Annotated in this window: 91 protein-coding genes and 8 pseudogenes (2 of these 99 cut by a window edge); 68 read left to right on the top strand and 31 right to left on the bottom strand. The window is 72.4% G+C overall.

The window, feature by feature from the left end; translation table 11 throughout:
* Positions 1-97 carry the 5' portion of a hypothetical protein gene (locus AC3CHW_RS14020; protein ID WP_488470646.1) on the bottom strand. It extends 299 nt beyond the left edge of the window, so the window shows 97 of its 396 coding nt (coding positions 1-97); its start codon is at positions 95-97; its stop codon lies beyond the left edge, outside the window.
* 377 nt (positions 98-474) lie between these two features.
* On the opposite strand from AC3CHW_RS14020, the gene AC3CHW_RS14015 reads away from it, so the two are divergent.
* Positions 475-1,071, top strand: a complete 597-nt coding sequence (locus AC3CHW_RS14015) for a hypothetical protein (RefSeq protein ID WP_488470645.1) — start codon at positions 475-477, stop codon at positions 1,069-1,071.
* A 252-nt stretch (positions 1,072-1,323) separates the two neighbouring features.
* On the opposite strand, the gene AC3CHW_RS14010 is transcribed toward AC3CHW_RS14015, so the two are convergent.
* Positions 1,324-1,992, bottom strand: a complete 669-nt coding sequence (locus AC3CHW_RS14010) for an ABC transporter ATP-binding protein (protein WP_488470644.1) — start codon at positions 1,990-1,992, stop codon at positions 1,324-1,326.
* Positions 1,993-2,162: 170 nt separating this feature from the next.
* Complete coding sequence (locus AC3CHW_RS14005; RefSeq protein WP_308284071.1) at positions 2,163-2,891, bottom strand: TetR/AcrR family transcriptional regulator; 729 nt, start codon at positions 2,889-2,891, stop codon at positions 2,163-2,165.
* Positions 2,892-3,093: 202 nt separating this feature from the next.
* On the opposite strand from AC3CHW_RS14005, the pseudogene AC3CHW_RS14000 reads away from it, so the two are divergent.
* Positions 3,094-4,757, top strand: a pseudogene (locus AC3CHW_RS14000) (CocE/NonD family hydrolase); the annotation flags it as partial.
* A 526-nt stretch (positions 4,758-5,283) separates the two neighbouring features.
* Here AC3CHW_RS14000 and AC3CHW_RS13995 read toward each other — a convergent pair.
* Positions 5,284-6,267: pseudogene (locus AC3CHW_RS13995) on the bottom strand (Ppx/GppA family phosphatase); the annotation flags it as partial.
* A 301-nt stretch (positions 6,268-6,568) separates the two neighbouring features.
* Here AC3CHW_RS13995 and AC3CHW_RS13990 point away from each other — a divergent pair.
* A complete protein-coding gene (locus AC3CHW_RS13990) occupies positions 6,569-7,042 on the top strand; it encodes an SRPBCC family protein (protein WP_398610414.1) in 474 nt (157 codons plus the stop codon).
* Positions 7,043-7,383: 341 nt separating this feature from the next.
* Positions 7,384-9,837, top strand: coding sequence for a molybdopterin oxidoreductase family protein (locus tag AC3CHW_RS13985; protein ID WP_488470643.1), 2,454 nt, complete (start codon positions 7,384-7,386; stop codon positions 9,835-9,837).
* Positions 9,838-9,897: 60 nt separating this feature from the next.
* On the opposite strand, the gene AC3CHW_RS13980 is transcribed toward AC3CHW_RS13985, so the two are convergent.
* From AC3CHW_RS13980 to AC3CHW_RS13960, 5 genes are all read right to left on the bottom strand, one after another.
* Positions 9,898-10,431, bottom strand: a complete 534-nt coding sequence (locus AC3CHW_RS13980; protein ID WP_488470642.1) for a hypothetical protein — start codon at positions 10,429-10,431, stop codon at positions 9,898-9,900.
* An 87-nt stretch (positions 10,432-10,518) separates the two neighbouring features.
* The gene (locus AC3CHW_RS13975) at positions 10,519-12,498 is read right to left on the bottom strand and encodes a hypothetical protein (protein WP_488470641.1); all 1,980 of its coding nucleotides are present in this window, start codon (positions 12,496-12,498) and stop codon (positions 10,519-10,521) included.
* Positions 12,495-13,673, bottom strand: a complete 1,179-nt coding sequence (locus AC3CHW_RS13970; RefSeq protein WP_488470640.1) for a 5'-methylthioadenosine/S-adenosylhomocysteine nucleosidase family protein — start codon at positions 13,671-13,673, stop codon at positions 12,495-12,497. Before AC3CHW_RS13970 ends, AC3CHW_RS13975 begins: the two co-directional genes overlap by 4 nt.
* The gene (locus AC3CHW_RS13965; RefSeq protein ID WP_488471047.1) at positions 13,674-14,417 is read right to left on the bottom strand and encodes an NUDIX hydrolase; all 744 of its coding nucleotides are present in this window, start codon (positions 14,415-14,417) and stop codon (positions 13,674-13,676) included.
* Positions 14,418-14,892: 475 nt separating this feature from the next.
* Positions 14,893-15,327, bottom strand: coding sequence for a hypothetical protein (locus AC3CHW_RS13960; protein WP_176163363.1), 435 nt, complete (start codon positions 15,325-15,327; stop codon positions 14,893-14,895).
* A gap of 403 nt (positions 15,328-15,730) precedes the next feature.
* Between AC3CHW_RS13960 and hemL the strand changes: the two genes are divergently transcribed.
* The 10 genes from hemL (at position 15,731) to AC3CHW_RS13910 (ending at position 27,245) form a co-directional block, all read left to right on the top strand.
* Entirely contained in the window at positions 15,731-17,083 is a 1,353-nt protein-coding gene (gene hemL, locus AC3CHW_RS13955; protein ID WP_488470639.1) for a glutamate-1-semialdehyde 2,1-aminomutase, read from the top strand.
* Positions 17,084-17,091: 8 nt separating this feature from the next.
* On the top strand, positions 17,092-17,814 hold the full coding sequence (locus tag AC3CHW_RS13950) for a histidine phosphatase family protein (RefSeq protein WP_488470638.1): 723 nt from the start codon (positions 17,092-17,094) through the stop codon (positions 17,812-17,814).
* A gap of 533 nt (positions 17,815-18,347) precedes the next feature.
* The gene (locus tag AC3CHW_RS13945) at positions 18,348-19,553 is read left to right on the top strand and encodes a polysaccharide deacetylase family protein (protein ID WP_488470637.1); all 1,206 of its coding nucleotides are present in this window, start codon (positions 18,348-18,350) and stop codon (positions 19,551-19,553) included.
* A gap of 109 nt (positions 19,554-19,662) precedes the next feature.
* Positions 19,663-20,292, top strand: a complete 630-nt coding sequence (locus AC3CHW_RS13940; protein ID WP_398610409.1) for a TlpA family protein disulfide reductase — start codon at positions 19,663-19,665, stop codon at positions 20,290-20,292.
* A 10-nt stretch (positions 20,293-20,302) separates the two neighbouring features.
* Complete coding sequence (locus AC3CHW_RS13935; RefSeq protein WP_187063595.1) at positions 20,303-21,067, top strand: cytochrome c biogenesis CcdA family protein; 765 nt, start codon at positions 20,303-20,305, stop codon at positions 21,065-21,067.
* A 3-nt stretch (positions 21,068-21,070) separates the two neighbouring features.
* Complete coding sequence (resB, locus tag AC3CHW_RS13930) at positions 21,071-22,918, top strand: cytochrome c biogenesis protein ResB (protein ID WP_488470636.1); 1,848 nt, start codon at positions 21,071-21,073, stop codon at positions 22,916-22,918.
* Positions 22,915-24,009, top strand: coding sequence for a c-type cytochrome biogenesis protein CcsB (gene ccsB / locus AC3CHW_RS13925; RefSeq protein ID WP_488470635.1), 1,095 nt, complete (start codon positions 22,915-22,917; stop codon positions 24,007-24,009). The genes resB and ccsB overlap by 4 nt, the downstream gene beginning before the upstream one ends.
* 92 nt (positions 24,010-24,101) lie before the next feature.
* Positions 24,102-24,785, top strand: coding sequence for an RNA polymerase sigma factor (locus AC3CHW_RS13920; RefSeq protein WP_488470634.1), 684 nt, complete (start codon positions 24,102-24,104; stop codon positions 24,783-24,785).
* On the top strand, positions 24,782-25,825 hold the full coding sequence (locus AC3CHW_RS13915; protein ID WP_488470633.1) for a CU044_5270 family protein: 1,044 nt from the start codon (positions 24,782-24,784) through the stop codon (positions 25,823-25,825). The genes AC3CHW_RS13920 and AC3CHW_RS13915 overlap by 4 nt, the downstream gene beginning before the upstream one ends.
* A gap of 262 nt (positions 25,826-26,087) precedes the next feature.
* Positions 26,088-27,245: a CU044_5270 family protein gene (locus tag AC3CHW_RS13910; protein WP_488470632.1), complete on the top strand. Its 1,158-nt coding sequence runs from the start codon at positions 26,088-26,090 to the stop codon at positions 27,243-27,245.
* A 19-nt stretch (positions 27,246-27,264) separates the two neighbouring features.
* On the opposite strand, the gene AC3CHW_RS13905 is transcribed toward AC3CHW_RS13910, so the two are convergent.
* A complete protein-coding gene (locus AC3CHW_RS13905) occupies positions 27,265-27,846 on the bottom strand; it encodes a PLD nuclease N-terminal domain-containing protein (RefSeq protein WP_488470631.1) in 582 nt (193 codons plus the stop codon).
* Positions 27,847-27,945: 99 nt separating this feature from the next.
* Between AC3CHW_RS13905 and AC3CHW_RS13900 the strand changes: the two genes are divergently transcribed.
* The 11 genes from AC3CHW_RS13900 (at position 27,946) to AC3CHW_RS13850 (ending at position 41,069) form a co-directional block, all read left to right on the top strand.
* Complete coding sequence (locus AC3CHW_RS13900) at positions 27,946-29,397, top strand: menaquinone biosynthesis decarboxylase (protein WP_277320639.1); 1,452 nt, start codon at positions 27,946-27,948, stop codon at positions 29,395-29,397.
* Positions 29,398-29,407: 10 nt separating this feature from the next.
* Positions 29,408-30,331, top strand: coding sequence for a menaquinone biosynthesis prenyltransferase MqnP (mqnP, locus tag AC3CHW_RS13895; protein WP_488470630.1), 924 nt, complete (start codon positions 29,408-29,410; stop codon positions 30,329-30,331).
* Between the two features lie 322 nt (positions 30,332-30,653).
* Positions 30,654-31,388 carry a UbiX family flavin prenyltransferase gene (locus AC3CHW_RS13890; RefSeq protein ID WP_488470629.1) on the top strand — a complete coding sequence of 245 codons (735 nt, stop codon included), beginning with the start codon at positions 30,654-30,656 and terminating at the stop codon, positions 31,386-31,388.
* A 515-nt stretch (positions 31,389-31,903) separates the two neighbouring features.
* Positions 31,904-32,359, top strand: a complete 456-nt coding sequence (locus tag AC3CHW_RS13885) for an Lrp/AsnC family transcriptional regulator (protein ID WP_176163376.1) — start codon at positions 31,904-31,906, stop codon at positions 32,357-32,359.
* A 146-nt stretch (positions 32,360-32,505) separates the two neighbouring features.
* Entirely contained in the window at positions 32,506-33,684 is a 1,179-nt protein-coding gene (gene mqnE, locus AC3CHW_RS13880; RefSeq protein WP_176163377.1) for an aminofutalosine synthase MqnE, read from the top strand.
* Between the two features lie 331 nt (positions 33,685-34,015).
* Positions 34,016-34,642, top strand: coding sequence for a UdgX family uracil-DNA binding protein (locus AC3CHW_RS13875; RefSeq protein ID WP_488471046.1), 627 nt, complete (start codon positions 34,016-34,018; stop codon positions 34,640-34,642).
* 216 nt (positions 34,643-34,858) lie between these two features.
* On the top strand, positions 34,859-35,377 hold the full coding sequence (locus AC3CHW_RS13870) for a GNAT family N-acetyltransferase (protein WP_488470628.1): 519 nt from the start codon (positions 34,859-34,861) through the stop codon (positions 35,375-35,377).
* A 132-nt stretch (positions 35,378-35,509) separates the two neighbouring features.
* A complete protein-coding gene (locus tag AC3CHW_RS13865; RefSeq protein ID WP_269475451.1) occupies positions 35,510-35,797 on the top strand; it encodes a DUF4229 domain-containing protein in 288 nt (95 codons plus the stop codon).
* A gap of 441 nt (positions 35,798-36,238) precedes the next feature.
* The gene (locus AC3CHW_RS13860) at positions 36,239-37,558 is read left to right on the top strand and encodes a dicarboxylate/amino acid:cation symporter (RefSeq protein WP_398610399.1); all 1,320 of its coding nucleotides are present in this window, start codon (positions 36,239-36,241) and stop codon (positions 37,556-37,558) included.
* A 290-nt stretch (positions 37,559-37,848) separates the two neighbouring features.
* Entirely contained in the window at positions 37,849-38,490 is a 642-nt protein-coding gene (locus AC3CHW_RS13855) for a TetR/AcrR family transcriptional regulator (RefSeq protein ID WP_176163381.1), read from the top strand.
* Between the two features lie 674 nt (positions 38,491-39,164).
* Complete coding sequence (locus tag AC3CHW_RS13850; protein ID WP_488471045.1) at positions 39,165-41,069, top strand: AMP-dependent synthetase/ligase; 1,905 nt, start codon at positions 39,165-39,167, stop codon at positions 41,067-41,069.
* A gap of 315 nt (positions 41,070-41,384) precedes the next feature.
* Here AC3CHW_RS13850 and AC3CHW_RS13845 read toward each other — a convergent pair whose 3' ends face one another.
* Positions 41,385-41,588, bottom strand: a complete 204-nt coding sequence (locus AC3CHW_RS13845; RefSeq protein ID WP_003984261.1) for a cold-shock protein — start codon at positions 41,586-41,588, stop codon at positions 41,385-41,387.
* 313 nt (positions 41,589-41,901) lie between these two features.
* Between AC3CHW_RS13845 and AC3CHW_RS13840 the strand changes: the two genes are divergently transcribed.
* From AC3CHW_RS13840 to AC3CHW_RS13810, 7 genes are all read left to right on the top strand, one after another.
* On the top strand, positions 41,902-42,792 hold the full coding sequence (locus tag AC3CHW_RS13840) for a menaquinone biosynthetic enzyme MqnA/MqnD family protein (RefSeq protein ID WP_459248264.1): 891 nt from the start codon (positions 41,902-41,904) through the stop codon (positions 42,790-42,792).
* A gap of 216 nt (positions 42,793-43,008) precedes the next feature.
* Complete coding sequence (locus tag AC3CHW_RS13835; RefSeq protein WP_488470627.1) at positions 43,009-45,147, top strand: serine/threonine-protein kinase; 2,139 nt, start codon at positions 43,009-43,011, stop codon at positions 45,145-45,147.
* 288 nt (positions 45,148-45,435) lie between these two features.
* A complete protein-coding gene (gene mqnC, locus AC3CHW_RS13830) occupies positions 45,436-46,635 on the top strand; it encodes a cyclic dehypoxanthinyl futalosine synthase (protein WP_398610396.1) in 1,200 nt (399 codons plus the stop codon).
* A gap of 43 nt (positions 46,636-46,678) precedes the next feature.
* Entirely contained in the window at positions 46,679-47,365 is a 687-nt protein-coding gene (locus AC3CHW_RS13825) for an imidazolonepropionase-like domain-containing protein (RefSeq protein WP_488470626.1), read from the top strand.
* Positions 47,366-47,490: 125 nt separating this feature from the next.
* Positions 47,491-48,183 (top strand): demethylmenaquinone methyltransferase, encoded by a 693-nt coding sequence (locus tag AC3CHW_RS13820; protein ID WP_488470625.1) that lies wholly within the window; start codon positions 47,491-47,493, stop codon positions 48,181-48,183.
* Between the two features lie 119 nt (positions 48,184-48,302).
* The gene (locus AC3CHW_RS13815) at positions 48,303-49,124 is read left to right on the top strand and encodes an APH(3'') family aminoglycoside O-phosphotransferase (protein WP_488470624.1); all 822 of its coding nucleotides are present in this window, start codon (positions 48,303-48,305) and stop codon (positions 49,122-49,124) included.
* 325 nt (positions 49,125-49,449) lie between these two features.
* Entirely contained in the window at positions 49,450-50,856 is a 1,407-nt protein-coding gene (locus AC3CHW_RS13810) for a hypothetical protein (protein WP_488470623.1), read from the top strand.
* A 182-nt stretch (positions 50,857-51,038) separates the two neighbouring features.
* Here AC3CHW_RS13810 and AC3CHW_RS13805 read toward each other — a convergent pair whose 3' ends face one another.
* The gene (locus AC3CHW_RS13805; RefSeq protein WP_217199712.1) at positions 51,039-51,545 is read right to left on the bottom strand and encodes a GNAT family N-acetyltransferase; all 507 of its coding nucleotides are present in this window, start codon (positions 51,543-51,545) and stop codon (positions 51,039-51,041) included.
* Between the two features lie 413 nt (positions 51,546-51,958).
* Here AC3CHW_RS13805 and AC3CHW_RS13800 point away from each other — a divergent pair, with 413 nt between their 5' ends.
* Positions 51,959-53,209 (top strand): geranylgeranyl reductase family protein, encoded by a 1,251-nt coding sequence (locus AC3CHW_RS13800; RefSeq protein WP_398610478.1) that lies wholly within the window; start codon positions 51,959-51,961, stop codon positions 53,207-53,209.
* Positions 53,210-53,287: 78 nt separating this feature from the next.
* Here AC3CHW_RS13800 and AC3CHW_RS13795 read toward each other — a convergent pair whose 3' ends face one another.
* On the bottom strand, positions 53,288-53,755 hold the full coding sequence (locus tag AC3CHW_RS13795) for a MarR family transcriptional regulator (protein WP_488470622.1): 468 nt from the start codon (positions 53,753-53,755) through the stop codon (positions 53,288-53,290).
* A 223-nt stretch (positions 53,756-53,978) separates the two neighbouring features.
* Here AC3CHW_RS13795 and AC3CHW_RS13790 point away from each other — a divergent pair.
* Positions 53,979-54,266, top strand: a pseudogene (locus tag AC3CHW_RS13790) (FAD-dependent oxidoreductase); the annotation flags it as partial.
* Positions 54,267-54,327: 61 nt separating this feature from the next.
* On the opposite strand, the gene AC3CHW_RS13785 reads toward AC3CHW_RS13790, so the two are convergent.
* The 3 genes from AC3CHW_RS13785 to AC3CHW_RS13775 form a co-directional block, all read right to left on the bottom strand.
* Positions 54,328-54,774 (bottom strand): PIN domain-containing protein, encoded by a 447-nt coding sequence (locus AC3CHW_RS13785; protein ID WP_488470621.1) that lies wholly within the window; start codon positions 54,772-54,774, stop codon positions 54,328-54,330.
* A complete protein-coding gene (locus AC3CHW_RS13780) occupies positions 54,771-55,001 on the bottom strand; it encodes a hypothetical protein (RefSeq protein WP_387591214.1) in 231 nt (76 codons plus the stop codon). The genes AC3CHW_RS13785 and AC3CHW_RS13780 overlap by 4 nt, the downstream gene beginning before the upstream one ends.
* Before the next feature lie 86 nt (positions 55,002-55,087).
* Positions 55,088-56,152 carry a Rieske 2Fe-2S domain-containing protein gene (locus tag AC3CHW_RS13775; RefSeq protein WP_488470620.1) on the bottom strand — a complete coding sequence of 355 codons (1,065 nt, stop codon included), beginning with the start codon at positions 56,150-56,152 and terminating at the stop codon, positions 55,088-55,090.
* Between the two features lie 270 nt (positions 56,153-56,422).
* Between AC3CHW_RS13775 and AC3CHW_RS13770 the strand changes: the two genes are divergently transcribed.
* From AC3CHW_RS13770 to AC3CHW_RS13755, 4 genes are all read left to right on the top strand, one after another.
* Positions 56,423-56,872 (top strand): hypothetical protein, encoded by a 450-nt coding sequence (locus AC3CHW_RS13770; RefSeq protein ID WP_398610388.1) that lies wholly within the window; start codon positions 56,423-56,425, stop codon positions 56,870-56,872.
* The gene (locus tag AC3CHW_RS13765; RefSeq protein ID WP_398610387.1) at positions 56,869-57,354 is read left to right on the top strand and encodes a hypothetical protein; all 486 of its coding nucleotides are present in this window, start codon (positions 56,869-56,871) and stop codon (positions 57,352-57,354) included. Before AC3CHW_RS13770 ends, AC3CHW_RS13765 begins: the two co-directional genes overlap by 4 nt.
* An 86-nt stretch (positions 57,355-57,440) precedes the next feature.
* Positions 57,441-62,348 (top strand): putative T7SS-secreted protein, encoded by a 4,908-nt coding sequence (locus AC3CHW_RS13760; RefSeq protein WP_488470619.1) that lies wholly within the window; start codon positions 57,441-57,443, stop codon positions 62,346-62,348.
* 17 nt (positions 62,349-62,365) lie between these two features.
* Complete coding sequence (locus tag AC3CHW_RS13755) at positions 62,366-62,905, top strand: hypothetical protein (RefSeq protein WP_488470618.1); 540 nt, start codon at positions 62,366-62,368, stop codon at positions 62,903-62,905.
* A 356-nt stretch (positions 62,906-63,261) separates the two neighbouring features.
* Here AC3CHW_RS13755 and AC3CHW_RS13750 read toward each other — a convergent pair whose 3' ends face one another.
* A complete protein-coding gene (locus tag AC3CHW_RS13750) occupies positions 63,262-63,486 on the bottom strand; it encodes a hypothetical protein (protein WP_459248276.1) in 225 nt (74 codons plus the stop codon).
* Positions 63,487-64,110: 624 nt separating this feature from the next.
* Positions 64,111-65,016 carry a C40 family peptidase gene (locus AC3CHW_RS13745; RefSeq protein WP_488470617.1) on the bottom strand — a complete coding sequence of 302 codons (906 nt, stop codon included), beginning with the start codon at positions 65,014-65,016 and terminating at the stop codon, positions 64,111-64,113.
* 710 nt (positions 65,017-65,726) lie between these two features.
* Here AC3CHW_RS13745 and AC3CHW_RS13740 point away from each other — a divergent pair.
* From AC3CHW_RS13740 to nuoN, 14 genes are all read left to right on the top strand, one after another.
* Entirely contained in the window at positions 65,727-66,086 is a 360-nt protein-coding gene (locus AC3CHW_RS13740; RefSeq protein WP_398610382.1) for an NADH-quinone oxidoreductase subunit A, read from the top strand.
* 25 nt (positions 66,087-66,111) lie between these two features.
* Positions 66,112-66,666, top strand: a complete 555-nt coding sequence (locus tag AC3CHW_RS13735) for a NuoB/complex I 20 kDa subunit family protein (RefSeq protein ID WP_176163434.1) — start codon at positions 66,112-66,114, stop codon at positions 66,664-66,666.
* Entirely contained in the window at positions 66,663-67,430 is a 768-nt protein-coding gene (locus tag AC3CHW_RS13730) for an NADH-quinone oxidoreductase subunit C (protein WP_488470616.1), read from the top strand. The genes AC3CHW_RS13735 and AC3CHW_RS13730 overlap by 4 nt, the downstream gene beginning before the upstream one ends.
* A complete protein-coding gene (locus AC3CHW_RS13725) occupies positions 67,430-68,800 on the top strand; it encodes an NADH-quinone oxidoreductase subunit D (RefSeq protein WP_176163436.1) in 1,371 nt (456 codons plus the stop codon). The genes AC3CHW_RS13730 and AC3CHW_RS13725 overlap by 1 nt, the downstream gene beginning before the upstream one ends.
* A 26-nt stretch (positions 68,801-68,826) precedes the next feature.
* A complete protein-coding gene (gene nuoE, locus AC3CHW_RS13720; protein WP_488471044.1) occupies positions 68,827-69,663 on the top strand; it encodes an NADH-quinone oxidoreductase subunit NuoE in 837 nt (278 codons plus the stop codon).
* Entirely contained in the window at positions 69,663-71,054 is a 1,392-nt protein-coding gene (gene nuoF, locus AC3CHW_RS13715) for an NADH-quinone oxidoreductase subunit NuoF (protein WP_459248278.1), read from the top strand. The genes nuoE and nuoF overlap by 1 nt, the downstream gene beginning before the upstream one ends.
* The gene (locus tag AC3CHW_RS13710; protein WP_488470615.1) at positions 71,051-73,597 is read left to right on the top strand and encodes an NADH-quinone oxidoreductase subunit G; all 2,547 of its coding nucleotides are present in this window, start codon (positions 71,051-71,053) and stop codon (positions 73,595-73,597) included. Before nuoF ends, AC3CHW_RS13710 begins: the two co-directional genes overlap by 4 nt.
* The gene (gene nuoH, locus AC3CHW_RS13705) at positions 73,594-74,985 is read left to right on the top strand and encodes an NADH-quinone oxidoreductase subunit NuoH (RefSeq protein WP_398610378.1); all 1,392 of its coding nucleotides are present in this window, start codon (positions 73,594-73,596) and stop codon (positions 74,983-74,985) included. Before AC3CHW_RS13710 ends, nuoH begins: the two co-directional genes overlap by 4 nt.
* Positions 74,986-75,168: 183 nt before the next feature.
* Entirely contained in the window at positions 75,169-75,783 is a 615-nt protein-coding gene (gene nuoI / locus AC3CHW_RS13700) for an NADH-quinone oxidoreductase subunit NuoI (RefSeq protein ID WP_232544633.1), read from the top strand.
* Positions 75,780-76,682: an NADH-quinone oxidoreductase subunit J gene (locus AC3CHW_RS13695; RefSeq protein WP_488470614.1), complete on the top strand. Its 903-nt coding sequence runs from the start codon at positions 75,780-75,782 to the stop codon at positions 76,680-76,682. Before nuoI ends, AC3CHW_RS13695 begins: the two co-directional genes overlap by 4 nt.
* Positions 76,679-76,978 (top strand): NADH-quinone oxidoreductase subunit NuoK, encoded by a 300-nt coding sequence (gene nuoK, locus AC3CHW_RS13690; protein ID WP_187064171.1) that lies wholly within the window; start codon positions 76,679-76,681, stop codon positions 76,976-76,978. Before AC3CHW_RS13695 ends, nuoK (AC3CHW_RS13690) begins: the two co-directional genes overlap by 4 nt.
* Before the next feature lie 12 nt (positions 76,979-76,990).
* Entirely contained in the window at positions 76,991-78,937 is a 1,947-nt protein-coding gene (gene nuoL, locus AC3CHW_RS13685) for an NADH-quinone oxidoreductase subunit L (protein WP_488470613.1), read from the top strand.
* A 1-nt stretch (position 78,938) separates the two neighbouring features.
* Positions 78,939-80,573, top strand: a complete 1,635-nt coding sequence (locus tag AC3CHW_RS13680) for an NADH-quinone oxidoreductase subunit M (RefSeq protein WP_488470612.1) — start codon at positions 78,939-78,941, stop codon at positions 80,571-80,573.
* 41 nt (positions 80,574-80,614) lie between these two features.
* A complete protein-coding gene (gene nuoN / locus AC3CHW_RS13675) occupies positions 80,615-82,231 on the top strand; it encodes an NADH-quinone oxidoreductase subunit NuoN (protein ID WP_176166323.1) in 1,617 nt (538 codons plus the stop codon).
* A gap of 258 nt (positions 82,232-82,489) precedes the next feature.
* Here nuoN and AC3CHW_RS13670 read toward each other — a convergent pair whose 3' ends face one another.
* Complete coding sequence (locus tag AC3CHW_RS13670) at positions 82,490-83,011, bottom strand: hypothetical protein (RefSeq protein WP_488470611.1); 522 nt, start codon at positions 83,009-83,011, stop codon at positions 82,490-82,492.
* Positions 83,012-83,326: 315 nt separating this feature from the next.
* On the bottom strand, positions 83,327-84,550 hold the full coding sequence (fahA, locus tag AC3CHW_RS13665; protein WP_488470610.1) for a fumarylacetoacetase: 1,224 nt from the start codon (positions 84,548-84,550) through the stop codon (positions 83,327-83,329).
* A gap of 1,007 nt (positions 84,551-85,557) precedes the next feature.
* On the opposite strand from fahA, the gene AC3CHW_RS13660 reads away from it, so the two are divergent.
* The 5 genes and pseudogenes from AC3CHW_RS13660 to AC3CHW_RS13640 all read left to right on the top strand — a co-directional run bounded on the left by AC3CHW_RS13660 (position 85,558) and on the right by AC3CHW_RS13640 (position 92,693).
* The gene (locus AC3CHW_RS13660) at positions 85,558-86,568 is read left to right on the top strand and encodes a polyprenyl synthetase family protein (protein ID WP_488470609.1); all 1,011 of its coding nucleotides are present in this window, start codon (positions 85,558-85,560) and stop codon (positions 86,566-86,568) included.
* 341 nt (positions 86,569-86,909) lie between these two features.
* A complete protein-coding gene (locus tag AC3CHW_RS13655; protein WP_488470608.1) occupies positions 86,910-88,154 on the top strand; it encodes a LolA family protein in 1,245 nt (414 codons plus the stop codon).
* Between the two features lie 958 nt (positions 88,155-89,112).
* Positions 89,113-90,107, top strand: a pseudogene (locus AC3CHW_RS13650) (ABC transporter ATP-binding protein).
* A gap of 457 nt (positions 90,108-90,564) precedes the next feature.
* Positions 90,565-91,428 (top strand): ABC transporter permease, encoded by an 864-nt coding sequence (locus AC3CHW_RS13645; protein WP_488471043.1) that lies wholly within the window; start codon positions 90,565-90,567, stop codon positions 91,426-91,428.
* A 659-nt stretch (positions 91,429-92,087) separates the two neighbouring features.
* Positions 92,088-92,693, top strand: a complete 606-nt coding sequence (locus AC3CHW_RS13640; RefSeq protein ID WP_488470607.1) for a histidine phosphatase family protein — start codon at positions 92,088-92,090, stop codon at positions 92,691-92,693.
* Between the two features lie 162 nt (positions 92,694-92,855).
* Here the strand turns inward: AC3CHW_RS13640 and AC3CHW_RS13635 are convergent.
* The 3 genes and pseudogenes from AC3CHW_RS13635 to AC3CHW_RS13625 all read right to left on the bottom strand — a co-directional run.
* Positions 92,856-93,887 (bottom strand): annotated as a pseudogene (locus AC3CHW_RS13635) (M28 family metallopeptidase); the annotation flags it as partial.
* A 536-nt stretch (positions 93,888-94,423) separates the two neighbouring features.
* A complete protein-coding gene (locus tag AC3CHW_RS13630) occupies positions 94,424-94,921 on the bottom strand; it encodes a hypothetical protein (protein WP_488470606.1) in 498 nt (165 codons plus the stop codon).
* A gap of 185 nt (positions 94,922-95,106) precedes the next feature.
* Positions 95,107-95,565: a VOC family protein gene (locus tag AC3CHW_RS13625; protein WP_398610370.1), complete on the bottom strand. Its 459-nt coding sequence runs from the start codon at positions 95,563-95,565 to the stop codon at positions 95,107-95,109.
* Between the two features lie 69 nt (positions 95,566-95,634).
* On the opposite strand from AC3CHW_RS13625, the pseudogene AC3CHW_RS13620 reads away from it, so the two are divergent.
* Together AC3CHW_RS13620 and AC3CHW_RS13615 are read left to right on the top strand one after the other, a co-directional pair.
* Positions 95,635-96,324 (top strand): annotated as a pseudogene (locus AC3CHW_RS13620) (CGNR zinc finger domain-containing protein); the annotation flags it as partial.
* A 237-nt stretch (positions 96,325-96,561) separates the two neighbouring features.
* Positions 96,562-96,957 (top strand): SRPBCC family protein, encoded by a 396-nt coding sequence (locus AC3CHW_RS13615; RefSeq protein ID WP_488471042.1) that lies wholly within the window; start codon positions 96,562-96,564, stop codon positions 96,955-96,957.
* A 127-nt stretch (positions 96,958-97,084) separates the two neighbouring features.
* Here AC3CHW_RS13615 and AC3CHW_RS13610 read toward each other — a convergent pair whose 3' ends face one another.
* The 3 genes from AC3CHW_RS13610 to AC3CHW_RS13600 all read right to left on the bottom strand — a co-directional run bounded on the left by AC3CHW_RS13610 (position 97,085) and on the right by AC3CHW_RS13600 (position 100,292).
* Entirely contained in the window at positions 97,085-98,008 is a 924-nt protein-coding gene (locus AC3CHW_RS13610; RefSeq protein ID WP_488470605.1) for a hypothetical protein, read from the bottom strand.
* Between the two features lie 35 nt (positions 98,009-98,043).
* Entirely contained in the window at positions 98,044-99,153 is a 1,110-nt protein-coding gene (rarD, locus tag AC3CHW_RS13605; protein ID WP_488470604.1) for an EamA family transporter RarD, read from the bottom strand.
* Positions 99,154-99,419: 266 nt separating this feature from the next.
* Positions 99,420-100,292 carry an SDR family oxidoreductase gene (locus AC3CHW_RS13600; RefSeq protein ID WP_488470603.1) on the bottom strand — a complete coding sequence of 291 codons (873 nt, stop codon included), beginning with the start codon at positions 100,290-100,292 and terminating at the stop codon, positions 99,420-99,422.
* Positions 100,293-100,624: 332 nt separating this feature from the next.
* Between AC3CHW_RS13600 and AC3CHW_RS13595 the strand changes: the two are divergent.
* Positions 100,625-100,963 (top strand): annotated as a pseudogene (locus AC3CHW_RS13595) (winged helix-turn-helix transcriptional regulator); the annotation flags it as partial.
* A 497-nt stretch (positions 100,964-101,460) separates the two neighbouring features.
* On the opposite strand, the gene AC3CHW_RS13590 reads toward AC3CHW_RS13595, so the two are convergent.
* The 5 genes from AC3CHW_RS13590 to AC3CHW_RS13570 form a co-directional block, all read right to left on the bottom strand.
* Complete coding sequence (locus AC3CHW_RS13590) at positions 101,461-102,477, bottom strand: 2-oxoacid:ferredoxin oxidoreductase subunit beta (protein WP_488470602.1); 1,017 nt, start codon at positions 102,475-102,477, stop codon at positions 101,461-101,463.
* 133 nt (positions 102,478-102,610) lie between these two features.
* Entirely contained in the window at positions 102,611-104,581 is a 1,971-nt protein-coding gene (locus tag AC3CHW_RS13585) for a 2-oxoacid:acceptor oxidoreductase subunit alpha (protein ID WP_488470601.1), read from the bottom strand.
* A 318-nt stretch (positions 104,582-104,899) separates the two neighbouring features.
* Positions 104,900-105,559 (bottom strand): LuxR C-terminal-related transcriptional regulator, encoded by a 660-nt coding sequence (locus AC3CHW_RS13580; RefSeq protein WP_359321644.1) that lies wholly within the window; start codon positions 105,557-105,559, stop codon positions 104,900-104,902.
* A 256-nt stretch (positions 105,560-105,815) separates the two neighbouring features.
* Positions 105,816-107,147 (bottom strand): sensor histidine kinase, encoded by a 1,332-nt coding sequence (locus AC3CHW_RS13575; protein ID WP_488470600.1) that lies wholly within the window; start codon positions 107,145-107,147, stop codon positions 105,816-105,818.
* Positions 107,148-107,347: 200 nt separating this feature from the next.
* Positions 107,348-108,481, bottom strand: coding sequence for a sensor histidine kinase (locus tag AC3CHW_RS13570; protein ID WP_488471041.1), 1,134 nt, complete (start codon positions 108,479-108,481; stop codon positions 107,348-107,350).
* Positions 108,482-108,956: 475 nt separating this feature from the next.
* On the opposite strand from AC3CHW_RS13570, the gene AC3CHW_RS13565 reads away from it, so the two are divergent.
* From AC3CHW_RS13565 to AC3CHW_RS13530, 8 genes and pseudogenes are all read left to right on the top strand, one after another.
* Entirely contained in the window at positions 108,957-109,403 is a 447-nt protein-coding gene (locus AC3CHW_RS13565) for an NADH-quinone oxidoreductase subunit A (protein WP_488471040.1), read from the top strand.
* Positions 109,394-110,047 carry an NADH-quinone oxidoreductase subunit B gene (locus tag AC3CHW_RS13560; RefSeq protein ID WP_459248610.1) on the top strand — a complete coding sequence of 218 codons (654 nt, stop codon included), beginning with the start codon at positions 109,394-109,396 and terminating at the stop codon, positions 110,045-110,047. Before AC3CHW_RS13565 ends, AC3CHW_RS13560 begins: the two co-directional genes overlap by 10 nt.
* Entirely contained in the window at positions 110,044-111,597 is a 1,554-nt protein-coding gene (locus AC3CHW_RS13555; protein WP_488470599.1) for an NADH-quinone oxidoreductase subunit C, read from the top strand. The genes AC3CHW_RS13560 and AC3CHW_RS13555 overlap by 4 nt, the downstream gene beginning before the upstream one ends.
* Positions 111,594-112,556: a complex I subunit 1/NuoH family protein gene (locus tag AC3CHW_RS13550; RefSeq protein WP_381157175.1), complete on the top strand. Its 963-nt coding sequence runs from the start codon at positions 111,594-111,596 to the stop codon at positions 112,554-112,556. Before AC3CHW_RS13555 ends, AC3CHW_RS13550 begins: the two co-directional genes overlap by 4 nt.
* On the top strand, positions 112,556-113,203 hold the full coding sequence (locus tag AC3CHW_RS13545; protein WP_488471039.1) for a NuoI/complex I 23 kDa subunit family protein: 648 nt from the start codon (positions 112,556-112,558) through the stop codon (positions 113,201-113,203). The genes AC3CHW_RS13550 and AC3CHW_RS13545 overlap by 1 nt, the downstream gene beginning before the upstream one ends.
* Positions 113,200-113,743 (top strand): annotated as a pseudogene (locus AC3CHW_RS13540) (NADH-quinone oxidoreductase subunit J family protein); the annotation flags it as partial. The gene AC3CHW_RS13545 and the pseudogene AC3CHW_RS13540, both read left to right, overlap by 4 nt.
* Positions 113,744-114,134: 391 nt before the next feature.
* Entirely contained in the window at positions 114,135-114,533 is a 399-nt protein-coding gene (gene nuoK, locus AC3CHW_RS13535; protein WP_176163466.1) for an NADH-quinone oxidoreductase subunit NuoK, read from the top strand.
* Positions 114,530-115,343, top strand: partial view of an NADH-quinone oxidoreductase subunit 5 family protein gene (locus AC3CHW_RS13530; protein ID WP_488470598.1) — the beginning only. The gene runs 1,199 nt beyond the window's last position; 814 of the gene's 2,013 nt are visible here — the first part of the coding sequence; the start codon lies at positions 114,530-114,532; its stop codon lies beyond the right edge, outside the window. The genes nuoK (AC3CHW_RS13535) and AC3CHW_RS13530 overlap by 4 nt, the downstream gene beginning before the upstream one ends.

The raw sequence follows: 115,343 nt of genomic DNA, 5'->3' as shown, positions 1-115,343 counted from the left end.
CCGCGACCAGCAGCGCGAGGCCGGGCTGCCACCGGCCGGCCAGCGCACAGAGCAGGGCGCCCGAGCCCGTGCCGGTCAGCAGCGCGGCGCCCGGCACGCACGCGTGCCACAGGGCGAGGGCGCCCGCCGTGGTGGGCAGCGGCGCGGCGGATGTCGTCGGCCTCGACGCGCGCGGGTTCGGCGAGTTGGGCCGCGGCCAGGTAGCCCGCGACGGCAGCGCCCGCGACGGCGACCAGTTGCGCGGCGCCGCGCGCCGTGGGGGCGTACGCCGTGAGCGCCACGGCGACCGTCGTCCACAGGGCGGCCCAGGCCAGGTGGGCGGGGGAGCGGAGCAGGCCGGTCGCGTCGCGCCAGGGGATGAGCAGCCAGCGGTGGCGGGGCGGGGGCAGGCGCAGCCGGGGGCGGGCGCCGGGCGTTTCGAGGGTGCGGACGGCGCCACGGGCCTGGCGCAGGTCGAGGGCGAACAGCGCCGCCGTGACCTGGGCGGCGACCGTCGCCCGCCGGCGCAGTGCGGCCAGCGGTATCAGGGGAGCCGCCCGGCGCGCGGCCCACACCGCGAGCGCCGCGCACCCGGTCGCCAGCGCCGCCGCCACGCGCCAGCCGGGGGCCGGCCCGTCCACGGCCGCGACCAGCGGTTGCGCCGCCCAGCCCCAGGGGCCCGACCACAGGCACACCGCGCCGAGCCAGGACGGCACGCCGCAGGCCGCGCCCAGCGCTCCGCCGGCGCACAGCGCGGCGATCGCGGCGCGCGTGGCGCGCAGCACGCCGGGCCCGCGCCGGAGCAGCGACGGCTCGTGGCGCTCGACGGCGACGCCGAGCGCGCCGCCGACCAGCGCCGTGCACAGGCCGGCCCAGCCGCCGGCCGCGGTGGCGCCGGCCCACGGCCCGCCCCGTAGGGCGGAGAGCAGGAAGCCGGCCACGCCACCCGCGACCGCGCCGCCCGCCGCGGCGAGGCCGAGCGCGGCCAGCAGGCGCGGCAGCACCACCGGCGCCCGCGCCAGCGGGGCCGACAACAGCCAGGTCAGCGCGGGGCGTTCGACGGTCACCGGGCCCCGCCAGGTCGCGCCGTAGCCGATCAGCAGCAGGGCCAGGAGCAGCGCCGCCGGCGCGAGCAGGGGTAGGGCGTCCATGACGCGCGCGCCGAGTGCGCCGCCTCGCCCGCCGTCGCCGCCCGCCCGGGAGGCCGCCAGCAGGAGCGGCAGCCCCCACGCGCCCCCGATGAGGGCGCAGGCGTACGCGGCGAACCACGCGTTCCTGCGCTTGGCCCTGCGCGCGCCGGCGCGCACCTCGTGGAGGTAGGCCAGGGCCGGATGGGTCGCCACCTCAGCCCTCGCCCGCCGCCCCGGCCAGCGCGGCGTCGAGCGGGACCACCCGGTCGGCCACCGCGCGCAGGCCCTCGTGGTGGGTCGCCAGCAACACGGCGGTCCCCGCGTCCCGGTGCGCGGCCAGCCGGCGCGCCAACTCCCGCCGCGCGTGGGCGTCCAGCCGCTGCTCGGGCTCGTCCAGGACGAGCAGGTCGTGCGGCCGGACGAACGCCGAGGCCAGCAGCAGCGCCTGGGTCTGCCCGGAGGACAGCGCGGCGGGCAGCAGGTCGGCGTGGTCGGTCAGCCGGTACGCGGCGAGTTCGGCCGTCACCGCCTCCTCGGCCGCCGCCACGCGCAGCCCGTGCGCCAGCGCGACCAGCAGCAGGTGCTCACGCACCGTCAGGTCCGGGTAGTGCGCGCCGGCGTCCAACACCGTGGCGACACGCGCCCGTACGCCCGCCTCGTCCTCGTCGATCGGAGTCCCGGCGAACTCCACGGTCCCCTCCGACGGTCGCTCCCGTCCGACGGCCAGCCGCAGCAGCGTCGACTTGCCCGAGCCGTTGTCGCCCACCAGCGCCACGCACTCGCCGCGCGCCACCTCCAGCGTCACCGCCCGCAGCACCGGCCGGTCCCCGTACCGCCGTCCGACGCCCACCAGCCGCAGGAGCACCGCGCTCTCGTCCGTCATCCGGCTCACAGTAGGCGGCGGCCCCGACGCCGCCGCGCGAGGGTGCCGGGGTGGCCGGGCGCGCGGGCACGCCGCGTACGAGACGGCGAGTTGGCGAGTCGGTGGGTCGGCGAGTTGGTGGGCCGGCGGGTCGGCGAGTCGGTGGCTCGGCGGGTCGGCGGGGTGGTCGGTCAGGGGGCGGCGTCGAGGCCGTCGATCAGGCGGCCCAGGAAGCGGCCGAAGGTGGCCTCGGGGGCCAGCGGGCGGCCCGGTGAGGCGAGGGCCGCGGCGAGTTCCGGGTGCTGGCCGTCGGCGGCGACGGCGGCCAGGTAGCGGGCCTCGGCCGCGGCGCGGTCGGCCGAGGCGGCGGCTGCCGCCTGCGCCAACTCGTGCCCGACGTGGCCGCTCACGAACGCGGTGAGCTGGGCGAAGACCTCCAGCTTCGACGCGCCGTCCAGCCCGGTGGGCCGCAGGATCGCGAGCACGTGCTCCAGGAAGGCCAGGGTGTTCGGGCCGGGGCTGCGGCGGGTGGCCAGGGCGGCGGGCAGCCAGGGGTGGCGCAGCATGTGGGAACGCTGGAGGTGGGCGACGGCCTTCAGGTCGGCGCGCCAGTCGCCGGTGGGTGTGGTGGGCGGGCCGGTGGCGGTGAGTTCGCCGCTGACGTGGTCGACCATCAGCTCCAGCAGCGTCTCCTTGTCGGGCGCGTAGCTGTAGAGCGACATGACGCCGGCCCCGACCCGCGCGGCGACCCGGCGCATGGTGACCGCTTCGAGGCCCTCCGCGTCGGCCAGCGCGACGGCCGCCGCCGTGATCGCCTCCCGGCTGTAGGCGGGCCGGCGGCCCCTGCGGGGTTGCGGGTCGCTCAGCCAGAGCCGTTCGGGGTCGATCCCCGCCGCACCGGCGTCCGGGTCACGGGTCACGGCCGCACCCTCCTCATCCCTCGGTCCCTCGGTCCCTGGGCTCGTCGGTCCCTTGGCTCATCGGCGAACGGCGCGGCGCCCGGCACCGGCTCCGGCGGGCGCCGGCCGTCGCGCCGGCGGCGCCGTGAAGTACCAGCTCCCGCGGGTGCCCATCCAAGCATCACCTATTCTCGTACGACGTACGCGAATGAGGAGGGTGACGATGGCAGCACGCACACACGACCCCGCGCCGACCCCGACCTGGGCGCCGCCGCCCGGGAAACCGCCGCTGGCCGCCCGACTGGCGCGCGCGACCTGGCGCGGCCTGCCGGCCAGGCGGTACGCGGCGGGCTGGGAACCGGGCCTCGCGGTCCCCGCCGCCGACGGCAGCCCGCTGCTCACCGACCACTACTTCCCGCGCGCCACGGGCGACTTCCCCACCCTCCTCGTGCGCTCGCCCTACGGCCGGGGCTTCCCGTGGTCCCCGCAGTTCGGCATCCTCTTCGCCGAACAGGGCTTCCACGTGGTCCTCCAGAGCTGCCGCGGCACCGGCGGCTCGGGCGGCGCGTTCCACCTGTGGCGCAACGAGGCCCCCGACGGCCTGGCCACGGTGGCGTGGCTGCGCGAGCAGCCCTGGTTCAACGGCGCGCTGGGCACCGTGGGCCCCAGCTATCTGGGATACACGCAGTGGGCGCTGGCCGCGGACCCGCCGCCGGAACTGCGCGCGATGGTGCTCCAGGTCGGGCTGCACGACCCGTACGCCCTCTTCCACACCCGGGGCGCGCTCCAACTGGAGAACGCCCTCGCCGTCGGCGCCGGCCTGACGTACCAGCACCAGGGGTGGGGCCGTTCGTGAAGGCGATCCTGCGCCTCCAGCGGCGGCTGCGCGCCGTCACCGGCGCCCAGCCGCTGCGCGACGCCTACCCCACGGCCCTCGGCGGCCCGCTGCCCTGGCTGGACGACGTGCTGACGCACCCGGACGCCGACGACCCGTACTGGAACGGCGCCTCACTGGCGCACGTGGCGGCGGGCTCGCGGGTGCCGACCAGCCTGATCACCGGGTGGCACGACGTGCTGGCCGACCAGACCTTCGAGCAGTACGCGCGGCTGCGGCGGGCCGGCCGCGAGGCCACCCTGCTCGTCGGCCCCTGGACGCACACCTCGGCGCTGCGACAGGGCTGGGCCGAGGTGTTCGCCGAAAGCCTCGACTGGCTGCGCGCGCATCTGTGCGCCGACGCGCCCGCATCGCGCCGCACGCGGGCGCGCGTGCACGTCGGCGGCGCGGACACCTGGCGCGACCTGGCCGACTGGCCTCCCGCCCGGCCTGCCACCCCGTGGTTCCCCGCCCCGGACGGGCACCTCACCCGGCAGGCCACCGCGGCCCGCGCACCGCTCGCCTCGTTCCGCTACGACCCCGCCGACCCCACCCCCTCCGTCGGCGGCCCGCTGCTCTCCCGCGCCGCCGGCCCCCGCGACAACGGCCGCCTGGAGGCCCGGGACGACGTCCTGACCTTCACCAGCCCCCCGCTCACCGAACCGATCGACATCGTCGGCCCGGTCACGGCGCGGCTGAGCGTCAGCACGGACGGCGGCCAGGCCGACCTGTTCACCAGGCTGTGCGACGTGGACGAGCGAGGCCGCTCCGTCAACGTCTGCGACGGGCTCGGCCGGATACGCGCGACCGAGCGGGGGCCCGAGTACGTCACGGTCCCGATGAGCGCCACCGCCCACCGCTTCGCCGCCGGCCACCGCGTCCGCTGGCAGCTCAGCGGCGGCGCCCACCCGCGCTACGCGCGCGGCTCCAGCACGGCCGAACCGCCCATCGACGCGACCACGTTCACGCCGGTACGCGTCACCGTCCACACGGACTCGACCCTGCTCCTGCCCCACGACACCGAACCCGAGCCCGACGCTCATCCTGATTCCGCAGCCGCAGCCGCAGCCGCAGCCGCAGCCGTGGCCGAGTCCGAAGCGGTGGCCGAGCCCGGCACCGAGCCCAAGCCCGACGTCGAGCCCGCCCCCGACCCGGCCTGAGCCACCCGCGCCCGCACGAATCCGCGCGAACCCGTACGCCTGGCGCTCCCGCGTACGCCCCGCAGGAACCCGTACGCCGCGCAGGAACCCGTACGCCGCGCGCTCCCTCACACGCCGCGTACGCCTCCCACGCCTCCGCCTCGCCCTTCTTCGCCCGCCGCGCGCTCCCGCCTCAGCGCTGCGCCCGCGCGAGGGCGACTCGCAGCGGGCGATGGCCCGTCGCGGCGGCGCCCAGGGACGCCGCCTGCCCCAGGGAAGGGGGCTGTCCCGGGGAGGGAGGCTGCCCTGGAGAAGGGGGACGTGCCAGGGGCGGTGCCGGGGCCAGGGACACGGTGCCGTCCGACGCCGCCCCGTCCGGGCGCGGCGGCGTGGCCGCCACGGGCGGCGCGGGCTCCGGTGGCCGACCGGCCGCCTCCGGGTGCTCGACCTCGGCCCACCAGTCGGGCCCGTCCTCCAGGTAGCGCAGCAGGATGCCCTCGCGTACCGCCCAGGGACAGATGACCAGGGAGTGCACGCCGCTGAGCTTCATCGCCGTGTGGCCGACGATCGCGCCGGCCAGGCTCTGCCGGGCCCGGGGTCTGGTGATGCCGGGGAGTTCGGCCCGCTGCTCGGCGGGCAGCGCGGCCAACCGGTCGATCGCCACGCGCAGGTCGCGGCGGCGCAGCACGCGCTTGGCGAACGGGCCGCGACGCCCGGGGGCCGCCCCGCACAACCGCGCCAACTGCTGGAACGTGCGCGAGGTGGCGACCGAGGTGTGCGGCGCCTCCCAACGGATGCGGGCGGAGACGTCGCGGAGTTGGTGGCGCACCCGGCGGCGCAGGGCGACGATCTCGGCGGCCGACGGCGGGTCGCTCACGTGCAGGAACTCGTTGGTGAGCCGGTTCGCCCCCAGCGGCAGCGAGACCGCGAAGTCCGGCATCCGGCCCCGGCCGAAGGCGACCTCCAGTGAGCCGCCGCCGATGTCGAAGACGGACAGCGGGCCCGCGCTCCAGCCCATCCAGCGCCGGGCCCCGAGGAACGTCAGATGGGCCTCCACCTCGCCCGGGAGCACCCGCAGGCTCAGCCCGGTCCGCTCGCGCACCGCCCGCAGGACCTCCGCCCGGTCGGGCGCCTCGCGCACCACCGTGGTGGCGAACGCCAACGGCTCCGGCGCGCCCCAGTGGGCGGCCGTCTCCGTCGCCGCCCGCACCGCCGTGAGCAGCCGCTCGGTGGCCGCCTCGCCGAGCTGCCCCTGCGCCCCCACGTGTTCGGAAAGCCGCAACTTCCACTTCGCGGTGTGGACCGGGAGCGGCACTCCGTCCCTCGTGTCACTCACGGCAAGTCGGACGGTGTTCGACCCGATGTCGAGCACGCTTAACCTCATGGACTCCTGATACCCCCCTCGATGACACGAGATGCCAGGGAAACACACAACCGGGCCCGACGGGTCCGGATCGCTTCCCCGCGCGGCGCAAATCGAACTACGCCGCTACGGCCGACCCCTTCACCCGCGCCACGCGCGCGTACCCGACGACGGCGCGACAACCCCTCCCGTACGACCGCGAGATGACGACGGAACGGGCGGTCATCACGGCGCCGTTCCTGGGTACCCGGCGTCGTGCACACACCGGAAGGGCCGGTCCGCCACGGCGGCCGGCCCCATGACGAACCGACGAGGAGGTTCCGTGAGCACGGTCAAGGAAGCGGTCGAGGTGGCGGTTCCGCTGAGCAAGGCGTACGACCAGTGGACGCAGTTCGAGGAGTTCCCGCGCTTCATGGAGGGGGTCGAGGAGGTCAGGCAGATCGACGACCGGCACAACCACTGGACCACCACCATCGGCGGCGTGCGGCGCGAGTTCGACACGGAGATCGTTGACCAGCTCCCGGACGACCGGATCACCTGGCGGACCGTCGACGGCGAGACCCAGCAGCGCGGCACGGTCCGCTTCGAGCGGCTGGACGAGGCGCGCACCCGGGTGGAGCTGACGATGGACGTCGAGCCCACCGGCCTCGCCGAGAAGGGCGCGGACGCGCTGGGCGTGATCGGCCGCCGGGTGACGGGTGACCTGAACCGCTTCAAGGAGTTCGTCGAGCGCGGCGGCACCAACGGCAGTTGGCGCGGCCGTATCCGCCCGGGCGACGCCGGCACGACCGCCTGACCGGTCCACGCGTCGCCGGAACGCGTACTGACGGAACGCGCGCCGACGGAACGCGCGCCCACAGAACGCGCCGACGGGAGGCCCGTCGCCGAGACGGCGGCTCGGCGGACCAGGTGGCCGACCCCGTGCCCGCGCGAGCGCGCGTACGCCGTGCGGGGCACGGGGCCGTCGCCCGGCAGCGCGTGCCGCCCGATGCCGACGGCGGTGCGCCACAGTGGGCGGCGGGGCGCGAGCGGCGGGCGCGGCGCGCCACGGCCTCGGGCGTGGAAGGCGCCGCGCGCCCGCCACCGGAACGCCGCACTCCCCGGAGCAGATCGCGGAGCAGATCGCGGAGGTCGAACATGCAGCCCGAGGTGGACCGGATCGCCCAGCCCTGGGGCGAGCGCACGCCGTACGACCGTGGCGGCACCTGGCCGGTACGCGTCGACTCGTACCTGGAGCCCGGCATGACGGCCGACGCGGTGGAGCGGTGGGTGCCGACGGCCTCCATCCTGCACTCCAACGGGGACGCGCTGGACGTCGCGGTCGCCGGCGACCGGATCGTCGGGGTGCGCGGCCGGGCCGGGGACCGGGTGAACCACGGACGCCTTGGCCCCAAGGACCTGTTCGGCTGGCAGGCGAACCACTCCCGCGACCGGCTGACCACCCCGCTCGTACGCAGCGGCGACCGCCTGGTGCCCTGCGACTGGGACACGGCGATGGAACGGATCGTCGCCCGCACCCGGGAGCTGATGGCCGACCAGGGTCCGGACGCGCTCGGCTTCTACACCAGCGGGCAGCTCTACCTGGAGGAGTACTACACGCTGTCGGTCATCGCCCACGCCGGCATCGGCACCAACCACCTGGACGGCAACACCCGCCTGTGCACGGCGACCGCCGCCGAGGCGCTGAAGCAGACCTTCGGCTGCGACGGCCAGCCCGCCTCGTACGCGGACATCGACCACGCCGACGTCATCGCGCTGTTCGGGCACAACATGGCCGAGACCCAGCCGGTGCTGTGGATGCGCGTCCTGGACCGGCTGGCCGGCACCGACCCGCCACGGTTGGTCTGCGTCGACCCGCGCCCCACCCAGGTCGCCCGGCACGCGACCGTCCACCTCGCGCCGCGCGCCGGAACCAACCTGGCGCTGCTCAACGCGCTGCTGCACGAGGTCATCCGCACCGACCGGGTGGACCACGCCTTCGTGGCCGCCCACACCGTCGGCTTCGCCGAACTCGCCGAACGCGTCGCCGACCGCACCCCGGAGTGGGCCGCCGACATCTGTGACGTGCCCGCCCGCAGCCTGCGCGAGGCCGCCGAGATCGTCGGCGGTGCCGAGCGGTTGCTGTCCACCGTGTTGCAGGGCGTCTACCAGTCGCACCAGGCCACCGCCGCCGCCTGCCAGGTCAACAACCTCCAGTTGATCCGCGGCATGCTCGGCCGCCCCGGCTGCGGCGTCCTCCAGATGAACGGCCAGCCCACCGCCCAGAACACCCGCGAGTGCGGCGCCAACGGCGACCTGCCGGGCTTCCGTAACTGGCAGAACCCGGCGCACGTCGCCGACCTCGCCCGGGTCTGGAACGTCGACCCCTCCCGCATCCCGCACGACGCGCCGCCCACCCCCGCGATGGAGATCTTCCGCAAGGCCGAGCAGGGCTCGATCCGCATGCTGTGGATCTCCGGCAGCAACCCGGCGGTCTCCCTGCCCGAACTGCGCCGCATCCGCGCGATCCTCGGCCAGCCGCGCCTGTTCACCGTCGTCCAGGACCTGTACCTGACCGAGACCGCCCGCCTGGCGGACGTCGTCCTGCCCGCCGCCACCTGGGCCGAGAAGACCGGCACGTTCACCAACTCCGACCGCACCGTGCACCACTCCGACAAGGCCGTCGACCCACCCGGCGACGCCCGCCCGGACCTGGATATCTGGCTCGACTACGCCCGCCGGATGGACTTCCGCGACCGCGACGGCCAGCCGCTGGTCAGCTGGCACGACGCCGAGTCGGCGTTCACGGCCTGGCAGGATTGCAGCCGCGGCCGGCCCTGCGACTACACCGGCCTGAGCTACGAGCGGCTACGGGACGCCGACGGCGTCCAGTGGCCCGCCACCCCGGCCAACCCCGACGGCACCGAGCGGCTCTACACCGACGGCATCACCTGGGCCGCCCCCGACGCCTGCGAGTCCTACGGCAAGGACCTGGCCACCGGCGACCCGGCCTCCGAGGCCGCCTACCGGCAGCTCAACCCCGAGGGCAGGGCCGTCCTGAGGTCGGCCGCGTACGTCCCCCCGCGCGAGGCCCCGGACGCGGCGTACCCCCTCCAGCTCACCACCGGCCGCACCCTCTACCACTTCCACACCCGCACCAAGACCGGCCGCGCCCCGCAGTTGAACGCCGCGGCCCCCGAGGTGTGGGTGGAACTGTCCGCCACGGAGGCGCGCCGGCACGGGGTGGCCGAGGGCGACCTGGTCGAGGTCGCCAGCCCCCGGGGGTCCGTACGCGGCCGGCTGCGGATCACCGACATCCGCGACGGCATGGTGTTCCTGCCGTTCCACTACGGCTACTGGGACACCCATCAGGGCCCGGGCCCGGGCGGGACCGCCGGCCGGGCCGCGAACGAGACCACCGTCACCGACTGGGACCCGGTCTCCCAACAGCCCCTGTACAAGACCGCCGCCGCCCGCCTCACCCTGGTCGAGCCCGCCCACGGCGCCACCAGCCCCGCCCCCACCACCACGGCCTCCGCCCCCACCGACCCCCACGCGGCACCACCCACAAGGGGCGGGCCGTCGGCGGTGGCGGAGCAGCGCTTGGGGTAGGGCGGTGGGAGCCTGCTCGGGGACGGCGCACCGCACGTGACGCGCCGCGGCACAGCCGCGCTACCACTCCGCGTAGCGCAGGAACTGCCAGCCCAGTACGGCCAGGGCCAGCGTCTGTGCGGCGGAGACGAGCACGAGCGAGGGCCGGGTGGCGGGGGAGCACCAGAACGCGGTCACGCAGATCATCGGCAGCGCCGCGTACGTGAACAGGTCCACGGCGGTCTGGAGTCGCTTGCGCGTGGTGCGGCTCGCGTCGTCCCGGTGGTAGAACTCCCAGCCGAACACCGCACCGTGCGCGCCGCTCAGTTCAGCCAGCCGGGGCCCCAACCGCTCGCGGATGTAGCAGCCGACCGCGGAGATCTTCTCGTCGTTGACCAGGTAGGTCCAGCCGAGGACGAGGCAGACGACGGGCACGGCGAGCAGCAGTGGGGTCTGTCTGCTGTGGACGGTGGTCGCCAGGATCGCGGTGACCGCGGCGAGCGTGACGTAGAGCAGGTTGTCGCGGAATCCGATGCGGGTCTTCTGCTCCTCCTTCAGGCGGTCGTACTCGGCCAGCAACAGTCTGCTTTCGGTGATGTCCTCTGTCGCGGTCACGGCCCTCCCTCACCTCGGGGCCCGGTTGGGGCTGTTGGGTGGGCGGGCAGGGCTGTGGTCCCTGCCCGCCCGGTAGACCCGGACGACTCAGTCGGCAACGCGGAACGGCGGCAGGTTGGTGGGTTTGATGCGTTCGATCCACCCCTTCCCGTCCGCCGCGATCCCTTCCAGGAGGCGGAAGGCGTGGATGAAGCCAGCCGCGTTGAGATTGATCTCTGTGATGTCCTGGGGGTTCTCTTCCGGCGTCAGTTGATGGGTGTCGGCGTCCTTGACGCGGATGCTCCTGGCCGGCCCGTTCGTGAGGACGAGTTCCAGGTCGTATCCGGCACGGGTGTGTTCCGTGACCTGTACGGAGGACAACGCGTCGAACCGGTAGTTGCTGCGCTGCTCGTTCCCGCGCTTCGCGTTGGTGAAGTCGAACTCCTTGCTGATCTCACGGATGCCGTCCTGGGTGACCAGGAAGAGGCGGAAGCTGTAGCGCGAGTACCGCCACGGGCCGCCCTTGACCCGCCCCCGCTTGTAGGGGCGGGCGGGTGTCATCAGGATGGTGTGGGTGATCAGGTCCCGCCAGGTGAGCTGGTAGTGGCGCAGGGCTTCGTCGACGAACAGCGTCTTGTCGCAGGTGAGCCAGGTCTCCATCTCCAGCTCGCTGGGGCGCGTGGCGTCCAGGAAGGACTTCCAGTTCCGGTAGGCGAGCTGCCGCTCGGCCAACCGGTCGTGGTACTCCCTGGTCTCCTCGGTCAGCCGGCGCTCCTCGGCCCGGGCCGCCAGCCACGACGACGCCGCCGCGCGCCCGGACCAGACCGCGCCGACCACGGCCAGGACGGCCAGCGACGTCTGTGCCGCCGCGGCACCCGAGGCCACTGTCCTGAGCACGGCCACGGCCGTGAGGCCGAGCAGAACGAGGCCACCCACGCACAGCGCCTTCGCCGCCACGGGCGTCTCGTTCTGGTGGCGGCGGTCGAACAGCGTGCCGTTGTTGTGGCGGTTGCGGGTGTCCTCGGCGAGATAGCGGATCAGCCAGTTGACCCGGTCTACGGTGACGCGGCTCTCGCGGTAGAGAAGCGCGATCTCGGCGGCCAGGCTGTCCCGGATGCCGGCGGTGTGGTCGAGCCATGCACGCGGGGTGAACTCGTGGGGCGCCCGGACACTGAAGTAGTGACCGAACGAATGGCGGACGCTTTGGGTGAAGCCGTCCTTGGCGGCGGCGGGCTCGGCGGCGTCCTGGGCCGGGGGCTCACGGTCCCTGACCTCCGTTTGATGGTTCTCGTACCACCAGGGGCGGCCGAAGTGCGCCGCGGTCAGGCCCGCACCCAGTGCCACCAGCAACTCGACGACCGCCGCGGCCGGGTTCGTGACCAGCGCCAGGACCCAGAGGATCGCCGTGACGACGACGAAGAGGCCAACCCGGACGGGGAGGGCCGCCTGGGCGGCGGCAGCGGTGCTCGGACGGGGTGGCATGGCCCGCGGCCCGATGGGTTCGGGCTCGAAGTAGGCCCAGACCCGCTGGGCCCGGCCGTTGCTGAAGCGGGCCGCCTCGACCCGCTCGCGGTTCTCGACCCACAGGCTGTCCTTCAGCCCCCCGGTGAGCACGTGGTCGAGGTGGTGGAGGATCGCGTCACGGTGGTGGGGTGACAGCGCCCGTAGCCGTTCCAGTACGCGATCCGTCTCGCCGTTCGCGGTGCTGAGCATCGCCAGCAGTTCGAACGCGATGCGCAGAGCGTCCTTCCACTCGCCGTCGGCATAGGTCCCCACCAGCCCGGAGGCGTGACGCAACCGCTGGAGTTCCTCGGTGTTGAGCTCGTGGTAGGCGCGTGCGCTGAGCATGGAAAGCACCCAGTGGAAACGGACCTCCGCGTTGTCGTACCCGTGGGCGATCGCGTCACTGATCATGTCGCGGGCGCGACTGGGCACGCCGTCCGCCAGGAACCGCACGCCGACCCTGTACTTCTCCTGAGGCGACGCGTCCGGGTGGACGAAGTACACGTTGGAGTTGTGTACGGTCTCGGCCTGGATTCCGACGGTGGAATCCTCGGCCGAATTGTGCGTGAAACCGCCGTCGTTCACGATAAGGCCCCCGCCGCCACGACCAGCGGTGCCAGCATGGCCACCAACGCGGGAAACTCCGCGACGAGGCCGCGCAACCGCTTGAGCGCCATGGTCGCCTTCTTCGCCGACTCGGGAGTGCCCTCCCGCGCCCCCTGACGCGCCAGCCCCAGTTCGGCCAGCGCCTCCCGGTAGGTGTCCGCGTCGAGGGTGCCCTCGGCGTGGTGACGTTCCAGGCGCCCCTGGAATCCGTCCAGCTCCGCGACGAGATCCGTCGGGCTGGGCACCTTCGGAGCGGCGTTCACGTGCACGCTGCTCTCCCTGACCGAGCCGGCCATGATGCCCACGGTGCTGTGGTGGGCGGTGTTGCTGACCTGGTCCGCGTGGCTGCCATCCGCCTGCGCCTTGTCCGCCTGGTCCTTGTCCGCCTGGGCCATGGCGATCTGCTCCTGTTCCCCCAGTAGTTCCACGGCCAGCCGGATGCCGAACGCCGCCGCGTTCGCCGCGGCCCGTGGTTGCCAGTTCCGGTCCTTGGCGCTGCTCTTCGTGCCGTCCGCCCGGTCGCTGATGCCCCGGATGATGGCCACCGGCGCACCGTTGAGATGACCGGCCTGCGCCACACCGGCGGCCTCCATCTCGATCGCGAGCGCGTCGTTGTAGTGCTGGCGAATCCACTGCGCGTCGGCCGAGATCCTGGAGTTCTGTACGACCTCGCCGGCGGCGATGGCACCGAAACGCAACTGCGGCGCGCGCCCCTGACCTGGGGTGTCGTCGGCCCAGTCGTTCAGGCGAGCCAGATGCGAGCCGAGCTGGCTGATGCCGTGCGCCGCCTCCCACACCCGGGGGCGGGCCTTGCGGCCGTCGTCCTCGCTGGTCCCGCCGTGGTAGGCATACACGTGGGTCGCCATCACCACGTCGCCCAGCCTGGCGGTCTCCCACAGGGCACCGGCGACGCCGACGAACAACACGGCCACCGGCGAGAACTCCTGAATGGCGCGCTCGGCGATCACCGCGGCGGAGTGGTTTCCCTTGCTCGTCAGGCCGAGCGCCACGCGACACGAGGTGCCCCGCACGGCTCCCACCTCGAACCGCGTCCCTCGATCGTGGCGGTGCAACCGCAGGTCGGCCAGTCTCCGGCGCACGGCCTCGTATTCGAGATTGAGGGCGGTGAGAATCACCACCAGGTCATTCGACATCTACTCCCCTTCCGTTCTCGTGTCCTCTTCCGACGCGGGGGGCACCGGACGGATCAGCGGCGGCGACAACACCGTCTTCGGGCCGGCCCGGTAAAGCCGCGCGGGCCGCCCGCCCGTGGACCGGCGCCCCGATCCGGCGGGGACGATGAATCCCTCTACGGCCTGGACCTTCCGGTAGAAATTGCGGGTGTCGAGCTTCGTGCCCCAGACCGCCTCGTACACCTGCTGTAGCTCGACGATGGTGAAGAGTTCTCCGCAGAATGCCGTGGCCAGTGCCGAGAATTCGAGCTTGGTACGGGCGCGTTCGATGCCGTCCGTGAGGATGCGGTGGTGGTCGAAGGCCAGCGCGACCTCACCGGAGAGGGCGGCGTCCGCGGGGACCCACGCGGCATCCATGGCGTCCGTTCCCGCGATCGGTTCCGGAAGGCCCGGCGCGATCGCCAGGTGGGCCACGGAGACGACCCGCCCCCGTGGGTCGCGGCCCACGTCCCCGTAGATGGCCAACTGTTCGAGGTGCACCCATCCGGAGGTCAGCGCGGTTTCCTCGCTCAGCTCCCGGTGGGCCGCGTCCAGGATTTCCTCACCGGCGTGATTGAGGAACCCACCGGGCAGGGCCAGCATGCCCTGAAAAGGATCTTCGCCCCGCTTGACGAGCAGGACGCACAGGCGTCCCTCGCGCAGCGTCAGGATCACGAGATCGACAGTGAGTAAGACGGGTGGAGGTGACCAGTCATCAACTTCCATGCCGCTCACCGTACTTCGGTTTCTGTCACTTTAACAAGAAGGCGAGCGTGAAGACCGTCGACGCCGGCACGGGGGAGACCCTTCGTGCGGTTGACCCGCGTCCGCTCCGTGCGCGGTCAGATACGGGCCGGCCCAGCCGGTTCGTCCGGTGCCGCCCCGGCCAGTCCGTGAGCGCGCGCGAGCGGCTGGGCGGCGGCTGGGCGTCACGCGGCGGCGGGGTGGGGGAGCGCCCGGTCGCCGCCGGGGCCTGTGGCGGGGGCAGGGGGCAGCCCGGGAGGGCGGTCAGTGGCGGTCGCCTGGGCGCCGCCTGCGCGGCGCGGCTGGTCCGGGCGCATCGCCCCCCGAGCAGAAGCCACCACAGCGCCCAGCCCCCACACCCGCACGCCCCCGCCGCAACGCCCCCCACACCAAAAGGGCGAGGCCCGAAGGCCCCGCCCGTTACCGGCGATGGTTCAGCTCAGTGGCTCGGTCCGGCTCACGGCCAGACCAGGCAGTACGCCTGGTGGCCCGCCTCGTGCAGCCGGTGTGAGAAGTCCTGCCACTCGTGCAGCAGTTGGTAGACCCCGTACGCGTCCCGGGGGCCGCCGCGGTCGGGGACCGTGGACCAGATGAAGGCCGCGGCGCCCACGGCCTCCTCGCCGACGCCGCGGAGCGGGTCGACGACGGTCATGGGGAGCTTGACCACGGCGTAGTCGGGGTGCAGGACGACGAGCTCCAGCGGGGGCACCTTGTGCAGCGGTATGCCCTCGATGCCGGTGAGGACCATCGCGGCCATCGTCTCCGGCTTGATCTTGGTGAACATGCCGTGGCCGAGTTCGTCGCCGCCCAGTTCCTCGGGGCGCATCGAAATGGGGACGCGGGCCGCGGTGGCGCCGTCGGGCGCGCCGAAGTACTTGTACGTCACCCCCATACGGCCGCCTCTGTTGTCCGCGCTCGCCTCACGCCGCCGGTGGCGGCCGAGCCGCTGCCCCTCCGGGTTCTCCCGGCCGCCGCGGGCCTGTCGGCCCGCGGCATGGGGAAGGCCGGGCCGCTCGGGGCCCCGGTCATTGGTCCCCTCGCCCAGTTCGCCACCGCGATGCATATCTCCACCCGACCACTCGCGGCCACGGCCGCGCAACCCGATCATCGTGTCAGAGACCTCCCCCGGGAGGACGCCGTGAAACGCCCGCCCGCAGGACCCCATGAGGCTCTGACACCATGGCTTGTGTGAGCTATCCGTTCGAAACCCCAGTTTTGCAGACGCGCGGGGGCTGACGCCCGGCCGAAAGCGAGGAGATTCCCCGCGCCGTCGCCCGCCGGTGGGCCGCGTCCTCATGCCGCGGCCCCTCCCTACGTCTTGGCAGGTCAGGACCCAAGTGCCTTTTCCGTATGAAGCCCCAGTCTCGCAGAAGCTCTTCGATCGCGCCGGTGTCGTCACACCCGGTGGCGTGAACTCTCCGGTGCGCGCCTTCCGCGCCGTGGGTGGTACGCCCCGGTTCATGGTGTCCGGTGCCGGTCCGTACCTCACCGACGCGGACGGACGCGAGTACGTCGATCTCGTGTGTTCGTGGGGGCCGATGATCCTCGGCCACTCTCACCCGGAAGTGATCGCCTCCGTGCAGGCGGCCGTCGCGCGTGGTACCTCGTTCGGGACGCCCGGCGAGGGCGAGGTGGCGCTCGCCGAGGAGATCGTGGCCCGTATCGACCCCGTCGAGCAGGTCCGCCTCGTCTCCTCCGGCACCGAGGCGACGATGTCGGCGATCCGGCTGGCCCGCGGGTTCACCGGGCGCGCCAAGGTCATCAAGTTCGCGGGCTGCTACCACGGGCACGTGGACGCGCTGCTGGCCTCCGCCGGCTCCGGCCTGGCCACCTTCGGGCTGCCCGACACCCCCGGGGTGACCGGCGCGCAGGCGGGCGAGACGGTCGTGCTGCCGTACAACGACCTGGAGGCCGTGCGCGCCGCGTTCGCCGCGCACCCCGGCGAGATCGCCTGCGTGATCACCGAGGCGTCCCCCGGGAACATGGGCGTGGTCCCGCCGCTGCCGGGGTTCAACGCCGGCCTGAAGGAGCTGTGCGAGAGCAACGGCGCGCTGTTCATCTCGGACGAGGTGATGACGGGCTTCCGCGTCTCGAAGGCCGGCTGGTACGGCATCGACGGCGTGCGGCCCGACCTGATGACCTTCGGCAAGGTGATGGGCGGCGGCTTCCCGGCCGCGGCGTTCGGCGGCCGGGCCGACGTGATGGCCGAGCTGGCGCCGGCCGGGCCGGTCTACCAGGCGGGCACGCTCTCCGGTAACCCGGTGGCCACCGCCGCCGGCCTCGCCCAGCTCCGGCTCCTTGACGACGCCGCGTACGGGACGGTGGACGCGGTCTCGCAGGAGGTGCGCGGGCTGGTCGCGCGGGCGCTGGACCAGGCGGGCGTGGCGCACCGGATCCAGGTCGCGGGCAACATGTTCTCCGTGTTCTTCACGGACGCCGACGCCGTCGTGGACTACGCGGGGGCCAAGGCGCAGGAGGCGTACCGGTTCACGGCCTTCTTCCACTCCATGTTGGCCCAGGGCGTCTACCTGCCGCCCTCCTGCTACGAGTCGTGGTTCGTCTCGACGGCGCACGACGAGCGGGCCGTCGAGAAGATCGCCGCCGCACTGCCGGGGGCGGCGCGGGCCGCCGCGGACGTCACTGAATGATGGACGGCATGACCAACAGCGACAGCGAGAACGTGCGCCCCGTGGGTGGCGGCGGCGACGGTGAGACCACCGTGGTGCACCTGATGCGCCACGGCGAGGTGCACAACCCCGAGGGCGTGCTCTACGGGCGGATGCCCGGCTACCACCTGTCCGAGCTCGGCCGGCAGATGGCGGACCGGGTCGCGGAACACCTCGCCGGGCGGGAGGTCACGCACGTCGTGGCCTCGCCGCTGGACCGGGCGCAGGAGACCGCGACGCCCATCGCCAAGGCGCACGGCCTCGACCTCGCCACCGACGAACGGCTGATCGAGGCGGGCAACGTCTTCGAGGGCAAGACGTTCGGGGTGGGCGACGGCGCGCTGCGCAAGCCCGCGAACTGGCGGCACCTGACCAACCCGTTCCGGCCCTCGTGGGGCGAGCCGTACATCGAGCAGGTGGTGCGGATGATGGCCGCGCTCGGAGCGGCGCGCGACGCGGCGCGCGGGCACGAGGCGGTCTGCGTGAGCCACCAGTTGCCGATCTGGGTGGTGCGCAGCTTCGTGGAGCGGCGCCGGCTGTGGCACGACCCGCGGAAGCGGCAGTGCACGCTGGCCAGTCTCACGTCTTTCACCTACCGCGGTGACAAGATTGTCTCGGTGGGTTATTCGGAGCCGGCCATTGACCTGGTTCCGGTGCACCTGCGGGTGGGCGCGAAGCGAACGAAGGGCGGCGCCAAGGGGTTTGGCGCCTGACGCTCAGCCGCGTCCGTTCGCCGTCGGTTCCGTAATTCCCCGGTTTTCCCGTGGATTTCGCCGTGGGCTGACGGTCGCGGGCGGGCGGTGTTTGTGGCCGGGTGGCCGCGCGTTACGGCGCGCGCCGCCCGGCCGTTGTCTTCCGCCCGCCCTCCGGTCGATGTCGGCGTCTCATCGGGGAGCCCTGGGGCCGCTGCCACGCCTCTCACGTGCGCGCTTGGCGAGCGGCGCGGGTACGGCTTCGTCGCCGGGCACGGCCCCGGCGGCGCCCGACGGGAAACCTCCACGGGATCTCCGTAGGTCGGTCACGCGACGGGAACCGGGACGGCATCGCGCCCCGGCGGCGTTATTCGCTGGGCGTTGGCTCTGCGTAGGGCCGCGCATACATACGGCTTGGTAGCGGCAAAGTCGACGCCAAATTCCCGCATCCGGCGCGCGGAATGGGAACCCCGTCGGCTCATATCCCCTCTCACCGGGCGTCGCCTTTTCGGGGAAAGCGGCGGTACGCATATCGAGTACGAGATGGGGATGTAATGCGCGACATGAGTCGACGGGGACTGCTCGGCCTCGGTGCGGGGGCGAGCGCGGCGGCGGCGCTGACCGTCGCGGGCTGCTCGACCGGCTCCGGCGGCGGGGGGAACAAGACGCCGGGCGGCGGGCCGGCCACCCAGCAGGCCAAGGCGCGGCCGATAGGCGACGGCTCGACCGCCGACACCGGCCCGCAGCCGGGCCAGCCGGACAAGCCCGAGAAGCTGGAGATGGGGCAGAAGCCCCCGCAGTTCGTGGTCTTCTCCTGGGACGGCGCCGGCGAGGTGGGCAACGGCCTCTTCCCGCGCTTCCGCAAGATCGCCAAGGACCACGGCGCGTCGATGACCTTCTTCCTCTCCGGGATCTACTGCCTGCCCGAGTCGAAGAAGAACCTCTACCGGCCGCCGAACAACCCCGTGGGCGCCTCCGACATCGGCTACCTGACCGACGGGCACGTCAAGGACACGCTGCGCAACGTGCGCGAGGCGTGGCTTGAAGGCCACGAGATAGGCACCCACTTCAACGGCCACTTCTGCGCCGGCTCCGGCTCGGTCGGCCAGTGGACCCCGGCGCAGTGGCGCTCCGAGATCGACCAGGCCATGTCGTTCGTCACCAAGTGGCGCACCAACACCGGCTTCACCGACCTGGAACCGCTGCCCTTCGACTACCAGAAGGAACTCATCGGCGGCCGTACGCCCTGCCTGCTCGGCCAGGACAACCTGCTCCCCACCGCCAAGCAGCTCGGCTGGCGCTACGACGCCAGCTCGCCCGGCGGCCTCCAGGTCTGGCCGACCAAGAAGCAGGGCATCTGGGACCTCCCGCTCCAGCAGGTCCCGTTCCCCGGCCACTCCTTCGAGGTGCTCTCGATGGACTACAACATGCTCGCCAACCAGTCCAAGAACGCCACCCAGGGCCCGACCGCGCGCTACCCGGAGTGGCGCCGGGAGGCCACCGGCGCGTACATCAAGGGCTTCGAGCGGGCGTACGAGACCAACCGCGCGCCGCTGTTCATCGGCAACCACTTCGAGCAGTGGAACGGCGGCATCTACATGGACGCCGTCGAGGAGGCGATCAAGCACATCGCCGACGACAAGCGCAAGGACGTGCGGCTCGTCTCCTTCCGGCAGCTCGTGGACTGGCTCGACGCGCAGGACCCGCAGGTCCTCGCGAGCCTGCGCGGGCTCGGCGTGGGGCAGAAGTTCGGCGGCTGAGCCCGGCGCGACGGGCCGCCGCGCCGGCGCACGGGGCGCGGCCTGGGGCGAAGCGGAGTGAACAGGGGGGCGCGGAAGATCCGTGCGGCAGCCATGCGAAACTTTTCACATGAGTGCCTGCCGTGACCCTCGACGCCGCGTTGCCCGAGTGTGTTCCCAGGGTGGTTCGCCGCTGGCCGCCGGGATGGTGGTGCTGGCCGCCCTCGGCCTGACCGCCTGCGGGACGGGCGGCACCTCCGGCGGCTCGGCCGACACGAAGTTCGTGCAGGGTACCGGCGGTGTGAGCACCGTGGCCAAGGAAGATCGCAAGAGCGCGCCAAGTCTGTCCGGCAAGACGCTGGAAGGCAAGCAGCTCGACGTCGACGACTACCGAGGCAAGATCGTCGTCCTCAACATCTGGGGCTCGTGGTGCTCGCCCTGCCGGGCCGAGGCGCCCAACCTGGTCAAGGTCGCCGAGCGGACGAAGAAGCAGGGCGTGGAGTTCGTCGGGATCAACACCCGGGACACCAACGAGCACAACGCGCAGAAGTTCGAGAAGGAGTACGAGGTCCCGTACCCCAGCCTGTACGACCCGATCGGGAAGCTCATGCTGCGGTTCCCCAAGGGGAGCCTGAACCCGCAGGCGATCCCCACCACCATCATCCTCGACCGGGACGGCAGGATCGCGGTGCGGGCGCTGACCCCGCTCAGCGAGGAAGCGCTCGACAAGGCGCTCAAGCCGTTGATCGCGGAGAAGTGATCGCCGCGACATGAGCGTCCTCGCCGCTGCCACCGACCCCAACCAGACCGTCCTCACCGGCGCCCTGCTGCTCGCGCTGCCGGTGGCCGTACTCGGCGGTCTGGTCTCCTTCTTCTCGCCGTGCGTGCTGCCCCTGGTGCCCGGCTACATGTCGTACGTCACCGGCGTCACCGGCACCGACCTCGGGGAGGCGCGGCGGGGGCGGATGCTCGCCGGCGCCTCGCTGTTCGTGCTGGGCTTCACCGCCGTCTTCGTCTCCGGCGGCGCCCTCTTCGGCAACTTCGGCTGGGAGCTCCAGCAGCACAAGGAGACCATCTCCAAGGTGCTCGGCATCGTCACGATCCTGCTCGGCCTGTCCTTCATGGGCGTGCTGCGCGGGTTCGGGCAGCGGGAGTTCCGCTTCCACCAGAAGCCGGCCGTGGGCCTGGCCGGCGCGCCGGTGCTCGGGGTGCTGTTCGGCATCGGCTGGACCCCCTGTCTCGGCCCCACCCTCACGGCCGTGAACGCGTTGGCGTTCAATGAGGCGAGCGCGGGGCGCGGGGCGCTGCTCACCGCCGCGTACTGCCTCGGGCTCGGCCTGCCGTTCATAGCGGTGGCCGTGGCCTACCGTCGGGCCCTCGGCGCCTTCGGCTGGGTCAAGCGGCACTACGTATGGGTGATGCGGATCGGCGGTGGGATGCTCATCGCGCTCGGTCTGCTGCTCGTCACGGGCGTCTGGGACCGCATGATGGACGACATGCGGGTCTGGACCTCCAGCTTCAACGTTGGGATCTGATCCATGGCCACCACCGACACGGACACCGACGCCGATACCGGCACCGGCACCGGTGACGCAGCGGCCGACGCGCCGGCCCGCGAGGGCGGCTCCTCGGCCGACGGGGGCTCCCCGGCCGCCGCCGACGGCGGGTCCGCGGGCGCCGACGAGTTGGGCGCGGCCGGCACGCACCTGTCCACCGCGCCGACCGAGGGCCAGGCCGTGCCGGGCTCCTTCGGCGGGGTGCGCGCCCCCGGCGTACTCGGGGCGCTGGCCTGGACGGGCCGGGAGGTCTACGGCTGGGTGCGCTGGTGCTGGCGGCAGCTCACCTCCATGCGGGTGGCCCTGCTGCTGCTCCTGCTGCTCTCGCTGGGCGCGATCCCCGGCTCGCTGATCCCGCAGACCGGCGTGGACCCGCTCAAGGTCGAGCAGTTCAAGGCCAAGCACGAGACGCTGACCCCCGTCTACGAGAAGCTGGGGATGTTCCACGTCTACAGCTCGGTGTGGTTCTCGGCGATCTACATCCTGCTGTTCGTCTCGCTCATCGGCTGCATCGTGCCCCGCACCTGGCAGTTCGTGGGCCAGCTCCGCGGTCGCCCGCCGGGCGCCCCGCGCCGGCTGACCCGGCTTCCCGCGTACACCACCTGGCGCACCGAGGCGGAGCCCGAGCAGGTGCTCGCGGCGGCGCGCACGGTGCTGCGCGGGCGCCGGTTCCGGGCGCACGTGGCCGGGGACGCGGTCGCCGCCGAGAAGGGCTACCTGCGCGAGGTCGGCAACCTGCTCTTCCACCTGGCGCTGATCGTGGTCCTGGTGGCCTTCGCGGTCGGCCAGCTCTGGAAGTCCGAGGGCGGCAAGCTGATCACCGAGGGCGACCAGGACGGCTTCACCAACAGCCTCACCCAGTACGACGACTTCAAGTCGGGCGCCTTCTTCGACAAGGACAACCTGGAGCCCTTCGGCTTCTCGTTGGAGAGCTTCGACGCCCGCTACGAGCGCGAGGGCTCGCAGCGCGGCACCGCCCGCGAGTTCCGCGCCCACGTGAAGTACTGGGAGGGCGCGGACGGCAAGGAGAAGCGGACCTCGATCGAGGTCAACGAGCCGCTGGAGATCGCGGGCAACAAGGTCTTCCTGCTCTCCACCGGGTACGCGCCGGTCATCACGGTCAAGGACGGCAAGGGCGACATCGCGTTCAAGGGCGCGGTGCCCTTCCTCCAGCAGGACGCCAACCTGACCTCGTCCGGCGTGGTCAAGGTGCCCGACTACCGGGACAAGAACGGCAAGAAGGAGCAGCTCGGCTTCCAGGGCTTCTTCGTGCCGACCTGGGGCGGCGCGGACGCGAAGACGATGTTCTCGCAGTTCCCCGCGCTGGACTACCCGGTGATGTTCCTGACCGCGTACCACGGCAGGCTGGGCATCGACGGCGGGCTGCCGCAGAACGTGTACCAGCTCAACACCGACAACATGAAGCAGTTCAAGAACCCGGACGGCAGGGCGTTCGCGCAGAAGCTGCTGCCGGGCGAGACGATGACGCTGCCGAACGGTGCCGGAACCCTCAAGTTCGAAGGCATCAAGACCTGGGCCAGCTTCCAGATCTCCCACCAGCCGGGCAACGAGCTCGCGCTGATCGGCTCGGTCGCCGCGCTGGTCGGCCTCGCCGGTTCGCTGTTCATCCAGCGCCGCCGGGTGTGGGTACGGGCCGTGCCCGGCAAGGACGGCCAGACGGTCGTCGAGATGGCCGGGCTCGGCCGCAGCGAGTCCGCCAAGCTCCCCGAGGAGCTGGCCGACCTCGCGGTGGCCCTCCAGGCGGACGCCCCCGCCGAAGCCGAACCGGAATCTGAGTCACCAGATCCTGCCGAAGGAGCGCGCGCGTGAACCTCGCTGCCGCAGCCAACGAGAACCTGGCCAACATCAGCAACGTGCTGATCTACTCGGCCATGGCGGTCTACACCCTGGCCTTCATCGCCTACATCACCGAGTGGGTGTTCGGCAGCCGCAGCAAGGTCGGCCGCACCGCCGCGGCGCTGGCCCCGACCGCCGGGGCCGAGAAGGCGTCCACGGTCACGGTCCAGGTCACGCAGCAGGGCGGCGGCACCGCCGTCCTGGAGCGGCCCAAGGTCGTCACCCGCTCGGCCCCCGGCTCCCGCGACGTGCCGGACGGCCCGGGCGCGGCGGGCGGCACCGAGAAGGGCGACCTCTACGGACGCATCGCCGTCTCGCTGACCGTGCTGGCCGCGCTGCTGCACGTCGGCGGCGTCCTCACCCGCGCGCTCTCGGTCGAGCGCGCCCCGTGGGGCAACATGTACGAGTTCTCCATCACCCTGTCGATGGTGGCGGTCGTCGCGTACGTGGTGCTGCTGGCCAGCGGCAAGAACGTGCGCTGGATCGGCCTCCCGCTGGTCACCACCGCCCTGCTCGACCTGGGCCTCGCGGTGTCGGTGCTCTACACCGACAGCGACCAGTTGGTGCCGGCCCTCGACTCGTACTGGTTGTGGATCCACGTCAGTTGCGCGATCGTCTCCGGCGCGGTGCTCTACCTCGGCGCCGTCGCCACGCTGCTCTTCCTCTTCCGCGACCGGTACGAGACGAAGCTGGAGAACCCGGACGGCAAGCAGCCGGGCGCCTTCGCCACCTCGATCCTGGAGCGGCTGCCCTCCGCCGCGTCGCTGGACAAGTTCGCGTACCGGATCAACGCCACCGTCTTCCCGCTGTGGACCTTCACCCTGATCGCCGGCGCGATCTGGGCCGAGAAGGCGTGGGGCCGGTACTGGGGCTGGGACCCCAAGGAGGTCTGGACGTTCATCACCTGGGTCGCCTACGCCTGCTACCTGCACGCCCGGGCCACGGCCGGCTGGAAGGGCCGCAAGGCGGCGTACCTGGCGCTCATCGCCTTCGCCTGCTTCCTCTTCAACTACTACGGCGTCAACATGTTCGTCACCGGCAAGCACTCGTACGCGGGCGTCTGACCTCCGAGTTCTGACGCGCGCACCCGGCAGCGGCCGGTTTCTGTGACCCAGGTCACGGGAACCGGCCGCTGTCATATGGACAGTTCCAGGGCGTGGAGACAACACCGCGCACGCTCATACGCCAGGGGGACCCCACCGCCTTCGCAGAACTCTTCGACGCCCACGCCCGCTCCGTCTACAACCACGCCTACCGGCTGACCGGCGACTGGTCGGTGGCCGAGGACGTGGTCTCGCTGACCTTCCTCGAAGCGTGGCGGCTGCGCGCCCGGGTGGACGCCGACGGCGGCAGCCTGCGCCCGTGGCTGCTGGGCATCGCGACCAACACCGTACGCAACACGCGCCGGGCCGCGCGCCGGCACGCGGCGGCCCTGTCCCGGGTGCCGCCGCAGGCCGCCGAGCGCGACTTCGCCGACGAGGTCGCCAGCCGCGTCGACGACGCGGAACTCCTGGAGCACGTCCAGGTCGCGCTGCGCGCCCTGCGCAGGCCCGAGCGCGAGGTGATCGCGCTGTGCGTGTGGTCGGGGCTCGACTACGCGGCGGCGGCGCGGGCCCTGGGCGTACCGGTGGGCACCGTACGGTCCCGGCTCTCCCGGGCCCGCACCAAGCTGGCCACCGCGGTGGCCGCCGGGCACGCGGGGCGCACCACCGGGCGCGCGGTACGGGGGGCCGCGCGCCCGGCGGCGACCCTCGCCGCCGCCCGCGAACCAGTACGAGACGGCCACGCCACCCGGGTCCGACCCCATCTGCCCCGGCCCATCCAGGAGGGACACCGATGACCGACCTCCCGTCCGCCCCCGAACGAGATCTCCCTCCCGGCCGTCACCACCTGTTGCGCGAGCACCTGGTGCACGAGATCGGGCGGGCCGCCGCCGACCGACCCGCCGCGACCACCCCGCGCCTCGCGCGCCCGTGGCTGCGGCCGGCCTTCGCCGGCCTGGCCCTCGCGAGCACGCTGGCCCTCGTCGTGCTGGCCACCATGTCCCTGCCGGGCGGCGGCGAGGACGGCGCGTCAGCGGGACGGGGCGGCGCGGCCAGCTACGCCTTCGCGCCTCACGCGGGCGCCGACGAGCGGGACGGCGCGGCGCGGGTCCTCGAACACGCGGCGGCCTTCGCCGAGCGGGAACGGGTGCGGGCGAAGGGGCCCGTCCGGGACGACCAGTACGTGTACGTCGACGGCATGGTGACGGTCGCCGACGTGGGACGGAAACCCCTCAGGATTCCCGCGCCGCATCGGCGTGCGGTGTGGGCTCCGGTGGACGGCACGGGCGAGCGCACGGTCGCCGAGGGCGGGGAGTGGTCCTACGGGCCGCGCGCCGGGATCTCGGACGGGCCCGGCAGCAGCGTCTACCGGTACCTCCGGTCCCTGCCGACCGAACCGGACGCCCTGTACGCCTGGCTGCGGGAGGCCGCGCGGACGCGGGACGGCGACGCGCGCGACGGCGAGGAGGAGGCCCAGCAGATGTTCGAGATCGTGACCCACACGATCAGTGACGCCGTCATGCCGCCGGGCCTCGGCGCCGCCCTGTTCCGGGCCGCCGCCCGCATCCCCGGCACGGTCGTCGTGGAGGACGCGGTGGACGCCGCGGGGCGACGCGGAGTGGCCGTCGCCCGGACGGGCGGCGGAGGCGACGACCGCGAGGAGTTGATCTTCGACAGGGTGACCGGTCAGTACCTCGGCCAGCGCACCGTGTGGCTGAAGGACTCGGGCCCCATCGAGGCGGGCATGGTCTCCCGCAGCGAGGCGGTGTTCCATACGGCCATCGTCGACAAGCTGGGCCAGTATCCGGTGGGCCGCCCCCGGGTCACCACGCGCTGACCCCCTCTCCCGCAGGTCACCTGACTCGCTGACACAACCTCAGCCGCCCCTGACGCGTCCCCTTCCTAGGGGGCGCGCGGAGTGTCGCGGCGCGCCGGCTCACGCGGCGACGCCCCGTCCGGGGCGGGCACCGGGGCCTTGCCCGTGTCCGGCGCCGACCGTACGGGCGGCGCCGGGGCGACACACGCCGGTGTTCGGGCCCGGCCACGAGCGCGGGAAGAGCTGGCCGCGCCGGGGCCCGGCCCGTGGAAGAGGGGAACCGATGCGCACGCGAGGGGCCGGGGCCGACACGCCGACCGAGCCGGAGCCGGAACCGGCGTCGACCGCGCCCGAGCCCGCGTCGAGCGAGCCGGCCGACCCCGGGCCCACTCCGGTCGACCTCGGGCCCACCCCGGCGGAGCCGGCCGACCCCGAGCCCGTCCCGGCGGCCGACGCCGCGCCCGCTTCGGAGACCTCCGCGCGCTCGCGCCTGGCCCGGCTGTTCGGGCCGGACATCGCCGGGCCGGTGGTGGCCGTCGCGATGGTCTTCCAGGTCGTCTCCACCATCGCCCCCTCGCTCGACGGCAGGTCGGACGGGCACCAGCTCGGACGCCCCCGGCCCACCGCGGGTCCGCCGGCGAGCAGCACGTACGCGCCGGGCGCGCACGGCGGGGGCGACGAGAAGGACGGGGCGCCGGAGTTGCTCGCCCGCGCCGCCACGGCCGCCGAGCGCGGTCGTGGCTTCCACCCACGGGACGGCGAGTTCACCTACGTGCGCTCGCAGAGCGCGGTGGCGGCGGACTCCGGCGACGAGACGGCGTGCACCTTCGTGGAGCCGCTCCGACAGCGTCAGATCTGGCGCTCGGTGGACGGTTCCCGGGCCGGACTGCTGCGCAGCGAGCAGTACCCCGGCGAGCGGATCAGGCTCGACCCGGACCCGCCGGGCCCCACCTCGACGGCCTTCCGCCACCTCCAGCGGCTGCCGCGCGACCCGGCCGCGCTGCTGCGCGCCCTGTCCCCGGCCGAGTCAGCCGGCCGCCCCAGCGACCAGCAGGTGTTCCGTACGGTCGGCGGGATGCTGGCCGAGACGGTGCTGCCGCCCGCGACGGAGGCGGCGCTGTACCGGGCGGCGGCCCGCATCCCCGACGTGGTCGTGGTCCGGGACGCGGTGGACGCGGTGGGCCGGCGCGGTGTCGCGGTGGCCCGGGTCGACGAGGTGACGGGCGAGCGCGACGAGTGGCTGTTCGACCGGGAGAGCCTGCGGCTGCTCGGCGTACGGGTCGTCCTGGTGGACCCGGAGAAGGCGCCCGGCGCGGACCGTGAGAAGTGCGACACGCCCAAGGCCGGCGCGGTGACGAGCACGACGGCGGTGGTGGACCGTGGCGTCGTGGCGCGACCCGGGGAGCAGCCGCGCGCGGGGCGGGCTCCGGCGGGTCGGTGAGACGGTGCGGCGGTGAGGCTCAGCCGCGCTGCGGGCCCTGCGGTCCCTCGTCGTCGCGGCGGTCGGTCTCGGGCTTGCGGTCGGCGGCGCCGGGGTCGGTGCCGGAGGCCGGCCCGGAGTCCGCGCCGGAGCCCGACCCCGTACCGGAGCCTGACCCCGTGCCGGAGGTGGGCCCGGGGCCCGCGCCCGGCTCGGTCGTGGGGCCCGAGCCCGCACCGGAGTCCGGGTCGGAGGCCGGACCGGCGTCGGGGGACGAGGTGGAACCGGGGCCCGTCGCGTCGTCCGGTCGCGGGTCCTTGCGCAGCGACTTGAGGAACTCGGGGTTGTCGTCCGGGGCGACCCAACCGCCGCCGCCGCGCCGGCCGCCGAACGCCCCGGCGATGCCGCCGCCGGCCCCGCCCGCGCCGCCGACCGCCTTGCGCGGGCGGCCCACCGTCAACCAGGCGATGGGACCGATCAACACCTCGCCGAAGAGCAGCACGATGATGACCCACGCCACCTTCGGCAGCTTGCGGACCTCGTTCTCGGGGGTGTTCAGACAGTCGATGAAGGCGTAGATCCACAGCGCCAGGATCAGCAGGAACGGCAGATACCTGAGCATGCTGGGAGGCCCCCTGAAAGACGTCGCGGCGGTTGCGGTGTGCTGGGAGCGATGCCCCAGTGACGTGTCCAGGGTAGTCCGTGTCGGATACTGGACCGCATGGCTTATGACGATCTTCGCTCGCTGCTGCGGGCGCTGGAGCGCGACGGTGACCTGAAGCGCATTAAGGCCGAAGTCGACCCGTACCTGGAAGTCGGGGAGATCGTCGACCGGGTGCAGAAGGCCGGCGGGCCCGCGCTGCTGTTCGAGAACGTCAAGGGCTCGGCGATGCCGCTGGCCATGAACGTCTTCGGCACCGACCGCAGGATGCTCAAGGCGCTCGGCCTGACGTCGTACCAGGAGATCAGCGAGAAGATCGGCGGGCTGCTCAAGCCGGAGCTACCGACGGGCTTCACCGGCGTGCGCGAGGCGTTCGGCAAGCTGGCCGGGATGACCCACGTGCCGCCGAAGAAGGTCAAGGACGCGCCGGTGCACGAGGTCGTGTTGACCGGCGACCAGGTGGACCTGGACCGCCTGCCGGCGCTGTTCACCTGGCCCGGCGACGGCGGCTCGTTCTTCAACCTGGGCCTGACCCACACCAAGCACCCCGAGACCGGCGTGCGCAACCTGGGCCTGTACCGGCTCCAGCGGCACGACAAGCGCACCATCGGGATGCACTGGCAGATCCACAAGGACAGCACCAACCACTACCAGGTCGCCGCCCGCCGTGGTGAGCGGCTGCCGGTGGCCATCGCGTTCGGTACTCCGCCGGCCGTGACGTACGCCTCCACGGCGCCGCTGCCGGGCGACATCGACGAGTACCTGTTCGCCGGGTTCCTGCGCGGCAAGCGGATCGAGATGGTGGACTGCAAGACGGTGCCGCTCCAGGTGCCGGCGCACTCCGAGGTGGTCCTCGAAGGCTGGCTGGAGCCGGGCAAGACGCTGCCGGAGGGGCCGTTCGGCGACCACACCGGCTTCTACACGCCGCAGGAGGACTTCCCGGCGCTGACCATCGACACCATCACGATGCGCCGGCGCCCGCTGCTCCAGTCCATCGTGGTGGGCCGGCCGCCGACGGAGGACGGGCCGCTGGGCCGCGCCACCGAGCGCTTCTTCCTGCCGCTGCTCAAGATCGTGGTCCCGGACATCGTGGACTACCACCTGCCGGAGTCGGGCGGCTTCCACAACTGCGCGATCGTCTCGATCGACAAGCGCTACCCCAAGCACGCGCAGAAGGTGATGCACGCCATCTGGGGCGCGCACATGATGTCGCTCACCAAGCTCATCGTCATCGTCGACGCGGACTGCGACGTACACGACCTGCACGAGGTCGCCTGGCGCGCCCTCGGCAACACCGACTACGCCCGCGACCTGACCGTCGTCGAGGGCCCGGTCGACCACCTCGACCACGCCTCGTACCAGAAGTTCTGGGGCGGCAAGGCGGGCATCGACGCGACGCGCAAGCTGCCCGAAGAGGGGTACACGCGTGACGGTGGCTGGCCGGAGATGGTCGAGTCGGACCCCGGCACGGCCGACAAGGTCACCCGCCGCTGGAAGGAGTACGGCCTCTGAGGCCGCCCCCATGAGTGCTGATTCGGCAACGTCGGAAGTCATCGGGCCCGAGCCCGCCCCGCCCGGCAAGGTCAAGGCGTTCCTGCGGCTGGTGATGATCGAGCACTCGGTCTTCGCGCTGCCCTTCGCGTACATCGCGGCGCTGACCGCGATGTACGGCGAGGACGAGAGCATCCACTGGGGAACGCTGTTCCTGGTGACGCTGGCGATGGTGGGGCTGCGGACCTTCGCGATGGCCGCCAACCGCATCATCGACCGCGAGATCGACGCGCGTAACCCGCGCACGGCCGGGCGCGAGTTGGTCACCGGGGCGGTGTCGGTGCGCTCGGCGTGGACCGGCGCGCTGGTGGCGCTCGTGTTCTTCCTGGGCGCCGCCGCGCTCCTCAACCCGCTGTGCCTGGCGCTCGCGCCGGTCGCGGTGGTGCCGATGGTGGTCTATCCGTACGGGAAGCGGTTCACGAACTTCCCGCACGCCATCCTCGGCATCGCGCAGGCGATGGGCCCGATCGGCGCGTGGCTCGCGGTGACCGGTTCCTGGTCGTGGGACGCGGTGATCCTCGGCCTCGCGGTCGGCGTGTGGATCGGCGGCTTCGACCTGATCTTCGGCTGCCAGGACGTGGCGGCCGACCGGGCGCACGGCGTGAAGTCGGTCCCGGCGCGGTTCGGCATCCCGGCGGCGCTGTACGGCGCGCGCGGCAGCCACGTCGTGACGATGGGGCTGCTGGTCTGGTACGCGCTGGCGACGGGCGCGGGCGCGCTGTTCTGGGTGGGCCTGGCGGTGGTGGCGGTGGCGTTCGTCTACGAGCACTCCATCGTGCGCCCGCACGACCTGTCCCGGCTCAACCGGGCGTTCTTCACGGTCAACGGCGTCATCGGGATCGTGCTCTTCGTGTGCACGCTGGCCGACCTGTTCGTACGCGGCCTGACGCTCTGAGCCGGAGGCCGGGCGGCGGACGCCCGGCCGCGGGCTCGGGACGAGCGGCGGGGTCGGGCCGGGCGGCCGGCTCGGCCGCGTGACGGGCGGCGGGCTCGGTCCCAGCACGGGCGGCGGTGGGGCGCGCGGGCGCCCGGGTCGGGGCCGCCCTGGGGCGCGCAACTGCCCACGTGCGCCCGCCAATCCGGGGGCGCATCCACCCCTGGGAGCGCCGCTTACCGGGGCCTGCCCGCCCGGCCCCGGCACCGTCGGCGTCGTCACGGGAAGGGGCGGGGGACCGGCGGCCGGATGGGCGCCGTGGGGTGCCGGATAGGCTCGGCCCGTGGAACGACTCCAACCCGCACCCCAGCGCCGACCCTGGATCGTGGGGGTGTCCGGCGCCTCCGGCACGCCCTACGCGGCCTCCGTGATCCGCGCGCTGCTGCGCGCGGGCGAGCCCGTTGACCTGGTCATCAGCCGCGCCGCCCGGCTGACACTGCTCGATGAGACCGGCATCTCCTTCCGCGACGCGCACTGGCGCGCGGACCTGGTCCGCTGGCTGGCGCGGGGCGCCGACGGCAGCGCGGACGCGTTCGCCGACGAGGTGCGGCAGCTCGCTGTCGAGAGCGCCGACGAGGCCCCCGACAAGTCCGCCGACGTGCGCTACTGGACCGCCGGTGACCTGGCCGCCGGTCCGTCGTCCGGCTCGTACCCGGCCCAGGGGATGATCATCGTCCCGGCGAGCACGGCGGGCGTGGCCGGCGTCGCGCTCGGGCTCTCGAAGGATCTGCTGCAACGGGCGGCGAGCGTGACGCTCAAGGAGCGCCGGCCGCTGATCGTCGCGCTGCGCGAATCCCCGCTGACCGGGCAGACGCTCCGGCACCTGGTCACGCTCGACGAGGCGGGCGCCGTGGTGCTGCCCGCCTCGCCGGCGTTCTACGCGGGGGCGACGCACATCCAGGAACTGGTGGACTTCGTCGCCGGTCGGGCGCTGGACGCGGCGGGGGTGCCGCACGCGCTGTACCGCCGATGGGAGGGGGAACTCGGTGGTGCCAGTGGTTCGCGCCGTGCGGGGTAGCTCCGTATCGGCGCGCCGGTGCCGGTGCGACGGCGCGCGCGCGGGTAGCGCGTACGGGCGTCGCGGGGCGGGCCCTGGACATGGAGAAGCGGCAGGCCGGGGGGTTGGTGCTGCCCCGTGCCCTGCCGCCGTGACGCGTCCTGCTGAGGGCGCGGCTCCGGCGGGACGCGTGGGCGCCGGAGTGCGCGAGCCTGACGCTCGGCGTCAGGCCGCATCAGGTCGATGCGGTGCGGCTGCGGTCAGCGCTTCTTGGCCCGGCCCTTGTGGGCCTTGGCCGAGGTCTCGCGCTGCTGCTGCGCAGCCTGCTGGGCACGCGAGCGGTTGGCCAGCTCCTGCAGCTCACGCATGCGGGCATAAGCCATCTCGATCGTGTACAAGGGGTAGCTCACTCCTGAAGAATCGTCGTTGATTGAGGTAGTTCAGCTAGAGATTCGCAGGACATCTCGCCCTGCATGCCTTAGATTCTACACCCAAACCTTCTTGATCGCAGAACTTTGAAAGGTGCGTGCCGTCACATGGACGCGGTGGACAGGCAACTCATCCAGGCCCTGCGGGAGAACGGTCGGGCCTCGTACGCGGAGCTCGGGCGGCTCGTGGGCCTGTCCGGGCCCAGCGTCACGGACCGGATCAACCGCCTGGAGGCGGCCGGGGTGATCACCGGTTACCGCGCGACCGTCGACTCCGCCTCGCTCGGCCTCGGCGTGACGGCGCTCATCGGCATCCAGCTCTCCGACGCGGTGGACCACGAGGACGTGGCCGACCGGCTGCGCGACCTGGCGGAGATCGAGGACTGCTGGTTCATCGCGGGTGACGACTCGTACATGCTCAAGGTCCGGGCCGGTGACGTGGACGACCTGGAACGCACCATCCGCCGCCTGTCCGGCACCACCGGCGTCTCGCGCACGCGCACCACGATCGTGCTCTCCACCAAGTGGGAGAACCGGGTCGGGGAGCTGCCCGAGGACGTGTGACCGCGCGCCCGGGGTTTCAAACATGGCGCACCCCACCCGTCGCTCGCCGTGGTGTGAGCCGGGCGGGTGGGGCGCGCGCGGCGGGGAGTACGCTCGGTGCAGCCCGATGGACAGAGGTATATGGGAGGCGCCGGATGGCTGGGTCTATGGCCGTGTCAGCGAATGACGCGGGGCTCAAGCGGGAGCTGGAGCAGAAGATCCGCGCCGGGGAGCGGCTGACGCGCGAGGACGGCATCGCCCTCTACGCGTCGGACGACCTGGCCTGGCTCGGCGGCCTCGCGCACGAGGTGCGCACCCGCAAGAACGGTGACGTCGTCCACTTCAACGTCAACCGCCACCTCAACATGACCAACGTGTGCACGGCCTCGTGCGCGTACTGCTCGTTCCAGCGCAAGCCGGGCGAGAAGGACGCGTACACCATGCGCATCGAGGAGGCCGTGCGGCTGGCCAAGGCGATGGAGGGGGAGAACCTCACCGAGCTGCACATCGTCAACGGCCTGCACCCGACCCTGCCCTGGCGCTACTACCCGCGCTCGCTGCGGGCGCTCAAGGAGGCCCTGCCGCAGGTCTCCCTCAAGTGCTTCACGGCCACCGAGATCCAGCACTTCGAGAAGATCTCCGGGCTCTCCGCCTCGGAGATCCTGGACGAGCTGATCGACGCCGGCCTCGAATCGCTCACCGGCGGCGGTGCCGAGATCTTCGACTGGGAGGTCAGGCAGCACATCGTGGACCACGACACCCACTGGGAGGACTGGTCCCGCATCCACCGCCTGGCGCACGAGAAGGGCCTGAAGACCCCGTGCACGATGCTGTACGGGCACATCGAGGAGCCCCGCCACCGGGTGGACCACGTGCTGCGGCTGCGTGAGCTGCAGGACGAGACGGGCGGCTTCCAGGTCTTCATTCCGCTGCGCTACCAGCACGACTTCGTGGACGTGAAGGACGGCAAGGTCCGCAACCGGCTCCAGGCCCGCACCACCATGGCCACCGGCGCCGAGGCGCTCAAGACCTTCGCGGTCTCGCGGCTGCTGTTCGACAACGTGCCGCACGTGAAGGTGTTCTGGGTGATGCACGGCGTGCAGACCGCCCAGTTGGCCCTCCAGCACGGCGCCGACGACATGGACGGCTCGGTCGTCGAGTACAAGATCACCCACGACGCGGACAACTACGGCACCCCCGACAAGCTGACCCGCGAGGACATCCTCGACCTGATCCGGGACGCCGGCTTCCGCCCGGTCGAGCGCAACACGCGCTACGAGATCCTGCGCGAGTACGAGGGCCCCGACCCGGCCCGCCGCGACGCGCCCCAGCCGATGCGCCTCTGACCAGGTCTCCCCGGCTCCACGGCCCCCGGCTCCGCAGCCCCACGGCCTCACGGAGCCGAGCCCGTCCGTCGCCGCCCGCGACACCGCCCCCACGGTGGTGTCGCGGGCGGCGGCGTCTGAGCCGGGCCCGCGCGGGTACCCGGCCCGCGTGACCAGCCGCAGCAGAAGCAGCAGCAGCGCGCGGGGCGCGGCGAAGCCCGCCCGCGATGAGGCCGGCGCGGCGAAGCCCACCCGCGAGCGGGCCGACCGGGCCGGCGCCGCCGGTGGCGAGGGCCGTGGCGGTGCGGGGCCGGGGGACGAGCCGGAGCAGGCGTATGACGCGAGCCCCTTCGTGCCGGCCCGGGCCAAGCTGCCCGGGCTGCGCCGGGCGGCGGCCGAGTGTCGGGGGTGCCCGCTGCACGGCCCGGCCAGCCAGACCGTCTTCGGCGCGGGGGACGCGAAGGCGCCGCTGGTGCTCATCGGCGAGCAGCCGGGCGACCAGGAGGACCGCAAGGGGCACCCGTTCGTGGGGCCCGCGGGGCACGTGCTGAACCGGGCCCTGGAGGAGGCCGGGATCGACCCGGAGCGGACGTACGTGACCAACGCGGTCAAGCACTTCAAGTTCGAGCACGTCCCGGAGCGCGGCAAGCGCCGCATCCACAAGCCGCCGAACCTGCGCGAGCTGAGCGCCTGCCGCCCCTGGCTCGCGGCCGAGCTGGCGCTGATCGACCCCGAGGTGCTGGTGGCGCTCGGCGCGAGCGCGGGCAAGGCGCTGCTCGGCTCGTCGTTCCGGGTCACCAAACAGCGCGGCGTGCTGCTGCCGTGCCCGGCCATCGGCGACTACCAGGGCCGGGGCGACTGCCTGGTGGCCACGATCCACCCCTCGGCGGTGCTGCGCGCCGACGACCGCGAGGCCGTCTTCGCCGGCCTGGTCTCCGACCTGCGGGTGGCCGTACGGGCGCTCGACTCCCAGCCCTGAGCCCGCCCGCCCGTGCGCGGTTCGCGACGGGGGCCCCGTACGCCGGACCGCGCCCGGACCACCACGCCCCGCCAGCCGTGCCCCCGCCGGCCGCGCCCGCCCCGCGCCGCCGTATCCGGAAGGGTGGCCCCCGCGCTGGTCAAGGGCGGTCAGTGCCGCGTGTGTCACATCGACGGAGGGGTGCGTCGCGCGGTAGGTAATGGCTACGATCCAGGAATGACCCTTACGTACGTACGTGATCCCGAGCTGACCCCCGCCCTCCAGGACGAACTGGTGCGACTGTGGGTCGACGTGACCAACGCGGGCGGCGCCGTCGGCTTCGTGCCGCCCGTCGCGGACGGCGACATCCGCCCGGTGGCCGAGGGGCAACTCGACGCCGTGCGCGGGGGAGGGGCGCGCCTGCTCGCCGCGTACGCCGACGGGCGACTGGTCGGCACCGTGTTCATCGCGTCCAACCGGCACCGGCTGATGACGCACTGGGCCACGCTGGTCACCGTCATGATCGAACCGACCCTGCAGGGCGGCGGGCACGGCAAGGCCATGCTGCGCGAGGCCATCGACATGGCGCGTGACCTGGGCTTCGCCTCGTTGCGCCTCGGGGTGCGCGGCGGCACCGGAGTGGACGCCTTCTACGCCACGGTCGGTTTCAAGGAGGTCGGCCGCGTGCCCGAGTCGATCAGGGTGGCGGATGGCGACTACCGGGACGACATCTGCATGTGGCTGCGGCTGGACTGACGTCCACGGGCCCGGCCGGCGACGGACGGTGGAGCCGCCTCCCACGGCGCTTTTCCGACGTGATTCACTAGTAGGGCAGGCGAACACCATCCGGCCGATACCGCAGCACCCCCGGGAGAAAGAAGACCAGCCGTGTCTCTCACGCCGAGCGCCACGCTCCGATACACCGCCATGCGTCTGGGCATCTTCGTCGGTTGCTTCCTGGTCCTGTGGGGCCTGGTTCACTTCGGCATCCTGCCGTCCGGTCTGGGCGACTCCAACCTGCTGTGGGTACTGCTCCTGGCGATCGTGGTCTCGGCACCGCTGAGCTTCGTGGTGCTGCGCAAGCAGCGGGACGCCATGTCGGAGCAGATCGTCGTCAAGGTGGACCGCGCCAAGGAGCGCCTGGTGGCCCACCAGACCCAGGAAGACGGGGTGTAAGGCTCCTCACACCCCGGTCGGGCCGGCGCGTCGCCGGCCCCACCCGACCCACCCACGCCCCCACCGCGCATTGCCGCCCGCGGTGGGGGCGTTGGCGTTCTCCGGGCGCGTACGAGGCCACCCGCGGGGCCCGATCCGGCCGCCCGCGCGCCGGTCCGCGAGGCCCGTGGGGGCGCCCTGTCCCAAAGATCTCCTTTGGGTTCCTCAAAGTTAAAGTGTTAACGTCATTGCCATGTTGACCGCAGCCGCGCCCCGATTCCCCACGAGCGTTCCGCTCGTGGCGCGCCTGCACATCGATCTTTGCCGCTGTCTGTCCGCGGCCTGTCGCCGCCTCTAGTACGTGCGCACAGCGGCCGGAGACCCCGTATCTCAGCGGAGCTCCAGGCGCCGCCCCCCGCTTCACATCTGACCTGGCATCCGTCTGTCCTCGGAGAGTGTCCGTTGTCGTCCCCACGCCTGTCCGTCCCGCGCGCCCTGCGGGTTCCCTTCTGGGCGCAGATCCTCCTCGGCCTCGTCGCCGGTGCGCTGCTCGGCTGGGCCGCCCGCAGCGGTGACGTCCAGTGGCTCATCACCACGCTGGACAAGATCGGCTCGATCTTCATCCAACTGCTGAAGCTCGCCGTCGCCCCGCTGGTCTTCTTCGCGATCCTGGTGTCGATCACCAATCTGCGGAAGGTCAACAACGCGGCCCGGCTGGCCACCCACACCCTGCTGTGGTTCATGGCCACCTCGCTGATAGCCGTGGCCATCGGCCTGTTCATCGGTCTGGTCACCAACCCCGGCTCCGGCACCGGGCTCACCCCCGCCGACGGGTCCAAGCCCGAGCACAAGGGCTCCTGGCTCGACTTCCTCACCGGCATCGTGCCGACGGACGTGATCACGCCGTTCACCGAGCTGAACGTCCTGCAGATCGTCTTCATGGCGGCCGTCGCCGGCGCCGCCGCCCTCCAGCTCGGCGAGAAGGCCGAGCCGATCCTGAACCTCAGCCAGGCCGTTCTGGAGCTGCTCCAGAAGGCCCTGTGGTGGGTCATCAAGCTGGCCCCGCTGGGCACCCTCGGCCTGATCGGCACCGCCATCGTCGAGTACGGCTGGGACCTGATCAGCAAGTACGCGACCTTCACCGCCGACATCTACGTCGGTTGCGCCCTGGTCCTGTTCGGCGTCTACCCGCTGCTGCTCGCCACCGTCGCCAAGCTCAACCCGCTGCACTTCTACCGTGGCGCCTGGCCGGCGATCCAGCTCGCCTTCGTCTCCCGCTCGTCGGTGGGCACCATGCCGCTGACGCAGAAGGTCACCGAGCGGCTCGGGGTGCCCAAGGAGTACGCGTCCTTCGCCGTGCCCTTCGGCTCCACGACCAAGATGGACGGCTGCGCCTCGATCTACCCGGCCATCGCGGCGATCTTCATCGCGCAGATCTTCGACGTGCAGCTCGACATCGGCGACTACCTGCTGATCGCGTTCGTCTCGGTGATCGGCTCCGCCGCCACGGCCGGCCTCACCGGCGCGACCGTGATGCTCACCCTGACCCTGTCCACGCTGGGCCTGCCGCTGGAGGGCGTCGGCCTGCTGATGGCCATCGACCCGATCGTGGACATGATGCGTACCGCCACCAACGTGGCCGGCCAGGCGCTCATCCCGGTCCTGGTCTCGGCCCGCGAGAAGATCCTCGACCACCGGGCGTACGAGACGGCCTCCGCCTCGCCGCTGGACGAGGGCCAGCCGGAGGGCAAGCAGGAGGGCGCGCTGCCGGCAGCCGCCTAGCGAACCCCGCGCCGTCAGGTGCCCCGGTCGCCCGCCGCGACCGGGGCACCGGTGCGCGCGGTGGCGGCGCGCGAGGTGGCGGCACGCGAGGTGGTGGTGCGCCGTTCGCGGAGCGGCGCCCGGCCGGTGGGCGGGCCCCGCGGGGGCGTAGCACACCGGTGACATGGGAAGCAGGCATCGCCCCCGTCCCGCCGATCACTTCTCGCGGTCGGCGCCGGGCGGGGATGATGCCCGCGTGGGGAACGTAGCTTTACTCGTCAGCGCGTTGGGTTCTCGGAGGGGCGTTGCACATGGGTGGCGGTAGGAGCAAGCGGATGCCGCGGGCGGTGCGGGAGCAACAGATGCTCGACGCCGCCGTGCGGACGTTCGCGCGACGGGGCTACCGGGCCGCTTCCATGGACGACATCGCCGAACTGGCCGGGGTCTCCAAGCCGCTGGTGTACCTGTACCTGAACTCCAAGGAAGAACTGTTCACCGCCTGCATCAGGCGCGAGGCGAAGGCGCTGGTCGCGGCGGTGCGGGCGGCCGTGGAGCGCGACGTGCCGGCCGACCGGCAACTGTGGAGCGGGCTGCGCGGCCTCTTCACGTACACCGCCGAGCACCCGGACGGCTGGGCCGTCCTGCACAGCCAGGCGCGCTCGCAGGGCGAACCGTTCGTGCGCGAGGTGGCGGCCATGCGCGCCGAGTTGGTCAGCTTCGTGGAACAGCTCATCGGCGAGGCGTCCAAGGAGGCCGACTGCGACCCGGAGTTCGCCGACCGGGAGGTGGCCGGCCTGGCGTACGCCCTGGTCGGGGCGGCCGAGTCGATGGCCGACTGGGCGGGCTCGCCGGGTGGCCCGACGGCCAAGGAGGCCGCGGCCACGCTGATGAACTTCGCCTGGGCCGGCCTCGGCAACCTGCTGCGCGACCAGAAGTGGCAGCCGAGCGCCTGACGGCCGCGGGCCCGGTCACCGGGCCCTGACCTCGCCGGCGGGGCCCAGGCCGGCCCGCGGCGAGGACGGCACCCGCGCGGTGCCGGTGGAGACCGAACCCCACATCGTGGCAGCGATGTGGGGTTCAGGCATTGGCCAACCGCTCCGCCTCGCGTACCTTACTTGCAAGTAAGGTTACTGAGTGGTCAGGAGCTGGCCGATGGTGAGCGCCCCGGAACCCGGGGCGGGCCGCCGCCCGCCCCGCCCCCTCCCGCGCGCCCCCGCACGCCCGCCCGACCGCGCCCCCACACACCCGCCCGACCGCGCCCCCGCACACCCGCCCGAGTAGGCCAACCCGCCTACGTCGCGGGCTGGTCGCCCTCACCTCGGCGGCCCCGCCCACCCGGCCCCGCCGTCGGTCGAGCCGCCGTACCCCCGCACGTCCCGTACCGCCGCACGACCCGCACCCCGGCACCTCCGGCACGACCCCGCACCTCCGCACGACCGCACCCCGCACCACCACAGGAGTCACCCAGCAGAACCTGGAGCCGCTCGTGTCCCCACAGCACCCCGCGCGGTCCGCACGCTCCGCGCGCCCCCAACACCCCCGTTCCCGTACCGCTCCCCCCGGCGCCGACCCCGCCCGGCAGGGCCCTGACCTCCCCGGACCGGCGGCGGGGCGGGCGGACCGCCCGCTGCCCGGTGGCGCGGCGGCGGGGCCGCCCGTCCTGGTGGAGCCGGAGAAGACCGTCGTGGCCGGCGTCGTCCGGGAGGTGGCCGTGCCGGCGTTCGTGCCCGAGGTCACGCGGGGCTCGCTCGGCGACATCCCGTTCGACAACGCGGACGAGGCGCCCACCGAGGCCGTGCTCAGCCGCAAGCAGCCGGACGGCACGTGGCGGGACGTGACCGCGGCCGAGTTCGCGTCCGCCGTGCTCGCCACCGCCAAGGGGCTCATCGCGCACGGCCTGCGCCCCGGCGACCGGCTCGCCATCATGGCCCGCACCAGCTACGAGTGGACCCTTCTCGACTTCGCCGCCTGGGCCGCCGGGCTGGTCACCGTCCCGATCTACCCGACCTCCTCCGCGCTCCAGGCCCACTGGATACTGCGCGACTCGGGCGCCGCCGCGTGCGCCGTCGAGGGCGTCGAGCAGGCCCGCCTGATCAGCGGGGAGCGCACCCGCCTGCCCGGCCTGGTCCATCTGTGGCAACTCGACGCCGGCGCCATCGGCCAGCTCGGCGCCAGCGGACGTGACATCGCCGACGAGGAGGTGGCCGCGCGGCGCCGACAGCGCCAGCCCGCCGACATCGCCACCCTCATCTACACCTCGGGCACCACCGGTCGCCCCAAGGGCTGCGTGCTCACCCACGCCAACTTCTTCGCCGAGGTAGACAACGGCATCGAGCTGCTGCACCCGGTCTTCCGCGCGACCAGCACGGAACCCGCCTCGACCCTCCTCTTCCTCCCGCTGGCCCACGTCTTCGGGCGGATGATCGCCGTCGGCTGCCTGCGCGCCCGGGTACGCCTGGGCCACGCGCCCAGCATCCAGACCGACGACCTGCTCGCCGACCTCGCGGGTTTTCGGCCGACGTTCCTGCTGGCCATCCCGTACGTCCTGGAGAAGGTCCACAACACCGGGCGGGCCACGGCCGAGCGCATGGGCCGCGCCGCCTCCTTCGACCGCGCCACGCGCGTCGCCCAGCGCTACGGGCAGGCCGTGCTGGCCGCCGAGCGCGGCACGGGCCCCGGCCCCGGGCCGGGCCTGAAGGTGGCCCGCACGCTGTACGACGCGCTGGTCTACCGCCGCATCCGGGCCGCGCTCGGGGGCGGGGTGCGGTACGTCATCTGCGGCGGCTCGCCGCTCGGGCACCGGTTGGCCGCGTTCTACGCCGGCGCCGGCGTGGACGTCTTCGAGGGGTACGGCCTGACCGAGACCACCGCCGCCGCCACCGTCACGCCGCCGCTCGCGCCCCGGCTCGACACGGTCGGCTGGCCGATGCCCGGCAGCGCGGTGCGGATCGCCGACGACGGGGAGGTGCTGCTCCGCGGCGGCCAGGTCTTCGCCGGCTACTGGGACGGGGAGCGCGGCACGAGCACGCCGGCCACCACGGCCGACGGCTGGTTCCCGACGGGCGACATCGGCGCCCTGGACGCCGACGGCTACCTCACCATCACCGGCCGCAAGAAGGAACTGATCGTCACCTCCGGCGGAAAGAACGTGGCGCCCGCGCCGCTAGAGGACCGGCTGCGGGCCCACCCGCTGGTCGGCCAGTGCATGGTCGTCGGCGACGACCGCCCGTACGTCACCGCCCTGATCACCCTGGACCCGGACGGCCTCGCGCACTGGCGCCGGATGCACGGCAAGCGGGAGGTGCCGCTACCCGAACTCGTCCGGGACCAGACGCTGAGGGCGGAGCTGGCACGGGCCGTGGACGACGCCAACACGCTGGTCTCCCGCCCCGAGTCGATCCGCCGCTTCCGGGTGCTGCCGGCTGAGTTCACCGAGGCGGCCGGCCACCTCACGCCCTCGCTCAAGCTGCGCCGGGCCGCGGTGGCCGAGGACTTCGCCGCGGAGATCGAGGAACTGTACGCCCGCGAGTGAGCCCCGCCCCGGAAAAGGGGAGCCGCGACCTCGCCCGCCCGGAACGCCGGGCCGGAACGTCGGAGAAACGCGAGGGAAACCCGGCAAGAACCCGCAAGAAGCGAGCGAGGGGCAGCGCAGAAGTCGTCAGAACTCACCAGGTCTTCGTCAGAACCGACAGCGCCCGAGAGGGGCCCGGGAGGGGGGAGAGACGGAGGCCGGGAAAAGGCAGGAGCCCCGCTTCCCGTCGAAACGGGGAGCAGGGCTCCTTGGGTACTACATCAGGAACGAATAGGTGCCGACCGCGATGGCCGAACCCGCGAAGGATCCAGAGGATCAGACAGGGGTTACGTTCTCCGCCTGCGGGCCCTTCGGACCCTGCGTGACGTCGAAGTTAACCTGCTGGTTCTCCTCCAGGGAGCGGAAACCAGAGGCGTTGATCGCGGAGTAGTGGACGAAGACATCCGGGCCGCCGCCGTCCTGGGCGATGAAGCCGAAGCCCTTTTCAGCGTTGAACCACTTCACGGTTCCGGTAGCCATAAGCCCTCCTTGGGCCAAAGGGTTGCCCTGCTCCAGAACCTGCAAGAAGTCTGAAAACTACAAAAGCCTGCGGCGTCACATGCTCCGCAGGCTCTGTACTGCAAGGGAAACCAAACTGCAACTTGCGGCGAGCCTAGCACGGCAGATGCCGAGGGGAAAGAGCGAAAGATCACGGGGACGGGCGGTTTCCATGCGGCGAAGAAGGGAAAAGCGCGCACGTCAGCGCTGTCCGGGCGACGAGCACAATCCTCCGCGCCGCGCCACCGTGCCCCCCGGCGCCACCCACGCATCATCCCGGGGCTAGCCTCCGGATGTGGACAATTCAACCCCTGTCGCCGCTACCGCCACCGGCCACCGCCGGAGCCGGCCGCGGGTCGGCCACATCCAGTTCCTCAACTGCCTTCCGCTGTACTGGGGGCTCGCCCGCACCGGCAGCCTCCTCGATCTCGAGCTGACCAAGGACACCCCCGAGAAGCTCAGCGAGCAGCTCGTCCGCGGAGACCTGGACATCGCCCCGGTCACCCTGGTCGAGTTCCTGCGGAACGCGGACGACCTGGTCGCCTTCCCCGACCTCGCGGTCGGCTGCGACGGCCCGGTCATGTCGTGCGTGATCGTCTCCCAGGTGCCGCTGGACCAGTTGCACGCCGCCCGCGTCGCCCTCGGCTCGACGTCGCGCACCTCCGTACGGCTCGCGCAACTCCTGCTCTCCGAGCGCTTCGGCGTACAGCCCGAGTACTACACCTGCCCGCCCGACCTGGGGGTGATGATGCAGGAGGCGCAGGCGGCGGTGCTCATCGGCGACGCCGCGCTGCGGGCCAACCTGCACTACGCGCCCAGGCTCGGGCTCGACGTGCACGACCTGGGCCAGATGTGGAAGGACTGGACGGGGCTGCCGTTCGTCTTCGCGGTCTGGGCCGCGCGCCGCTCGTACCTGGAGCAGGAGCCGGAGCTGGTGCACAAGGTGCACGAGGCGTTCCTGTCCTCGCGGGACGTCTCGCTGGAGGAGGTCACCAAGGTGGCCGAGCAGGCGGCGCGGTGGGAGGCGTTCGAGCCGGAGGTGCTGGAACGGTACTTCACCACCCTCGACTTCAGCCTCGGCGCCGAGCAACTCGCCGGCATCGCCGAGTTCGCCCGCCGCACGGGCCCCACCACGGGTTACCCCGCCGACGTCCGCGTGGACCTGCTGACCCGCGGCGCCCACTGACCCCGGCGACGGGACCACACCCCGGGGGCCGGGGCCACTCCCCGCTCCGGTGCCCACTCTGACGGCCCGCCGCACGGCCGCCGCCCGCTCGCCCCGGGCGCGGTCCACGCGTCCGGGGCGGCCTTGGTCCACGGGCCGAGCGCGGTCGTCGGTACCCTGCCCGCGCCGCGCGCCGCGCACCTAAGCTGGGCGGCGCAGTGGAGGGGGAGGCACACGATGTACCCACTGGAACCGGATGATCCCCGCCGTATCGGCGCCTACCGGCTGCTGCGGCGCCTGGGCTCGGGCGGGATGGGCCGGGTCTACCTGGGCCGCAGCGCGGGCGGACGCACCGTCGCCGTGAAGCTGGTCCACCCGCACTTCGCGACGGACGCCCAGTTCCGGGCCCGTTTCCGGCGCGAGGTGGAGGCGGCCCAACGGGTGGGCGGCGCCTGGACGGCCCCCGTGCTCGACGCCGACCCGGAGGCCGCGGTGCCCTGGGTGGCCACCGGCTACGTCGCCGGCCCCTCGCTCACCCAGGCCGTCGAGGACCTGGGCGCGCTGCCGGCGCCCTGCGTACGCGCGCTGGGCGCGAGCCTGGCCGAGGCGCTGGTGGCCGTGCACGGCCTGGGCCTGGTGCACCGCGACGTCAAGCCGTCGAACGTGCTGCTCGCCCTGGACGGGCCGCGGCTCATCGACTTCGGCATCACCCGCGCCATCGACGGCACCGCCTCCCTCACCTCCACCGGCGTTTCCATCGGCTCGCCCGGTTACATGTCGCCCGAGCAGATCCTCGGCCAGGGCGCGACGGCCGCCGCCGACGTGTTCTCGCTGGGCGCGGTCCTGGCGTACGCCGCCACCGGCCGGCCCCCCTTTCCCGGCGACTCCTCGGCCGCGCTGCTCTACCGGGTCGTGCACGAGCAGCCGGAGCTGGGCCCCTCGCTGGCGGGCGAGTTGCGCGCGATCGTCGCCGACTGCCTGGTCAAGGACCCGACCGGCCGCCCCACGCCGGCCGAGCTGGTGCGCCGGCTGACCGCCGACGCGGGCGGGGACACGGGCGCGGGCGCGGGCGCGGACACGGACGCGGGCGCGGGTGGCGGCGCGGCCGGCCTGGTGCGGCCCGGGTGGTTGCCCGCGCCGCTGGTGGAGGGCGCCAGCCGGCGCGCGATGGAACTGCTCGATCTGGAGGCGGAGCCACTGGAGTCGGCCCCGTCCCCGTCCCCGTCCCCGGCCCCGACGCCGCCGCCCGCCCCCGCCTGGCCGGCCGCCGGTTCCGCCGGGGCCGCCGGGGCCGGCCCGCCACCCGGCGGGCCCACGACGCTGTCCCCCGAGGCGCTCGGGCCCGAGACGGTGGGGATGGACTCGGGCGTGCGCGCCGGGGCGTTCGGGCCGCCCGACCCCTCGTACGGAGGCCGCGCCGGCGACACCGGCCACGCCAGCCAGCCCCAGCACCCCAGCGGCGTCAGCCAGCCCCACCACTCCGACGGAGCCAGCCACGCCGGCGCCCCGGCCCCGGTCGCGGCGCCGCGGCGCTCGCCGGAGGGGGGTGGGGCCGCCGTGGCGGAGGCCGCCACGGCGGGTGCGGGGCGGGCGGACGGAGCCGTCACCGGTGGGGCCGGTGAGGGCGCACCGCGCCGGCCCGGTGGCGCTCCGGGCGCCCCGGGCGGCGGCCCGCACGGCCCGGAGGGTGGCGCGGACGGCGAGGACCGGGCGGGGCGGGAGCGGCGGATGGCGCTGTCGGCCGGGCTCGGGCGGCGCGACCGGCCCCGGTGGCTGAGCTGTTCGCTGGTGCTCTCGGTCGCCGGCGCGCTCGCCGTGGCGACCACGGCGGTCGTCGTCTACGACGCGATGCGGGGCGGCGGCGGTGGCGACACGCACGCCGGCGGCGACAAGCAGAGCCAGTCCCCGTCCCCCCACTCCAGCGCGACGACGCCCGCGCCCGACGGCTCGCATCCGGCGGGCGGCGAGCCGACCGGGCCGGGCACCGGGCCGCCCGCCAAGGGGGACGTGCCGAAGGGGATGATCGGCACCTGGAAGGGGCCGCAGTACGCCAAGGGCAAGTACAACGGCGAGCACATCGCGACCGTCCGCCAGGGCCGTACCGGGACGGTCGTCGTCGAGGCGGTCACCGACGTCTTCGGGCAGCGCTGCTACGCCAAGGGCACGCTGCGTTCGGTGACGGAGGGGAACACCCGGCTGACGATTACCGAGGCCACCGACGAGTCCAAGGAAGGCGGCTCGTTCCTGTGCACGGGCGTGACGGCGCAGGCCACGTACACGCTGGACAGGGAGAGCGGCAAGCTCGTCTACAAGTCGCAGGACGAGGCGGCCGGGCGACCGGTGGCCCGCATGGTCAAGCAGCCGGCGACGGGCTGAGGCACTGCCGTTGCTGACGGGCCGTCGCGCTGGCGGGCTGATGGACCGACGGACCGACGGACCGACGGACCGACGGACCGACGGGCTGGCGGGTTGGTGGGGCGGTGGGCTGTTGGGCTGGGGCGGGGCGGGCGCGGGCGCTCCCGCTGGCCGCCGGTGCCGTCGTGGCCTACGTCACCGGGCGCCGCGCCGCAGGTCGCGAGGGTTGGCCGGCCGCGGGCCGGGGTGTCGGACCCCTGGCGTACGCTGACTGATGTCCGTACGTAACCCTCCGGAAGGGACGCCCCGGTGACGGAGAACGCCGATCTGCAGTCCGTCCTCGACCGCGCCGCCGGCGGCGGTCGGATCACCCCGGAGGAGGCGCTCGACCTGTACCGGGACGCGCCTCTGCACGCGCTCGGCGCAGCCGCCGACGCCGCGCGCCGCCGGCGGTACGCCGGGACGGAGCACATCGCGACGTACATCATCGAGCGGAACATCAACTACACCAACGTCTGCGTGACGGCCTGCAAGTTCTGCGCCTTCTACGCCCCGCCCAAGGCCCACGACAAGGGCTGGACCCGCGACCTGGACGACATCCTGCGCCGCTGCGCGGAGACCGTCGAGCTCGGCGGCACCCAGATCATGTTCCAGGGCGGCCACCACCCGGACTTCGGCGTGGAGTACTACGAGGAGCACTTCGCGGCGATCAAGAAGGCGTTCCCGCAGCTCGTCATCCACTCGCTGGGCGCCTCCGAGATCGAGCACATGTCACGGATCTCCGGCGTCAGCGCCGACGAGGCCATCCGGCGCATCCACGCGGCGGGGCTCGACTCGTTCGCCGGCGCGGGCGCCGAGCTGCTGCCGGAGCGCCCGCGGAAGGCCATCGCGCCGCTCAAGGAGTCGGGCGAGCGCTGGCTGGAGATCATGGAGATCGCGCACAACCTGGGCGTCGAGTCCACCTCCACGATGCTGATGGGCACCGGCGAGACCAACGCCGAGCGGATCGAGCACCTGCGGATGATCCGCGACGTGCAGGACCGCACGGGCGGCTTCCGCGCCTTCATCCCGTACACGTACCAGCCCGAGAACAACCACCTCAAGGGCCAGACGCAGGCCACGCTCTTCGAGTACCTGCGGATGATCGCCATCGCGCGCCTCTTCCTCGACAACGTCGCGCACATCCAGGGTTCGTGGCTGACCACCGGCAAGGAGGTCGGCCAGCTCTCGCTGCACTACGGGGCGGATGACCTGGGCTCGATCATGCTGGAGGAGAACGTGGTCTCCTCGGCCGGCGCCCGGCACCGCTCCAACCGGATGGAGATCATCGACCTGATCCGCAAGGCGGGCCGGGTCCCGGCGCAGCGCGCCACGACGTACGAGCACCTGGTGGTGCACGACGACCCGGCCAACGACCCGGTGGACGACAAGGTCGTCTCGCACCTGTCGTCGACCGCGATCGACGGCGGCACGGCCCACCCCGCCCTCAAGCTCATCGACGCCCGCTGAACCGGGCCTGGGCGGGGGCCGTTACACGGATGGGGGGCGGCGCGTGCTGACGATTCACGGGGCCGAGCTGCTGCTCACCGGCCCGGGGGCGGAGCCCGTCGCGGACGGGGCGGTCGTCGTGGACGGCGCGCGCATCGCCGCGGTCGGCCCGTACGAGGAGATGGCGGCCGAGCACCCGGGCGCGCGCGAGCGGCGTTGGCCCGGGCTGCTCACGCCCGGGCTGCTCAACGCGCGGGCCGCGGCGCTCCTTGAGGCCGCCTACCACCCCGACCCGCGCGAGGCCGAGCGCCTGGGCACCGAGCCGCTGGCCGACCCCGCGGTGCTGGCCGACCTCGGGCTGGCCGACGCGCGCTGGGGCGAGTCCGCGCGGCGCGGCACCCAGCGGATGCTGCGGCACGGTACGACGGCGGTGGCCGGCCCCTTCGCGCGGCCTGCGGTGCGCACGGCGGTGGCCAGGGCGGGCCTCGTCGTGATCCCCGGGTCCCGCGCGAGCGCAGCGCCCGACCCGGCCGGGGCCGCCGACCCGCCGGCTCCTGCCCTGCTCGACCCGATAGCCGCCCTGCCCGCGGGCACGCCGCCCGAGACTACCTTCACCGGCCCGCTGTCGCCCGGGGCCCGGGCCGACTTCGCGGTGTTCGCCGTGGCCGCGGTGGGCGAGCTGGCCACCCGTGGCGCGGCGAGCTGCGTGGCCACGGTGCTCGACGGCCGCCTGGTCTTCCGCCGCCGCTGAGACGCGCCGGCCCGGGAGCGCCGCCACGGGCGCCCGGGCCGGGCCGTCGTCGCGGCGGGCCGGCCGGCTCGCCGTCGGGACGACCCCCGAGGGGGGCCGGGGGAGGCCGGGTGAACAATGGGAGGGTGACCCGAGCTTCCCTGGACAAGCAGCCGCACGAAGTCGCCGCGATGTTCGATGACGTGGCGGCCAACTACGACCTCACCAACGACGTGCTCTCGCTCGGGCAGTCCCGGCTGTGGCGCAAGGCGGTCGCGCGCGCCGTGGACGCGCGCCCGGGGGAGCGGGTGCTCGACCTGGCCGCCGGCACGGGGACGTCGTCGCTGCCGTTCACGGCCGCCGGCGCGTACGTCGTGCCCTGCGACTTCTCGCTGGGCATGCTGCGGGCGGGAAAGCAGCGCAACCCGTTCCTGCCGCTCACGGCCGGCGACGCCACCCGACTCCCGTTCGCGGACGGCGTCTTCGACACCGTCACGATCTCCTTCGGGCTGCGCAACGTGCAGGACACCGAGGGCGCGCTGCGCGAGACGCTGCGCGTGACCAGGCCCGGCGGCAAGATCGTCATCTGCGAATTCAGCCAGCCGACGTGGGCGCCGTTCCGCACGGTCTACACGGAGTACCTGATGCGGGCGCTGCCGCCGGTCGCCACGGCCGTGAGCAGCAGCCCGGACGCGTACGTCTACCTCGCCGAGTCCATCCGCGCCTGGCCCGACCAGCCCGGCCTGGCCAGGGTCCTCCAGCGCGCCGGCTGGTCCCGCGTCGCCTGGCGCAACCTGACCGGCGGCGTCGTCGCCCTGCACCGGGGCACGAAGCCGTAGGGCGGCTGACCGGTCACCCGCGATCCCCGTCCGCCCGGCACCGGCCCGGCCACCGGTCCCGGCACCTGCCCCGGAACCGGCCCCGGGTCGGCGGACCCGGCCTGGCTAGGGTGGCCGCCATGAGCGATCACGCCGCGCCCCCACCCCTGACGCCGGCCCTGTTCGGCCTCGCGGACGGCGACTGGCTGCCGGTCACCTCGGGCGAGTCGGGGGCCCTCGTCTTCCGTGGCGCGGACGCCACCCGGTACGCCAAGTGCGTGCCCGCCGCCGACGTGGCCGAGCTGACGGCCGAGCGCGACCGGGTCGCCTGGTTCGGCGAACGGGGTCTGCCGGGCCCCCGGGTGCTCGACTGGCGCCGTACCGACGCGGGCGCCTGCCTGTTGACCAGTGCCGTCCCCGGCGTACCCGCCGACCAGGTGTCCGCCGACGAGCTGTGGGCCGCCTGGGAGTCCATCGCGGACGCGGTCCGTCGGCTGCACGCGGTGCCGGTGGCGGAGTGCCCGTTCCGGCGGGGTCTTGACGGCGTGGTCGACGTGGCGCGCGACGTCGTGTCCCGGGACGCCGTGAACCCGGACTTCCTCCCCGAGGAGCAGCGGCACACCCCTCCCCGGGAGTTGCTGGCCCGCCTCACCGGACAGCTCGCCCTGCGGCGGGAGCAGGAGGCGACCGACACGGTCGTCAGCCACGGGGACCTGTGCCTGCCCAACATCCTCCTCGACCCGCGCACCCTCGACGTGTCGGGCTTCGTCGACCTGGGCCGCCTCGGCCTCGCCGACCGCCACGCCGACCTGGCGCTGCTGCTCACCAACGCGCGCGAGACCTGGCCGGACGAGGCGCGGGCCCGGGCCGCGGACGCGGCGTTCGCCGAGCGGTACGGCGTCGCCCTGGACCACGACCGCCTGCGCTTCTACCTCCACCTCGACCCGCTGACCTGGGGCTGACCGGCTCGGCGGCGGTGGCTCGCGGTGGATGCGGTGGCGGGCGGTGGCTGGCGGCGGCTCCAGGTGGCTCCCCGGCGGCTTTGCGGGCTCGCGGCAGCCGGGTGGTGTGACTGGGGCGCACGAGGCGGGGGAGCAAAGCCGGGCGCATTATGGGGGGTTGACCCCGTCGTAGCGGGCGACGACGGGCCCGGCCGCCGCTAGAGTATGCGCCCACCCCCACGCCTCACCTCGCCGCGCCGAACCCTCGGAGCAACCCGTGTCACCCGTGCCGTCGAAGTCCTGCTCTGCCTGTGGTGCCTCGGCACCGAACGAGGCGCGTTTCTGCATGGGGTGTGGGGGCGACCTCCTCGCCCCGGGCCCGGACGTCCCCCCGGCCCCCGCCGACGAGCCGCCCACGGTCGCCTCGACCGCCGTACTGACCAGTGCGCCTGACGGCGGCCCGAGCACGGGCGAGCCCGCCAGCGGCCCCGACTCCGAGGCCGTGTCGCCCGACGCGCCGACCCGTTCGCACACCGCGCGGGACATACCGTACGTCGACCCGCCGACCGTCCCGGGCAGGCCCCTGCCGGCCACCCACCCGGCCGCGACCAAGACGCCGACGCCCGCCCGACCCGCGGCCCGCCCACCGGTCCACCCGCCCACGCTCCCCGCCGGGTCCGCCACCCCACCACCCGGCCCGCCCGGCTCATCCAGCTCGTCCGGCCCGCCCGGCTACGGGACGCCGCCGCGGCCCGAGCCGTACCCCGGCCCGCAGCCGCCGGCGCCCCAGCCGTCGCCGTACGCCGGGCCGTCGCACCCCGCCCCGTACGCCGCCGCCCAGTCGCCCGGGTACGCCACCCCGCCGCCGCGACAGCACGACACCCCGCCCACCACCCCGGTCGTCGTGGCCGGCGGCGCCGGTGCGGCCGGCGGGGCGGGGACGGCTCGGCGGGTGTCCGGGCGGCGGCGGGTGCTGGTGTGGCTCGCCGTGGGGGTGGCGGCGTTCGTGGTCGGGGGCGGGGCCACGGCCGGCGTGCTGGTGTTGCGGGACGACGGCGACGACGACCGGGCGTCCGTCGCCGTGGAGAGCGAGCCCCCGGGCGGTTCCGACCCGAACGGCGGTACGGAGGTCTCCGGCGACGGCGGACGCGAGTCACCCGCCGCGCGCGAGCCCTCCGCGCCGGCGACCGCCCCCGCCCCACCCACCGACCCGGCGTCCCCCGACCCCACCGACGCCCCGACCGACACCCCGTCAGCCGATGCGTCCCCCGACGCGTCAGGCGACCTCGGGCCCGGCGAGCCGCCCGAGGGCTACCGGACGGCGCGGGACCCGCAGGGTTTCTCGCTCGCCGTGCCGACCGGCTGGGTGCGCGAGGTGCGCGGCGGCCAGATCGACTACCGGGGGCCCGGCGCCACGGAGGACAACAGCTACCTGCGCATCGGCGTGCTGCGCGGCACCAGCCAGTCGGCGATCGACCACTTCCGCGAGCTGGAGGGCATCACGTCCGCGCGCACTGGCGACTACGAGCAGCTCGACCTCTCGGCCAACACCTTCCAGGGCCGGGACGGCGCCCGCTGGGAGTTCCGCTGGGTCGAGAAGAAGACCGGCCGGGCGATGCACGCCATCGACCAGGCGTACGTCACGGAGGACGGCACGGAGTACGCGATCTACTTCCAGGGCCCCGCCGAGACGTTCGCCGTGGACCGCGAGGCGTTCGACGCGGCCCTGGACACCTGGTCCGAGGGCGACTGACGGACGGACGGCCGGCCGCCGACGCGTGGCCGGGCCCCGGCCGGCCGCCGTCACAGGAAACCGGCCGATCGAAGCCATCGCGGACGACGGCCGGCCGCCACCACACGAGACCGGCCGATCACCGCCATCCCGGACGACGGTCGACCGGCCACCGCCCCGGACCGGGGGAGGGGCCGCCGTCGCTAGAGGTCGAGCCGGAAGCAGAGCCCGCGGGTCTTGGAGACCGGCGAGACGTACGTCTCCGACTCCTTCATGCCCAGCCGCTGGATGACCGCGATGGACCGCGCGTTCTCCGCGGCGACCATCGCGACCACGTGCCGGATGCCGACCGCGCGCGCCCGCTCCAGCGTCGTCTCGGCGGCGAGCGTCGCGTAACCCCGGCCCCAGTGCGCGCGGCCGAGCCGCCAGCCGATCTCGATCTCGCCCTTCGGGCCCCACTCGTGCGGCCAGGGCTGGGCGCCGGTGAAGCCGACGGGTTCGCCGGCCGCGTCGAGCAGGGTGTAGAGGCAGACGCCGATGTGGTCGTGGTGGGCGCGCTGGCGGGCGGTGAACTCCTCGTAGTGGGCGAGGTCATGGGACGCGCCGCCGTGGAACTCCATGACGTCGGGGTCGTCGAAGAGCCGGTGCCAGGCAGCCGCGTCCTCGGGGATCGGTACTCGCAACTGCACACTAGCTCCGGATATCGGCATGAGGGCGCCCTTCTCGCGACTTCGCGTACGCCACATAGACTGCACCCGTCCAGTGCCCGGCGCGACCGGCACGCAGATACCGAGTCTTCGGGAGAACCTCCGTGAGCGAGAACGCCCCCGCCGAGACCGACCTTCCCCAGACCGGCGCCTCCGAGACCGACGCCCCAGGGACGGGCGGCAGCGGTACCGGGACCGGAGCAGCCGAGTCCGCCGCGACCAGCGCCATAGAACCGGCAGCCGCCGCCCCGGGCCCGGAGGCCGAGCCCGCCGCCGACGCCACGGCCTCGCCGTCCGAGTCCGCCACCACCAAGGACGCGGCCACCAAGGACACGGCCGTCACCAAGGCCCCGCGCACGCCGTCGGCGGTCGCCGTCGGCCTCGGCGACGACGCGCTCTCCGAGCGCACCGCCGACGTGATCGTGGTCGGCGCGGGCCCGGCCGGCTCGACCACCGCGTACTACCTCGCCAAGGCCGGCCTCGACGTCCTGCTCCTGGAGAAGACGTCGTTCCCGCGCGAGAAGGTGTGCGGCGACGGCCTGACCCCGCGCGCCACCAAGCAGCTCGTCGCGATGGGCATCGACATCAGCGAGGAGGCCGGCTGGCTGCGCAACCAGGGCCTGCGCATCATCAGCGGCGGCACCCGCCTCCAGCTCGACTGGCCCGACCTCGCCTCGTACCCGGACTACGGTCTGGTCCGCAAGCGGGACGACTTCGACGAGCAGTTGGCGGTGCAGGCGCAGAAGGCGGGGGCGCGGCTGTACGAGCAGTGCAACGTCGGCGCGCCGATCATCGACCCGCGCACCAACCGCATCACCGGCGTGCACGCCAAGCTCGGCCAGGACAAGACGCCGGTCACCTTCCACGCGCCGCTGGTCGTCGCGGCCGACGGCAACTCCTCGCGGCTCTCCCTCGCGATGGGCCTGCACCGGGCCGAGAACCGCCCGATGGGCGTGGCCGTGCGCACCTACTTCGACAGCCCGCGCGACAAGGACGACTACCTGGAGTCCTGGCTCGAACTGTGGGACCGCCGCGGCGACACCCCCAAGCTGCTGCCGGGCTACGGCTGGGTCTTCGGCATGGGCGACGGCACCTGCAACGTGGGCCTGGGCGTGCTCAACACCTCCAGCGGCTACAAGGACCTGGACTGGCGCGAGGTCCTCAAGGCGTGGTGCGCCTCGATGCCCGAGGAGTGGCAGTTCACGCCCGAGCACATGACGGGCCCGATCCGTGGCGCCGCGCTGCCGATGGCGTTCAACCGGCAGCCGCACTACACGCGCGGCCTGCTGCTCGTCGGCGACTCGGGCGGCATGGTCAACCCGTTCAACGGCGAGGGCATCGCGTACGCCATGGAGTCGGCGCAGATCGCCTCCGAGGTCATCGTCCAGGCCAAGGCCCGCCCGACCGCCGCCCAGCGCGAGGCCGCGCTGGAGCGCTACCCGCGCGTCCTCAAGGACACCTACGGCGGCTACTACACGCTCGGCCGCGCCTTCGTGAAGCTCATCGGCCAGCCGAAGATCATGAAGATCGCCACCGAGCGCGGCCTGACCCACCCCATCCTCATGCGCTTCGTCCTCAAGATGCTGGCCAACCTCACCGACCCGACGGGCGGCGACGCGATGGACCGCATCATCAACGGGCTGAGCAAGGTCGCTCCGCGCGCCTGACCAGGACGACCAGGGCGGGCCCGCCGGCACACCGAACGGCCCGCCCGGTACGTACCGGCCCGCCCCGGCCTCCGGCCGTCAGGCGACCGGCCCGCCCGCGTTGTGGATCAGTTGCTGGAGCACCTTCACCGTGGTGACGTAGTCCGCGTCGGGGATGCCCTCGTGCAGGATGGCGCGTATCGCGGGGGTGTTGCGTGTCAGGTCGACGCGGGCCCGCTCGCCCTCGTCAGTGAGCCACAGCCGGCCCTCGGCGTCCCGCGTCAGCCAACCGCGCTCCAGGAGCCCCTCGGCCTCCGCCGCCAGATCGTCCTCGGGCCGGAGGTAGGAGGCCATGGCCTCCCGTAGCGCGGGCAGGGACATCCCCTCGCCGCTGGGCGAGAGGTCGTTCGCCGACAGGTTGCGCAGCAGCCAGAACTGAGGCTGCGTGTAGCCCTTCTCTGCCTGCCGGGCCCGGATGAACGCGATGAGCGCCTCGTAGGCGACGCCGGTCCAGTACGCGGCGGGCTGGCCGGCGATTTCGGCGTCGGACATCTGCTGGGTCGTCATGGGTACCCTCCTGGCACTCCGGTGCGGGTCCGCGCTGCGATGCGGGCCATACCGAGAACGTAGAACCTCAACCATGGTTGAAGGCAAGCGCACGCCTGTCGGCCGGTGACTGCCGTGCCAGCCGCTCCGCAGCCGCCCCCGGGGTCGCGTTCCGTACGGCCGAGCCCCCCTGATCCGCCCGCTGGTCGGGTCTCACGCCTGCCGCGGCACGCCGAGGTCATCCATCGTCCAGGCCAAGGCCCGCCCGGCCGCCGCCCAGCGCGAGGCCGCGCTGGAGCGCTACCCGCGCGTCCTCAAGGACACCTACGGCGGCTACTACACGCTCGGCCGCGCCTTTGTGAAGCTCATCGGCCAGCCGAAGATCATGAAGATCGCCACCGAGCGCGGCCTGACCCATCCCCTCCTCATGCGCTTCGTCCTCAAGATGCTGGCCAACCTCACCGACCCGACGGGCGGCGACGCGATGGACCGCATCATCAACGGGCTGAGCAGGGTCACCCCGCGCGCCTGATGATCTGACGCCGGGTCGCGAGGCGGGAGGCCGAGCGGCCCGGTGGACGCCGGCTGGCTTCTCAGACGTGGACGATCTTCACCGTGGGAGCGCCGGGGAGATCCCCGGCAGCCTTGCACAAGGCCGGAATATGCGACGTGTCCGATGTGACGAGTAGCACCGGAGGCGTGCAGAGGGCGGCCGTGGCGACCACGAGCGCGTCCACCAGGCATTCGTGCCCGTCAAGGCCCGAGGCGTCCAGGAGTGTGGCCGCGGCGTCTATCACCGCGTCGTTGACCGGCTTGACGTCGAACCGGGACAGCAGGAACTGGAGCCGTTTGGCGGCGGCCCCGGTCCGGCGGACTTCCAGTGGGGTCAGGGCGGACAGCGCCACTCGACGACCGCTCTGCTGAGCGACCTCGATGCGGGCCCGCATCCCCTCATCGCCGTCGACGTGCAAGGAAAGCCCCTGGGCGTCCAGGACGAGCGTGCCCTCACTCTTGGGCTTGACCTTGAGACGCTTGCTCACCACTCCTGTTCCGCCTGCCGCCGAGCCTCGGGGGAGACGGGGCCGAACGCCTCCTGGTCGGCGGCCACGACCTCGCGGAGTTTCTGGGTGGCGAGCCACTCTTCCAGGGCCTCGGCGACGACAGAAGAGAAACCACTCTTCCCCGTACGCTCCTCGACTTCCTTGATCAACGACTGGGCCATCGATACGGACCTCTTGCCGGCTCGCTCGGCGTTCTGTGCGGTCATGGATAAAACGTAGCACCAGCGGTAGGAAATTTCTCCGCGCGGGTGTGGGCAGAGCCGCCCGCTGAGGCACCGGCCCACGCCCGGCGCTATCCGGCCTCCTCCGCGACGTCCGCCCCCAGCGGCTCGCTGTAGAACTGCCGGGCCCAGCGGCGGTAGTTCATGATCGGGCCGTCGCCCTTGGCGAGCCGGGGGCGTTCCAGGTAGGTCTTGTGCGCCCAGACGGGGAAGTCCTTGCCGAAGTCGAACGAGCCCACCCAGGCCAGTGGCCGGGACAGGGCGCTGGTCAGCGCCCCGGCCGCCCGGCCGCGCCCGAGCCGGTCGAACCACATCGTGCCGGAGACGTACACCTCGACGTGGGTCGGGCTCACCGGCGTGGCGGTCAGCACCGTACGGATGTGACAGCCGATCTTCGGCACCTCGACGCTCGTGTAGACGATGCCGAGACCCTGCACCCGCACCGTCAACTCCGGGGCCGCGGCCGAGACCCAGGCCGCCGCGTCGCGCCCGGCCGGCAGGATGCGGAAGCTGGTGCGCAGTCTCTCCGCCTCGAACCGCGGCTCGCTCAGCACCTCGCCGACCGTGCCGTGAACGGGCGTCAGGTGGCCGAAGTCCACGATGTTCTCCACCACGTCCTGCGGGTGGTCGCGCAACAGGTGCCGCTTGCCGTACGGGGTCGGGTACGCGGCGTCGAGCGGCCACGGCTCGATCTCCCACGAGGGCGGCTTCCCCTGCGCGTGCCGCCACACGTAGATCAGGTCGTCCACCTCCCGTACGTGCAGCGCCCCCAGCCGCGCCTTCGGCGGCGGGCTGCTGCCGTACCCGGTGGCGACGCAGGCCCCGTCCGGGGCGAACTCGAAGTGGTGGAAGGGGCAGACGAGGTTCTCGCCGCGCACGGCCCCGCCGTGGCCCAGGTGCGCGCCGAGGTGCGGACAGAAGGGGCGTACGGCGCGCAGTCGCCCGCCTCGGGTGCGGTAGAGCACCACGTCGTCCCCCATCAGCCGCCGCGTCACCACCGCCCCGCGCCCGACCTCCCGACTGGTCGCCAGCCCGAACCACCCGTCGGGGTACGGCAACCGCGCCGTCCGCTCCGCCCGCGACGGCCCCAGACGCCTGAGCCGCGCGTCCCGGCGGCGGGTGCTCCATCCCTGCATGGCTAGCCCTTCGTTCTGGTCGGCCGCGCGTGGCTGGCCGAGCGCTCGTCTCTCGCTGCACCGCCGAGCGTCGCGAACCAGGGGCCGTGGGGAGGGCGTTGTGGTGACAGCTCACCGGAAGTCGTGAACCGGGGGCACGCCGGGGGCACACCGGGCGAGCAGGTGCCCGACCGGCCTCGAACATGCTGACGGAGTGTCGTACGGTGTGTGCGGTACGCAGTCACGGCGGCGCCAGTGCGCGGTCGTGTGGGGGTGTGGCAGGGGGGCCGCATGGGGCTGGTCGACGAGTGCGCGGCCGTGCGCGCGGGGGAGGGTGACCCCCGGGCGCTGGTCGGGGAGTTCCGGCGCGCGATCGTGCTGGTCCCGGTGGTCCGTGGCGGGCTGCTGTCCGCCGTGTACGGCGGCATCCGCTGGTTCCACGCCTTCACCGACGAGAGCGCGCTGGCCCGCTTCCTGCTGACCCAGGGGGCGCCGCCGGAGGCGGGCCAGGAGTACGCGGCGGTGCGCGGCGCCCGGCTGCTGGACGTGGTGGTACCGGGACACGCGGCGGAGCCGTGCGGCGTCGCCCTCGACGTGGCGGACCCGGACCGGTCCATGTTCTTCCCGCCCGTGACCGGCATCGTGCCGGACGAGGCGGCGGTGGACCGTACGGCGGGCGACGCCCCGCCGGGTCCGCACCCACGACGACACGACCAGGAAGGGACGGTGGAAGCGCCGTGAGCGGCACGGGTGACGAGGACGTATGCGTGGTGGGGGAGGGAAACCTCAAGCTCACCGAGGAGGCACTTCAGTCGATCACGGTCGGCATCAGCGCGGCGATCGACGAGCTGGGCGACATCGGCTCCCGGACGGACGCGCTCCGCGGGGCGGGCCTGGCCGATCTGAGCCTGACCGGCATGGAGGCCGGGGACGGGGGCCTCGCCAGGGACTTCGAGGAGTTCTGCGAGCTGTGGGACTGGGGCGTACGGGGCCTGATGCAGGACGCGGACCAACTCGCCCGCCGCGCCGGGCTCGCGGCGGGGATGACGTGGGAGGAGGACCAGTACGTCGAGGGCACGTTCAAGATCGCCGCGAACGCGGTGGTCGGCAACCCGCACCTGAGCGAGCAGGAGGTGGAGGAGAAGGAGTGGGGGGAGCTGATCCTGGACCCGCACCGGGGCAGGTCGGTCAGCTCGGTGCGGGAAGCGATGACGGAGCAGTAGAGGCGCTCGGGGCGACGGCGCCTGTGCGCCGCGCCCCTTGACCGGCCGCCACGCGGCGTGGCGCGGGGGAACGGGGGGAGAGGCGCGTGGGGATCGGTGACTTCGTACCCGACGAGTTCGAGGACGTTGTCGAAAAGGGCACCGAGGCCATCGGCAAGGGCGTGGAGAACGTCGGCAACACGGCCGCCGACGGCCTGGACGCGGTCGGCGCGAACAGCGCGGCCGACTGGACCCGCAAGACCAGCAGGTCGGCGGCGGACAGTATGGGCGCCGACGTCGCCGAGATGCGCCTCGGCGAGACCGACGACCCGACGAAGCTGATCTACGGCAGCCCGAGCAAACTGGCGTCCACCGTCTCCCACCTGCGCGACTTCCAGGCGGCTTTCGAGCGGATCGGCAACGGCCTCAAGGGCCTCCAGTCCACCGGCTGGCAGGGCGAGGCGGCCGGCATGTTCCGGGTGCGGATGACGTACGAGCCGAAGAAGTGGTTCACGGCCGCCGACGCGTTCCAGAAGGCCGCGGCGGCCCTCGACCACTTCGCCGACACCGTCGCCTGGGCCCAGGGGCAGGCGCGCGACGCGCTGGTGGTGTACCAGCAGGCGGAGCGCGCCAGTAAGGAGGCGGTCACCGCCTACAACGCGAAGGTGAGGGAGTACAACTCCGAGATACTCACCTACGGCCTCACGGGCGAACGCAAGGACGGCTCGGACGCGCTGCCGACACCGCCCGGAGAGTTCACCGACCCGGGGGACGCCGGCCGCGAGGCGGCCCAGGAGCAGCTCACGGAGGCGCGCAAGCAGCGGGACCGGGCGGCGGAGCTGGCCCGGACGGCGGTACGCGCGGCCCGCGCCACCGCGCCCGACAAGCCCGAGTACGGGGACCAGTTCCGTAGCGGCATGAAGGGCGTGGACCTGTCCCTCTCCCACGGGTTCAACGGGATGATCCGGGGCGGGGCCAACGCCGTCTCCTTCGGGCGGAGCCTGAACGTCATGGACCCGTACAACCGGGCCCACCCCGACGAGTTCGCCACCGGCCTCAACTCAACGGCCAACGGCCTGCTCCAGACGGCCAAGGACCCCATGGGCACGGCCGAGCAGATGTACCGGGACTTCCAGCGGGACCCGGAGGAGGGGGTCGGCCGGCTGTTCGCCGAGGTAGCGGGCCCCAAGGGCGCGGGACTCGCGAAGTCCGGCGGGCGGCGAGGGGCCGGCGCCGCCCGGCGCGACCTGGACCGCGACGGCGCACCCGGCCACGGACGGCGCGACGGGCAGCGCACCACCGACGGCACCGACCCCGTCGACCTGGCCACGGGCAGGATGTTCCTGCCCCAGACCGACGTGAGCCTGCCGGGCGCGCTGCCGCTGACCTTCACCCGGCGCGTCGAGTCCGGCTACAGCGCCGGGAGGTGGTTCGGACCGTCCTGGTCGAGCACGGTCGACCAGCGGCTGGAGATCGACGCCCGGGGCGTGGTGCTCGTCGGCGACGACGGCCTGCTCCTCGCGTACCCGCACCCGGCCCCCGGCCTCCCGACCCTGCCGGAGGCCGGCCCGCGCTGGCCGCTGGAGCGCACGCCCGAGGGCCACTACACGGTCACCGACCCGGAAAGCGGCCACGTACGCCACTACGCGGGCCCGGAGCCGAGCGGCTCGGACGGCACGGCACCGCTGCACCGGATCAGCGACCGCAACGGCAACGTCCTCACCTTCACCTACGACGCCCACGGCGCCCCGACCGACGTCGAGCACAGCGCCGGCTACCACCTGCGGATCGCCACCGACGGCGCCCGCGTCACCGCCCTGCACCTGGTGGGGGGCGGTACGGACGGCGCCGACGCGTTACTCGTGCGCTACGGGTACACCGACGGCGACCTCACCGAGGTCACCAACTCCTCGGGCCTACCGCTGCGATTCGAGTACGACGACGAGCACCGCGTCATCGCCTGGACCGACACCAACGGCAGCCGCTACGACTACGTCTACGACAACCGGCACCGCTGCGTCGCCGAGGGCGGCGAGGCGGGCCACGTCGCCATCCGCATCGACTACGACGGCCGCGACGAGGCCACCGGCCACCGCGTCACCACCGTCACCACCCGGGCCGGTCACCGCGTCCGCTACCTGGTCAACGACGCCCAACAGATCGTCGCCGAGACCGACCCGCTCGGTCACACCACCCACCACGCACTCGACCGGCACGACCGGCCGCTGAGCCACACGGACGCCCTCGGCCGAGTGACCCGGCTGCGCTACGACACGGCGGGCCGCCTGGTGTCGGTGCTCCGCCCCGACGGTCGCGAGGCCACCCTCGCCTACAACGACCTCGGCCTGCCGACGACGCTCACCGGACCGGACGGCGCCACCTGGCACCACGCGTACGACGCCCGGGGCAACCGCACCGCCGTCACGGACCCGGCCGGCCACACCACCCGCTTCACGCACGACGAACAGGGCCACCTCACCTCGGTGACCGACCCGTTGGGCGCCACGACCCGGGTGCGGTGCGACGCGGCCGGCCTCCCCGTCGAGATCACCGACCCACTCGGCGCGACCACCCGTTACACCCGCGACGCCTTCGGCCGCCCCGTGACCATCACCGACCCACTGGGCGCCACCACCCACCTGAGCTGGACCGTCGAGGGACAGCTCATCCGCCACACCGACCCCAACGGGGCCGTGCAGACCTGGACGTACGACGGCGAGGGCAACCGCGTCAGCCACACGGACGCGGCCGGTGGCACGACGACGTACGAGTACACCCACTTCGACCTGCTGGCGGCCAGGACCGGCCCGGACGGCGTGCGGTACGCGTTCGAGCACGACGACCAACTGCGCCTCACCCAGGTCACCAACCCCCAGGGTCTGACCTGGAGCTACACCTACGACCCGGCAGGCCGGCTCACCTCGGAGACCGACTTCGACGGCCGCCTGACCCGGTACGAGCACGACCCGACCGGCGCGGTCGTCACCCGCACCAACGCCCTCGGCCAGACCGTCCGGTTGGACCGCGACGAACTGGGCCGCGTCGTCCGCAAGGACGCGGGCGAGGCCGGCGTCACGACGTTCGAGCACGACGCGGCCGGCCGCCTGCTCGCGGCCGTCGGGCCCGGCGCCGAGGTCCGCTACCAGCGGGACCGGCTGGGCCGGATCAAGGCGGAACTGGTCAACGGCCGCGTCCTGGCCCACACCCTGGACGCACTCGGCCGCCGCACCGGCCGCACCACACCCAGCGGCGCCCGCTCGACGTACGCCTACGACGCGGCCGGCAACCGCACCCGGCTCACGACATCGGGCCGCACGATGGACTTCGCGTACGACCCGGCGGGACGCGAGGTGACCCGCACCACCGACGCGCTCACCCTCGCCCACCTCTGGGACCCGGCCGGCCGCCTCGCGGAACAACTCCTGACGACGGGGGTAGGCGGGCCCGAGCTGGCGGCCGGGGGCGGGATCGGGGCTGCGGTCGGAGCCGCTGGCCCGACCGGTGGTCCCGCGGGGACCGTCCCGGCCGCCGGCACCCGCACGCGCCACCGCCGCTACACCTACCGCCCCGACGGCCACCTCGCCACCCTCGCCGACTCGACCACGGGCACCAGCCACTTCGACCTCACCCCGACGGGCCGGGTGACGGCGGTCCGCGCGGACGACTGGACGGAGACCTACGCCTACGACGCGGCCGGCAACCAGACGGACGCCACCTGGCCCGACGACCACGCGACCCCCGAGGCCCGCGGCGACCGCGCCTACACCGGCACCCGCATCACCCGCGCGGGCCGCGTCCGCTACGAACACGACGCCGCGGGCCGCATCACCCTGCGCCAGCGCACCCGCCTCTCCCGCAAGCCCGACACCTGGCACTACACCTGGGACCCCGAGGACCGCCTCACCTCCCTCACCACCCCCGACGGCACCCGCTGGCGCTACACCTACGACCCCCTGGGCCGCCGCACAGCCAAGGAACGCCTGGCCGCCGACGGCGAAACGGTCGCGGAACGCGTGGACTTCACCTACGACGGCGGCACCCTCGTAGAACAGACCACGACAACACCGGGCCCCCGACCCTTGGGCCCGCCGTCATCGGGCACCCTGATCTCGGGCACCCGACCCTCGGAAGCGCCGACGTCGGGCACCCTGATCTCGGATACGCCGCCCCCGGACGGGACGCCCCTGGACGGGGCATCCCCGGACGGGGCACCCCTGGGCCCGCCGCACCCGGTCACCCTCACCTGGAACCACGCCGGCCTGACCCCGATATCCCAGACCGAGCGCATCACCGACGCCACCACCCAGCGCGAGATAGACGCCCGCTTCTTCGCCATCGTCACCGACCTCGTCGGCACCCCCACCGAACTCATCGCCGAATCCGGCGAAACCGCCTGGCAATCCCGCACCACCCTCTGGGGCACCACCACCTGGCCCCGCACCAGCCCCGCCTACACCCCCCTCCGCTTCCCCGGCCAGTACTTCGACCCCGAATCGGGCCTCCACTACAACGTCCTCCGCTACTACGACCCGGGGGCTGGCCGCTACCTCTCCCCGGACCCGTTGGGCCTGGCGCCGGCGCCTAATCCGGTTACGTATGTGGATAACCCGCGGGTGTGGTGTGATCCGTGGGGGTTGGCGCCTTATTTTGAGAATCAAATGCAGAATGAGTTGGCGAAAGAGTTAGACGATGCTGAACGGCTGGGCGTGGGGCCAATCAGGGTAGGTGAAAGAGGTTTTGATGAGGCTATTAATAGCGGAGATATTAAATGGGCCGTCACCGAGGATGGTGATCTCGTCATTATGCCAAAATTCGTGAACGGTGAAGAGTTGAAGCACCCAGTTCTCGCCGGGGGGCGGCCGGTGCAAGCCGCAGGAGAAGCGGACATTGCTGGAGGTGATGGTGCCTATTTCGGTCTCGAATTAAATAATAATAGTGGACACTATAAACCGTCCATGGAGAGCTTGAAATTGGCGAGAGATGCCTTTGAGCGTGCCGGTATCGTTTTTCCGTGAATGCGTGAGGGTGAATAGTGATCGACGAGTCGAGTGTGCGTAAAATGTCGCCACACAGGGCGGCTGAACTGTTGTCGAAAACGCCTGGTGAAGATCTTTCTCTTCAAGCATGGGAAGGCCTTCGAGAGGTATGCGTCAGCGGCATGCAGGATGAGCGGCTGTCAGCGGATGAGCGCATTGGTTGGGCTGCTGCGGGAGCATTGGTCGTCGATCGCATGCGCGACCATTCAGAATGCGCAGACAGACGCGTTGCAATGGCTAGTGAGGCGCGCTTGCGCGCATACGTGATTACGCGGTTCGGCAGGGAAGACGACAGTTCACTCAGAGACTTGTCGCTGCTGATTAGGCGCGTGGTGGACGCAGTCGGAGCAGAAAGCTGGGTGGTAGCCGATTCGGCGGATGGCTGGCAACGTATGACGCGCCACGAAATGCTGGAGTTGCGGCGCATTAAGAACCTCGTGACGCCGTTCAAAAGCATCCTTCCGCTGCTGAGCCCGACCGATCCATTGTGTGGCAAAATCAAGGAGTGGGTCGACATTATTCCACTTCTGCCGTAGATGCTGACCCGGAGAGGCGCGGGCGACGAGCCGAATAATCTGTGCCCTCTGTGAAGAGGTGGAAGGCCGCCGATCCCATCGCGTCGCGCCTAACGCGTTTTGCAACGGGCGACGTGGCTCTTGGATAGCTTCGGGTGCGCCTTACTCTATGTACCGACGTTTCGCGGATGGTGTGCGAGTGCGACGGCATTGAATGTGTGGCACGTGCGGCTGGCGGTCGTCACGTCTGTGCTGCCATGGGCGAGGAGTACGACTTTTGGATCGTTGCCGAAACTGTTGACCGGCGCTGAGGAGGCATCAGCCGTGAGGTCAGAGGTGCTGCTGGCCAAAAGAACGGGTGTATCCCGCAGAGCCCCTCACCGGTGGTACTTGTGGTTGTCCTCGGCGGTCAAGCCGAACGTGCTGCGCACGTTGATCGAGCTGTAGCTGGCCCGTGCGCCGCTCGCCTGTTGTCTGCGCAGTTGCTCGATGCGCAGCTCGTCCGCCGACTCTCCCCGCAGCCCGCCCCGTCGCCCCAACTTCCAGGCCAGCCCCACCACCGCGCCCACGATCGAGCCCAGAAACAGTATTACGGTGACCACGTAACCCCCCGTCACGGCACAGATGCGTGTACACGACCGTAACGTGGGGTGTCGCCAGCCGGCAGGTCCCTGCCGGCCAACCCCCGCCCTCAGCAGCGCCCTTCGGCCGCGCGGGGGCAGCGCGACCGCTCCGCGAGCGCCAACGGCACGCGCCCACGCGCCCAGCTACCCCGAAAACACCGAAGGGCCGCCGCTCCCTCCAAGGGGATGCGGCGGCCCTTCGTACGACACATACGCGTACGGCGCGTACGACGCGCGTCGGCTCCCGTGCGGTTCACGCGGTCTGCGAGGCGGCTCCGTACGGCTCAGGCAGCACACACGTCACACACGTAACGCGCCCGTACCGCCACCACCGCCCCCGCGGCGCTCACGCGCCCACGTAGGGGCCACACAGGGGCCGTACAGCGCCCGCGGGGTCCGCCCACGGCCGGCCCCCGGTCGGGCAACGCGGCGCGCGAACGCGCACCACCCGTTACGCGCCGAACTCCCGCCCACCGCGAGGTCGGCCCGCGAGGCGGCCCCGCCGCAAGGCGACGACGCGCACCCCAAAGCCGAAGACGCGCACCCCGAAGCCGCAACCGAAGCCGCGACCGAAATCGGAGACGCCCGCCGCGAAGGCGAACCTCAGAGCACCCGCACCGCGCCCGTCGGCATGTCGTAGCTCATGCTGCGCTGGACCACGCCGGTGTTGGAGTTCTGGGCGCCGACGAACTGGCCGTCGCCGATGTAGACCGCGACGTGGTAGGCGCTGCCCGCGCTGCCCCAGTACAGGATGTCGCCGGGCTGCAGGTTGCTCAGGGAGACCTGGGTGCCGAAGGTGGACTGGTCCTGCGAGACGCGCGGCAGGGTGACGCCGACCTGGCGGAAGGCGACGCTGGTGAGGCCGGAGCAGTCGTACGAGGACGGGCCCATGGCGCCGGGGATGTACGCCTTGCCGACCTGAGCCTTGACGAAGTTGACCACCGCGGCGGCGTTGCCGCCGCCGGTCGAGGTGGAGGGCGCCTCGGTCTGCGGGGTGGAGGAAGCGTCGGACGACGAGGCGTCGGAGCTGTTGCCACTGGTGGAGCTGGTGCTGGTGGTGCTGGTGGTGCTCGTGGTGCTGAGCGTGGTGCGCTCGGCGGTGCGGGAGGCGCGCTGCTCGCGGGCCTTCTCCGCGGCGGCGGCGCGCTTGGCGGCGGCGCGCTCCGCGCGCTCCTTCGCCTCCTTGGCCTTGCGCTCGGCCTCGGTCTTGGCCTTCTTGGCCTCCGACTTGGCCTTGCCGGCCGCCTGCTCCTGCTGGTCCTGGAGCTGGTAGCTGAAGGCCGCCTGCTGGGTGGCGTCGGCGGACTGCACCGTGTTCAGCGCCAGGTCGGCGGTGAGCGTGGGCAGCTCCTGCGTCGTCTCCGCGGTGGGCTCGGCGGCGGAGGCCGACACAGCGGTTCCGGCCACCGTGAGCGTGAGGATGCCACCGGTTACCCCTGCGCGAAGTGCCCGCGACGAGGCGGAGCGGCGGGGCTTCCGGTGGCTGGGTATGTGAGCGGTCTGGGACATGAGAACACTGGCTATCAGGATGCACAGGTTGCTCACAACAAACGTGGCGCTCGCCACAATTGGCGTGTACGCGCCCAGTTTTCGGCCAAGTGGATCTTGATGGGGGCCGGTCGCCCCCTGTCCGATTTTCGCGATCATGCGCCTACGCATGGCTTTTGGCGGTCAACCGGCGCGTCGAACGCGCCTATCACCATCGGGTGGTCCGCGCCAAGGGTTGCCGCAAAATCGAGATCTCGTACGGGTGGTGATGTGGCGCACGTCACGGCCGGGGGCCTCGTGAACGGAGGCGCGAGCCGACGATCGCCGGCGCGGTGGCGCGGGTCGCGCGAGACTCCGTCGGTGCCTCGACTCCTATATCAAGCCGCGCCGTCCATGGCCAATTTGCGTGCATGGGCCATCTCTTGATAGGGCGAGACTCGCTTGACCAGCGGTAACACCCTTGAATGTCACCTTTGGTGATCACTCGGCCGCTTCCCGTGGAGAGATCACCGCTCATCCGACTTCATGATCGTTCGTCAGGTGGTGGAGATCACAAACTCGGTCCGGTACCCCGTGTCGCAGATCACAAGGTGACAGGCATAGGATGCAGGCGAATCGGGCTTGTGAACTGCCTCACATGTTCGCGATCTTTGAGGCAGTTCGCGGGCTCAGCAGCCCTCCCCCACCGGGGGAGCCCAGCAGTCATCGTCGACTGAGAGGAGCGAGGAGCGGTGAACGCCTATGCGCCCATCCTCGTACTAGGAGCCCTCGGGGCAGGCTTTGCGATCTTCTCCGTGGTGGCGGCCACGTTCATCGGCCCCAAGCGCTACAACCGGGCGAAGCTCGAAGCCTACGAGTGCGGTATCGAGCCGACCCCGCAGCCGGCCGGTGGCGGGCGTTTCCCGATCAAGTACTACCTGACGGCGATGCTCTTCATCGTCTTCGACATCGAGATCGTCTTCCTTTATCCCTGGGCCGTCAGCTTCGACGCGCTCGGCCTGTTCGGGCTCGTGGAGATGCTCCTCTTCGTGCTCACCGTCTTCGTCGCGTACGCCTATGTCTGGCGTCGCGGCGGCCTGGAATGGGACTAACGGAAGCGGGAGGAGCCACAACGCCATGGGTATCGAAGAGAAGCTGCCGAGCGGGTTCCTGCTCACGACCGTCGAGAGCGCCGCGGGCTGGGTCCGTAAGTCGTCGGTCTTCCCGGCCACCTTCGGCCTCGCCTGCTGCGCCATCGAGATGATGACCACCGGCGCCGGCCGCTACGACCTCGCCCGCTTCGGCATGGAGGTCTTCCGCGGCTCGCCCCGGCAGGCCGACCTCATGATCGTCGCCGGCCGGGTCAGCCAGAAGATGGCGCCCGTGCTCCGGCAGGTCTACGACCAGATGCCGAACCCCAAGTGGGTCATCTCCATGGGCGTGTGCGCCTCGTCCGGCGGGATGTTCAACAACTACGCCATCGTGCAGGGCGTCGACCACATCGTGCCGGTCGACATCTACCTGCCCGGCTGTCCGCCCCGGCCCGAGATGCTGCTCGACGCCATCCTCAAGCTCCACCAGAAGATCCAGGGCGGCAAGCTCGGCGTCAACCGCGAGCAGGCCGCGCGCGAGGCGGAGGAAGCGGCGCTCGGCGCGCTGCCCCTGATCGAGATGAAGGGGCTGCTGCGATGAGCGACCACGAGGAGCCGGTCGGCGCCAACCCCGACCAGGACGTGAACGCCAACAACCTGCCGGGCCAGCGCGGCGACGCCGGCGAGGTGATCGGCACCCGGCGCGGCATGTTCGGCGCCAACAACGGCGGCGACACCACGGGCTACGACGGCCTGGTGCGCACGGTGCGGCTGCCCGGCGCCTCCAGCCGCCCGTACGGCGGGCCGGACGGCGCCGCCGGGTACGGCGTCTTCGACGAGATCGCCGACGAGTTGGAGGGCGCGCTCGACGAGCAGGGGCTGCTGCCGGAGAACGCGATCGAGAAGACCGTCGTGGACCGCCGGGAGCTCACCTTCCACATCGCCCGCGAGCACCTGCCGCGCGTCGCCCGCACCCTGCGCGACGACCCCGCGCTCCGCTTCGAGCTGTGTACGGGCGTGAGCGGCGTGCACTTCCCCGGCGACAAGGGTCGCGAGCTGCACGCCGTCTACCACCTGCGCTCGATCACCCACAACCGGCTGATCCGCCTTGAGGTGAGCGCCCCCGACGCCGACCCCCACGTGCCCTCGATCGTGGACGTCTACCCGACCAACGACTGGCACGAGCGCGAGGTCTACGACTTCTTCGGCCTCATCTTCGACGGCCACCCCGCCCTCACGCGGATCATGATGCCCGACGACTGGCAGGGCTTTCCGCAGCGCAAGGACTACCCGCTCGGTGGCATCCCCGTCGAGTACAAGGGCGCCCAGATCCCGGCTCCCGACCAGCGGAGGTCGTACAGCTAATGAGCACCTCGCACGCGCACCCCACCTCAGGGCCGGCCCCGGGGGCGGCCGAGCCGCCGCCGTCGCAGCCCAGGGAGACCACCGAGGGCACCGTGTACACGGTCACCGGTGGCGACTGGGACGAGGTCGCCGCCGCCGCGGCCCGCAGCGACGACGAGCGGATCATCGTCAACATGGGCCCGCAGCACCCCTCCACGCACGGCGTGCTGCGGCTGATCCTGGAGATCGACGGCGAGACGGTCACCGAGGCCCGCTGCGGCATCGGCTACCTGCACACCGGCATCGAGAAGAACCTCGAGTACCGCACGTGGACGCAGGGCACCACGTTCGTGACCCGCATGGACTACCTGACCTCCTTCTACAACGAGGCGGCGTACTGCCTCGCGGTGGAGAAGCTGCTCGGCATCGAGGACCACATCCCCGACCGGGCCTCGGTGATCCGGGTCCTGCTGATGGAGCTGAACCGGCTCTCCTCGCACCTGGTGTGCATCGCCACCGGCGGCATGGAGCTGGGCGCCACCACGGTGATGGTCTACGGCTTCCGGGACCGCGAGATGATCCTGGACGCGTACGAGCTGATCACCGGGTTGCGCATGAACCACGCGTTCATCCGCCCCGGCGGCCTCGCCCAGGACCTGCCGCCGGGCGCCGTGGAGCAACTGCGCGAGCTGCTCAAGAAGCTGCGCAAGAACCTCCCGGAGTACGACAAGCTCGCCACCGGCAACCCCGTCTTCAAGGGCCGCACGGTGGGCATCGGCTACCTGGACCTGGCCGGCTGCATGGCCCTCGGCGTCACCGGGCCCCCGCTGCGCTCGGCCGGACTGCCGCACGACCTGCGCAAGACGCAGCCGTACTGCGGGTACGAGAACTACGAGTTCGACGTCCCGACCGTGGACACCTGCGACGCCTACGGCCGCTTCCTGATCCGGGTCGAGGAGATGCACCAGTCGCTGCGCATCGTCGAACAGTGCCTGGACCGCCTCGAACCGGGACCGGTCATGGTCGGCGACAAGAAGATCGCCTGGCCCGCGCAGCTCGCCCTCGGCCCGGACGGGCTCGGCAACTCGCTCGACCACATCAAGAAGATCATGGGCACCTCGATGGAGGCCCTGATCCACCACTTCAAGCTGGTCACCGAGGGGTTCCGGGTCCCGCCGGGGCAGGCGTACGCGGCCGTCGAGTCGCCCAAGGGCGAGCTGGGCGTGCACGCCGTCAGCGACGGCGGCACCCGCCCCTACCGGGTCCACTTCAGGGACCCCTCCTTCACCAACCTCCAGGCCATGGCGGCGATGTGCGAGGGCGGCCAGGTCGCCGACGTCATCGTCGCCGTGGCGTCCCTCGACCCCGTGATGGGAGGCGTCGACCGGTGAGCGCCACGCACGACGTAGCCCTTGGCATGCCCCAGCTCCCGGCCCCCGACTACCCGGCCGAGGTACGGGCCCGGCTGGAGGCCGACGCCCGGGAGGTGATCGCCCGCTACCCCGACAGCCGCTCCGCGCTGCTGCCGCTGCTGCACCTGGTGCAGTCCGAGGAGGGCCACGTCTCCCGTACCGGCGTCCGGTTCTGCGCCGAGGTGTTGGAGCTGACCACCGCCGAGGTGACCGCGGTCGCCACCTTCTACACCATGTACCGCCGCAAGCCGAGCGGCGACTACCAGGTGGGCGTGTGTACCAACACGCTGTGCGCGGTGATGGGCGGCGACGCGATCTTCGAGGCGCTCCAGCAGCACCTGGGCGTCGGCAACAACGAGACCACCGACGACGGCAAGGTCACCCTCGAACACATCGAGTGCAACGCGGCCTGCGACTTCGCCCCCGTCGTCATGGTCAACTGGGAGTTCTTCGACGGGCAGACCGTCGAGAGCGCCAAGGCGCTGGTGGACGACCTGCGCGCCGGCCGGGCCGTGCGGCCCACCCGGGGCGCGCCGCTGTGCACGTACAAGGAGACCGCGCGCATCCTGGCCGGCTTCCCCGACGAGCGGCCCGGCGCGGTCGCCGCCAGCGGCGGCGCGGGCCCGGCCTCGCTGGTCGGCCTCAAGCTCGCCAAGGGCGAGGCGGCCCCGGGGCGGATCGTCTCGCCGCGCGGCGAGAGCGAGCCGAGCGACGCCCCGCCCCCGCCGGGCCCGGGCCAGCAGCCGCCCGAGACCCACCCCAGCTCGCACGACGCGCCGCAGCCCACCGCGGCCTCCGACCCCAGCCATCCTGCCGGCCCCGCAGCCGAGGAGGGGGAGTGATGACCGTGTCCACCGAGGAAACCGGGGGCACCGCCCAGCAACACGCCGGGGGTGGCACCAGCCCGGAGAAGCTGCTCGCGCCGGTCCTCTCCGCGTTCTGGGACCAGCCCGAGTCCTGGACGCTGGAGACCTACCGGCGCCACGAGGGGTACGAGGGGCTGCGCAAGGCGCTGGCCATGCCGCCCGACGACGTGATCGCCTATGTCAAGGAGTCGGGACTGCGCGGTCGCGGCGGCGCCGGCTTCCCGACCGGCATGAAGTGGCAGTTCATCCCGCAGGGCGACGGCAAGCCGCACTACCTCGTCGTCAACGCCGACGAGTCCGAGCCCGGCACCTGCAAGGACATCCCCCTCCTCTTCGCCAACCCGCACTCGCTCATCGAAGGCATGATCATCGCCTGTCATGCCATCCGCTCCCAGCACGCCTTCATCTACCTGCGCGGCGAGGTCGTCCCCGTGCTGCGGCGGCTGCACGAGGCCGTGCGCGAGGCGTACGAGGCCGGCTACCTCGGCCGCGACATCCTCGGCAGCGGGCTCGACCTCGACATCACCGTGCACGCCGGCGCCGGCGCGTACATCTGTGGCGAGGAGACCGCGCTGCTCGACTCCCTCGAAGGGCGCCGCGGGCAACCCCGACTGCGCCCGCCCTTCCCGGCCGTCGCGGGTCTATACGCGTGCCCCACCGTGGTGAACAACGTCGAGTCCATCGCCTCTGTTCCCGCCATCATGAACAAGGGCAAGGAGTGGTTCAGGTCGATGGGCAGCGAGAAGTCGCCCGGCTTCACGCTGTACTCGCTCTCCGGCCACGTCGCCCGCCCCGGCCAGTACGAGGCGCCGCTCGGCATCACGCTGCGCCAACTCCTCGACATGAGCGGCGGCATCCGCCCCGGCCACCGGCTGAAGTTCTGGACCCCGGGCGGCTCGTCCACGCCGCTGCTCACCGACGAACACCTCGACGTCCCGCTGGACTACGAGGGCGTCGGCGCCGCCGGCTCGATGCTCGGCACCAAGGCGCTCCAGTGCTTCGACGAGACCACCTGCGTGGTGCGCGCCGTCACCCGCTGGACCGAGTTCTACGCCCACGAGTCCTGCGGCAAGTGCACCCCCTGCCGCGAGGGCACGTACTGGCTCGTGCAGTTGCTGCGCGACATCGAGGCCGGCAAGGGCCGCGCCGAGGACCTCGACAAGCTCCAGGACATCGCCGACAACATCAACGGCAAGTCCTTCTGCGCGCTCGGCGACGGCGCGGCCAGCCCCATCTTCTCCTCGCTCAAGTACTTCCGCGAGGAGTACGAGCGACACCTGGGCGGCCGAGGCTGCCCCTTCGACCCGGCCAGGTCCACGGCCTGGGCCGACGACCCCACAGACGCCCACCTGGAGGTGAACGCGTGACCGTCACGACCACCGGAGCCAGCAGTGGTTCCGCCGCGGGCCCCTCCTCCGGCGGCGCTGCGGCGGTGCCGCCGGAGGACCTGGTCTCCCTCACCATCGACGGCATCGAGATCAGCGTGCCCAAGGGCACCCTGGTCATCCGGGCCGCCGAACTGCTCGGTATCGAGATCCCCCGCTTCTGTGACCACCCGCTCCTGGACCCGGCCGGCGCCTGCCGACAGTGCATCGTGGAGGTGGAGGGCCAGCGCAAGCCGATGGCCTCGTGCACCATCACCTGCACCGACGGCATGGTCGTCAAGTCGCAGCTCAGCTCGCCGGTCGCGGAGAAGGCGCAGCGCGGCGTGATGGAACTGCTGCTGATCAACCACCCGTTGGACTGCCCGGTCTGCGACAAGGGCGGCGAGTGCCCGCTGCAGAACCAGGCCATGTCCACCGGCGACCCGGAGAGCCGGTTCGAGGGTCAGAAGCGCACCTTCGCCAAGCCGGTGCCGATCTCCACGCAGGTGCTGCTCGACCGCGAGCGCTGCGTGCTCTGCGCCCGCTGCACCCGCTTCTCCAACCAGATCGCCGGCGACCCGATGATCGAACTTTTGGAGCGCGGCGCGCTCCAGCAGGTCGGCACCGGTGAGGACGACCCGTTCCAGTCGTACTTCTCCGGCAACACCATCCAGATCTGCCCGGTGGGCGCGCTGACCTCGGCGGCCTACCGGTTCCGTTCCCGCCCCTTCGACCTGGTCTCCTCGCCGAGCGTGTGCGAGCACTGCGCCGGCGGCTGCGCCACCCGTACCGACCACCGGCGCGGCAAGGTCATGCGGCGGCTCGCCGCCAACGACCCCGAGGTCAACGAGGAGTGGATCTGCGACAAGGGCCGGTTCGCCTTCCGGTACGCGCAGCGGCCCGAGCGGCTGACTACGCCGCTGGTACGGAACGCGGACAGCGGCGAGCTGGAACCGGCGAGCTGGCCCGAGGCGCTGGCCGCGGCGGCCCACGGCCTGGCGGGCGCGCGCGGCCGGACCGGGGTGCTGACCGGCGGGCGGCTGACCGTCGAGGACGCGTACGCCTACGCCAAGTTCGCGCGGGTGGCCCTGGACACCAACGACATCGACTTCCGCGCCCGGGCGCACAGCACCGAGGAGGCCGACTTCCTCACCGGGTACGTCGCCGGTCGCGGCCGTGACCTGGACGGGCGGGGGTTGACCAACGCCACCCTTGAGGCGGCCCCGGCCGTACTGCTCGTCGGGTTCGAGGCGGAGGAGGAGGCGCCCGGCGTCTTCCTGCGGCTGCGCAAGGCCCACCGCAAGCACGGCCAGCGCACCTTCGGCCTCGCCCCGTACGCGACCCGCGGCCTGACCAAGGCGGGCGGCACGCTGCTGCCCGCGGCGCCCGGCACCGAGACGGAGTGGCTGGACGCGCTGGCCGGCGGCGTCGGCCTGGACGAACTGGGCCAGCGCGCGGCCGACGCGCTGCGCGCCGAGGGGTCGGCGATCGTCGTCGGGGAGCGGCTGGCGGCCGTGCCCGGCGCGCTGACCGCCGCCGTCCGGCTGGCCTCGGCCACCGGCGCCAGCCTGACGTGGATTCCGCGCCGGGCCGGCGAGCGCGGCGCGATCGAGGCGGGCGCGCTGCCCGGGCTGCTGCCCGGCGGGCGCCCGGCCACCAGCCCGAGCGCCCGCGAGGAGGTCGCCGAGCTGTGGCGGGTGCGCGAACTGCCGCCCCGGCACGGACGCGACACCGGACAGATCATCGAGGCCGCCGCGGGTGGTGAGCTGGGCGCGCTGCTCGTCGGCGGCGTCGAGGTGGCCGACCTGCCCGACCCGGTCCGCGCCGTCGAGGCGCTGGAGGCGGTGCCGTTCCTGGTCAGCCTGGAGCAGCGGCCGTCCGAGGTCACCGACCGCGCGGACGTGGTGCTGCCGGTCTCGGCCGTGGTCGAGAAGTCGGGCACCTTCCTCAACTGGGAGGGCCGGGCCCGCCCGTTCGAGGCCGCGGTCAAGCCCGACCAGATGGCCCGCCGCCACGTACAGCCCGACGGCCGGGTGCTGCACATGCTGGCCGACCACATGGACGCCCCGATCGCGCTGCCCGACGTGCGCGCCGCGCGGCGCGAACTGGACCGGCTCGGCGGCTGGGAGGCGGCGCCGGTCACGACGCTGCCCACGCCGACCGGGCAGGGCGGCGCCCCGCTGCCGCGCCCGGCGGCGGGCCAGGCGGTGCTCGCCGGCCACCGGCTGCTGCTCGACCAGGGCCGGCTCCAGGAGGGCGACGAGGCGCTGACCGGCACCCGACACGCCCCGCTGGCCCGCCTGTCGGCCACGACGGCCGCCGAGGCCGGCGTACGGGACGGCCAGTTGCTCCAGGTGCGCGGCCCGGCCGGCACGGTGACGCTGCCGCTGGCGGTCACGGAGATGCCCGACCGGGTGGTGTGGCTGCCGCTGAACTCGACCGGCGGCGGTGCCCAGCGTGACCTGGGCGCCCGCACCGGCGAGTTGGTCACGATCGGGGCGCCCGCCCAGGTCGCCCCGGAGCTCGGTACGGAGGTGACGGGATGACCGGCATCGTCGCTGGCGCACAGAGCGACCTGCGCTATCTCGCGGCGGAGGACCTGTCCGCGTTCGGGCACGACCCGTGGTGGCTGGTGGTCATCAAGGCCGTCTTCTGCTTCGCGTTCCTCATGGTGACGGTGCTGATCTCCATCGTCATGGAGCGCAAGGTCGTCGCATGGATGCAGCTCCGCATCGGCCCCAACCGGCACGGCCCCTGGGGCATGCTGCAGTCCCTCGCGGACGGCGTGAAGCTGATGCTCAAGGAAGACGTGATCGTCAAGCGGGCGGACAAGGCGGTGTACCTGCTCGCGCCGATCGTCGCCGCGATCCCCGCGTTCATGGCCGTCGCCGTCATCCCGTTCGGCCCGGCGGGCAACGAGATCTCCATCTTCGGCGAGCGCACCACGATGCAGCTCACCGACCTGCCGATCGCGGTCCTCTACATCCTGGCCACGGCGTCGGTCGGCATCTACGGCATCGTGCTGGCGGGTTGGTCCTCCGGCTCGACGTACCCGCTGCTCGGGGGCCTACGCTCGTGCGCGCAGATGATCAGCTACGAGATCGCGATGGGCCTGGCGTTCGCCGCGGTCTTCCTGCACTCCGGCTCGATGTCCACCTCGGCCATCGTCGAGGGCCAGCACGACCGTTGGTACGCGATCCTGCTGCCGGTCTCCTTCATCATCTACCTGATCGCGATGGTCGGCGAGACCAACCGTGCCCCGTTCGACATGCCGGAGTCCGAGGGCGACCTGGTCGGCGGCTTCAACACGGAGTACTCGTCGATCAAGTTCGCGATGTTCATGCTCGCCGAGTACATCAACATGGTCACCGTCTCGGCCGTCGCGGTCACCCTCTTCCTCGGCGGCTGGCGGGCCCCGTACCCGATCAGCACCTTCTGGGAGGGCGCGAACCACGGCTGGTGGCCGATGCTCTGGTTCGTCGGCAAGCTGCTGACCCTGCTGTTCGCCTTCGTCTGGCTGCGCGCCACGCTGCCTCGGGTGCGCTACGACCAGTTCATGAAGCTGGGCTGGAAGGTGCTCATCCCGGTCTCCATGGTCTGGCTGATGCTGGTCGCCACGGTGCGGGCGCTGCGCAACGAGGACTACGAGTTCCAGGACATCGTGCTCTACGTCGGTGGCGCCGTCCTGGCGCTGCTGCTCCTCTCGTTCGTCTGGGACATGTACCGCGACCGCGCGGACAGGCGGGCCGAATCCGAGGCCGAAGCGGCGCCCGAACCGGCCTTCGACCCGATGGCGGGCGGCTTCCCCGTGCCACCCCTGCCGGGGCAGACCCCGCCGCCCGTGCCACGACGACGACCGCGCCAGGAGCGCGAGCTCATTGTCAGTGGTGGGGGCGACACTGTCAGTGACGGAAAGGAGACGGGCGGTGTCTGACGTCCAGGCTTGTGCCTCCCGGGGGACGACCCCCGTACCCCCGGCAGTGAAGGAGGCCGACCGTGTCTGACTTCCAGGCTGGTGTCTCCCGGGGGGCGACCCCCGTACCCCCGGCAGTGAAGGGAGCCGACCGTGTCTGACTTCCAGAATCCGGTCGCCGGGTTCGGCGTGACCTTCAAGGCCATGTTCAAGAAGCGGCTGACCGAGCAGTACCCGGAGCAGAAGAAGCCCACGGCGCCCCGGTTCCACGGTCGCCACCAGCTCAACCGGCATCCGGACGGGCTGGAGAAGTGCATCGGCTGCGAGCTGTGCGCCTGGGCCTGCCCGGCCGACGCGATCTACGTGGAGGGCGCGGACAACACCGAGGAGGAGCGCTACTCCCCGGGCGAGCGGTACGGCCGCGTCTACCAGATCAACTACCTGCGCTGCATCCTGTGCGGCCTGTGCGTCGAGGCGTGCCCGACCCGGGCGCTCACCATGACGAACGAGTACGAACTGGCCGACAGCTCCCGCGAGTCGCTCATCTACACCAAGGAGGAGCTGCTCGCCGGGTTGCAGGAGGGCATGGTCGAGTCGCCGCACTCGATCTTCCCCGGCACGGACGAGCAGGACTACTACCGCGGCCTGGTCACCGAGGCCGCCCCCGGCACCGTCCGGCAGGTCGCGGTCAGCAAGGGCGAGCAGCCGCCGGGCGCGGAGCCGGCCGACGCCGTCGAGGACGGCCCGGTCAGCGCGCCCGAGGCCGCCGCGGCGGCACGCAGCGGGACCAGCGCGCAGGGTAAGGGGGTCACGGCGTGAGCACACTGGCCGCCGCGGCCTCCACCACCTCGACCGGCGAGGCCGTGCAGTTCTGGGTGTTGGGCACCGTCGCCGTGATCGGCGCGCTGGCCACCATCCTGATGAGGAAGGCGGTGCACTCCGCCCTCTCGCTCGCCGGCACCATGATCATCCTGGCGGTGTTCTACCTCGCCAACGGCGCGTACTTCCTGGGTGTCGTGCAGATCGTCGTCTACACCGGCGCGATCATGATGCTCTTCCTGTTCGTCGTGATGCTGGTCGGTGTCACCGCGGCCGACTCCCTCACCGAGACGATCAAGGGCCAGCGCTGGCTGGCCGCCGGCTGCGGCCTCGGCTTCGGCATCCTCCTGATCGCCGGCATCGGCAACGCGTCCCTCAAGCACTCGGAGGGCCTGGCCAAGGCGAACGCCGGTGGCAACGTCGAGGGCCTGGCGGAGCTGATCTTCACCAAGTACGTCTTCGCCTTCGAGATCACCGGCGCGCTGCTGATCACCGCCGCCGTCGGCGCGATGGTCCTCACCCACCGGGAGCGCACCGAGCGCGCCAAGACCCAGCAGGAGCGGGCGCTGCTCCGCGTCCGCGAGGGGAAGCAGATCACGCCGCTGCCCGCGCCCGGCGTCTACGCCCGGCACAACGCGGTGGACATCCCCGGGCTGCTGCCCGACGGCTCGATCTCCGAGAAGACCGTCAACGCGACGCTGCGCGGCCGAGGCCAGATCCGGGACGTTTCCGGGGCCTCGCTGGCCGAACTCGCCGCCCTCGAACAGCGCTCCGAGGAGTGGCTGGAGCGCGGCGGCGACGCCGAGGGCGGGCCGACCGGCCAGCGCACCCCGTCCGCCCGTAACGGAACCCACCCCGGGGGCGCGGGCGAGGCCCGGGCCGAGGAGGAGGTCAAGTGAACCCGATCAACTACCTCTACCTGGCCGCCCTGTTGTTCACCATCGGCGCGGCGGGGGTGCTGCTCCGGCGGAACGCGATCGTCGTGTTCATGTGCATCGAACTGATGCTGAACGCCTGCAACCTGGCGTTCGTCAGCTTCTCCCGGATGCACGGCAACCTCGACGGACAGATCATGGCCTTCTTCACGATGGTCGTCGCCGCGGCCGAGGTCGTGATCGGCCTCGCGATCATCGTGATGATCTTCCGCTCCCGCCACTCGGCCTCGGTCGACGACGCCAGCCTGATGAAGCTGTAAGGGGTAGCGACAGTGGAAAACCTCATCGGATGGCTTGTCGCGGCGCCGCTGCTGGGCGCGGCCGTGCTGCTGTGCGGCGGCAAGCGGCTCGACCGCCTCGGGCACTGGCTCGGCACGTTGCTCGCGGCGGCCTCGTTCGTGATCGGCGTGCTGCTCTTCGTCGACATGCTGGGCGAGGACGAGCACCACCGGGCCATGCACCAGCACCTGTTCAGTTGGATCCCGGTCAGCGGCTTCCAGGCGGACGTCGCGTTCCAGCTCGACCAGTTGTCGATGACCTTCGTGCTGCTGATCACGGGCGTGGGCACGCTGATCCACATCTACTCGGTCGGCTACATGGAGCACGACGACCGGCGCCGGCGCTTCTTCGGCTACCTCAACCTCTTCCTCGCGGCGATGCTGCTGCTGGTCATCGCCGACAACTACCTGCTGTTGTACGTGGGTTGGGAGGGCGTCGGCCTCGCCTCGTACCTGCTGATCGGCTTCTGGCAGCACAAGCCGAGCGCGGCGACGGCGGCCAAGAAGGCGTTCCTGGTCAACCGGGTCGGCGACGTCGGCCTGTCCATCGCGATCATGCTGATGTTCACCACCTTCGGCACCTTCACCTTCGGGCCCGTCCTGGAGGCGACCGGGGAGACCGGCGAGGGCAAGCTCACCGCGATCGGGCTGATGCTGCTGCTCGCCGCGTGCGGCAAGTCGGCGCAGGTGCCGCTCCAGTCCTGGCTGGGCGACGCGATGGAGGGCCCGACCCCGGTCTCGGCCCTGATCCACGCCGCGACGATGGTCACCGCCGGCGTCTACCTCATCACCCGCTCCGGCGCGATCTTCAACGCGGCGCCCGACGCGCAGACCGCCGTCGTCACGGTCGGCGCGGTCACGCTGATCTTCGGCGCGATCGTCGGTTGCGCCAAGGACGACATCAAGAAGGCGCTGGCCGGCTCGACCATGTCGCAGATCGGGTACATGATCCTGGCCGCCGGGCTCGGCCCGATCGGCTACGTCTTCGCGATCATGCACCTGGTCACGCACGGCTTCTTCAAGGCCGGCCTCTTCCTCGGCGCGGGTTCCGTGATGCACGGGATGAACGACGAGGTGGACATGCGCAAGTACGGCGGCCTGCGGAAGTACATGCCGATCACGTTCATCACCTTCGGCCTCGGCTATCTGGCGATCATCGGCTTCCCCGGTCTGTCCGGTTTCTTCTCCAAGGACAAGATCATCGAGGCGGCGTTCGCCAAGGGCGGCACCGAGGGCTGGATTCTCGGCGGTACGGCGCTGCTCGGCGCGGCCATCACCGCGTACTACATGACCCGCGTGATGCTGCTGACCTTCTTCGGCGAGGAGCGTTGGCGCAAGACGGCGACCCGCTCGCCCGAGGCGCCCAGCGCCGAGCCCGCCGCCGAGACCCGCGGCGAGCACGCCGAGCCGCACCCGCACGAGTCGCCGAAGTCGATGACCATCCCCATGATCGTGCTGGCCTTCGGGTCGGTGTTCGCGGGCGGCCTGTTCAGCGTCGGCGACCGGTTCGTGCACTGGCTGGAGCCGGTCACCGGGCACGACCACGGCGACTCGCCGCTGAGCGCGACCACCGTCACGCTGTCCACCGTCGCGGTGCTGGTCGTCGGCGTCGCGCTGGCCTGGGCGCAGTACGGGCGCAAGCCGGTTCCGGTCGTCGCCCCGCACGGCTCGCTGCTCACCCGGGCGGCCCGCCGCGACCTGCTCCAGGACGACTTCAACCACGTCGTCCTGGTCCGCGGCGGGGAGCACCTGACCCGCAGCCTGGTCTACGTCGACCACAAGCTGGTGGACGGCGTCGTCAACGGCACCGCGGCCTCGGTCGGCGGACTCTCCGGGCGACTGCGGCGACTGCAGAACGGCTACGCGCGCAGTTACGCGGTCTCGATGTTCGGCGGTACGGCGGTCCTGATCGCCGCGACCCTGCTGATGAGGGCGGTCTGACATGTCATTTCCCCTGTTGACGGCCACGGCCGTGGCGCCCGCCGTCGGCGCCGTCGCCGTCGCGGCCGTCCCGGCCGCGCGGCGCACCGCCGCCAAGTGGGTGGCCCTGCTGTTCTCGCTGGCCACGCTGGTGCTGGCCGCCGCGGCGCTGGTCCGCTTCGACCCCGACAGCGAGGACCCGTACCAGCTCACCGAGTCGCACGCCTGGATCGCGGACTTCGGCGTCCGGTACGAGCTGGGCGTGGACGGCATCGGTGTGGTGCTGGTCGGGCTGACCGCGCTGCTCGTCCCGTTCGTGGTGCTCGCCGGCTGGCACGACGCCGACCCGCCGGCCGGTGCCCCCGACGCCGCGGCGCAGTCCGTCACGCACGGCCGGTGGCGCCCCACCCAGGGCTTCTTCGCGCTGATCCTGATGGTCGAGGCGATGGTGATCCTCTCCTTCGAGTCCACCGACGTCTTCCTCTTCTACGTCTTCTTCGAAGCCATGCTGATCCCGATGTACTTCCTCATCGGCGGCTTCGGGGACCGGGCGGGCCAGAAGAGCGAGCAGGAGACCGCGACCCAGCGCAGCTACGCGGCGGTCAAGTTCCTGCTCTACAACCTGGCCGGCGGGCTGATCATGCTGGCCGCCGTCATCGGGTTGTACGCGGTGACCGCCGACGACCTGGGCAGCGGCACCTTCTCGCTGCAACAGATCGCGGAGGCCCGGGCCAGCGGCGAGCTGTCCATCTCGACCAACACCGAACGGCTGCTGTTCCTCGGCTTCTTCTTCGCGTTCGCGGTGAAGGCGCCGCTGTGGCCGCTGCACACCTGGCTGCCGAACGCGATGGGTGAGTCGACCGCGCCGGTCGCCGTGCTGATCACCGCCGTGGTCGACAAGGTCGGCACCTTCGCCATGCTCCGCTACTGCCTGCACCTCTTCCCGGAGGCCAGCAAGTGGGCCACGCCGGTGATCCTGGTGCTCGCCGTGATCAGCATCCTCTACGGGGCGTTGCTCGCGGTCGGCCAGCGCGACATCAAGCGTCTGGTGGCGTACGCGTCGATCTCCCACTTCGGCTTCATCATCCTGGGCATCTTCGCGATGACCAGCCAGGGCCAGAGCGGCGCGACGCTGTACATGGTCAACCACGGCATCTCCACCGCCGCCCTGATGCTCGTCGCCGGGTTCCTGATCAGCCGGCGCGGCTCGCGGCTCATCGCCGACTACGGCGGCGTGCAGAAGGTGGCCCCGGTGCTCGCGGGCACGTTCCTGATCGGCGGGCTCGCGACGCTGTCGCTGCCCGGCCTGGCGCCGTTCATCAGCGAGTTCCTGGTGCTGGTCGGCACGTTCAGCCGGTACCCGGCCATCGGGATCATCGCCACCGTCGGCATCGTGCTCGCCGCGCTGTACGTGCTGGTGCTCTACCAGCGCACGATGACCGGGCCGGTGAAGGCGGGCGTGGAGAACATGCCGGACCTGCGGGCGCGCGAGCTGACCGTGGTGGTCCCGCTGATCGCGCTCCTGGTCTTCCTCGGCGTCTACCCCAAGCCGGTCACCGAGATGATCGACCCGGCCGTCGACCGCACGCTGTCCGTGGTCGACAAGCAGGACCCCAAGCCTGACGTGCCCGTACAAGATGTGGAGGCCGCGAAGTGAGCGACGTGGCAGATCCCGTAACGGTCCACACCCTGTGGACCATGGCGGCCGAGTCGCCGGACAAGTTCAAGGCGCCCGACATCGAGTACGGCCAGCTCGCGCCCACGCTGATCGTCATCGGCGCCGCCATCGTGGGCGTGCTCATCGAGGCGCTGCTGCCCCGCAAGGCGCGGTACGGGGCCCAGTTGTTCACCAGCGTGCTCGGCATCGCCGCCGCCTTCGCGGCCGTGATCGGCCTGGCCGTCGGCGACTACGGCACGAGCAAGGCCCGGATCGCGGCGGAGGGCGCCATCGCGGTGGACGGCCCCGCGCTCTTCCTCCAGGGCACCATCCTGCTGGTCTCGCTGGTCGCGGTCTTCACCTTCGCCGAACGCCGCCTCGACCCGGTGGCGCACGGCAACCGGGTGGACTCCTTCGCCGCCCAGGCCGCCGCCGTGCCCGGCGGGGACGCGGAGAAGGAGGCCACCAAGGCCGGCTTCACCACCACCGAGGTCTTCCCGCTGCTGATGTTCGCGGTCGGCGGCATGCTGGTCTTCCCGGCGGCGAACGACCTGCTGACGCTGTTCATCGCGCTCGAGGTCTTCTCGCTGCCGCTGTACGTGCTGTGCGCGCTCGCCCGCCGGCAGCGGCTCATGTCGCAGGAGGCGGCGGTCAAGTACTTCCTCCTCGGCGCGTTCTCCTCGGCGTTCCTGCTGTTCGGCATCGCGCTGCTGTACGGCTACGCCGGCTCGGTCACCTACGGCCGGATCGCCGACGTGGTGGACGGCGAGGTCGCCGACATCACCCCGGCCCTCGCGCAGACGATGGGCAACGACGCGCTGTTGCTGATCGGCGGCGCCATGGTGCTGATGGGCCTGCTGTTCAAGGTCGGCGCGGTGCCGTTCCACATGTGGACCCCCGACGTCTACCAGGGCGCGCCGACCCCGGTCACCGGCTTCATGGCGGCGGCCACCAAGGTCGCGGCGTTCGGCGCGCTGCTGCGCCTGCTGTACGTGGTGCTGCCGGGGCTGCGTTGGGACTGGCGCCCGGTGATGTGGGGCGTCGCGATCGTCACCATGCTGGCCGGTGCGATCGTCGCGGTCACCCAGACCGACGTGAAGCGGCTGCTCGCGTACTCCTCGATCGCCCACGCGGGCTTCATCCTCGCCGGTGTCATCGCCACCAACGAGGAGGGGGTCTCCTCGGTCCTCTTCTACCTGGGGGCGTACAGCTTCGTGACGCTGGGCGCGTTCGCGGTGGTCACGCTGGTGCGGGACGCGGGCGGCGAGGCCACCCACCTGTCCAAGTGGGCCGGCCTCGGGCGCCGTTCCCCGCTGGTGGGCGCGGTCTTCGCGGTCTTCCTGCTGGCCTTCGCCGGCATCCCGCTCACCTCGGGGTTCGCGGGCAAGTTCGCGGTCTTCAAGGCGGCGGCGGAGGGCGGCGCGGGCGCCCTGGTGGTGGTCGGCGTGGTGTCATCGGCCATCGCGGCGTTCTTCTACATCCGCGTCATCGTGCTGATGTTCTTCAGCGAGCCCCGCGCGGACGGCCCGACGGTCGCCGTGCCGAGCGTGCTGACCTCGTCGGCGATCGCGATCGGCGTCGCGGTGACGCTGGTGCTCGGCATCGCGCCGCAGTACTTCCTGGAACTGGCGGGCGACGCCGGCGTCTTCGTCCGCTGACCCTCCCGTCCGTCCGCGCCCCGGCCTCGCCGCCGGGCGTCGAGACCGCGGGCGTACGCCTCGGGCCCGGCCCCCTGCGCCATGGAGGGGGCCGGGCCCGAGGCGTGTGCGCGGTCCGCGCGGGCGACCGGCCGCCGTCACAGTCCGCGCGGGGCGACCGGCCGCCGGCGGCCGACTGGTGGGGCTGCCGGTGGCCGGTGCCGGTGCCGGTGGCCGGTGGCGGTGGTCGCGGGGCCGGATCCGGGTGGGGCGGGGGCGTCAGCCGCCGAGGCCGCCGGTGTTCTTGAGGTCGTCCAGGTCACCGCCGAGGTCCGGGATGTCGGGGAGCCCGGACGGGGTCGGGATGGCGTCGCCGGCCTTGGCCGGGAAGAGGACGTCGTCCTCGGAGAGGGCGTCCCAGTCCACGGTCAGGCTGCCGTCGGCGTTCGTGGTGACCTTGCCCATCGTGCGGTCGGTGTTGCCGTCGGGACACGTGAGCATCAGCGTCTTCTGCTGGTACGTGCCGGTGCAGGTGTGCGGGCCGGCCAGGAAGGCGGTCTTGTCCTTGACCCCGAGGACGATGCGCTGGCCGTTGCCGGTGTTCTTGGACAGGTACGTCCCCTCGACCTTCGCGCTGTTCCCGTCGCCCTCGGCGGGGGCGTCGCTCGGCTTCTGCTCGGCGCCCGAGGGCGTCTGCTTCGCCTTGTCGCCGTCCTTGCCGCCGTCGCCGTCACTGCCACACCCCGTGACGAGCAGGGCGGCGAGGGCCGACGCACCAGCGATCATGGCTGCCTTGCGCACGCGCTTCTCCATCCGTTCCGGCCGACCCGTCCCCCGGATCGGCCGCTGTTTTAGTCAGGAGCCTGACAACGTAGCAGCCCGTACGGCCCCCGCAGACGCCGGACTCGCCGCCGGCGGAGTGCCGGCGTCCGCGGCTGCGGAGCCGCGCCACGCCCCTGCGGCACGGCGCCCCGACACCCCCGCGGCACGGCGCCCCGGCACACCCGGGCCCGCCCGCCGCGAGGCGCCCGCGAGCCCCGCGCCACGGGCCCCGCGTGGGCCCGTACGAGGCTCACGCGGGCGGCCCTGACGCCGCGCCGTCCGGGGCCCGTACGACTACCGGCCGGTGATCTTGCCGGTGACCTCGCCGAGGCCCACGCGCACGCCGTCCGGCCCCGGGGCCCAGGCCGTGATCGTCACCTCGTCGCCGTCCTCCAGGAAGGTGCGCTTGCCGGTGGGCAGCTCCACCGGGTCGCGGCCGGACCAGGTCAGTTCGAGCAGGCAGCCGCGCTCCTCGGGGCGGGGGCCGCTGATGGTGCCGGAGGCGAAGAGGTCGCCGGTGCGCAGGCTGGCGCCGTTGACCGTCATGTGCGCGAGTTGCTGCGCCGCCGTCCAGTACATGGCGGAGAACGGCGGTCGCGAGACCACGTGCCCGTTGATGGCGACCTCGAGCCGGATGTCGAAGCCGCCCGGTTCGGTGGCGGCCGAGTCGTCCAGGTAGGGCAGCAGCGGAACGTCCCGCCGCGGCGGCGCCGTACGCGCGTGCGCGAGCGCGTCCAGCGGCGTGACCCAGGCGGAGACGGAGGTGGCGAAGGACTTGCCGAGGAACGGGCCGAGCGGCACGTACTCCCACGCCTGGATGTCGCGCGCCGACCAGTCGTTGAGCAGCGTGACGCCGAAGACGTGGTCGGCGAAGGCGTCCAGCGGCACCGGTTCGCCCAGCGTGGACGGGGTGCCGACGACGAAGCCCAACTCGGCCTCGATGTCCAGGCGCTGCGAGGGCCCGAAGGTCGGCGCGGCGTCGGCGGGCGCCTTGCGCTGGCCGGCGGGCCGGGCCACCGGGGTGCCGCTGACGACGACGGTGCCCGCGCGGCCGTGGTAACCGATCGGCAGGTGCTTCCAGTTGGGGGTGAGCGCGTCGCCGTTCGGGCGGAAGATCTGGCCGACGTTGCTGGCGTGGTGCTCGCTGGCGTAGAAGTCGACGTAGTCGGCCACGTCGAAGGGCAGGTGGAGCGCGACGTCGGCCAGCGGGACCAGCAGCGGCTCGACGGTCGCGCGCCGCGCGGGGTCGGTGAGCGCGTCGACCAACTCCGCGCGCACGGCGGACCATATGGCGCGGCCCGCAGCGAGCAGCGGGTTGAGGGTGCCGGCGGAGAGCACGGCGGCGTGGGCGGAACCGGTGGCCTCGGCCAGCGCGTGCACGTCCAGCACGTACGCGCCGTACCGCACGCCGACCCGCCGCCGCTGCGGCTCGTCCGAGGTGGTGAAGACGCCGTACGGCAGGTTGTGCGGACCGAAGGGGTCACCCTCGGCCAGGTCGAGCGGGCTGTGCTGGGGCATGAGTGCTGCCTCGCCTTCTCCTCGTCTGCAAGCTGGCAGGCCACAGACTACGTCTGGAAGGGCGGGTTGAGGGGGGCCAGAAGGCGGTTGTGGATAACTCAGCGTGTCCGAATATCGGACGCCGCGTGCCTCATAGCGGTGCTGAACTCCCGATTTCCGGAGCGCCGATCCCGGAATGCGGTGCATGGGTCGTGGTTTTCGGCCTGCTGGGTGCTGGGTGCTGGGTGCTGGGTGCTGGGTGCTGGCCACTGACCGCTGGGTGCCGGGTGTTGTGCTCGGTGCTCGGGGTTCGGTGGGGCTGTGTGCGGTGTGCTGTGCGTGGGGCGTGGTTCGCGGGTCGTGGGGTGGTGGCTGGTTCAGGGGTGACGGCTGGTTCGGGGTGGGTTCGGTGGCGGGTGCTCTGGGGTGGGCTTGCCCGGGGCCGTTGCGGCGGGACCGGCCGCGCCGAGTGTCCGGCTCCCGCCGGGTGCCCGCGCCACGTGGGAGCGGGCGTGGCCGCGGTGTCCCTCGGTCCGGTGATGTGTCCGGTGATGTGGGGGAGGGGCGGGGTACTCGGGCCGGCGTTCGCGGGGGCGCGGGGTGCCGGGGGTGTACGGGGTGAGCGGAGTGTGCAGGAGGTATGGGGCGTGCGGGACGTACGGGGCGCGGTGGGCCGGGCCCGGCCGGGACCCGGCCGAGGGGCGGGCGGGGCTGCGGAGGGCCGGCGCGGAGGTCGCTCGCGGGGCCCGTCAGGGGGCGGGGGCGTCCGCGTTGGTGGGGGCCGTGGGCCGGGCGTCACCTGCCGGCAACCTGGCCTTGGCGTGGGCGTCCGCACGCCGACCAGGGCAGACGCGTGCACGCGCGGTGACCGACGGCGGCGGCGACCCCGAAGAGGCGAGCGCTTCGGGGGGAGCGGCGGCCGGGAAGGCGCTCACGGTGATCGATACCCGACCGGATACGCTTCCTTGTGGTGGAGACAGCGACACATCGACATTCCACGCGATCGTAGGCAGACAGGAGTACCTCTCGTGACCGTCGTCGGGCCCCTTGGGCTGACCGTGCGGGACCAGACTCTGGAAGCCGACGCCCTTGCCGGGTTGGCGGCCGTCGAGGAGGGCCTGCTGGAGGCCACCAAGAGCGACGTCCCGTTCATCACCGAGGCGGCCCAGCATCTGGTACGCGCCGGCGGCAAGCGTTTCAGGCCGCTCCTGGTTCTGTTGGCCGCGCAGTTCGGGGACCCGCACGCGCCGGGTGTGGTGCCGTCGGCCGTGGTCGTCGAGCTGACCCACCTGGCGACGCTGTACCACGACGACGTGATGGACGAGGCCGACGTGCGGCGCGGCGTCCCCAGCGCCAACAACCGCTGGGGCAACTCCCTGGCCGTCCTGACCGGCGACTTCCTCTTCGCCCGCGCCTCGCACATACTGGCCGACCTCGGACCGGAAGCGGTCCGCATCCAGGCCGAGGCGTTCGAACGCCTGGTCACCGGCCAGATCCTGGAGACCGCGGGGCCGCGCGACGGCCGCGACCCGGTCGAGCACTACCTCGACGTCCTCGCCGGCAAGACCGGCTCACTGGTCGCCGTCTCGGGCCGGCTCGGCGCGATGATGGCGGGCGCGGACGAGAGCGTCATCAGCGTGCTGACCCAGTACGGGGAGCGCCTCGGCATCGCCTTCCAGCTCGCCGACGACGTACTGGACATCGCGAGCGACTCGCACGAGTCGGGCAAGACCCCCGGCACGGACCTGCGCGAGGGCATCGCCACCCTGCCGGTGCTCCACCTGCGAGCCCAGGCCCAGGCGAGTGGGTCGGCGGCCGACCGCGAGCTGTGCGAGCTCCTTGAGGGCGACCTGACGGACGACGCCCGGCACGCCGAGGTGCTGCTCAGGCTGCGCGCCCACCCCGCCCTTGAGCAGGCACGACGCGACACGCTGCGGTACGCGGCCGAGGCGCGCGCCATGCTCGCCCCGCTGCCGAAGGGCGCGGCACGCTCGGCGCTCGAGGGCCTGTGCGACGCGGTGGTCCACCGGGCGGGCTGAGCCTCCGCCCCCATAGTTTTCTTCTCCCAGCCCCTCTTCCCCGCCCGAAGCCCCGCCGGGCCCGTACCCACCCGTACCCGTCGTGGCCGACGGGTGACGGGCCAGGTGGCGGCCCGAGTTCCCGTGCGGGCCCTGGTCTTGCCCCGAGAACCCTGGTCTTTCGTCTGAGACGTGTCATCCCGCAGGGGTACGGGGAGTTGCTCCTGCGGGGGGACGCCAGGTGGCGGTCCTTTTGATGGGATGGAGAAGCCACCGCACGGCGGATCGGGTGACAATGAAGCCCGAGGGTGGACGAGTGCGACGTTGATTAACCGCCGGGCGACGACGGAGGTAGAGCACACATGGCACGTACCCGATCGACAGAGGCCACGGACGAGTGGGACGAGGAGCGTCCCGCGCGACGGCACAAAGCCGCGCGGTACGCCGTCCCGGTCGCGGTGGCGGGGGTGGCGGCGGCGACGATCGGGCTGGTCCCGGCGCTTGCCAACTCCGGCGGCGACCCCGACCTGCCGAAGATCACGGCAGAGGAACTGATAGCCAAGATCGCCGCGTCGGACACGCAACAGCTGTCCGGCTCGGTGAAGATCAGCACTGACCTGGGCATTCCCGGCCTCTCGGCCGGCTCGTCGCTGGGCGGAATGGGCGGCGGCCAGCACGGTGGCGAGGACGGCGACGAGGCGTCCGCGGCGCCGCTGTCCAAGCTCACCGAGCTGGCGGCGGGCTCGCACACCCTGCGCATCGCGGCGGACGGCCCGGAGAAGCAGCGCGTCTCGATCATCGAGGACGCCGCCGAGTACAGCCTGATCCGCAACGGTGACCAGGTCTGGGCGTACGACAGCGGCAGCAACTCGGTCTACCACGCCACCGCTCCCCAGCAGGAGCGTTCCCACGGCAAGGGCAAGCACGAGGAGCGGCTGCCGAAGGACCTGACCGACGCCACTCCGCAGGAGCTGGCCAAGCAGGTCCTGGCCGGGGCGGACAAGACCACGTCCGTCACGGCGGACGGCACGGCGAAGATCGCCGGTCGCGACGCGTACCAGCTCAAGCTGACCCCGAAGGGTGACACCACGGTCGGCTCCATCCGGATCGCCGTGGACGCGGACAACGGTGTCCCGCTCAAGTTCACGCTCGCCCCGAAGAGCGGCGGCAAGGCCGTCGTCGACGTGGGGTTCACCAAGGTCAGCTTCGGCAAGCCGAAGGCCAGCACCTTCGAGTTCACGCCCCCCGAGGGCGCCAAGGTCACCGAGCAGAAGGACCTCGACCGCAAGGCCGACAAGCTCGGCCAGCGTGAGGAACTGGGCGCCGACGACCTGTCCGGCCTGAACGTGATCGGTGAGGGTTGGGGCACGGTCGCCAAGCTCAAGCTGCCCGGCGGCCTGCCCACCGAGCAGCACGGCGAGGGCGCCGAGTCCGCGGCGGCCTCGCAGTTCCTCGACAAGCTCGGCGACAAGGTCAAGGGCGACTTCGGCTCGGGCACGGTGTTCAGCACCCGCCTGGTCAACGCCCTGCTGACGGACGACGGCACCGTGTACGTCGGCGCGGTCGGCAAGGACACGCTGATCGACGCCGCCAACGCGGGCAAGTAGCCGCCGACGCGGCCCACCGGTCGCCGCGACCGCCCGGCCCCCGGCCTCGCCGGGCAGGCCCACGGCGGTCGTCGGCGGCCGAGCCCGGCCGCACGGTGATCGGCGCCGGCCGTCCGGTGGTGCGTACGCCCCCAGGGGCACGCACCACCGGACGGCCTTGCCACACCCAGCGCCCCGTTGCCCGCACCCCAGCCCCTGAGCGCCACCGGGACCCGCGCCGGTTGGTTCGGAGGCGGCTGGTTCGGGGGCGGTCGAACGGGGTCCCGGTCCAGGGCCGGAGCCCGGGCGGGCCGGAGCGAGGCGGGAAGCTGGCTGCGTAAGCACGCGGTGGGCCGGTTGTGCTGTGCCGCGTGTGACGGGTGCGGGGCGGTGTGTCGCGCGTGGCGTGCGGCGTGAGGCGTGTGGTGTGCGTTGCGTACGAGGCGCGGTGTGTGGCCCGTGGCGCGCGGGTGCGGTGCGCTGAGGGGGCGGGCACGCGGCAGCGGTGAGTTGTGGCGTGACGCGTGTGTCGTCGTGCGGTACGGGGCGGGCTCGCGGTGCATGCTCGGGTGGTGTGCGTCGGGCGGGCAGGGTGAGCCGACGTATGGCGGGCATGCGTGGTGGTGGCCGCGTACGCCACGGGAACGGCGCCGCAGGGTCGGCGCACGCGCGCCGCGGGGTTGGTGCGGGTGGGAGCGCCGGCCGGTGCTGGTTCGTTTCCGTACGGACTGGTTTCGTGTTGGATCGGTTTCGTGCCGTCCGGACGTGGGTCGAGGCCAACGTGGGTTGGGCTCGGGTCGCCTTCGGGTCGGTCTGTGTCGCGTGAGCGCACCTGTGCCGGGTGTGGTTCGCGGTGATGCGGCCCGGGCGCGACCGGTCCGGGGCGCGACGGGTCCGAGGCGTGGCCGCTCCGGGCTGCCGGGAGCGTGGGCGGCGCGGACGAGGCCGTGGGCCGAGAGAACGACCGAGTGAGAACCGGATGACGAAGGGGGAGCCTGTGGACGAGCCGTCCGCCGGATCGACGCCCGCGGTGGAGACGCGCGGGCTCACGAAGCGGTACCGGGGTGGGCAGCTCGCCGTGGACGGGCTCGACCTGCTCGTACCGCGCGGTAGCGTCTTCGGCTTCCTCGGGCCCAACGGCTCGGGGAAGACGACCACCATCCGGATGCTGATGGGCCTGATCGAGCCGACGTCGGGCGGCGCCCGACTGCTCGGCTCACCCATGCCGCGCGCCGCCCGTCAGGTGCTGCCCAAGGTCGGCGCGCTGATCGAGGGCCCCGCGCTGTACGGGTTCCTCTCCGGCCGCGACAACCTCGTGCGCTACGACGCCGCCGACCCGACCGCCGACCCGCGCACCCGCACCGCCCGGGTCGGCGCGGCCCTGGACCGGGTGGGCCTCACGGCGGCGTCGGGCAAGAAGGCCCGCGCGTACTCGCTCGGCATGAAGCAGCGCCTCGGCCTGGCCGCCGCGCTGCTTCAGCCGCGCGAACTGCTCATCCTGGACGAGCCGACCAACGGACTCGACCCGCAGGGCATGCGCGAGATCCGCACCCTGGTACGTGAACTGGCCGACGACGGCATCACCGTCTTCCTCTCCTCCACCTCCTCGACGAGATCGAGCAGGTGTGTTCGCACGCGGCCGTGATGGCGCAGGGCCGCCTGATCACGCAGGGCACGGTCGCCGAACTCGCGGCCGGAACGCGCGGCCGACTCGCCGTCACCACACCCGACACGGCGGACGCGGTCCGCATCCTCAAGGAGCACGGCGTGACGGACCTCGCGGTCACGGGAGACCGGATCACCGGCGAGCCGCCGGCCACCCAACTCGGGGACGGCACGCCCACCGACCTCGCCGACCTGAACGCCGCCCTCGTCCGGGCCGACGTACGGGTACGAGGCTTCGGCACGGAACGGGCCTCGCTTGAGGACGCGTTCGTCGCACTGACCGGGGAGGGTTTCGATGTCGCGGGCTGAGCGGGCGGGCAAGGCTGAGCGGGCTCAGCAGCCCGAAGGGGCCGAGCCGGCCGAAGGGCCGGAGCGTGCCGCGGAGGCCGGGGCGGCCGAGCGGGCCGGAGGGCCCGGAGCCGGCGAGCGGGTTACGGGCCCCGCCGGGCCCGTCGATGCCGGTGGAGCCGGGCAAGCCACCGACACCGTGGGCTCCGTCGGGGCCGGCGAGGCCGGGGGCGCGGCCGAGGTCGGGGGTGCGTCCGAGATCGGGGATGCGTCCGAGGTCGGGAGCGCGGCCGGGGACGAGCGGCCGGCGAAGGGTACGGCGACCGAGCGCCCCCGGGAGGCCGTACGGGTCGCGGCAGCTCAACCGGCTCGGGACGCCGAACGGCGGCAGGCGGACCCATCGCCGCGCGTGACCCGGCGCGGCGACCGGGACGAGGACGGGCTCGCCGTCGTACCCCGGGGCGGCGGCGCCGCGGCCCTGCCACGGCACCCGAGCGCGCTGTGGTCACTGGCCCTGTTCCGCAGTGAACTGGGCATCACCTTCCGTCGGTGGCGCACGCTGGCCCTGCTCGCCGTACTGGCCGCGGTGCCGATCCTGGTCGGCATCGCCGTGAAGATCGAGACCAGCGACGGCGGCACCGTCGGAGACGGCGGCGGCAGCAACGGTGACGGCCCGGCCTTCCTCACCCAGGTCACCAACAACGGCATCTTCCTGGTCTTCGCCTCCCTCGCCGCGACGCTTCCCGTCTTCCTCCCGATGGCCATCGGCGTGATCGCCGGCGACTCCATCGCCGGCGAGGCGAGCGCGGGGACGCTGCGCTACCTCCTCGTGGCCCCCGCCGGGCGGACCCGCCTCCTGCTGGCCAAGTACGCGACCACGCTGGCCTTCTGCCTGGTCGCCACGTTGACGGTGGCGCTGGTCGCACTGGGCGTGGGAGCGGTCCTCTTCCCCCTCGGAGACGTCACGCTGATCTCCGGGACGCGCATCTCCTTCGCCGAAGCGATGGTGCGGGCCGCGGCGGTCGGCGGAGTGGTCGCGCTGTCGCTGGTCGGCATGGCCGCCCTCGGCCTGTTCATCTCGACCCTCACCAACAGCGGCATCGCGGCGATGGCGGCCACGGTCGGGCTGCTCATCACGGTGCAGATCCTGGACAGCATCCCGCAGTTGCACGTGATCCACCCCTACCTCTTCTCGCACTACTGGCTGAGCTTCGCCGACCTCCTCCGCGATCCGATCTACTGGGACGAGATCGTCAAGAACCTCGGCCTCCAGGGCCTCTACCTGGCCGTCTTCGGTTCCGCCGCCTGGGCCCGCTTCACCGCACGGGACATCACGGCCTGACCCCCGCGCCGTCCGCCGTCCTGCTCTTCCGCGCCCGGGGCCTCGGCCCCGAGCCCGGGGGCTGGGCCCCGCGCCCGAGGCCCTGGCCTCCGTGCCCGGGATCCGGGGCTCGGCGCCCGTAGGCGGGGCCTCCGCGTCCGAGCGCCTGAGCGAGGGTGGGCGGGGGCGGTGGGCCGGCCGTTCGGGTGCCGGCGCCCGGAGATCCTGACGGCCGGGGTTCGGTGCCGGAGGGGCGCCGGCGGGCCAGCCCCTTCCTCAGCTCGGTCCGCGCGCCAGCTCCTGGCCCCTCCGTTCGTGCCGTGGCCGTGAAGGTTCGCCGGATTCGGGTCGCCCGTGCTGGGGCGGGTGCGGTTGAGTAGAGGCGATGACCCGGTCCAGCGCCAGGAGGCTCGGTGGCAGCTCGGGTTCGAGTTCGCCGGCACACCTCTTTCGGGGGTGGGGGACGCAGACTGCGGCAACTCGTCCGGCCGTGCTTGGCCAGCTCAGCCCGACCCGGCCGCAGCCTGCTGCCCGCTGGCCGAGCCGCATGCTCACCGCCGAGCCGCGCACGGCTCACGGTCGAGGTGATCCCCATCGACAGCGAAGCACCCGCGGGGCATGGTCGTCCCGCCGCCCGACCGCCGCACGGCCTCGGCCGCACGACACCTCATGGAGCCGGAATGGCAGTCGACATCGTCTACGAGACCCATTCGCTGTCCGAGGACAACGAGAACGGCATCGCGACCGGCTGGCTGCCGGGCAAGCTCTCCGAACGGGGCCGACTCCTCGCCGCCGAACTCGGCGCCCGGCGCCGGGACACCGGTCTGGCCGCCGTGTTCACCTCCGATCTGCACCGTGCCGTCGAGACGGCACGGATCGCCTTCGCCGGCACCGCGATCCCCATCCACCAGGACCCACGCCTGCGCGAGTGTGACTACGGTCAGCTCAACGGCTGCCCGGTCGCCGTCCTGGCGGGCGAGCGCGCGCGGCACATCGACGACCCGTACCCCGGCGGCCAGAGCTACCGTCAGGTCATCCAGGCCACCAGCGACTTCCTGCACGACCTGGCCGCCGGATGGAACGGCCAGCGCGTGCTCCTGATCGCCCACTCGGCTAACAAGTGGGCGCTCGACTGCCTGCTGACCGGAGCCGCGATCGAGGACCTGGTCGACGCCGCCTTCGGATGGCGCGAGGGCTGGCACTACACCCTCCCCGCAGACTGGCCCACCACCGGTCCGGGCTCCACCGCCCACCAACCCGGCGGCCCGCCCCGGCCGCAGCCCTGACGAGACCTCCGGAACCGTCCATCGGCTCGCTGCCCAGCCACCACCCGGGTCCGGCCACCAGCAGGCTGGCTGCCTGCTGGGGCCAGGTCCGGGACAGCGGGTCCGGGCCAGCGAGCCCGGGACAGCGGGTCCGAGGCCGGAGCGGCGGGTGCGGCGGTACTAGCTCGGCGCTCCGAGCGTCCATATCGCGTGGGCTATGGCGTCACTGTTCCGGTCGAGCGCGGTGTCGTTGATGTTGGCGGTCGTGTCGCATGACCGGTGGTAGCAGCGGTCGAACGCCTGGCCCGCCGTGCCGCCCCACTTCTGGGCCTGCGCTGCGGTCTTGGTGCGCCCCGCGCCGGTGAACAGGCCGCCGACGGGTATGCCGACGCGCTGGAACGAGGCGTGGTCGGACCGGCCGTCGCCCTCCGTCTCGATCTCGGTGGACACGCCCTTGGCCGCGAACCAGTCCTTGAACACCGCTTCCAGCCGCCGGTCATCGTCGTACACGAAGTAGCCCGGGTTGGGAGAGCCGACCATGTCGAAGTTGAGGTAGGCGTCGATCTTCGATCGCTCCGTGCTGGGCAGCGTGTTCACGTAGTGCCGCGAACCGAGGATGCCCAGCTCTTCGGCGCCCCACCAGGCGAAGCGAAGGTGCTGGGTGGGCTTGAGCCCCTCGCGGGATACGGCGAGTGCCGTCTCCAGAATGGCGGCGGAGCCCGAACCGTTGTCGTTGATACCCGGCCCGGCGGACACGGAGTCCAGGTGGGCACCGGCCATCACGACGTTCTGCGGGTCACCGCCGGGCCAGTCGGCGATCAGGTTGTACCCGGTGGCGCCGCTGGCGGTGAACTGCTGGATGGACGTGGTGTAGCCGGCCGCGTCCAGCTTGGCCTTGATGTAGTCGATCGAGGCCCGGTAGCCGGGGCGACCGTGGGCACGGTTCCCACCGTTCCTGGAGGCGATCGACTGGAGCTGGTTCAGGTGTCCCTTGACGTTGGTGAGCGAGATGTCGGGCGCCGCGAGCGCGGACGAGGTGGACTGGCTCACCGTTCTGGCCTCGGCGGGCGCGGGTGCCGACGGCGACGCCGTGGCTGTGGGCGAGGCGACGACCAGCCCGGCGATGGCTCCGGCTGCGGCGGTCGCCGTGCCGGCTCGGCGAAGCCAGGCCCTCCGGGGCGAAGAGACGGTACGTCGCGTGGGGTGCGATGACATACGAGGCTCCAGGTTTCCGAAATCCGAACGGATAGGACGGAACGAACAGTTCACTGGGCGGCGCTCGCATGATGAGGCCGAGAGCGCGCCACACTGAGCGGGGGAGCAGTTGACGCGTGCATGATGCTCGGTGTTTGCTCCCCCGGGGTCAAGGCGGAAACCGGACACCGCCCCCCGGATATCGCTCATCCGCGTCGATTCGCGTTCCCTCCCGGGCCGTGCCCCACCGGCGAGTGCCCCCTCCGACGGGCCGCCTCCCCCGCCGTCGCCCGGGCCCAACTCTCGTGCGGCACTCTCGACTTGCGACGTTCAGGGCGGCCCGACTCCGCCAGAGGGCGAACCCGGCCCTGCCGGGCAGGGAGCCCCGTCCCGTCGGAAGGGCCCGGCCCCCACGGCGGGCACGGCGTGCAGACTTCTCCGGAGAACCATGGGGTGGGGCCGCCGCGCCTGCCGTGCGCGGTGTCGCTGCGGCCTGCCCGTGGTGCGGCCCGCTCGGTGATGTGGTGGTCTCGCGGCGTACGAGGCGGGCGACGGGATCAGGTCTGGGTGTGGACGCGGAACGCGAGGCCGCCTCTGGTTTTCCCGGACGGCTGTACTGCCACTCGTACCGGGCCGGTTTTCTGTGTGGTCAGCGTGAAGCGTGATGCCTTGGCTCTGCTGGTTCCGCTTTCCGTGCAGCGCACCTGCCGGGGCCTTGGCGGGCCGCCCGCCGATGTGGTGATCGTGACGCTGCCCGCGCCCAGGCACACGGCCTCCACGATCAGGCGTTGGCCGGTCGCCAGCGCCTTCGTCGTGCTGGCGGCGACGCGCTTCGACGCTCGCCCCTTGCCTTGTAGGATGCGCACCCCCTCTGAGCTGGTATCGGAGAGATTCGCGGCGGCCTCGTCCGCCAGCGATAGCTCACGTTGCCTGCCGTTGTCGGTGTCGTCCGTCGCCCCGTCCGAGCTCACGTTGGCTGCCCCTGCAAGGAGTAGCGCGGTGGTCGTGCCAGCCAGTGCGGCGGTCTTCATTCGTGCTGTGATGATGCTCTTCATCGGCCCACCCCCGCTCGAATGTCGTCGTGACGATCATTCCGCTCAAGGGTGGTTCAAACCCTGATTTGAGCGAGCCCAGAGGTTGTTTTCCGGGGCTTCGGGCGCGGCGCTCCCGAGGTGCCCTGGGGGCGCCTGAGTAACCCTCAGAAGGGGTGGGCGGGGGGCGGGCGCGGGGTGGCGGGTGGTCAGTGCAGGCAGTATTCGTTGCCCTCAGGGTCCGTCATGACCTGCCACTCAATGCCTCCGAGGCTCACTCGGTGGAGCGAGGTCGCGCCCAGCTCCTCCAGCCGCGCTATCTCCTCATCTCGCTCGCCCGGTGCGCTGTGTAGATCGAGGTGGAGTCGGTTCTTCGTGGTCTTTGGCTCGGGGACGCGCTGGAAGAGGATGCGGCGACCCAGGCCCGTGTCGCTCCCCGGGTCGAACGGGTCGTCGGGGTGCCGAACGGCCACGAGGTCGCGCCACGCGCGGTGGCCCTGGAACTCCACGGTCTCCTGCTCGTCTACCGCGCCCGCCGCCAGCAGGCGTTCGATCAGGGCTCCGTTGTCCTCGATCCGGTAGCGCAGCGCCGCTGCCCAGAATGTCGCCTGGCGGTGCGGGTCCTCGGCGTCGACGACGACCTTCCAGGCCAGTGGTGTCTGCTGCATGTCCTGCTCGTCTCCCCGTTGTTGGTCCCTGTCGGATCTGCGGGTCCCGCAGATTTCGGGCTTCTGCTGATGGGTTGGCGGTCGGGGCCGCTCGACCACGGTGGTCGGCCAACTCCCGTTCTGTCTCTCGCTGTTGCCGAGTATCTTTCCTCTTCCATCCGCCGTGAAACCAGTTATAGTGGTTACATGAGCGAGATGGCAAGGGGATTGATCCTCCACTCACCGCAAGGGGTGCCCTACCGGTTCGACCCGGGGGCGCTGTGCCTGGAGCTCGTGCCCACCGGGGGGCCGGGCGAGTGGGCGCGCTATGAGGTGTTGCACCATCCCGCGGACCTCGCCGTGTGGGCCGCGCGTTCGAGGCTCACGCCCGTGCCCGAGATCGATGTGACGTCCGATGAGGTGGTGGAGGCCAAGCGGCTGCGGGACGCGCTGCTTCGGATGGCGACCCGTCAGGCCCACGGGCAGTCGTTGGAGGCCGCCGACCTCGATGTGGTCAACGAGCTGGCGCTCGCCCCGCCGCTGGTGCCGCGACTGCTGGGCGCCTCGGACCGGCGGTGGGCGCGTCCGGCGACGGGTAGGCAACTCCTCTCGACGGTCGCCCGCGACGCGATCGAGCTGTTCTCCGGCCCGTACGCGCACCGGATACGACAGTGCGCGACGGACAACTGCTACCTCCTGTTCGTGGACACCTCGCGGCCCGGCCGCCGCCGTTGGTGTTCCATGCAGCGGTGCGGAAACGTGCACAAGGTCAAGGCCCTGCGTGCCCGGCAGGCCGCGGCCGACGACCACCCCGCCGAGCCGGAATGCGCAGCTCACCCCGATGAGCCGCGAGCCCAGGACCGTTCCGCTCACGAGGGCCTGCCCGAGCTCCAGACCACATCCCGGGCCCGCCAGCAGGCAGCGACCCCTGCGACCCCCGCGGCGTCGCGGCCCGCCGACGTCAGCGCCGACGCCAACGCCGAGCAGCCTCCCGCCGACAGCCAGCAGCCCCGCGGCCTGACGCGGGACGCCGGTTGGGAGATCGGGGTCTCGAAGACCCTGCCCCACCCGTCCTCCGCGGTGTGGGACTTCATCAGCGGCGACGAGGGCATCGCCATCTGGCTGGGGCCGGGCGCCGAACTGCACCAGGAGAAGGGAGCGCCGTACGAGACCGCCGATGGCACCTCGGGCGAAGTTCGTGGTTACCGGCCGGGCGACCGCATTCGCCTCACGCACCGCGCCCCCGGCAGCACCAGGGACACCACGATCCAGGTGGCGGTCTCGCGCGCCCGCGCCGAGGGGAAGGCGGTGCTCCGGTTCCACCAGGAGCGGCTGTCCGACGCCAGTGAGCGGGCCCGCCGCCGCGAGCACTGGAAACAGGTGATGGCCGATGTGGCCGATGCCCTGGGGTAGCCGAGCCCCTGCGGGGCCCGCGGGGCCGCCCGAGCGTCGGAGACCCCTTCGGTCGGGGCACTCGCGCGGGGCTCCTGGCGGCAGGGCGCCGGGCCGGTTGCCGGGAGAGCCGCGGCGGGTGCGGCGGTCAGGCCGCCTCAGGGTCGCGCAGCAGGCGGCGGACCAGCGCGAACGCCACGCGCTCCCGAGGCTCCTCCGCGCGCGGCAGGACGATGCTGGGGCGCTGGCCCGCCCCCTGGCCGTCGCCGTGTGCGCACCGGAGGGCGAGTTCGATCGAGGTGTCGTTCACGTGCACGGCGCGGATCTCGTCCCAGGTCACGGACGTGCTGATGACCGATGGGCGCTCTCCGGGTATCGGAGTCGCTTCCTGGTCGGAGGTGTCCTGGCCGGGGGTGCTCCGGCCGGGCGGCAGGGGTGCCCCGGTGATCGTGAGGCCCGTGCTGGTGAGGGTGAAGCGGCCGTAGCGTACGGACTCGCCGCGCCCGAGGAGTCGCAGGGCGCGCGTCGCCTCGTCCGCGGCGATGAGGTCCGCGACGCGCGCGGCGTCGCGCTGCGCGAAGCGGGCCAGGGGCGCGCCATCCAGGTCGCGCAGTTCCAGCACGTCGTAGCGGCTCTGTTGCTGCCCCTGGCCCACGGTCGCGGTCTCCGTCCACTCGGCCGCCTCCAGGTCGAGCCACGCGTGGGGGATCGGCTGCCCACGACCGCTCAGCATGACGATGCCGCCCTCGAAGCAGTAGACCCGCTGCCCGTGGGGCTCGGCGCGAGCATGTCGCAGGCCCAGGACGAGCACGAGGAGGCCAAGTGAGAGCAGAACTGCTCCAATGGTGGCGCCGCGCGGTCCGTAGGGGCCGAGAAGCAGGCCGGCGCCGGGCGGCACGAGGACGACGAGAGCCAGACACCCCAGGCATCCGCCGTCGGCGTCGCCGCGTAACTCGGCGCTCCAGTGGGCCCCCAGACCGTGGGCCGCGGCGAGGTCGGCCACCGCGTCGGGTGGAGCGTCCGTGCGTTGCGCGGTGCCCATGTCCCCGCCCCCGGTCGTCGGTTCACCCATCGTCCGGGACCTGGGACGCCGAGGTCAACGGCGCGTCAGCGGGGCAGTTCGTCGGGTGCCGGGAGATCGCCGCCGGCGTCGACGGCGCCCGTCACCGGGGCTCGTCCCGTCTCGGCGAGCTCGGCCGCCGCCGCGGCAACGGCCCGGGTGGGAACGCCAGCACCCGGCTCCGCGCCGGCCTGTGCCACGGCCACCGCCTCGCCGGCGCGCACGGCCGCGACCTCGCCGGCGCGGGCCGCAGCCGCGCGCAGTTCGCTCCGCGACCGGTGGGCGGTCCGCAGGGCGTCCCAGGTCAACAGGGCCAGGGCGAGCCAGACCAAGGAGAAGCCGGCCCACCGCTCGACGGGCATCTCCTCGTGGAAGACCACGAGCCCCAGCACGAACTGGAAGGTGGGCGCGATGTACTGCAACATCCCGATCGCCGAAAGGGGCAGCCGTACGGCGGCGCCGCCGAAGCAGATCAGCGGCGCCGCGGTGATGAAGCCGCAGCCGACGAGCAGCAGCGCATGCCCGACGCCATCGGTGGCGAAGGTGCTGTCACCGCGCGCCCCCAGGAAGATCAGGAAGCCGAGCGCCGGCAGGAACTGCATTCCGGTCTCGGCCGCGAGCGACTCCAGGCCGTCGAGCCCGATGTGCTTCTTGACCAGCCCGTAGGTGCCGAACGAGAACGCGAGGGTGAGCGCGATCCAGGGCAGCTTGCCGTAGCCCACCGTCAGTACGGCCACCGCGACCGCGCCGACGCCGACCGCCGTCCACTGCGCGGGGCGCAGCCGCTCGTGCAGCAGCAGCACCCCGAACGCGATGCTGACCAGCGGATTGATGAAGTACCCCAGGGCCGCCTCGACCACGTGGCCCGAGTTGACGCCCCAGATGTAGATGCCCCAGTTGACGGAGATCACGGTGGCGGCGAGGGCGATCAGGCCGAGTCGCTTGGGCTGCCGCAGCAGCGGCCGTATCCACGACCAGCGCCGCAGCACCAGCAGGATGATGATCACGGCAGCCAGCGACCACACCATGCGGTGGGCCAGGATCTCGACCGCGCCGGTCGGCTCCAGCAGCGGCCAGTACAGGGGGAAGAGACCCCACATGCCATACGCGGCGAAGCCGTACGCAAGGCCGGTGCGCGTCTCGTTGGCCGACGTCAACGCTTCCTCCCCGATCTGCCCGCTGTGGGTGGCGACGGTCAGAACGTAGCGCTGCCAAGGTCGGTCTGTCAGCCCCGTATCGTCATACGGTCATGACATGCGGACCGGGCTGACGAGCGCCGGCCCGTCGCCCCCCGTTGCCCCAGCCCGGGCCGCGCGCCCCGCACCTCGCTGAGCTGCGGAAAGGGCGGGGGCGCGGGGCGCCAACGGGTTTGCGGGGCAGGCAGCGGCCGGTGGTGCTGTCGAGCGACGGGGTGGCGACGTGATCAGCGCAACGCCAGCGCTGCCGCGATGGACTGGCCGATCGGCGTCGTCGGGCGGCCGATGAGCCGGGACAGGTCGCCGCTCGTGCCCGCCAGCAGCCCGCGCGCGATCGCCGCGTCGACATCGGTCAGGAGCGCGGCGAACGGCTCGGGCAGTCCAGCGCCGGTCAGAATCTCCTGATGCTGGGCGGCCGTGACGACCGAGTGCGTGATCGCCTTGCCGGACTGGGCCGCGACCTCGGCCGCGTACTCGTCGAAGCTCCATGCCACGTCGCCACTCAGCTCGTAGGCGGCGCCCGCGTGACCGTCCTCGGTCAGTACGGCCACGGCCGCCGCCGCGTAGTCGGCGCGCGCGGCCGATGCCACCCGCCCGTTGCCCGCGCTGCTCACCACGGTGCCGTGGTCGAGGACCGACGCCAGGCGCTCGGTGTAGTTCTCGTTGTACCAGCCGTTGCGCAGGAAGACGTGCGGCAGTCCGGCATCGAGGATCGCCTGCTCGGTGACCTTGTGCTCGGCGGCCAGCTCGAAGTCGGCGTTCGGGCCGCCCAGGATGCCGGTGTAGGCGAGCAGCGCGACGCCGGCCTCCTTCGCCGCGTCGATCACCGCCTGGTGCTGCGGCACGCGCTGCCCCACCTCGCTGCCCGAGATCAACAGCACCCGCTCGCCGGCGCGGAAGGCCCCGGTCAGGGACTGCGGGTCGCTGTAGTCGGCGATGCGCAGCTCGACGCCGCGCGCCGCGAGGTCGGCGGCCTTGGCGCGGTCGCGCACGACGGCAGCGATCTGGCCGCCGGGCAGCTCACCCGCGGCCACCTTGGCCAGCAGTTCTTCGATGACGAGGCGGCCCAGGTGGCCGGTGGCTCCGGTGACGACGATCATCTCGGTCTCTCCTTGATCGGACGTGATGGGGCCACCGTAGGCAAGTAGCTAATTATTCGTAAGTACCCACTTTGAAGTATGGTACTGGTGCCAAGGGAAGGGGCTTTGACATGGGAGAGCGCGAGAAAGCCGCCGAAGCCGCGGGGGTCGGCCGCGACGGTACGGAACACGGTGCCGACGCGCACGGCGCGGCCGAGGAAGGCGTCGCCGACCACGCCATGGGGGGCGGAAGCGAGCGCGGCGCTGACGCCGGGAGCGGCGGTGCCGAGGCCGCCGACGGCGACCGGCTCCGCGCCCTCGGTGTGCCGAAGGTGCCGGATGTGAACGCGCCGATGTGCCCCTCCCGGCTCGTCCTTGAGCACGTCACCAGCCGGTGGGGAGTGTTGGCGCTGGCGGCGCTGTGGGAGCGGACGCACCGGTTCAGCGAGCTGCGCCGACGCGTCGGTGGCGTCAGCGAGAAGATGCTCGCCCAGACCCTGCAGACGTTGGAGCGCGACGGCTTCGTGCACCGCGAGGCGTACCCGGTGATCCCCCCGCGGGTGGAGTACTCGCTGACCCCGCTGGGGGAGGAGGCCGCGCAGCAGGTGTGGGCGTTGGCTCGCTGGTCCGAGCGCCGGGTCCCGGAGGTGCAGGCGGCGCGGGAGCAGTACGACGCACGGCGGAGCGACAGCGCGCGGGCCAGCGCGGAGCCGGACGCCGGACGCCGCGCGGGGGCGAGGCGGGCACCCGTCGAACCGGGCGGGGCGCCGAACCCCGGTACGCGAAGGAGCGGTCGGCGACGTACGGAGGCGGCGCACGGCGCGCCGTCGGGTGGGGCAGCCAGGTAGCGCGGCCACGAGGTCGGCGAGGCCGAAACCGCAGGCCGGGGTGGTCGGAGAGGGCGCGGGCTGGGGCGGTTTGGCGTACGGGCGCGACCAGGAAACGGGAGCCAGGGTGCGGGGCGCCCGGGTGCGGAGTGGCCAGGCCGTGAGGACGGGCCCGGGCGCGCGACGGCCCGGACCCGATGGGAGGTCGGGTCCGGGCCGTGTCATCCGCGCCGGCGCGCGCCAGCGGCCGGAGGCCGGCGCTGGGGCGCCCGGGTGGGGCGTTGCCCGAGCGGCCACGGTGGGCCGGTGGCCAGCCGGTAGGCCGGCGCGCCGATGCGCGGGCAAGCGCGCCCATGGAATGGCTAGTGGGTGACGGTCCAGGTGTCGTTGCCGGCGAGGAGGGTGGCGAGGTCGCCCTTGCCCTGGGCCTCGATGGCCTGGTCGAGTTGGTCGCTCATCAACGTGTCGTAGACCGGGCGTTCCACGCTCCGCAACACGCCGATGGGGGTGTGGTGGAGGGTGTCGGCGTCCGCGAGTCGGGTCAGCGCGAACGCGGTGGTCGGGGACGCGGCCCGCGCGTCGTGGACCAACACACCGTCCGTGCCGTTCTCCCGCACGTCCACCACGCGCAGGTCTCCACTGGCCTGGTCGCGGACCACGCCCTTGGAGCCCAGTCCGTCTTCGGCGGGGGCGCCGAAGCGGATCGGCTGGCCGTGCTCCAGTCGGATCACGGCCTCCAGCGCGCGGTCCTTGTCCTTGAGGACCTCGAAGGCGCCGTCGTTGAAGATGTTGCAGTTCTGGTAGATCTCCACCAACGCCGTGCCCGGATGGGCCGCCGCCGCCCGCAACACGCTCGTCAGGTGCTGGCGGTCTGAGTCCACCGTCCGCGCCACGAACGAGGCCTCGGCGCCCAACGCGAGGGAGAGAGGGTTGAACGGGGCGTCCAGGGAACCCATCGGGGTCGACTTCGTGATCTTCCCGACCTCCGAGGTCGGGGAGTACTGGCCCTTGGTCAGCCCGTAGATCCGGTTGTTGAACAGCAGGATCTTCAGGTTCACGTTGCGTCGCAACGCGTGGATGAGGTGGTTCCCGCCGATCGAGAGCGCGTCCCCGTCACCGGTGACCACCCAGACCGACAGGTCCCGTCGTGAGGTCGCCAACCCCGTCGCGATCGCCGGCGCCCGCCCGTGGATGGAGTGCATGCCGTAGGTGTTCATGTAGTACGGGAAACGGCTGGAACACCCGATCCCGGACACGAACACGATGTTCTCCCGCGCCAGGCCCAACTCCGGCATGAAGCCCTGCACGGCCGCCAACACCGCGTAGTCCCCACACCCCGGACACCACCGCACTTCCTGATCGGACTTGAAGTCCTTCATCGACTGCTTACCCTCAGCCCGCGGCACCAACGACAACAACCCCCGCCCCCCACCCTCAGCAGAAACGGCAGGCGTGCCAGCGCCGGGTGTGGTGGCTCCGGTGGGTGTGGTGGTTGCTTGGGGCGTGGTGGGGTTAGGCATTGATGGCCTCCTTCAACGCGTTGGCCAACTCCTCGGCCTTGAACGGCATTCCGTTGACCTGGGTGTGGGACCGGGCATCGATCGCGTACTTCGCGCGGATCAACGTCGCGAGCTGTCCCAGATTCATCTCCGGGATCACCACCCGCTCATACGAGGCAAGCACCTCGCCCAGATTCGCCGGGAAGGGATTGAGATGCCGCAGGTGCGCCTGGGCCAACGCCACGCCCTCACCCCGCAACCGCCGCACCGCCGCAGCGATCGGCCCATACGTCGAGCCCCACCCCAACACCAACACCCGCGCCCCACCCGGGTCATCCACCCGTACGTCCTCGACCGCAATACCATCGATCTTGGCCTGACGGGTGCGGACCATCAACTCGTGATTAGCCGGATCGTAGGAAATGTTCCCACTACCATCCTGCTTCTCAATCCCACCGATCCGATGCTCCAACCCCGCCGTCCCCGGCACCGCCCACGGCCGCGCCAACGTCACCGCGTCCCGCTTGTAGGGCCAAAACACCCGCGACCCATCCGCCAACTCATGATTGGGTTCTGAGGCGAACCGCACCCGCAAATCCGGCAACCCCGCCACATCCGGCACCCGCCACGGCTCCGAACCATTGGCCAAATACCCATCCGAGAGCAGGAACACCGGCGTGCGATACACCAACGCGATCCGCGCCGCCTCCAACGCCGCATCAAAACAGTCCGCCGGCGTCGACGGCGCCACGATCGGTACCGGAGCCTCACCGTTACGGCCATACATGGCCTGCAACAAGTCCGCCTGCTCCGTCTTGGTCGGCAACCCCGTCGACGGCCCACCCCGCTGAATATCCACCACCACCAGGGGAAGTTCCAGCGAGACCGCCAACCCGATCGTCTCCGACTTGAGCGCCACCCCAGGCCCCGAGGTCGTCGTCACCGCCAACGACCCACCAAAGGCCGCCCCCAACGCCGCCCCGATCCCCGCGATCTCATCCTCAGCCTGGAACGAACGCACCCCGAAATTCTTGTGCCGCGACAGCTCATGCAAAATATCCGACGCCGGAGTGATCGGGTAAGAGCCCAGGAACAGGGGCAACTCCGCCTGCACGGACGCGGCGACCAGACCGTAGGCCAACGCCAGGTTCCCCGAGATGTTGCGATACACCCCCGCGGTGAACGCGGACGAGGCCGGAGCCACCTCATAGGAGACCGCGAAATCCTCCGTGGTCTCCCCGAAGTTCCACCCCGCCCGGAACGCGGTCACGTTCGCCTGCGCCAACTGCGGCTTCTTCGCGAACTTCTTCCGCAAATACGCCTCAGTACCCTCCGTCGGACGGTGATACATCCACGACAACAGGCCAAGCGCGAACATGTTCTTACTCCGCTCAGCCTCCTTACGACTGAGACCGAACTCCTTCAGCGCCTCGACCGTCAACGTCGTCAACGGCACCCCATGCACCTGGAACGCTTCCAGCGACCCATCCTCCAACGGACTGGTCGCATACCCCACCTTCGCCATCGGACGCTTCGTGAACTCATCCGTGTTCACGATCAACACCGCACCCGCCGGCAGATCCCCCACGTTCGCCTTCAACGCCGCCGGATTCATCGCGACCAACACATCCGGAGCATCCCCCGGCGTCAGAATGTCATGATCCGCGAAATGCAACTGGAACGATGACACACCCGGCAACGTCCCAGCCGGCGCCCGAATCTCCGCCGGGAAATTCGGCAACGTCGACAAGTCATTCCCAAACGACGCCGTCTCCGAAGTAAACCGATCACCCGTCAACTGCATACCATCACCCGAATCACCCGCAAAACGGATAATGACTCGGTCTAGCTGGCGGGTTTCTTTGCCTGTGCCGGCCCCGTGCTGGCCTTCGGCGGGCGTTGGCCCGGTCTGGCTGGCGGCGGCTGAATCGGCCGGCTTGGCGTGGTCGGCCTGCTCGGCCGTGCTGTTGACCTGGCTGGTCACTGCTTCGGACCTCCTTCGAGGCGGCGGCTCGCGACGGGCTGGTTGGCGCCGGGAATGCCCCCGGACCCCGGGCGATGCCAATGGGTCGTCCCTTGCCCATCGTACGTGGGTAAGGGTCACCTTCCCCGGGGCGGATCACATGGTGGACGGTGGTGCGTGCCACATGCGTGGCGCGCTTTGCCACGGTTTGTTCGCCCTTTGCGTCCATTCCCGGGCGGGCTCTGTCATCGCTGCGGTGGTGTTCTCCGCCGGACTTTTGTTGTACGACTCGCTCGGCCGACCGGCGTGCATTTGCTCCGTCCGTCGATCGGCCGGTTGTCAGGAGTTGATATAGGTGAGCACGGCCAGTACGCGACGGTGGTCGCCGTCGCTCTGGGAGAGGCCCAGTTTCAGGAAGATATTGCTGACGTGTTTCTCCACGGCGCCGTCGCTGACCACGAGCTGGCGGGCAATGGCGGAATTCGTCCGTCCCTCGGCCATAAGTCCTAGGACCTCGCGCTCGCGCGGCGTCAGACCGGCCAGCACGTCCTGCTTGCGGCTGCGGCCGAGGAGCTGGGCGACCACCTCGGGGTCGAGGGCCGTGCCGCCCTCGGCCACCCGGACCACGGCGTCGGCGAACTCGCGGACCTCGGCCACCCGGTCCTTGAGGAGGTACCCCACCCCGCGGCTGCTGCCGGCCAGCAGCTCCGTGGCGTACTGCTCCTCGACGTACTGCGACAGCACCAGGACGCCCAGGTCGGGGTGTTCGCGCCGGAGCTGCACGGCGGCGCGCACGCCCTCGTCGGTATGGGTCGGCGGCATGCGTACGTCCGCCACCACCACATCCGGCAGCGCGCCCTCCGCGGCCAGCGCCGCCACCGACTTGAGCAGCGCCTCAGCGTCGCCCACCCCGGCGACGACGTCGTGTCCGCGGTCGGTCAAGAGCCGGGTCAGGCCCTCCCGAAGCAGCACCGAATCTTCGGCGATGACCACCCGCACCCTTGCCTCCACAGTGTTCTTGCCCCCCGGCACCGACCCCTTGGGGCACAGCATCTCAGCAATCAGTCCCGGAGCGGCGTGCTCCGGGACCGAATGCCGAGATGTAGGGGGACGTTTTCCCGCCCGACGACCAGGGGCGTCAGGCGTCCTGGGGGGAAGGTGAGGTTGCGCGGCGCACCGCAGGGGGCGACCAGGGGTGGTCTTTCGCGCCGCTACGGGGCCACCGCGTGTTTGACCGCCGCGGCGCCGGCGGGGCTCAGCCCCGCCAGGGCAGCTCGGCCGTGACCGTCGTCGGGCCGCCCACCGGGGAGTCCACGACCAGCAGGCCGTCCACCGCGTCGAGCCGCTCGGCCAGACCGGCGAGGCCGGAGCCCGCCGAGGTGTCCGCTCCCCCCTTGCCGTCGTCCGTGACCTGCAACATCAGCCGGGTGTCGGCACGCCACACGTCGACCCCGGCCGTGCGGGCCTGGCTGTGCTTGCTGATGTTCTGGAGGAGTTCGGAGACGGTGAAGTACGCGATGCCCTCGATCGCGGGGGCCGGCCGCGCGGTGAGGTCCACGAGCACCTTCACGGGGACGGTGCAGCGGGCCGCGAGGGCGGAGAGGGCGGGGCCGAGGCCGCGGTCGGTGAGGATGGCGGGGTGGATGCCGCGGGCGAGGTCGCGGAGTTCCTGGAGGGCTATCTTCACTTCGCCGTGGGCTTCGTCGACCATTTTGGCGGCGGCTTCGGGGTCTTCGGTGAGTTTTTCCTTGGCGAGGCCGAGGTCCATGGCGAGGGCGACGAGGCGGGCCTGGGCTCCGTCGTGCAGGTCGCGTTCGATGCGGCGCAGGTCGGCGGCGGCGGTGTCGACCACGACGCCGCGATCCGACTCCAGCTCGGTGACCCGGCTCGCGAGCTGCGACGGGCCGAGCAGCCCGGAGACCATCAGCCGGTCCACGAAGGCCATGCCCCGGATCATCCACGGCGCGGTCAGCACGAACGCGGTACCGACCGCGCTGGTGAACGCCAACTCGAAGGCGGTGTCCAGGTAGAAGCCGTTGTCCCCGTCCGACCAGAGCTGCATGCCGGGCTGGTCCGAGTAGCGCGGGATGGTCCAGTGCCACAGCGGATAGGTCAGCAGGACCCAGCCGTTCACGGTGACGACCACGCTGATGACGAAGGTGCACAGCGACCACGGGAGGAGCAGCACGGCGTACAACAACTGCCGCCACGAGTCGCCGCTCTTGAGCATCGCCCCCATCCAGGCGAACGCGCCGTGCTTGTCGCCCGGGCGCAACACGGGGGCGGGCGCGGCGACGTCGTGGCGCAGCAGCAGGCGGGCGCGCCCCCGCTCCACGACGCCGAGCCCCCGCGCCCCGAGCAGCGTCAGGGCCAGGATCGGCACCCCGAGGAAGGTCACCAGCAAGCCGACGCCGAGCGAGAACATGACGATCGCGTACGTGAAGGTCAGCAGGGCGATCGGCAGGTTGAGGAGGAGGTGGCACAGCTCGCGCCAGGTGCGGGCCTCGAAGGGGGCGCGCAGGCCGGCCGGCAGCCGGTGGCTGCCCAGCTCGGCACTGTGCGGATCAGATCCGTATGCGGTAGCCATCTCTTCGTCCGTCCTCCGGTCCTTCGCCCGTGCCGCCACGTGCGGCTCGGAGGGCGCCTCGCCCCTGAACTACCTCAAGGCTGTCGGACCGGGCAGGTTTCGACCATGGAGGCCGTCGCCCTCTTCGGGAGGGGGTTTTCCCTACCCCGACCGGTGGGTCCCCGGTACCCGACCGTGTCCCTGGCACCCTCCCGGGCCCGCTACGGGGTGCGGTCGCGCCAGGGCAGTTCGGCGGTGATCGTCGTCGGGCCGCCGGCCGGCGAGGCGATGACGAGCAGGCCGTCGACCGAGCCCAGCCGCTCCGCGAGCCCGGCCAGCCCGCCGCCGCTGGTGTCGGCGCCGCCCACGCCGTTGTCCCACACCTGGACCAGCAGCCGGTGCTCGGTACGCCACAGCTCGACCGTCGCCGCCCGGGCCTGGCTGTGCTTGCTGATGTTCTGGAGGAGTTCGGAGACGGTGAAGTACGCGATGCCCTCGATCGCGGGGGCGGGGCGTTCGTCCAGGTCGACGGAGATGGTGGCGGGGACGGTGCAGCGGGCGGCCAGTGAGGAGAGGGCGGGGCCGAGGCCGCGGTCGGTGAGGATGGCGGGGTGGATGCCGCGGGCGAGGTCGCGGAGTTCTTGAAGGGCTATCTTCACTTCGCCGTGGGCTTCGTCGACCATTTTGGCGGCGGCTTCGGGGTCTTCGGTGAGTTTTTCCTTGGCGAGGCCGAGGTCCATGGCGAGGGCGACGAGGCGGGCCTGGGCTCCGTCGTGCAGGTCGCGTTCGATGCGGCGCAGGTCGGCGGCGGCGGTGTCGACCACGACGCCGCGATCCGACTCCAGCTCCGCGATGCGCCGCTCCAGCTCGTCGGAGGGCGAGAGCAGCCCGCGCACCATCGCCCGGTCCACATGGGCCAGGCCGCGCGCCACCCACGGCAGCACCGGCCAGGCGACGAACAGGCCGACCAGCGTGACGGTGAAGGTCAACACGTCCCACGGCAGGCGTACGAGCAGGTAGAGCGTGTGCCGCCAGCCGACGGTGTCCTTCAGGCTCGTCCACAGCCAGGGGAAGAAGCCGCCGTGCGTGCGGTGCCGCAACGGGCTCGGCTCGTCGACGTGCACGTCGAGCAGCACCCGGGCGCGCCGCCGCTCGAACTTGCCGATCTGCCGGCTGCCGAGCAGCCCGAGCGCCAGCATCGGCAGCCCCACGACGGTGATCGACAGGGCGACGCCGGTGAAGAACCAAGTCGCCACGTAGACGAACCCGACCATGCCCACCGGCAGGTTGGTGAGCAGGTGCGCGATCTCGCGCCAGGTGGCGCCCGGGAACCCGAAGGCCGGCGGGCGCGGCAGCCGGTCCTGGCCTTCCGTGGCCTCGGTGGCTCCGGTCGTGGCCCCGGCCGTCCGGCCGGGCTCGGCGGCGGTCGCGGCGGGGCGCGCGGTTTCGTGGCCCGCGCCCGGCGCGGGGTGACGACGAGCGGTGGTGGCGCGGCCGTCGGTCTGGGTGCCGGGGGCGGTGCCGTCGGACGTGGCACCGGACACATTCACAGGTGAATCGGCCGCAGGTCTGGCGTTCATACCCCAAGCCTGCCGGGCCAAGTCCCCAAAAGGCCATGGGGAAAGTCCACCCGGCGACCTGGGGATAACCCCACCCCCTGTGGACAGGCTGGCCATCGGGGTGCGCGCAGGGCCTAGACTCCCGTCCGTATGGATCGCCGGTACCGCCTCGCGGAAAGCGGCGGTGAGCTGGGCGGCAAGCATCCACCAGGCCGAAGAGCGGCAGAGGGAGCGAGGGACGGACGTGACGTATGTGACGGACGTGCCGGAGATGGCGGTCGCGCCCGCCGGCGGGCCCCCGGCCCACGGGGCGGCGGTTCCCGCCGCGGACACCCCCACCCAGTGGGCCGCCGCGTACTTCGACGGCTACTCGACCGTCGGTCTCCTCGCGGTCGTCGGCGTCCTCTTCCTGGCCGTCGCCTTCGTGGGCGGCCGGCTGCTGCGCCCCGTGGTGCCGACGCCGGAGAAACTGCTCACCTACGAGTGCGGCGTGGACCCGGTCGGCGAGGGCTGGGCACACACCCAGGTCCGCTACTACGTGTACGCCTTCCTGTACGTGATCTTCGCGGTGGACTCGATCTTCCTCTTCCCCTGGGCGACCGTCTTCGCCGAACCCGGCTTCGGCGGCACCACCCTGGTGGAGATGTTCGTCTTCCTCGGCTTTCTGACCGTTGGCCTGTTGTACGCATGGAAGAAGGGCGTCCTCGAATGGACGTGACCCCCAAGGCGACCCCCGTGGACCTGCCCACGCCCACGGTCGCGCGCCCCGCTGACGCCGTGCGCGGCGCGAGCCGGCTCGGCCCGCTGGCCCGGCTGGCACCCGAACCGATGAAGGTCATCCTCAACTGGGGCCGCCGCTACAGCCTCTGGGTCTTCAACTTCGGCCTGGCCTGCTGCGCGATCGAGTTCATCGCCGCGTCGATGGCCCGGCACGACTTCATCCGGCTCGGCGTGATCCCCTTCGCGCCCGGGCCGCGCCAGGCCGACCTCATGCTCGTCTCGGGCACGGTGACGGACAAGATGGCGCCCGCCATCAAGCGGCTGTACGAGCAGATGCCCGAGCCGAAGTACGTGATCTCCTTCGGCGCCTGCTCCAACTGCGGCGGCCCGTACTGGGACTCCTACTCCGTCACCAAGGGCGTCGACCAGATCATCCCCGTCGACGTGTACGTGCCAGGCTGCCCGCCCCGCCCCGAGGCGCTCCTCCAGGGCATCCTCAAGCTCCAGGAGAAGATCGCCGACGAGTCGCTGGCGGGCCGCTACCCGCACGGCCCCGCGCCGCGCCCCTCCGCCGACGCGCTGCGCAGCTCGCTGGTGCCGGCGCCGGAACGGCGGGAGCCGACCGGGGAGGACGCGCGATGAGCACGCCGGACGATCCCGGGCGGGCCGCGGACGCGGTCAGCGCGGGCGACGCGGCCACGGCCCGAGCCGCCGCCGACGGCGGGGACGCCGTGGGCGGTACGGGGCCCGGCGCCGAGCCGACGGCGCCGGTGGGCTGGTTGCCGCGCTCCGCAGAAGACCTGTTCGGCGCCGGCGCGCGCGCCGAGGAGACGTACGAGCTGCTGACCGTCGACGTGCCGGCCGAGTCCTGGATCCCCGCGCTCCAGGCCGCCCGCACCGAGCTGGGTTGCACCTACTTCGACTGGCTGAGCGCGGTGGACGAGCCGGGCACGGGCCTGCGCGTCGCCGCGCACCTCGCCGCCCTGCCCACCGCCGACGCGGTGGCCCGGGCGGAGCGCGCCGCGAGCGCCGGCGCGCAGGACGGCGCTGAGCTGCCCGAGCACGCGCCGGGCGGCGCCGAGCCGGCCGGCCCGACGGGGCTGCGGCGGCTGCTGGTCCGTACGACCGTTCCGCACGACGCGCCGACGCTGCCCACGGCCATCGACGTCTACCCGGGCGCCGCCTGGCACGAGCGCGAGACGCACGAGATGTTCGGCGTCGACTTCACCGACCACCCGAACCTGGTGCCGCTGCTGCTGCCCGACGGGTTCGAGGGCCACCCGCTGCGCAAGGACTTCGTGCTGGCGGCGCGGGTCGCCAAGGCGTGGCCGGGCGCCAAGGAGCCGGGGGAGTCCGACCACGGCGGGCCCAAGCGGCGGCAGATGCTGCCGCCCGGCGTGCCCGACCCCAACGACTGGGGCCCGCTCAAGGGCCAGCTCCCGCCCGCGCCGGCCCGCCCGGCGCGCGCCGCACGCGCGGCGGGCGGACCGGGTGCCAAGGGCGACCGCCCGGTCCGGCGCACCCGTTCGGCGAGCGCCGGCTCGGCCAGCCAACAGGCCGCGACCGACGCCCCGGCCGCCCAGGGCGCCGCCGACGAGCCGGGCCAGGAGGGCGCCGCGCAAGCCGGCGCGCCCGCCACGCGCCCGCCCCGGCGCGCCCGGAGCGCGAGCGCCGGTTCGGCCAGCCAGCGAGCCGCGGGCGAGGAGCACGCCGGCGCGGACGAGGCCGCGACCCCCGCGGCGCGCCCCGCCCGGCGTACCCCCGACGCCCCGTGGCACGACGCCCGCCCGGCAACCGACACGCCGTCGGTAAGCCGGGAAGGCCCGGCCGCTCCGCGCGCCACCACGCCCGCCCCGGACGCCGAGGCCACGCCCGGCTCGACCCCCGAGGTCCCCGCGGCCACGCCGGCCCCGGGCCCCGAGACGCCGCCGGCCGCGCCCACCGCACCCGGTGAACAGCCGGCTCCGGCCGCGCCCACCGAGGCGGGCGGCGCGGGTGGGCCCGAGCCCGCGACCCCGTCCGAGCCGGAGGCCAAGGCCGCGACCGAGGCCGAGAGCAGGCCCGAGCCCGCGCCCGCACCCGGGGGCGAGAGCGAGTCCGGGCCCGAGGCCGAGGCCGAGCCCGGGGGAGAATCCGCGCCTGAGAACGGGTCCGCGGACCGTGGCGGACGGGCTGACGGAGGCGACGCATGAACGACACCCTCGAAGTCGCGCTGCGACTGCTCGCCGTCTTCGTGATCTTCCTGGTGTTCCCGCTGGTCATCGGCCAGACCGAGCACAAGGTCATGGCCCATATGCAGGGGCGCCTCGGCCCCATGTACGCCGGCGGCTTCCACGGCTGGGCCCAGCTCGTCGCGGACGGCGTGAAGTTCGCGCAGAAGGAGGACGTCGTCCCGGCCAACGCCGACCGACGCGTCTTCCAGCTCGCGCCCGCCGTCGCGCTGCTGCCGTACCTGCTGGTGCTCGTCGCCATCCCGATCGGCCCCGACAACGCCGTCGGCGAGGTCATCGACGCGGGCATCTTCTTCGTCCTCGCGGTGATGGGCGTCGGCGTGCTCGGCTCCCTCATGGCGGGATGGGCGTCGGCCAACAAGTTCTCCCTGCTGGGCGGCCTGCGCACCGCGGCCCAGCTCCTGGCGTACGAGCTGCCGATGCTGCTCACCGCCGCCTCGGTGGCCATGGCCGCCGGCACGGTCTCGCTGCCCGGCATGCTCGACGCCTTCGAGTGGTGGTGGGTGCCGTGGCAGATCGTGGGCGGCGTGGTGTTCTTCGTCGCCGGCCTCGCCGAGCTGCAACGGCCGCCCTTCGACGCCCCGGTGGCCGACTCCGAGATCATCTTCGGCGCGTACACGGAGTACACCGGCCTGCGCTTCGCGCTGTTCATGCTCGCCGAGTACGCCGGGATCGTCGTGCTCTCGGGGCTGACGGCCGTGCTCTTCCTCGGCGGCTGGCACGGGCCCTTCGCCGATGAACTCGGCTGGCTGTGGACGCTGCTCAAGACGCTGGCCCTGGCGTTCGTCGTGATCTGGCTCCGCGCGACCTACCCGCGCCTGCGCGAGGACCAGTTGCAGAAACTCGCCTGGACCGTACTCATCCCGCTCGCGCTGGCCCAGATCGCCCTGACCGGCGTGGTGAAGGTGGCGATCAACTGATGGCACTGGACGACCTGACGCAGAAGAAGTCCGGTTGGCCCGGCTCCGGCCTGGCCAAGGGGCTGGCCGTCACGCTGCGCACGATGACCCGCAAGACGCACACCGCGCAGTACCCCGACACGCTGCCCGAACTGCCGCCGCGCAGCCGCGGCGTCATCGGGCTGTTCGAGGAGAACTGCACGGTCTGCATGCTCTGCGCGCGCGAGTGCCCCGACTGGTGCATCTACATCGACTCCCACAAGGAGACGGTGCCCGCGGCCACCCCGGGCGGCCGGGAGCGCAGCCAGAACGTGCTCGACCGCTTCGCCATCGACTTCGCCCTGTGCATGTACTGCGGTATCTGCATCGAGGTGTGCCCCTTCGACGCGCTGTTCTGGTCGCCGGAGTTCGAGTACGCGGAGACCGACATCCGGGATCTGACCCACGAGCGGGACAAGCTCCGCGAGTGGATGTGGACCGTGCCCGAGCCGCCCGCGCTCGACCCCGGGGCCGAGGAGCCCAAGGAGATCGCCGCCGCGCGCAAGACGGCCGACAAGCTCGCCGCCGCGCAGGCGGCCGAGGCCGCGGCGGCAGCCGCGCCCGGCCCCTCGGACGCGCCCGGCGAACCCGGCGCTCCCGGTGCCCCGGGTGAGGGAGCGCCCTCATGACCCTCGCTGCGGGCCAGGGCTTCCTCTCGCCCACGGGCGTCGAGATCGCCTTCCTCCTCGTCGGCGTCGCGACGCTCGGCGCGGCCATCGTCACCGTCACCACCAAGCAACTCGTGCACGCGGCACTGTGGCTCGTGGTGGCCCTCGGCGGCCTGGCCGTCGAGTACCTGCTGCTCACGGCGGAGTTCATCGCCTGGGTGCAGGTGCTGATCTACGTCGGTTCCGTGGTCGTCCTCCTGCTGTTCGGGCTGATGCTGACCAAGGCGCCCATCGGGCGGTCACCGGACGCGGACTCCGGCAACCGGTGGGCCGCCCTCGCGGTGGCACTCGCCGCCGCGGCCACCCTGGTGTGGGTGGTCGTGGACGCCTTCCGCTCCACCTGGATCGACCTGGACAAGGCCACGGCCGGCGCCGAGGCCGGGGCCGGCTCGACCCGGGTGACCGGCGAGTTCCTCTTCCGGCACTGGGTGCTGCCGTTCGAGGCGCTCTCCGTCCTGCTGCTCGCCGCGCTCGTCGGCGCCATCGTGCTCTCCCGCAGGGACCGCGAGGACCCCAAGGCCGGCGGCACCGCCGGCCGCGGAGCCCGCCGGAGCGGCGGCACCGGCCCGTCGAGCGGCCGGTCCGGCCGCCGACCCGGCGTACGGACCACCGGAACCGGAGCGACCCGGATCGGTGCCGCCGGCACCGGCACCGCGGCACCCGGCGCGCCGACACCCCGAGCCTCGGCAGGCCGGACCCCGGCCGGTGCGCGGGGGAACGCCGCCGGTCAGGCCCCCGCCGACCGCGGCACCGCCGCCCCCCGTACCCACGTCCCCGGCGCCGCCGCGACCGACCCCGCGGTGAGCGGGCCCGCCGTCACCGAGCCCGTCGAACCCGCCAGCTCCGCCGGCGACGACGCTGCCGAGCGCGCCCCCAGGGAGGGCACCAGCTGATGCACCTCGTCTATCCCGCCGTGCTCGCCGCCCTCCTCTTCTGCGTCGGCCTCTACGGCGTACTCGCCCGGCGCAACGCGATCCTGGTCCTGATGTCCGTCGAGCTGATGCTCAACGCCGTCAACCTCAACCTGGTCGCCTTCGACGTCTGGCTCCGCGACACCCTGCACGCGGGCCAGGCGCTCACCCTGTTCACCATCGCCATCGCCGCCGCCGAGATCGGCATCGGCCTGTCCATCGTGCTGCTCGTCTACCGCAACCGCGGCACCTCCGATGTCGACAGGCTGCGCGACCTCGCCGACGTCCCCACCGCTGCCGACAGCATGCCAGGCACCACTGACAATGCCCCCGACGTCGCCGACGGCAAGCGTCTGACCAGCGGAGAGGCCGCCGCGTGACGACCACGACCACCGCCGCCCTCGTCCCCCTGCTGCCCTTCCTGGGCGCCGTCGCGGGGCTGTCGTGTGGCCGCCGCGCCCCCGGCTTCGTCCGGCCGCTGGCCGTGCTGCCCACGCTCGCCGCCGCCGTGCTCGCCGTCGTCGTCGCCGTCCGGCAGGGCGGCGACGCGCCGATCGACGCGGCCACCAAGCTCACCGACACCGGCTCGATCCCGATCGACCTCGCGCTGCACGTCGACGGCTTCGCCGCGCTCGTCGCCATCCTGGTCGCCACCGTCGCCACCTGCGTCCAGAGCTACTCCGTCGGCTACCTGCGCACCGACCCGCGCTACCCCTCGTACGCCGCGCTCGTCTCCCTCTTCACCTCCGCGATGCTGCTCGTCGTCTACTCCGACGACCTGATCGTGCTGCTCGTCGGCTGGGAGGTCATGGGCATCTGCTCGTACTTCCTGGTCGGGCACTACTGGGAGACGGCCGCCGCGCGCTCGGCCTCGCTCAAGGCGTTCCTGGTCACCAAGCTCGGCGACGTGCCGTTCCTGATCGGCATCTTCGCGCTGGCGGCCGACGCCGGGACGTTCCGGATCAGCGAGATCTACGCCGGGCTGACCGGCGGCGGCCACACGCTCGACCACCCGACGGTCATCGCGCTGCTGCTGCTCGCCGGCGTCGCGGGCAAGTCGGCCCAGTTCCCGCTGCACACCTGGCTGCCGGACGCGATGGCCGGCCCGACCCCGGTCTCCGCGCTGATCCACGCCGCGACGATGGTCGCGGCCGGCGTCTACTTCATCGCCCGGCTGCTGCCCGTGTTCG

This window comes from Streptomyces sp. MGP-BFMKR1, from assembly GCF_057766585.1.
The sequence above is the reverse complement of the archived record's forward strand: the minus strand, read 5'-3'. Positions and strand labels throughout refer to the sequence as shown.

What these genes read in the sequence shown, in the direction of transcription:
- AC3CHW_RS14010 (WP_488470644.1), bottom strand. Translation starts at nt 1,992, where the DNA reads ATGACGGACGAGAGCGCGGTGCTCCTGCGGCTGGTGGGCGTCGGACGG.
- AC3CHW_RS13985 (WP_488470643.1), top strand. Translation starts at nt 7,384, where the DNA reads ATGCAGCCCGAGGTGGACCGGATCGCCCAGCCCTGGGGCGAGCGCACG.
- AC3CHW_RS13970 (WP_488470640.1), bottom strand. Translation starts at nt 13,673, where the DNA reads ATGTCGAATGACCTGGTGGTGATTCTCACCGCCCTCAATCTCGAATAC.
- AC3CHW_RS13965 (WP_488471047.1), bottom strand. Translation starts at nt 14,417, where the DNA reads ATGGAAGTTGATGACTGGTCACCTCCACCCGTCTTACTCACTGTCGAT.
- AC3CHW_RS13960 (WP_176163363.1), bottom strand. Translation starts at nt 15,327, where the DNA reads ATGGGGGTGACGTACAAGTACTTCGGCGCGCCCGACGGCGCCACCGCG.
- hemL (WP_488470639.1), top strand. Translation starts at nt 15,731, where the DNA reads ATGCCGCGGCCCCTCCCTACGTCTTGGCAGGTCAGGACCCAAGTGCCT.
- AC3CHW_RS13950 (WP_488470638.1), top strand. Translation starts at nt 17,092, where the DNA reads ATGACCAACAGCGACAGCGAGAACGTGCGCCCCGTGGGTGGCGGCGGC.
- AC3CHW_RS13945 (WP_488470637.1), top strand. Translation starts at nt 18,348, where the DNA reads ATGCGCGACATGAGTCGACGGGGACTGCTCGGCCTCGGTGCGGGGGCG.
- AC3CHW_RS13940 (WP_398610409.1), top strand. Translation starts at nt 19,663, where the DNA reads ATGAGTGCCTGCCGTGACCCTCGACGCCGCGTTGCCCGAGTGTGTTCC.
- AC3CHW_RS13935 (WP_187063595.1), top strand. Translation starts at nt 20,303, where the DNA reads ATGAGCGTCCTCGCCGCTGCCACCGACCCCAACCAGACCGTCCTCACC.
- resB (WP_488470636.1), top strand. Translation starts at nt 21,071, where the DNA reads ATGGCCACCACCGACACGGACACCGACGCCGATACCGGCACCGGCACC.
- AC3CHW_RS13915 (WP_488470633.1), top strand. Translation starts at nt 24,782, where the DNA reads ATGACCGACCTCCCGTCCGCCCCCGAACGAGATCTCCCTCCCGGCCGT.
- AC3CHW_RS13910 (WP_488470632.1), top strand. Translation starts at nt 26,088, where the DNA reads ATGCGCACGCGAGGGGCCGGGGCCGACACGCCGACCGAGCCGGAGCCG.
- AC3CHW_RS13905 (WP_488470631.1), bottom strand. Translation starts at nt 27,846, where the DNA reads ATGCTCAGGTATCTGCCGTTCCTGCTGATCCTGGCGCTGTGGATCTAC.
- AC3CHW_RS13900 (WP_277320639.1), top strand. Translation starts at nt 27,946, where the DNA reads ATGGCTTATGACGATCTTCGCTCGCTGCTGCGGGCGCTGGAGCGCGAC.
- mqnP (WP_488470630.1), top strand. Translation starts at nt 29,408, where the DNA reads ATGAGTGCTGATTCGGCAACGTCGGAAGTCATCGGGCCCGAGCCCGCC.
- AC3CHW_RS13885 (WP_176163376.1), top strand. Translation starts at nt 31,904, where the DNA reads ATGGACGCGGTGGACAGGCAACTCATCCAGGCCCTGCGGGAGAACGGT.
- mqnE (WP_176163377.1), top strand. Translation starts at nt 32,506, where the DNA reads ATGGCCGTGTCAGCGAATGACGCGGGGCTCAAGCGGGAGCTGGAGCAG.
- AC3CHW_RS13870 (WP_488470628.1), top strand. Translation starts at nt 34,859, where the DNA reads ATGACCCTTACGTACGTACGTGATCCCGAGCTGACCCCCGCCCTCCAG.
- AC3CHW_RS13855 (WP_176163381.1), top strand. Translation starts at nt 37,849, where the DNA reads ATGGGTGGCGGTAGGAGCAAGCGGATGCCGCGGGCGGTGCGGGAGCAA.
- AC3CHW_RS13845 (WP_003984261.1), bottom strand. Translation starts at nt 41,588, where the DNA reads ATGGCTACCGGAACCGTGAAGTGGTTCAACGCTGAAAAGGGCTTCGGC.
- AC3CHW_RS13835 (WP_488470627.1), top strand. Translation starts at nt 43,009, where the DNA reads ATGTACCCACTGGAACCGGATGATCCCCGCCGTATCGGCGCCTACCGG.
- AC3CHW_RS13815 (WP_488470624.1), top strand. Translation starts at nt 48,303, where the DNA reads ATGAGCGATCACGCCGCGCCCCCACCCCTGACGCCGGCCCTGTTCGGC.
- AC3CHW_RS13810 (WP_488470623.1), top strand. Translation starts at nt 49,450, where the DNA reads ATGGGGTGTGGGGGCGACCTCCTCGCCCCGGGCCCGGACGTCCCCCCG.
- AC3CHW_RS13805 (WP_217199712.1), bottom strand. Translation starts at nt 51,545, where the DNA reads ATGCCGATATCCGGAGCTAGTGTGCAGTTGCGAGTACCGATCCCCGAG.
- AC3CHW_RS13795 (WP_488470622.1), bottom strand. Translation starts at nt 53,755, where the DNA reads ATGACGACCCAGCAGATGTCCGACGCCGAAATCGCCGGCCAGCCCGCC.
- AC3CHW_RS13780 (WP_387591214.1), bottom strand. Translation starts at nt 55,001, where the DNA reads ATGACCGCACAGAACGCCGAGCGAGCCGGCAAGAGGTCCGTATCGATG.
- AC3CHW_RS13775 (WP_488470620.1), bottom strand. Translation starts at nt 56,152, where the DNA reads ATGCAGGGATGGAGCACCCGCCGCCGGGACGCGCGGCTCAGGCGTCTG.
- AC3CHW_RS13770 (WP_398610388.1), top strand. Translation starts at nt 56,423, where the DNA reads ATGGGGCTGGTCGACGAGTGCGCGGCCGTGCGCGCGGGGGAGGGTGAC.
- AC3CHW_RS13745 (WP_488470617.1), bottom strand. Translation starts at nt 65,016, where the DNA reads ATGTCCCAGACCGCTCACATACCCAGCCACCGGAAGCCCCGCCGCTCC.
- AC3CHW_RS13735 (WP_176163434.1), top strand. Translation starts at nt 66,112, where the DNA reads ATGGGTATCGAAGAGAAGCTGCCGAGCGGGTTCCTGCTCACGACCGTC.
- AC3CHW_RS13730 (WP_488470616.1), top strand. Translation starts at nt 66,663, where the DNA reads ATGAGCGACCACGAGGAGCCGGTCGGCGCCAACCCCGACCAGGACGTG.
- AC3CHW_RS13725 (WP_176163436.1), top strand. Translation starts at nt 67,430, where the DNA reads ATGAGCACCTCGCACGCGCACCCCACCTCAGGGCCGGCCCCGGGGGCG.
- nuoE (WP_488471044.1), top strand. Translation starts at nt 68,827, where the DNA reads ATGCCCCAGCTCCCGGCCCCCGACTACCCGGCCGAGGTACGGGCCCGG.
- nuoF (WP_459248278.1), top strand. Translation starts at nt 69,663, where the DNA reads ATGACCGTGTCCACCGAGGAAACCGGGGGCACCGCCCAGCAACACGCC.
- nuoH (WP_398610378.1), top strand. Translation starts at nt 73,594, where the DNA reads ATGACCGGCATCGTCGCTGGCGCACAGAGCGACCTGCGCTATCTCGCG.
- nuoI (WP_232544633.1), top strand. Translation starts at nt 75,169, where the DNA reads ATGTTCAAGAAGCGGCTGACCGAGCAGTACCCGGAGCAGAAGAAGCCC.
- AC3CHW_RS13680 (WP_488470612.1), top strand. Translation starts at nt 78,939, where the DNA reads ATGTCATTTCCCCTGTTGACGGCCACGGCCGTGGCGCCCGCCGTCGGC.
- nuoN (WP_176166323.1), top strand. Translation starts at nt 80,615, where the DNA reads ATGGCGGCCGAGTCGCCGGACAAGTTCAAGGCGCCCGACATCGAGTAC.
- fahA (WP_488470610.1), bottom strand. Translation starts at nt 84,550, where the DNA reads ATGCCCCAGCACAGCCCGCTCGACCTGGCCGAGGGTGACCCCTTCGGT.
- AC3CHW_RS13655 (WP_488470608.1), top strand. Translation starts at nt 86,910, where the DNA reads ATGGCACGTACCCGATCGACAGAGGCCACGGACGAGTGGGACGAGGAG.
- AC3CHW_RS13640 (WP_488470607.1), top strand. Translation starts at nt 92,088, where the DNA reads ATGGCAGTCGACATCGTCTACGAGACCCATTCGCTGTCCGAGGACAAC.
- AC3CHW_RS13630 (WP_488470606.1), bottom strand. Translation starts at nt 94,921, where the DNA reads ATGAAGAGCATCATCACAGCACGAATGAAGACCGCCGCACTGGCTGGC.
- AC3CHW_RS13625 (WP_398610370.1), bottom strand. Translation starts at nt 95,565, where the DNA reads ATGCAGCAGACACCACTGGCCTGGAAGGTCGTCGTCGACGCCGAGGAC.
- AC3CHW_RS13610 (WP_488470605.1), bottom strand. Translation starts at nt 98,008, where the DNA reads ATGGGTGAACCGACGACCGGGGGCGGGGACATGGGCACCGCGCAACGC.
- AC3CHW_RS13600 (WP_488470603.1), bottom strand. Translation starts at nt 100,292, where the DNA reads ATGATCGTCGTCACCGGAGCCACCGGCCACCTGGGCCGCCTCGTCATC.
- AC3CHW_RS13590 (WP_488470602.1), bottom strand. Translation starts at nt 102,477, where the DNA reads ATGAAGGACTTCAAGTCCGATCAGGAAGTGCGGTGGTGTCCGGGGTGT.
- AC3CHW_RS13575 (WP_488470600.1), bottom strand. Translation starts at nt 107,147, where the DNA reads ATGGCTACCGCATACGGATCTGATCCGCACAGTGCCGAGCTGGGCAGC.
- AC3CHW_RS13565 (WP_488471040.1), top strand. Translation starts at nt 108,957, where the DNA reads ATGGCGGTCGCGCCCGCCGGCGGGCCCCCGGCCCACGGGGCGGCGGTT.
- AC3CHW_RS13560 (WP_459248610.1), top strand. Translation starts at nt 109,394, where the DNA reads ATGGACGTGACCCCCAAGGCGACCCCCGTGGACCTGCCCACGCCCACG.
- AC3CHW_RS13555 (WP_488470599.1), top strand. Translation starts at nt 110,044, where the DNA reads ATGAGCACGCCGGACGATCCCGGGCGGGCCGCGGACGCGGTCAGCGCG.
- AC3CHW_RS13550 (WP_381157175.1), top strand. Translation starts at nt 111,594, where the DNA reads ATGAACGACACCCTCGAAGTCGCGCTGCGACTGCTCGCCGTCTTCGTG.
- AC3CHW_RS13545 (WP_488471039.1), top strand. Translation starts at nt 112,556, where the DNA reads ATGGCACTGGACGACCTGACGCAGAAGAAGTCCGGTTGGCCCGGCTCC.
- nuoK (WP_176163466.1), top strand. Translation starts at nt 114,135, where the DNA reads ATGCACCTCGTCTATCCCGCCGTGCTCGCCGCCCTCCTCTTCTGCGTC.